This is a genomic window from Rhizobium sp. FG96 (assembly GCF_057808655.1).
Genome location: NZ_JBMDIL010000007.1, coordinates 165,254 through 277,978 on the forward strand (window position 1 = coordinate 165,254; position 112,725 = coordinate 277,978).

General features: G+C 62.4%; 110 protein-coding genes and 1 riboswitch (1 of these 111 running past the window's edge). Of the genes, 58 read left to right on the plus strand and 52 right to left on the minus strand.

The features are described from left to right. Window positions 1–211: 211 nt before the first annotated feature. Window positions 212–2,401: an anthranilate synthase gene (locus tag ACODR6_RS15900; protein ID WP_199627208.1), complete on the minus strand. Its 2,190-nt coding sequence runs from the start codon at window positions 2,399–2,401 to the stop codon at window positions 212–214. A 427-nt stretch (window positions 2,402–2,828) separates the two neighbouring features. Between ACODR6_RS15900 and ACODR6_RS15905 the strand changes: the two genes are divergently transcribed. Together ACODR6_RS15905 and ACODR6_RS15910 are read left to right on the plus strand one after the other, a co-directional pair. Continuing rightward, complete coding sequence (locus tag ACODR6_RS15905; RefSeq protein ID WP_489022923.1) at window positions 2,829–3,545, plus strand: extensin-like domain-containing protein; 717 nt, start codon at window positions 2,829–2,831, stop codon at window positions 3,543–3,545. A 217-nt stretch (window positions 3,546–3,762) separates the two neighbouring features. Continuing rightward, window positions 3,763–6,042 (plus strand): TonB-dependent hemoglobin/transferrin/lactoferrin family receptor, encoded by a 2,280-nt coding sequence (locus ACODR6_RS15910; RefSeq protein WP_489022924.1) that lies wholly within the window; start codon window positions 3,763–3,765, stop codon window positions 6,040–6,042. Window positions 6,043–6,193: 151 nt separating this feature from the next. Here the strand turns inward: ACODR6_RS15910 and ACODR6_RS15915 are convergent, their stop codons facing one another. Next, window positions 6,194–7,870 carry a formate--tetrahydrofolate ligase gene (locus tag ACODR6_RS15915; RefSeq protein ID WP_489022926.1) on the minus strand — a complete coding sequence of 559 codons (1,677 nt, stop codon included), beginning with the start codon at window positions 7,868–7,870 and terminating at the stop codon, window positions 6,194–6,196. Between the two features lie 202 nt (window positions 7,871–8,072). Between ACODR6_RS15915 and ACODR6_RS15920 the strand changes: the two genes are divergently transcribed. After that, window positions 8,073–8,606, plus strand: coding sequence for a TIGR00645 family protein (locus tag ACODR6_RS15920; RefSeq protein ID WP_112719393.1), 534 nt, complete (start codon window positions 8,073–8,075; stop codon window positions 8,604–8,606). Here ACODR6_RS15920 and ACODR6_RS15925 read toward each other — a convergent pair. Further along, window positions 8,603–9,604 carry a COG3904 family protein gene (locus ACODR6_RS15925; protein WP_489022928.1) on the minus strand — a complete coding sequence of 334 codons (1,002 nt, stop codon included), beginning with the start codon at window positions 9,602–9,604 and terminating at the stop codon, window positions 8,603–8,605. The genes ACODR6_RS15920 and ACODR6_RS15925 overlap by 4 nt on opposite strands. Before the next feature lie 372 nt (window positions 9,605–9,976). Here ACODR6_RS15925 and ACODR6_RS15930 point away from each other — a divergent pair, with 372 nt between their 5' ends. Together ACODR6_RS15930 and ACODR6_RS15935 are read left to right on the plus strand one after the other, a co-directional pair. Continuing rightward, window positions 9,977–10,702, plus strand: coding sequence for a helix-turn-helix transcriptional regulator (locus tag ACODR6_RS15930; RefSeq protein WP_130277789.1), 726 nt, complete (start codon window positions 9,977–9,979; stop codon window positions 10,700–10,702). 44 nt (window positions 10,703–10,746) lie between these two features. Then, window positions 10,747–11,190 carry a PAS domain-containing protein gene (locus ACODR6_RS15935; RefSeq protein ID WP_112719518.1) on the plus strand — a complete coding sequence of 148 codons (444 nt, stop codon included), beginning with the start codon at window positions 10,747–10,749 and terminating at the stop codon, window positions 11,188–11,190. 7 nt (window positions 11,191–11,197) lie between these two features. Here the strand turns inward: ACODR6_RS15935 and ACODR6_RS15940 are convergent, their stop codons facing one another. Beyond that, a complete protein-coding gene (locus ACODR6_RS15940; RefSeq protein ID WP_413709944.1) occupies window positions 11,198–12,343 on the minus strand; it encodes a DUF2333 family protein in 1,146 nt (381 codons plus the stop codon). Between the two features lie 213 nt (window positions 12,344–12,556). Between ACODR6_RS15940 and ACODR6_RS15945 the strand changes: the two genes are divergently transcribed. Next, window positions 12,557–13,963, plus strand: a complete 1,407-nt coding sequence (locus ACODR6_RS15945) for an adenylate/guanylate cyclase domain-containing protein (protein ID WP_489022931.1) — start codon at window positions 12,557–12,559, stop codon at window positions 13,961–13,963. Window positions 13,964–13,967: 4 nt separating this feature from the next. Here the strand turns inward: ACODR6_RS15945 and ACODR6_RS15950 are convergent, their stop codons facing one another. Then, a complete protein-coding gene (locus ACODR6_RS15950; protein ID WP_449098701.1) occupies window positions 13,968–14,597 on the minus strand; it encodes a GNAT family N-acetyltransferase in 630 nt (209 codons plus the stop codon). A 153-nt stretch (window positions 14,598–14,750) separates the two neighbouring features. Between ACODR6_RS15950 and ACODR6_RS15955 the strand changes: the two genes are divergently transcribed. Continuing rightward, a complete protein-coding gene (locus ACODR6_RS15955) occupies window positions 14,751–15,731 on the plus strand; it encodes an SDR family oxidoreductase (protein WP_203428405.1) in 981 nt (326 codons plus the stop codon). Between the two features lie 6 nt (window positions 15,732–15,737). Here ACODR6_RS15955 and ACODR6_RS15960 read toward each other — a convergent pair whose 3' ends face one another. Beyond that, the gene (locus ACODR6_RS15960) at window positions 15,738–16,685 is read right to left on the minus strand and encodes an AEC family transporter (protein WP_199627775.1); all 948 of its coding nucleotides are present in this window, start codon (window positions 16,683–16,685) and stop codon (window positions 15,738–15,740) included. Window positions 16,686–16,780: 95 nt separating this feature from the next. Here ACODR6_RS15960 and ACODR6_RS15965 point away from each other — a divergent pair, with 95 nt between their 5' ends. Then, entirely contained in the window at window positions 16,781–17,662 is an 882-nt protein-coding gene (locus ACODR6_RS15965) for a LysR family transcriptional regulator (RefSeq protein ID WP_489022934.1), read from the plus strand. On the opposite strand, the gene ACODR6_RS15970 is transcribed toward ACODR6_RS15965, so the two are convergent. Next, window positions 17,659–18,732 carry a hypothetical protein gene (locus ACODR6_RS15970; protein WP_489022936.1) on the minus strand — a complete coding sequence of 358 codons (1,074 nt, stop codon included), beginning with the start codon at window positions 18,730–18,732 and terminating at the stop codon, window positions 17,659–17,661. The two genes, ACODR6_RS15965 and ACODR6_RS15970, sit on opposite strands and share 4 nt — an antisense overlap. 65 nt (window positions 18,733–18,797) lie before the next feature. Next, the gene (locus tag ACODR6_RS15975) at window positions 18,798–19,400 is read right to left on the minus strand and encodes a thymidine kinase (RefSeq protein ID WP_413709950.1); all 603 of its coding nucleotides are present in this window, start codon (window positions 19,398–19,400) and stop codon (window positions 18,798–18,800) included. 237 nt (window positions 19,401–19,637) lie between these two features. On the opposite strand from ACODR6_RS15975, the gene ACODR6_RS15980 reads away from it, so the two are divergent. From ACODR6_RS15980 to aptA, 6 genes are all read left to right on the plus strand, one after another. Continuing rightward, window positions 19,638–20,594 (plus strand): choline ABC transporter substrate-binding protein, encoded by a 957-nt coding sequence (locus ACODR6_RS15980; protein WP_112719402.1) that lies wholly within the window; start codon window positions 19,638–19,640, stop codon window positions 20,592–20,594. A gap of 76 nt (window positions 20,595–20,670) precedes the next feature. Further along, window positions 20,671–21,684, plus strand: coding sequence for a choline ABC transporter permease subunit (gene choW, locus ACODR6_RS15985; RefSeq protein WP_489022938.1), 1,014 nt, complete (start codon window positions 20,671–20,673; stop codon window positions 21,682–21,684). Beyond that, on the plus strand, window positions 21,681–22,733 hold the full coding sequence (gene choV / locus ACODR6_RS15990; RefSeq protein WP_489022940.1) for a choline ABC transporter ATP-binding protein: 1,053 nt from the start codon (window positions 21,681–21,683) through the stop codon (window positions 22,731–22,733). Before choW ends, choV begins: the two co-directional genes overlap by 4 nt. Window positions 22,734–22,765: 32 nt before the next feature. Beyond that, window positions 22,766–23,521: a HugZ family pyridoxamine 5'-phosphate oxidase gene (locus ACODR6_RS15995; protein ID WP_489022942.1), complete on the plus strand. Its 756-nt coding sequence runs from the start codon at window positions 22,766–22,768 to the stop codon at window positions 23,519–23,521. 105 nt (window positions 23,522–23,626) lie between these two features. Next, complete coding sequence (locus ACODR6_RS16000) at window positions 23,627–23,944, plus strand: ArsR/SmtB family transcription factor (RefSeq protein WP_112719406.1); 318 nt, start codon at window positions 23,627–23,629, stop codon at window positions 23,942–23,944. A 316-nt stretch (window positions 23,945–24,260) separates the two neighbouring features. Continuing rightward, the gene (gene aptA, locus ACODR6_RS16005; protein ID WP_112719407.1) at window positions 24,261–25,586 is read left to right on the plus strand and encodes an omega-aminotransferase AptA; all 1,326 of its coding nucleotides are present in this window, start codon (window positions 24,261–24,263) and stop codon (window positions 25,584–25,586) included. 67 nt (window positions 25,587–25,653) lie between these two features. Here the strand turns inward: aptA and ACODR6_RS16010 are convergent, their stop codons facing one another. After that, window positions 25,654–26,604, minus strand: coding sequence for an HD-GYP domain-containing protein (locus ACODR6_RS16010; RefSeq protein WP_199627239.1), 951 nt, complete (start codon window positions 26,602–26,604; stop codon window positions 25,654–25,656). Between the two features lie 520 nt (window positions 26,605–27,124). Between ACODR6_RS16010 and ACODR6_RS16015 the strand changes: the two genes are divergently transcribed. Continuing rightward, window positions 27,125–28,228 carry a branched-chain amino acid ABC transporter substrate-binding protein gene (locus ACODR6_RS16015; RefSeq protein ID WP_112719409.1) on the plus strand — a complete coding sequence of 368 codons (1,104 nt, stop codon included), beginning with the start codon at window positions 27,125–27,127 and terminating at the stop codon, window positions 28,226–28,228. Window positions 28,229–28,325: 97 nt separating this feature from the next. On the opposite strand, the gene ACODR6_RS16020 is transcribed toward ACODR6_RS16015, so the two are convergent. Further along, window positions 28,326–28,787 carry an Lrp/AsnC family transcriptional regulator gene (locus tag ACODR6_RS16020; protein WP_130277778.1) on the minus strand — a complete coding sequence of 154 codons (462 nt, stop codon included), beginning with the start codon at window positions 28,785–28,787 and terminating at the stop codon, window positions 28,326–28,328. Between the two features lie 98 nt (window positions 28,788–28,885). On the opposite strand from ACODR6_RS16020, the gene ACODR6_RS16025 reads away from it, so the two are divergent. The 4 genes from ACODR6_RS16025 (at window position 28,886) to ACODR6_RS16040 (ending at window position 32,087) form a co-directional block, all read left to right on the plus strand. Further along, complete coding sequence (locus tag ACODR6_RS16025; protein WP_489022945.1) at window positions 28,886–29,845, plus strand: threonine ammonia-lyase; 960 nt, start codon at window positions 28,886–28,888, stop codon at window positions 29,843–29,845. A 66-nt stretch (window positions 29,846–29,911) separates the two neighbouring features. After that, on the plus strand, window positions 29,912–31,609 hold the full coding sequence (gene ade, locus ACODR6_RS16030) for an adenine deaminase (RefSeq protein ID WP_489022947.1): 1,698 nt from the start codon (window positions 29,912–29,914) through the stop codon (window positions 31,607–31,609). 3 nt (window positions 31,610–31,612) lie between these two features. Further along, complete coding sequence (locus ACODR6_RS16035) at window positions 31,613–31,858, plus strand: DUF4160 domain-containing protein (RefSeq protein WP_489022949.1); 246 nt, start codon at window positions 31,613–31,615, stop codon at window positions 31,856–31,858. Continuing rightward, the gene (locus ACODR6_RS16040; protein WP_489022950.1) at window positions 31,839–32,087 is read left to right on the plus strand and encodes a DUF2442 domain-containing protein; all 249 of its coding nucleotides are present in this window, start codon (window positions 31,839–31,841) and stop codon (window positions 32,085–32,087) included. The genes ACODR6_RS16035 and ACODR6_RS16040 overlap by 20 nt, the downstream gene beginning before the upstream one ends. Here the strand turns inward: ACODR6_RS16040 and bglA are convergent, their stop codons facing one another. Beyond that, the gene (gene bglA, locus ACODR6_RS16045) at window positions 32,088–33,728 is read right to left on the minus strand and encodes a beta-galactosidase BglA (protein WP_489022952.1); all 1,641 of its coding nucleotides are present in this window, start codon (window positions 33,726–33,728) and stop codon (window positions 32,088–32,090) included. 267 nt (window positions 33,729–33,995) lie between these two features. Here bglA and ACODR6_RS16050 point away from each other — a divergent pair, with 267 nt between their 5' ends. The 8 genes from ACODR6_RS16050 to ACODR6_RS16085 all read left to right on the plus strand — a co-directional run bounded on the left by ACODR6_RS16050 (window position 33,996) and on the right by ACODR6_RS16085 (window position 42,300). After that, the gene (locus ACODR6_RS16050) at window positions 33,996–35,576 is read left to right on the plus strand and encodes a peptide ABC transporter substrate-binding protein (protein WP_199627261.1); all 1,581 of its coding nucleotides are present in this window, start codon (window positions 33,996–33,998) and stop codon (window positions 35,574–35,576) included. A gap of 48 nt (window positions 35,577–35,624) precedes the next feature. Next, window positions 35,625–36,548 (plus strand): ABC transporter permease subunit, encoded by a 924-nt coding sequence (locus ACODR6_RS16055; protein ID WP_112719417.1) that lies wholly within the window; start codon window positions 35,625–35,627, stop codon window positions 36,546–36,548. Beyond that, window positions 36,545–37,462 (plus strand): ABC transporter permease, encoded by a 918-nt coding sequence (locus ACODR6_RS16060; RefSeq protein WP_130277771.1) that lies wholly within the window; start codon window positions 36,545–36,547, stop codon window positions 37,460–37,462. The genes ACODR6_RS16055 and ACODR6_RS16060 overlap by 4 nt, the downstream gene beginning before the upstream one ends. Before the next feature lies 1 nt (window position 37,463). Beyond that, the gene (locus ACODR6_RS16065) at window positions 37,464–38,468 is read left to right on the plus strand and encodes an ABC transporter ATP-binding protein (RefSeq protein ID WP_112719419.1); all 1,005 of its coding nucleotides are present in this window, start codon (window positions 37,464–37,466) and stop codon (window positions 38,466–38,468) included. Then, window positions 38,461–39,444, plus strand: a complete 984-nt coding sequence (locus ACODR6_RS16070; protein ID WP_199627274.1) for an ABC transporter ATP-binding protein — start codon at window positions 38,461–38,463, stop codon at window positions 39,442–39,444. The genes ACODR6_RS16065 and ACODR6_RS16070 overlap by 8 nt, the downstream gene beginning before the upstream one ends. A 149-nt stretch (window positions 39,445–39,593) precedes the next feature. Next, on the plus strand, window positions 39,594–39,935 hold the full coding sequence (locus tag ACODR6_RS16075) for a hypothetical protein (RefSeq protein WP_112719421.1): 342 nt from the start codon (window positions 39,594–39,596) through the stop codon (window positions 39,933–39,935). A gap of 145 nt (window positions 39,936–40,080) precedes the next feature. After that, complete coding sequence (locus tag ACODR6_RS16080) at window positions 40,081–40,992, plus strand: sugar kinase (RefSeq protein WP_130277768.1); 912 nt, start codon at window positions 40,081–40,083, stop codon at window positions 40,990–40,992. A 132-nt stretch (window positions 40,993–41,124) separates the two neighbouring features. Next, the gene (locus tag ACODR6_RS16085) at window positions 41,125–42,300 is read left to right on the plus strand and encodes a glycosyltransferase family 4 protein (protein WP_489022954.1); all 1,176 of its coding nucleotides are present in this window, start codon (window positions 41,125–41,127) and stop codon (window positions 42,298–42,300) included. Window positions 42,301–42,306: 6 nt separating this feature from the next. Here ACODR6_RS16085 and ACODR6_RS16090 read toward each other — a convergent pair whose 3' ends face one another. Beyond that, on the minus strand, window positions 42,307–43,320 hold the full coding sequence (locus tag ACODR6_RS16090) for an alpha/beta hydrolase (protein WP_449098690.1): 1,014 nt from the start codon (window positions 43,318–43,320) through the stop codon (window positions 42,307–42,309). Window positions 43,321–43,481: 161 nt separating this feature from the next. Here ACODR6_RS16090 and ACODR6_RS16095 point away from each other — a divergent pair, with 161 nt between their 5' ends. Beyond that, entirely contained in the window at window positions 43,482–43,919 is a 438-nt protein-coding gene (locus ACODR6_RS16095) for a MarR family winged helix-turn-helix transcriptional regulator (RefSeq protein WP_112719425.1), read from the plus strand. Between the two features lie 58 nt (window positions 43,920–43,977). Here ACODR6_RS16095 and der read toward each other — a convergent pair whose 3' ends face one another. The 3 genes from der to ACODR6_RS16110 all read right to left on the minus strand — a co-directional run bounded on the left by der (window position 43,978) and on the right by ACODR6_RS16110 (window position 46,792). Beyond that, complete coding sequence (gene der / locus ACODR6_RS16100; protein ID WP_112719426.1) at window positions 43,978–45,396, minus strand: ribosome biogenesis GTPase Der; 1,419 nt, start codon at window positions 45,394–45,396, stop codon at window positions 43,978–43,980. Between the two features lie 15 nt (window positions 45,397–45,411). Then, a complete protein-coding gene (locus ACODR6_RS16105; RefSeq protein ID WP_112719427.1) occupies window positions 45,412–46,095 on the minus strand; it encodes a tetratricopeptide repeat protein in 684 nt (227 codons plus the stop codon). Window positions 46,096–46,195: 100 nt separating this feature from the next. After that, entirely contained in the window at window positions 46,196–46,792 is a 597-nt protein-coding gene (locus tag ACODR6_RS16110; protein WP_489022957.1) for an NnrU family protein, read from the minus strand. A 124-nt stretch (window positions 46,793–46,916) separates the two neighbouring features. Between ACODR6_RS16110 and ACODR6_RS16115 the strand changes: the two genes are divergently transcribed. Then, complete coding sequence (locus ACODR6_RS16115; protein ID WP_203428390.1) at window positions 46,917–47,912, plus strand: polysaccharide deacetylase family protein; 996 nt, start codon at window positions 46,917–46,919, stop codon at window positions 47,910–47,912. Between the two features lie 271 nt (window positions 47,913–48,183). Here ACODR6_RS16115 and sbmA read toward each other — a convergent pair whose 3' ends face one another. Next, window positions 48,184–49,449 (minus strand): peptide antibiotic transporter SbmA, encoded by a 1,266-nt coding sequence (gene sbmA / locus ACODR6_RS16120; protein ID WP_203428389.1) that lies wholly within the window; start codon window positions 49,447–49,449, stop codon window positions 48,184–48,186. A 122-nt stretch (window positions 49,450–49,571) separates the two neighbouring features. Next, window positions 49,572–50,753: a YbfB/YjiJ family MFS transporter gene (locus tag ACODR6_RS16125; RefSeq protein ID WP_489022960.1), complete on the minus strand. Its 1,182-nt coding sequence runs from the start codon at window positions 50,751–50,753 to the stop codon at window positions 49,572–49,574. A 159-nt stretch (window positions 50,754–50,912) separates the two neighbouring features. Between ACODR6_RS16125 and ACODR6_RS16130 the strand changes: the two genes are divergently transcribed. Further along, window positions 50,913–51,500: a PadR family transcriptional regulator gene (locus tag ACODR6_RS16130; RefSeq protein WP_199627304.1), complete on the plus strand. Its 588-nt coding sequence runs from the start codon at window positions 50,913–50,915 to the stop codon at window positions 51,498–51,500. Window positions 51,501–51,513: 13 nt separating this feature from the next. Here the strand turns inward: ACODR6_RS16130 and ACODR6_RS16135 are convergent, their stop codons facing one another. The 8 genes from ACODR6_RS16135 to ACODR6_RS16170 all read right to left on the minus strand — a co-directional run bounded on the left by ACODR6_RS16135 (window position 51,514) and on the right by ACODR6_RS16170 (window position 57,890). Then, on the minus strand, window positions 51,514–52,758 hold the full coding sequence (locus ACODR6_RS16135) for an acyltransferase family protein (protein WP_489022962.1): 1,245 nt from the start codon (window positions 52,756–52,758) through the stop codon (window positions 51,514–51,516). 164 nt (window positions 52,759–52,922) lie between these two features. Then, window positions 52,923–53,681, minus strand: coding sequence for a type I methionyl aminopeptidase (gene map / locus ACODR6_RS16140; RefSeq protein ID WP_112719433.1), 759 nt, complete (start codon window positions 53,679–53,681; stop codon window positions 52,923–52,925). A gap of 41 nt (window positions 53,682–53,722) precedes the next feature. Further along, complete coding sequence (locus ACODR6_RS16145) at window positions 53,723–54,784, minus strand: LLM class flavin-dependent oxidoreductase (protein ID WP_489022964.1); 1,062 nt, start codon at window positions 54,782–54,784, stop codon at window positions 53,723–53,725. A gap of 100 nt (window positions 54,785–54,884) precedes the next feature. Then, window positions 54,885–55,310 (minus strand): type II toxin-antitoxin system VapC family toxin, encoded by a 426-nt coding sequence (locus tag ACODR6_RS16150; RefSeq protein WP_348652507.1) that lies wholly within the window; start codon window positions 55,308–55,310, stop codon window positions 54,885–54,887. After that, window positions 55,310–55,561 (minus strand): type II toxin-antitoxin system prevent-host-death family antitoxin, encoded by a 252-nt coding sequence (locus tag ACODR6_RS16155; RefSeq protein WP_203428383.1) that lies wholly within the window; start codon window positions 55,559–55,561, stop codon window positions 55,310–55,312. Before ACODR6_RS16155 ends, ACODR6_RS16150 begins: the two co-directional genes overlap by 1 nt. Window positions 55,562–55,688: 127 nt before the next feature. Further along, entirely contained in the window at window positions 55,689–56,156 is a 468-nt protein-coding gene (locus tag ACODR6_RS16160; protein WP_489022966.1) for an SRPBCC family protein, read from the minus strand. Window positions 56,157–56,259: 103 nt separating this feature from the next. After that, window positions 56,260–57,519 carry an RNA polymerase sigma factor gene (locus ACODR6_RS16165; protein ID WP_489022968.1) on the minus strand — a complete coding sequence of 420 codons (1,260 nt, stop codon included), beginning with the start codon at window positions 57,517–57,519 and terminating at the stop codon, window positions 56,260–56,262. Continuing rightward, the gene (locus ACODR6_RS16170; RefSeq protein ID WP_130277755.1) at window positions 57,516–57,890 is read right to left on the minus strand and encodes a YciI family protein; all 375 of its coding nucleotides are present in this window, start codon (window positions 57,888–57,890) and stop codon (window positions 57,516–57,518) included. The genes ACODR6_RS16165 and ACODR6_RS16170 overlap by 4 nt, the downstream gene beginning before the upstream one ends. Window positions 57,891–58,093: 203 nt before the next feature. On the opposite strand from ACODR6_RS16170, the gene ACODR6_RS16175 reads away from it, so the two are divergent. Then, on the plus strand, window positions 58,094–59,047 hold the full coding sequence (locus ACODR6_RS16175; RefSeq protein WP_489022970.1) for a hypothetical protein: 954 nt from the start codon (window positions 58,094–58,096) through the stop codon (window positions 59,045–59,047). On the opposite strand, the gene ACODR6_RS16180 is transcribed toward ACODR6_RS16175, so the two are convergent. Together ACODR6_RS16180 and ACODR6_RS16185 are read right to left on the minus strand one after the other, a co-directional pair. Next, window positions 59,037–59,594 (minus strand): TetR/AcrR family transcriptional regulator, encoded by a 558-nt coding sequence (locus ACODR6_RS16180; RefSeq protein ID WP_489023145.1) that lies wholly within the window; start codon window positions 59,592–59,594, stop codon window positions 59,037–59,039. The two genes, ACODR6_RS16175 and ACODR6_RS16180, sit on opposite strands and share 11 nt — an antisense overlap. Window positions 59,595–59,606: 12 nt before the next feature. After that, entirely contained in the window at window positions 59,607–60,068 is a 462-nt protein-coding gene (locus ACODR6_RS16185) for a nuclear transport factor 2 family protein (protein WP_130277752.1), read from the minus strand. 168 nt (window positions 60,069–60,236) lie between these two features. Here ACODR6_RS16185 and ACODR6_RS16190 point away from each other — a divergent pair, with 168 nt between their 5' ends. Next, on the plus strand, window positions 60,237–61,262 hold the full coding sequence (locus ACODR6_RS16190; RefSeq protein ID WP_489022972.1) for an acyltransferase family protein: 1,026 nt from the start codon (window positions 60,237–60,239) through the stop codon (window positions 61,260–61,262). Here ACODR6_RS16190 and glpK read toward each other — a convergent pair whose 3' ends face one another. After that, entirely contained in the window at window positions 61,263–62,756 is a 1,494-nt protein-coding gene (gene glpK / locus ACODR6_RS16195; RefSeq protein ID WP_489022974.1) for a glycerol kinase GlpK, read from the minus strand. A 140-nt stretch (window positions 62,757–62,896) separates the two neighbouring features. Beyond that, a riboswitch (TPP riboswitch) is annotated at window positions 62,897–63,008 on the plus strand. Here glpK and ACODR6_RS16200 point away from each other — a divergent pair. From ACODR6_RS16200 to xdhC, 8 genes are all read left to right on the plus strand, one after another. Beyond that, window positions 63,000–63,608 carry a YkoF family thiamine/hydroxymethylpyrimidine-binding protein gene (locus ACODR6_RS16200; protein WP_130277749.1) on the plus strand — a complete coding sequence of 203 codons (609 nt, stop codon included), beginning with the start codon at window positions 63,000–63,002 and terminating at the stop codon, window positions 63,606–63,608. It overlaps the preceding riboswitch by 9 nt. Before the next feature lie 27 nt (window positions 63,609–63,635). Next, the gene (locus ACODR6_RS16205) at window positions 63,636–64,424 is read left to right on the plus strand and encodes an ABC transporter permease (protein WP_489022976.1); all 789 of its coding nucleotides are present in this window, start codon (window positions 63,636–63,638) and stop codon (window positions 64,422–64,424) included. Further along, complete coding sequence (locus ACODR6_RS16210) at window positions 64,421–65,185, plus strand: ABC transporter ATP-binding protein (RefSeq protein ID WP_489022978.1); 765 nt, start codon at window positions 64,421–64,423, stop codon at window positions 65,183–65,185. Before ACODR6_RS16205 ends, ACODR6_RS16210 begins: the two co-directional genes overlap by 4 nt. Before the next feature lie 2 nt (window positions 65,186–65,187). Beyond that, window positions 65,188–66,198, plus strand: a complete 1,011-nt coding sequence (locus tag ACODR6_RS16215) for an ABC transporter substrate-binding protein (protein ID WP_489023147.1) — start codon at window positions 65,188–65,190, stop codon at window positions 66,196–66,198. 76 nt (window positions 66,199–66,274) lie between these two features. After that, window positions 66,275–67,051, plus strand: a complete 777-nt coding sequence (locus ACODR6_RS16220; protein ID WP_203428375.1) for a 3-hydroxybutyrate dehydrogenase — start codon at window positions 66,275–66,277, stop codon at window positions 67,049–67,051. A gap of 30 nt (window positions 67,052–67,081) precedes the next feature. Then, window positions 67,082–68,548: a xanthine dehydrogenase small subunit gene (gene xdhA / locus ACODR6_RS16225; protein WP_489022980.1), complete on the plus strand. Its 1,467-nt coding sequence runs from the start codon at window positions 67,082–67,084 to the stop codon at window positions 68,546–68,548. 177 nt (window positions 68,549–68,725) lie between these two features. Next, complete coding sequence (gene xdhB / locus ACODR6_RS16230) at window positions 68,726–71,065, plus strand: xanthine dehydrogenase molybdopterin binding subunit (RefSeq protein WP_489022982.1); 2,340 nt, start codon at window positions 68,726–68,728, stop codon at window positions 71,063–71,065. Window positions 71,066–71,312: 247 nt separating this feature from the next. Beyond that, window positions 71,313–72,119, plus strand: coding sequence for a xanthine dehydrogenase accessory protein XdhC (gene xdhC / locus ACODR6_RS16235; RefSeq protein WP_489022984.1), 807 nt, complete (start codon window positions 71,313–71,315; stop codon window positions 72,117–72,119). Here xdhC and ACODR6_RS16240 read toward each other — a convergent pair. Next, the gene (locus ACODR6_RS16240) at window positions 72,098–72,301 is read right to left on the minus strand and encodes a hypothetical protein (RefSeq protein ID WP_246777461.1); all 204 of its coding nucleotides are present in this window, start codon (window positions 72,299–72,301) and stop codon (window positions 72,098–72,100) included. The genes xdhC and ACODR6_RS16240 overlap by 22 nt on opposite strands. 103 nt (window positions 72,302–72,404) lie before the next feature. Between ACODR6_RS16240 and ACODR6_RS16245 the strand changes: the two genes are divergently transcribed. Beyond that, complete coding sequence (locus tag ACODR6_RS16245; protein WP_148194727.1) at window positions 72,405–73,310, plus strand: LysR substrate-binding domain-containing protein; 906 nt, start codon at window positions 72,405–72,407, stop codon at window positions 73,308–73,310. On the opposite strand, the gene ACODR6_RS16250 is transcribed toward ACODR6_RS16245, so the two are convergent. Both ACODR6_RS16250 and ACODR6_RS16255 read right to left on the minus strand, forming a co-directional pair. Beyond that, window positions 73,304–73,636 carry a hypothetical protein gene (locus ACODR6_RS16250; protein WP_112719453.1) on the minus strand — a complete coding sequence of 111 codons (333 nt, stop codon included), beginning with the start codon at window positions 73,634–73,636 and terminating at the stop codon, window positions 73,304–73,306. The two genes, ACODR6_RS16245 and ACODR6_RS16250, sit on opposite strands and share 7 nt — an antisense overlap. A gap of 86 nt (window positions 73,637–73,722) precedes the next feature. Beyond that, the gene (locus ACODR6_RS16255) at window positions 73,723–74,421 is read right to left on the minus strand and encodes a Type 1 glutamine amidotransferase-like domain-containing protein (protein ID WP_489022987.1); all 699 of its coding nucleotides are present in this window, start codon (window positions 74,419–74,421) and stop codon (window positions 73,723–73,725) included. Window positions 74,422–74,546: 125 nt separating this feature from the next. On the opposite strand from ACODR6_RS16255, the gene puuD reads away from it, so the two are divergent. From puuD to ACODR6_RS16270, 3 genes are read left to right on the plus strand one after another with little or no spacing between them, the layout of a single operon-like run. After that, window positions 74,547–75,791 carry a urate hydroxylase PuuD gene (gene puuD, locus ACODR6_RS16260; RefSeq protein ID WP_489022989.1) on the plus strand — a complete coding sequence of 415 codons (1,245 nt, stop codon included), beginning with the start codon at window positions 74,547–74,549 and terminating at the stop codon, window positions 75,789–75,791. Further along, complete coding sequence (guaD, locus tag ACODR6_RS16265) at window positions 75,788–77,095, plus strand: guanine deaminase (protein WP_489022991.1); 1,308 nt, start codon at window positions 75,788–75,790, stop codon at window positions 77,093–77,095. Before puuD ends, guaD begins: the two co-directional genes overlap by 4 nt. A gap of 27 nt (window positions 77,096–77,122) precedes the next feature. Further along, window positions 77,123–78,025 (plus strand): adenylate/guanylate cyclase domain-containing protein, encoded by a 903-nt coding sequence (locus ACODR6_RS16270; protein ID WP_489022992.1) that lies wholly within the window; start codon window positions 77,123–77,125, stop codon window positions 78,023–78,025. Window positions 78,026–78,057: 32 nt separating this feature from the next. Here the strand turns inward: ACODR6_RS16270 and ACODR6_RS16275 are convergent, their stop codons facing one another. After that, complete coding sequence (locus ACODR6_RS16275; RefSeq protein WP_489022994.1) at window positions 78,058–78,861, minus strand: SDR family oxidoreductase; 804 nt, start codon at window positions 78,859–78,861, stop codon at window positions 78,058–78,060. 86 nt (window positions 78,862–78,947) lie between these two features. On the opposite strand from ACODR6_RS16275, the gene ACODR6_RS16280 reads away from it, so the two are divergent. The 4 genes from ACODR6_RS16280 (at window position 78,948) to ACODR6_RS16295 (ending at window position 81,196) form a co-directional block, all read left to right on the plus strand. Further along, the gene (locus ACODR6_RS16280; protein WP_489022996.1) at window positions 78,948–79,322 is read left to right on the plus strand and encodes a winged helix-turn-helix transcriptional regulator; all 375 of its coding nucleotides are present in this window, start codon (window positions 78,948–78,950) and stop codon (window positions 79,320–79,322) included. 93 nt (window positions 79,323–79,415) lie between these two features. Next, window positions 79,416–80,558 (plus strand): alpha-hydroxy acid oxidase, encoded by a 1,143-nt coding sequence (locus ACODR6_RS16285; protein ID WP_489022997.1) that lies wholly within the window; start codon window positions 79,416–79,418, stop codon window positions 80,556–80,558. A gap of 42 nt (window positions 80,559–80,600) precedes the next feature. Continuing rightward, window positions 80,601–80,789 carry a type II toxin-antitoxin system HicA family toxin gene (locus tag ACODR6_RS16290; protein ID WP_489022998.1) on the plus strand — a complete coding sequence of 63 codons (189 nt, stop codon included), beginning with the start codon at window positions 80,601–80,603 and terminating at the stop codon, window positions 80,787–80,789. Further along, on the plus strand, window positions 80,786–81,196 hold the full coding sequence (locus tag ACODR6_RS16295; RefSeq protein ID WP_489023000.1) for a type II toxin-antitoxin system HicB family antitoxin: 411 nt from the start codon (window positions 80,786–80,788) through the stop codon (window positions 81,194–81,196). The genes ACODR6_RS16290 and ACODR6_RS16295 overlap by 4 nt, the downstream gene beginning before the upstream one ends. A gap of 1 nt (window position 81,197) precedes the next feature. Here ACODR6_RS16295 and ACODR6_RS16300 read toward each other — a convergent pair whose 3' ends face one another. The 12 genes from ACODR6_RS16300 to ACODR6_RS16355 form a co-directional block, all read right to left on the minus strand. Next, a complete protein-coding gene (locus ACODR6_RS16300) occupies window positions 81,198–81,935 on the minus strand; it encodes a metallophosphoesterase family protein (protein ID WP_489023002.1) in 738 nt (245 codons plus the stop codon). A gap of 2 nt (window positions 81,936–81,937) precedes the next feature. Next, on the minus strand, window positions 81,938–82,294 hold the full coding sequence (gene uraH / locus ACODR6_RS16305) for a hydroxyisourate hydrolase (protein WP_489023003.1): 357 nt from the start codon (window positions 82,292–82,294) through the stop codon (window positions 81,938–81,940). After that, on the minus strand, window positions 82,291–82,791 hold the full coding sequence (locus ACODR6_RS16310) for an ureidoglycolate lyase (RefSeq protein WP_489023005.1): 501 nt from the start codon (window positions 82,789–82,791) through the stop codon (window positions 82,291–82,293). The genes uraH and ACODR6_RS16310 overlap by 4 nt, the downstream gene beginning before the upstream one ends. A gap of 3 nt (window positions 82,792–82,794) precedes the next feature. Next, window positions 82,795–83,157 (minus strand): HepT-like ribonuclease domain-containing protein, encoded by a 363-nt coding sequence (locus ACODR6_RS16315; protein ID WP_489023006.1) that lies wholly within the window; start codon window positions 83,155–83,157, stop codon window positions 82,795–82,797. Continuing rightward, window positions 83,154–83,444 carry a nucleotidyltransferase family protein gene (locus ACODR6_RS16320; RefSeq protein ID WP_112719466.1) on the minus strand — a complete coding sequence of 97 codons (291 nt, stop codon included), beginning with the start codon at window positions 83,442–83,444 and terminating at the stop codon, window positions 83,154–83,156. The genes ACODR6_RS16315 and ACODR6_RS16320 overlap by 4 nt, the downstream gene beginning before the upstream one ends. Window positions 83,445–83,509: 65 nt before the next feature. Beyond that, complete coding sequence (uraD, locus tag ACODR6_RS16325) at window positions 83,510–84,007, minus strand: 2-oxo-4-hydroxy-4-carboxy-5-ureidoimidazoline decarboxylase (protein WP_489023009.1); 498 nt, start codon at window positions 84,005–84,007, stop codon at window positions 83,510–83,512. Next, window positions 84,007–84,930 carry an allantoinase PuuE gene (gene puuE, locus ACODR6_RS16330; protein ID WP_489023011.1) on the minus strand — a complete coding sequence of 308 codons (924 nt, stop codon included), beginning with the start codon at window positions 84,928–84,930 and terminating at the stop codon, window positions 84,007–84,009. Before puuE ends, uraD begins: the two co-directional genes overlap by 1 nt. A 111-nt stretch (window positions 84,931–85,041) precedes the next feature. Further along, window positions 85,042–85,347, minus strand: a complete 306-nt coding sequence (locus ACODR6_RS16335; RefSeq protein ID WP_112719469.1) for an AzlD family protein — start codon at window positions 85,345–85,347, stop codon at window positions 85,042–85,044. Then, a complete protein-coding gene (locus ACODR6_RS16340) occupies window positions 85,344–86,009 on the minus strand; it encodes an AzlC family ABC transporter permease (protein ID WP_130278535.1) in 666 nt (221 codons plus the stop codon). The genes ACODR6_RS16335 and ACODR6_RS16340 overlap by 4 nt, the downstream gene beginning before the upstream one ends. A gap of 106 nt (window positions 86,010–86,115) precedes the next feature. Continuing rightward, on the minus strand, window positions 86,116–86,973 hold the full coding sequence (locus ACODR6_RS16345; protein ID WP_489023013.1) for an AraC family transcriptional regulator: 858 nt from the start codon (window positions 86,971–86,973) through the stop codon (window positions 86,116–86,118). A 47-nt stretch (window positions 86,974–87,020) separates the two neighbouring features. Continuing rightward, the gene (locus tag ACODR6_RS16350) at window positions 87,021–87,728 is read right to left on the minus strand and encodes a DUF1045 domain-containing protein (protein ID WP_112719472.1); all 708 of its coding nucleotides are present in this window, start codon (window positions 87,726–87,728) and stop codon (window positions 87,021–87,023) included. Between the two features lie 115 nt (window positions 87,729–87,843). Further along, entirely contained in the window at window positions 87,844–89,019 is a 1,176-nt protein-coding gene (locus ACODR6_RS16355; protein WP_489023015.1) for an NAD(P)/FAD-dependent oxidoreductase, read from the minus strand. On the opposite strand from ACODR6_RS16355, the gene mnmC2 reads away from it, so the two are divergent. Next, the gene (mnmC2, locus tag ACODR6_RS16360) at window positions 89,018–89,737 is read left to right on the plus strand and encodes a tRNA (5-methylaminomethyl-2-thiouridine)(34)-methyltransferase MnmC2 (RefSeq protein WP_489023017.1); all 720 of its coding nucleotides are present in this window, start codon (window positions 89,018–89,020) and stop codon (window positions 89,735–89,737) included. The two genes, ACODR6_RS16355 and mnmC2, sit on opposite strands and share 2 nt — an antisense overlap. Here mnmC2 and ACODR6_RS16365 read toward each other — a convergent pair. Beyond that, complete coding sequence (locus ACODR6_RS16365) at window positions 89,732–93,112, minus strand: response regulator (protein ID WP_489023019.1); 3,381 nt, start codon at window positions 93,110–93,112, stop codon at window positions 89,732–89,734. The two genes, mnmC2 and ACODR6_RS16365, sit on opposite strands and share 6 nt — an antisense overlap. A 322-nt stretch (window positions 93,113–93,434) precedes the next feature. Between ACODR6_RS16365 and ACODR6_RS16370 the strand changes: the two genes are divergently transcribed. Then, window positions 93,435–93,746 (plus strand): hypothetical protein, encoded by a 312-nt coding sequence (locus ACODR6_RS16370; RefSeq protein WP_130277718.1) that lies wholly within the window; start codon window positions 93,435–93,437, stop codon window positions 93,744–93,746. Between the two features lie 43 nt (window positions 93,747–93,789). Here the strand turns inward: ACODR6_RS16370 and ACODR6_RS16375 are convergent, their stop codons facing one another. Then, entirely contained in the window at window positions 93,790–94,191 is a 402-nt protein-coding gene (locus ACODR6_RS16375) for a GFA family protein (protein WP_489023021.1), read from the minus strand. 146 nt (window positions 94,192–94,337) lie between these two features. Here ACODR6_RS16375 and ACODR6_RS16380 point away from each other — a divergent pair, with 146 nt between their 5' ends. After that, the gene (locus ACODR6_RS16380) at window positions 94,338–95,009 is read left to right on the plus strand and encodes a VIT1/CCC1 transporter family protein (protein ID WP_489023022.1); all 672 of its coding nucleotides are present in this window, start codon (window positions 94,338–94,340) and stop codon (window positions 95,007–95,009) included. 360 nt (window positions 95,010–95,369) lie between these two features. After that, the gene (locus ACODR6_RS16385) at window positions 95,370–97,160 is read left to right on the plus strand and encodes an ABC transporter ATP-binding protein (RefSeq protein WP_489023024.1); all 1,791 of its coding nucleotides are present in this window, start codon (window positions 95,370–95,372) and stop codon (window positions 97,158–97,160) included. Between the two features lie 41 nt (window positions 97,161–97,201). Here the strand turns inward: ACODR6_RS16385 and dapB are convergent, their stop codons facing one another. Together dapB and ACODR6_RS16395 are read right to left on the minus strand one after the other, a co-directional pair. After that, complete coding sequence (gene dapB, locus ACODR6_RS16390) at window positions 97,202–97,975, minus strand: 4-hydroxy-tetrahydrodipicolinate reductase (protein ID WP_489023025.1); 774 nt, start codon at window positions 97,973–97,975, stop codon at window positions 97,202–97,204. A 147-nt stretch (window positions 97,976–98,122) separates the two neighbouring features. Next, complete coding sequence (locus tag ACODR6_RS16395; protein ID WP_489023027.1) at window positions 98,123–100,726, minus strand: autotransporter family protein; 2,604 nt, start codon at window positions 100,724–100,726, stop codon at window positions 98,123–98,125. Between the two features lie 692 nt (window positions 100,727–101,418). On the opposite strand from ACODR6_RS16395, the gene ACODR6_RS16400 reads away from it, so the two are divergent. Both ACODR6_RS16400 and ACODR6_RS16405 read left to right on the plus strand, forming a co-directional pair. Beyond that, entirely contained in the window at window positions 101,419–103,092 is a 1,674-nt protein-coding gene (locus tag ACODR6_RS16400; protein WP_489023029.1) for a DEAD/DEAH box helicase, read from the plus strand. A gap of 270 nt (window positions 103,093–103,362) precedes the next feature. Next, entirely contained in the window at window positions 103,363–105,147 is a 1,785-nt protein-coding gene (locus tag ACODR6_RS16405) for a B12-binding domain-containing radical SAM protein (protein ID WP_489023031.1), read from the plus strand. On the opposite strand, the gene ACODR6_RS16410 is transcribed toward ACODR6_RS16405, so the two are convergent. Together ACODR6_RS16410 and iolG are read right to left on the minus strand one after the other, a co-directional pair. Next, window positions 105,148–106,038, minus strand: coding sequence for a DMT family transporter (locus ACODR6_RS16410; RefSeq protein ID WP_489023032.1), 891 nt, complete (start codon window positions 106,036–106,038; stop codon window positions 105,148–105,150). It lies immediately after the preceding gene. Between the two features lie 169 nt (window positions 106,039–106,207). Beyond that, the gene (iolG, locus tag ACODR6_RS16415) at window positions 106,208–107,200 is read right to left on the minus strand and encodes an inositol 2-dehydrogenase (RefSeq protein WP_413710004.1); all 993 of its coding nucleotides are present in this window, start codon (window positions 107,198–107,200) and stop codon (window positions 106,208–106,210) included. A 153-nt stretch (window positions 107,201–107,353) separates the two neighbouring features. Between iolG and ACODR6_RS16420 the strand changes: the two genes are divergently transcribed. Continuing rightward, window positions 107,354–107,599, plus strand: a complete 246-nt coding sequence (locus ACODR6_RS16420; RefSeq protein WP_449098649.1) for a hypothetical protein — start codon at window positions 107,354–107,356, stop codon at window positions 107,597–107,599. Here the strand turns inward: ACODR6_RS16420 and ACODR6_RS16425 are convergent, their stop codons facing one another. Beyond that, a complete protein-coding gene (locus ACODR6_RS16425; RefSeq protein WP_489023034.1) occupies window positions 107,600–108,100 on the minus strand; it encodes a hypothetical protein in 501 nt (166 codons plus the stop codon). Window positions 108,101–108,160: 60 nt separating this feature from the next. Beyond that, entirely contained in the window at window positions 108,161–109,165 is a 1,005-nt protein-coding gene (locus ACODR6_RS16430; RefSeq protein ID WP_489023036.1) for a LysR family transcriptional regulator, read from the minus strand. Between the two features lie 273 nt (window positions 109,166–109,438). On the opposite strand from ACODR6_RS16430, the gene chvE reads away from it, so the two are divergent. The 3 genes from chvE to mmsB form a co-directional block, all read left to right on the plus strand. Further along, a complete protein-coding gene (gene chvE, locus ACODR6_RS16435) occupies window positions 109,439–110,503 on the plus strand; it encodes a multiple monosaccharide ABC transporter substrate-binding protein (RefSeq protein ID WP_112515571.1) in 1,065 nt (354 codons plus the stop codon). A 97-nt stretch (window positions 110,504–110,600) separates the two neighbouring features. Further along, window positions 110,601–112,139, plus strand: a complete 1,539-nt coding sequence (gene mmsA, locus ACODR6_RS16440; protein WP_112719489.1) for a multiple monosaccharide ABC transporter ATP-binding protein — start codon at window positions 110,601–110,603, stop codon at window positions 112,137–112,139. Beyond that, window positions 112,136–112,725, plus strand: the 5' portion of a protein-coding gene (gene mmsB, locus ACODR6_RS16445; protein WP_112719490.1) for a multiple monosaccharide ABC transporter permease. Its footprint extends 616 nt past the window's final position; the window shows 590 of its 1,206 coding nt (coding positions 1–590); its start codon is at window positions 112,136–112,138; the stop codon falls past the right edge of the window. The genes mmsA and mmsB overlap by 4 nt, the downstream gene beginning before the upstream one ends.

The window sequence follows — 112,725 nt, forward strand, 5'->3', positions numbered from 1 at the left end:
TGTCAATGGTGGAAGTGGATGGGGCATAGCGTGTGACACCCCCCTCTGCCCTGCCGGGCATCTCCCCCACAAGGGGGGAGATCGGCCAGTGGCGACGTTTCGCAAAACGTTGAGGATGGAGCGAGCGGCCAAGCCCAGCCAATCTCCCCACCTGTGGGGGAGATGGCCGGCAGGCCAGAGGGGGGGCTTGCGAGGCACAGCGCCCCAAAAATCAAGCCGCCTTCGTCTTCGCCTTCCGCGCCAGATGCGCCACGACATTCTCGATCATCCGCATGCCGGCATCGCCGCCGAGCGTCATGATCGATTCCGGGTGGAACTGCACCGCGGCGATCGGCTCCTTGGTGTGCTCGATGCCCATGATCGTGCCGTCCTCGCTTTCCGCGGTGATCATGAAATCACGCGGCAGGGTCGAGGGATCGGCGAAGATCGAGTGGTAGCGGCCGACGGTGACTTCCTTGGAGAGGCCGGAGAAGACGATGCCCGGCTCGAGCACGCGGATGCGCGACGGCTTGCCGTGCATCGGCAGCGCCAGGTGGCGGAGCTCGCCGCCATAGGCTTCGGCCAGCGCCTGCAGGCCGAGGCAGACACCGAAGATCGGCAGGTTGCGGGCGCGTGCCTTCTTGATCGTCGCCTTGCAGTCGAAATCCTTCGGATTGCCGGGTCCCGGCGACAGCACGACGAGATCCGGGTTCAGCCGGTCGAATATCTCCTCCGGCACCGGCGTGCGCACGGTCGAGACCGTGGCGCCCGTCTGGCGGAAGTAATTCGCCAGCGTGTGCACGAAGCTGTCCTCGTGATCGATGAGCAGGATGTTGACGCCCTTGCCGACGGCAGCGACGTCGCGGCTCACCTTGCCGGAATTGCCGGCCTTGGCATCGCGGATGGCGGAAAGCATGGCGGAGGCCTTCAGTTCGGTTTCGGCTTCTTCTTCCTCGGGGATGGAATCGTTGAGCAGCGTTGCCCCTGCCCGCACTTCGGCGATCCCGTCCTTGATGCGCACGGTGCGCAGCGTCAGACCGGTGTTCATGTCGCCATTGAAGCCGACCATGCCGATCGCCCCGCCATACCAGGCGCGCGGGCTCTTCTCGTGGCTCTCGATAAAGCGCATCGCCCAGAGCTTCGGCGCACCGGTAACGGTGACGGCCCAGGCGTGGCTGAGGAAGCCGTCGAAGGCATCCATGTCGTCGCGCAGGCGGCCCTCGATGTGATCGACGGTGTGGATCAGGCGCGAATACATCTCGATCTGGCGGCGGCCGATGACCTTGACCGAACCCGGCTCGCAGACGCGGCTCTTGTCATTGCGGTCGACGTCGGAGCACATCGTCAGCTCGGACTCGTCCTTCTTGGAATTCAAAAGCTTCAGGATCTGTTCGCTGTCAGCGATCGGATCGTCGCCGCGCTTGATCGTCCCCGAGATCGGGCAGGTCTCGATGCGGCGGCCGGAGACGCGCACGAACATCTCGGGCGAAGCGCCGACCAGATATTCCTGGTTTCCGAGATTGATGAAAAAGGAATAGGGCGACGGATTGATCGCCTTCAGCCGCTTGGAAATGTCGGAAGGCTTGCTGTCGCAGCGCTCCATGAACTTCTGGCCGGGAACGACTTCGAACAGATCGCCGCGGCGAAAGCTCTCCTTCGCCTTGACCACGAGCTCCGAATATTCGCCGGGGCGATGATCGCTCTTCGGCGGAATGGCATCGGTGCGCACGAAAGGCTCGGAAGCGATATCGCCCTGTTTGCCCTCGGTCGTCAGGCCGCCCTTGGCAAAGTCGTAGCGATCGACCCAGGCCTTGGCGGAGTAATTGTCGACGACGAGAATTTCGTCCGGTAGGTAGAGCACCATGTCGCGCTGGTCGTCGGGGCGCTTCAGCTTCAGGTCGATCGCATCGAACTGAAAGGCAAGGTCGTAGCCGAAGGCGCCGTAGAGGCCGAGACTGGCATCGGCCTGCGAATAGAAGAGATCGGTGACGGCGCGCAGCACGGTGAACACCGTCGGCATCTTCGAGCGCTCTTCCTCGGTGAACACCCGGTCGGGCAGCTTCACCTTGAGATCGAGACGGCGGGCGGTGGAGGCGCCGAGCTCCAGCTCGCGCACCGTCTTCAGGCGCTCGGTCACGAAGCCGAGCAGCACTTCGCCGCGCTCGTTATAGGCTTCGATCCAGACATCGCGGCCGAAGGAGGAAATGCCGAGCGGCGGATCGACGACGGCGGTGTCCCAGCGGGTGTAACGGCCCGGATATTCGTAGTTCGACGAGAAGACGGCGCCGCGGCGCTCGTCGAGCTTCTCGACATAGGAGACGACGGCATCGGCATAGGGGATCGGCCGCCGCTGCCGGGTGACGGAGATGCCACCCTTTGTCTCGTAGATTTCCGCACCATCATCCCGAAGGATCGTAACCATAGTTCCACTCCGTTATCGGGCCCGGACGAAAGGCGGCCATAAAACAAAAAAGCCGCCTCGAAGTTTCGGGCGGCTCACTCGTCGTCTGAAGACACGATTGGTCGAGGCCGCCTCAGCGAGCCCACCACCAAACTGCAATGTTCTTAGACGTGTTCATGGGCGAAATTGTTAGCGTGAAGAGTTTTCACGCGCAAGAGAATTTCTTGGCCGATGCGACCTAATCGGGTTTCAAAGCGTTCCTGCATCACCGCCGCAAAGCCGCGAGGAAGATATGCAGCGAAATTGCCTAGCCTATATCGTCAGCGCAATCCTTCTCACCAGCGCATCGCTCCCAGCAACCGGACCTTTGCCCGAAGAGAAACCCGGAGCGGCCAGCCCTTCGAAAACAGCAGATGATAAACCTCAGCCAGCGCAGGGAGATGTGCCAGTGCCGGAAAGCAAGCCTGGAAGGGCTGGAACGCAAGCTGACACCCCTGCTCCACCGGCTTCAGCTGACAAGAAAGATGACGGCGCCGGCGCCAAGCCGGAAGAGCAGAACGAAAACCAAGCAGCCTCCCCGCCGCCACCGCCAATCGAGAAGGAGGACCCGGAAGAGCTCAAGGCGTGCCTGATGGATCTTCGCGCAATGGGCGCTGAATTTGAAGAACAGCCGGCGATAGCGGGCGAGGAACCTGGTTGCGGTATCGAGCACCCCTTGAAGATCAAGAAGGTCTCGCAATCGATCACCATATCAGACGGCGCCATTATGCGCTGCAAGACGGCGCTGGCGCTGGCGAAATGGTCGACGGGAATGGTGCAGCCGGCGCTTGACGTGGCGATGCCTGGACGAAAGCTAAGCGGCATCGAACACGCGTCGACTTATGTCTGCCGTCTGCGCAATAGCGCATCAACAGGTAAGATCTCAGAACATGCGCGCGGCAACGCAGTAGATATCGCCGGTTTCAAATTCAGCGACGGCACGGAAATGATCATGAAAAAGCGCGATGAGGATTCGACTTTGGAAGGCGCATTCCAGAGAACGGCGACAGCCGCAGCCTGCCTCTATTTCACAACCGTTCTTTCGCCCGGTAGCGATGCGGCGCATCAAGACCACTTGCATCTGGATGTCTTGCAACGGCACGATGGATATCGCTACTGCCGGTAGACTGAGAACAACCGAAAAGCGCACTTTCAGGATAAAATTTAAGCACTTAAAAAACATGATAAAAAGAGTCATTTTTAAACTTGACTCTTTTTGTCAATATTCATAACAGTCTGCCCCGGGGCTTCCATCGCGGTGGGATCTACAAAAATCGAGAAGCAAAACGCGGCCATCACCATGGCACGCGACGGCTTCGCGCGTTCATTTGATAGGGGTTAAGATGACTACCAATTCACCATGGGCAAAGCATCTGCTGGCGGGAACAGCGATGGCAATTGCGCTCGGATTTGCTCAGGTGTCGATTGCGCAGGATGCCGAAACGACACAGCCACAGAGCAACTCGGGTGAGGCAACAACGCTGAAGCCCATCACAGTGAAAGGAAAAGGTGCGCGCATCGCAACCTCGCCATTGACGGAAACGACCGACAAGGCTGAGCTCGACGAGCGTATGGTCACCGATTTCAAGGATCTGGGACGGCGAGTGGATGCTGGCGTCAACGTCAGCAACCAGACCAATAGCGTGAACATCCGCGGCCTTCAGGACGACCGCGTTCTGACGACAATCGATGGCATTCGCATTCCGTGGCTGACCGACCCCCGTGACTCCGCCCGCGGCGGCCCGAACTCCTTCGATTTTGACGGCCTGTCGTCGATCGACATCACGAAAGGCGCAGACTCCAGCCGCTTCGGTTCCGGCGCGCTCGGCGGCGTCATCGAGCTTCGCACCCTCGACCCCTGGGACCTGATCGACGAAGGCAAGAATTTCGGGGCTCTCACCAAGACGACCTACGACAGCAGCGACCGCAGCTACAGCGGCAACGCAGCGGTTGCCGGTCATTTCAACGACACCTGGATGCTTTTCCAGGGCGGGTACAAGAAGGGCAAAGAGACTGGTAATCAGGGTGATATTGGCGGATATGGCACCGATAGAACGGAAGCCAATCCGGCCGATTTCGATCAGAAGAACGCCTTGGTGAAACTCTATCAGGATGTCGATGGCGGACATCGCTTCGGCCTGACGGGCGAGCTGTTCAATCGCGACGAAGACGTCGACAACATGCGCGGCACCACATCGTCATACGAGCCGGGATCGCTGAAGACCGGAGAAGAGGTGGACCGCAAGCGTATCTCGGCGTCATACGACTACCTGTCACCAGACAATGACAGCTGGCTCGACCAGGCCAATATCGTCACCTATTGGCAAAAGCAGAAGCTAAACAATACGACGGATGGCTTCCGCCTGCGCGACGGTCGTGCCGGAATCATCCCGGGCGACCCATTCCTCTACGGCTATCCGACCGGTGTCTACAAGCGTGACAATATGCTTGAGCAAACGTCCTATGGCATCAGTGGCAATGCCTCGAAGGAACTGGATATCGGCAATGTGAAGAATAACCTCAGGTTTGGCGGCGAACTCTACGGTCAGAGGACGCATCAGTATTCCGCTGGCGAGGACAATTGCCCGGATGTTGACTGGACCACAATCCCGCAACCGTTTGGTCCTCAATCATGCCGCATGCTGCACAGCAACTCCTCGGACATGCCTAATGTCAACAGCGTAGTGTTCGGGATGTACCTTGAGGACGACATCAAGCTTCTGAATGATCGCCTGACGATCACCCCCGGGCTGCGGTTCGATTACTACAAGCATTCGCCCAAATCGACAGCCGCGTACGAGGACAGCCCACTCTTCGACCCGGCGTACCTTGATGGAACCAGCGACTCCCGCTTCTCTCCAAAACTGCGTGCTGCATGGCAGGCAACGCCTGACCTCGAACTCTTCGCCCAATGGTCACAAGGCTTCCGGGCTCCAAGTGTGACGGAGCTTTATCAGACTTACGGCGCGCCTGGTTCTTATGCCCGCATCGGCAACCCCGATCTGAAGACGGAAACTAGCAATGGCTTTGAGATCGGTGCGAAATATGACTCGACCGACTACACGCTCGGCGCAACGGTCTTCAATAACTATTATCGCAACTTCATCGACACCGTAACCATTGCGCCTCCTGGCGGCGACTTCCCGGTTGGCGGCATCACCGGATATGACAATCTTGACCATGTGCGGATTTACGGCGTCGAACTCTCTGGAGAATGGCGCTTTGCTGACAAGTGGCGCACTTGGGGCTCTCTTGCGTGGTCACACGGCAAGAACACCGACACTGACGAATACCTGAACTCCGTCGCTCCGCTACGGGCAATCGTCGGCCTTGGATACGCTGCCGAGACTTGGGGTACAGATGTATCGCTGACCATGGCGTCCGCACGCGACAAGGTGAGCGGCACCGGATTCAAGGCGCCCGGATACGGTCTTATGGATGCAACAATCTGGTGGGAGCCAGAGCAGGTTGAAGGCCTGAAGCTGCAGGCTGGCGTCTTCAACGTCTTTGACAAGAAATATTGGAACGCGGTGGACGTACCCGATAGCGTCGATCCCTCGCAACGCGACTTCTACACCGAAACCGGCCGCTCATTCAAAATCGCTCTGACGAAGAAATTCTAAGACGAGATCGGCATCAAATTGACACCGCGCCCTGTTGGCGCGGTGTTTTTCGTTTCACGCCCTGGAAAAATGCAGGTCTTTTCCAGAAAACGTCAAGCTCACGCGCTGAATCTAAAGTCGCAGCCGGTCGAATCAATTCTTCAACTGCCCCTTAGAACAGCCCCTCGATATACCCCTGCTCGTTCAGGAAAATCCGCTCCGCCGACGGTGACTTCGGCAAACCCGGCATGGTCATGATCTCGCCGGTGATGACGACGACGAAGCCGGCGCCGGCCGACAGGCGCACTTCGCGCACCGGCACGATATGTCCTTCCGGCGCGCCGCGCAGGTTGGGGTCGGTCGAGAAGGAATATTGCGTCTTCGCCATGCAGACAGGCAGATTGCGGTAACCCTGCTCCTCCCAGGCGGCGAGCTGGTCGCGCACCGCCTTGTCGGCGGTCACTTCGCCGGCGTGGTAGATCTTCGAGGCGACGATTTCGATCTTCTCGAGCAGCGGCAGGTCGTCGCCATAGAGCGGCTGGAACTTCGCCTGGCCGGAATCGGCAAGCTCGACAACCTTGTGGGCGAGCTCCTCGATACCCGCTGAACCCTCCGCCCAGTGGCGGCAGAGGATGGCTTCGGCGCCAAGGCGGGACACATATTCCTTGACGGCGGCGATCTCGGCCTCGGTATCCGAGACGAAATGGTTGATGGCAACGACGACGGGAACGCCGAACTTGCGGACATTCGAGACATGCCGGCCGAGATTGGCGCAGCCCTTCACCAATGCCGCGACATTCTCGGCGCCGAGGTCTTCCTTCTTCATCCCGCCATTCATCTTCAGCGCCCGCACGGTCGCGACGATCACCGCAGCCGCTGGCTTCAGACCCGCCTTGCGGCATTTGATGTCGAAGAATTTCTCGGCACCGAGGTCAGCACCGAAACCTGCCTCGGTCACCACGTAATCGCCGAGCTTCAGCGCCGTCTTGGTGGCGACGACGGAGTTGCAGCCATGGGCGATGTTGGCGAAGGGGCCGCCATGCACGAAGGCCGGATTGTTCTCCAGCGTCTGCACCAGGTTCGGCTGCATCGCGTCCTTCAGCAGCACCGCCATGGCGCCGTCGGCCTTCAGGTCGCGGGCATAGACAGGTGTCTTGTCGCGGCGATAGGCGACGATGATGTTGCCAAGGCGCTTTTCGAGATCCTTGAGATCGGAGGCAAGGCAGAGGATCGCCATGACCTCGGAGGCGACGGTGATGTCGAAGCCGCCCTCGCGCGGAAAGCCGTTGGCAACGCCACCGAGCGAACTGACCATGCTACGAAGCGCCCGGTCATTCATGTCCATGACGCGGCGCCAGGTGATGCGGCGTATGTCGATATCGAGCTCGTTCCCCCAATAGATATGATTGTCGATCATCGCCGCCAGCAGATTGTGCGCCGAGGTGATCGCGTGAAAATCGCCGGTGAAATGCAGGTTGATGTCTTCCATCGGCACGACCTGCGCGTAACCGCCGCCGGCCGCCCCGCCCTTGACGCCGAAGCAGGGGCCGAGCGAGGCCTCGCGGATGCAGACGATCGCCTTCTTGCCGATGCGGTTCAGACCATCGCCGAGGCCGACGGTGGTCGTCGTCTTCCCCTCGCCGGCTGGCGTCGGGTTGATGGCGGTCACCAGGATCAGCTTGCCATCCGGCTTGTCGGCCTGGGCGGCGATGAAGCCGGCGCTGATCTTCGCCTTGTCGTGGCCATAGGGCACCAGATCCTGGTCGGGAATGCCGAGCTTGGCGCCGATTTCGAAGATCGGTTTCTTCTCTGCCGCGCGGGCGATTTCGATGTCGGATTTGATGGCCACGGGGATGTTCCTCGGAATGGTGTTATTGTCCGACCATGCCGCCAAGCCCGCGTCGGAAACAAGACCCCGCATGCCGCTTTTCACGCCGTTCCACGACAATCGGCGCTGCGCCTGCCGCCGGAAACGGCCTTTCATCCTTGATGCGGCACATCGGGATAGGCTATGTCGACCTCATCTTTTCTGCGTGCGGGGGCACCTCAAAATGAAATCACTCGAACTTCTCGTCGAGCGCATCATCCTTTCCAGCCGCTGGCTGCTGGTCGTCTTCTATCTCGGCCTCGTGGCCTCGCTCGCCGTCTATGCGGTGTCCTTCTGCTACAAGTTCATCAAGGTCGCAGGCGGCGTTTTCACGCTCGGCGAAGACGAGATGATCCTCGCCATGCTCGGCCTTATCGATGCCGCGCTGGTCGCCAGCCTCATCGTCATGGTGATGATCTCCGGCTACGAGAATTTCGTCAGCCGCTTCGACGAGGCGGAGGCTGACGCAGAGAACGAGGTCTCGTTCCTCGGCAAGCTCGATTCCGGCAGCCTGAAGATCAAGGTCGCCTCCTCGATCGTCGCCATCTCCTCGATCCACCTGCTGCAGGTCTTCCTGAATGTCGATCAGTACGAAGACGGCAAGATCATGTGGCTGACGCTGATCCACATCGCCTTCGTCGTCTCCGCCGTCATGCTTGGCTTCCTCGAGAAGCTGATGAGCTCGACGAAGAAGAACGACCTGAAGGACAAGGACTAGCCGCCTGAGGCAACGGGTGCGGCCGCAACCGGCTGCGCCGCTGGCGTGGCAGGCTCGGCCGCCGGCGCATCCGCATGCCGGTGGCAGCGCGCACTTGCCGGATCATCCACCCGGCAGAGCGGGATCCCCGGGCTTTCGTTCGATGCCAGCATGTCGGTCAGCAGCCCGAGCTTCATCGCCTCGACGGAGGGCAGAAGCCTGAGCGTCTCCGGCGAGGCGCTCAGGATCCGTTCGATCAGATCCTGGCTGACACCCATTTCGGTCAGATAGGCGGACAGCACCGCCTCGGCCTGCTTGCCAAGCTTGGTGGACTTGCTCTGCCCGGCATTCTTGCGGCCGATCTCCTGGCGGGAAACTTCCTGCTTGCGGCCGTTCACCATCCGGTACTCTATGCGGTAGGACACTGTCACCTTGCTGTAGATCGTCGTGAACTGGTGGACGCCGATATAGGCCCATTGCGAGGCGACGCGCGAGGTGCCGCCTGCCAGCGCCAGCGGACAGGCGGAGACGCAATAGGCACCGCCGGAATAGCTGCGGCCGGTCGATGGCCCCTTCCTGGCGATCGACGCCTTGCAGCGCATGTCGGTCAGCGGGCATCCCTCGAGCCGCGTGCCGCCGACAGCCGTCTCGAACCCGCCCTTGCGGATCATCCGGCCCATCGCATAGGCGGCATTCACCTCCCCGCCTTCAGAGTGAAAGACGATCGGCACCTTCTTGTCGCCGAGCGTTTTCAGAAATTTCTTCAGCCGCCCCGGCGTCGCCTGGGTGATCAGCCCTTCGGCCGAAATCCATTCGGGACAGTCATCCGTGCAATCGGCGCTGCGCACCAGGATGAAGCTCATCGCCGGCTGCGCAGGCTTCTTCGCCTGCGTCTCCGGCCCTGTCTGCTTCGGCTTTGCCGCCCACGCCTCGCTGCCGGCCGAAAGCACCGGCTGGAAGGCGAAGACGAGCGAGAAAATCAACAGCTGTTTGACGACGAAAAGGATGGCGTTGCGCACGGGTCGGCCGTCTCCGGTTTGGATTTGCAAACGCTAGCAAGGCGGATTTCGTGCAGCAAGCGGCATCGCGATGAACAGCCGGAATATCCCGCCAAGGCCCGCAAGGCAGGAATAAAACTTCACTTGAAACAGGTTTCACCAGTGATTCTTACCCTCACAACACGGAGGGGAAACTTGATTGCTTCAGTAATAAGACAAGTAAACCTTCCGCATTCGCTACCTTAATAATACATTATACAACCATTAAGGGTGTTGGTGTGATTAATTTTTAACACTGTAAATTAATCAGCATGGCATCTGCGAATTGTGGCTAGCATCCCGCTCAGTTTTACGTATGTGTTAGCGGTAACATTCGGGTGATCGAGGCGCATTATGTCTTACATGACTACCTCAGAACGGCAATCGCTGCTGACAGGTGAACTGGCGGCCGCCCGAACGCGCGTCTTGTTTGTCCACGCGCTGCACAGGATCGCGGGCGCCTTCGGCCTCTCGCAAACCACCTTGTTTCATACCCCTTCGGCCGAAGACCTGCTCCTCAAGTCCCTGATCATCGAAAGCTCCCTGCCCGCCTCCTTCATCCGCGAATTCGACCGCTCGCACATGCTGCGCAGCTGCCCCTTCGTGCCGAAGCTGCGCGAATCGGCGGTGCCCCAGCACTGGAACATGGCCGAAACGATGCAGGGCCTCAGCTTTCCGTCGGAGCTGCGCAGCCTCGTCCTCGCCTACAACATGCCAACCGGCATCGCTTTCCCCATCAATGCTGTGGATGGCCATCGCCTGGTCTTCTGGTTCGGCGGCGAGCGGGCGCCCTTCGCGCAGAACGAGATCAACGAGCTGTCGATGATCATGCTGCATGCGCTCGATGCCTATAACGCCGTGCGCCGCAACGAGGACAATGCCTATAACGCGCTGTCGGCCCGCGAGCTCGAAGTCGTGCGCTGGACGGCGCAGGGCAAGACCTCCGTCGAGATCGGCCAGATCCTCGCTCTCTCCGACCACACCGTGAACGCCTACATGACCAACGCGATCAAAAAACTCGATTGCGTCAATCGGACCCAGTTGGTAGCTAAAGCCATTCGCCTGAAGCTGATCAGCTGAGAAATCAGAAGAGAATCAGCGCGCAAACCTCAATGGGAGGGAACGTGCCTCTTCGATTTGAACAGCCGGCAGACGGCAAGGAAAAGCAGACCCGCGATCATATCGGCATTACCGATCTAGAGATCGTGCAGATGGTCGCGGCCTACCGAAATTTCGGCTTCTGGCGCATCGAGGTGGAAACCGGGCATTTCTTTGCCAGCGAAGACATCTTTGCGATCTTCCGCATGCCTTTCACGGCAGGCCCCGCCAATCTCGTCGAAATCCTTTCGCGCATTCACCCCGAAGACCGCGTGCTGATCGCCGAGACATTCGAGCAGGCGAGCCTGCACAAGGCAGGCTTCCATTACGCCTACCGCGTCGAAAACGGTCTCGGCGGCTATAAGATGGTGCGCTCGGTCGGCAAGTTCCGCGACGAGGAGATCGTCGGCATCACCTACGAGTTCGTCGAGCAGCTGCGCGTGGTCGGCTTCGAGGACAACGGCGCCTGAGGCGCCGTCAGCGCCCCAGCACCGCGCGCATCTCGACCAGGTTCGAGCGCACCCTCAACATATAGAAGCCCATCGTCGCCAGATGGCTCGGCATGATCCAGCCATCTTCGCGGCCGTTCGAAATGATCGCCGGCTGGATGCGTAGCGCCGCCTGGAATTGCTTGGTCGTCCCGCCGAACAGGGCGCCGAGATTGCGCTCGGCCACGACCTGCGAAAAGTCCGCCCGCGCCGCCGTCAGGATGGCGTAATAGCCGTAGAGCTGGCCATAGGCGAACCAGAAGCGGTCGTCGGCACGCGTGTCGAACCAGCCGAAATTGTGGTTCTCAGAGCGCTCCGCCAGGATATCCGACGTGCCGCCGAGATCGTTGGCGATGCGGTCGACGAACTGCAGCAGGTTGTCGGCGCGGCCGTCGAAGACGGCGTTGCAGCCAGCAAGATCGGTGTTGAATTTGCGCAGCTTCTCGATCGCGGTGCGATAGTAGCTCGGCGTCGGCGTCTTCGGGCCGAACGGGTCGAGGCCGAAATACCAGCTGTACTCGTCATATTGCAGATAGCCGCGGGCATCCTGAAGATCGCTGTTGATCCCCGATGTGCCACGCACGCGCCCCAGCGTATCGACGAGCTCGGCAGAGGTGCGGCGCACCGCCTGATTGACGCCGCGCTGGAACGAAGCCTTGTTGTCGAGGAAGGGCGTGTGATCCCAGTCCATGCCGAAAAGCCCCATGCGATAGAGCAGCATGGAGGAGATCCAGGCATTCTGGTTGACGTTGGAATCGATCAGATCGGCGGTCACATCGACGATCGCCGAACGCTGGCAGGTCTTCGGCGCCGCAGCCGTCGTCGTCGCTGCGGCAGCGGACGCATCGGCTGGGATTTCCTGACCGGCGGCAACCTTGCGCTCCGAGAAGCGGTACTGATCGACGAAATTCGGATTGAAGCCGCTCCAGACCTGCGTCTGCCAGACGAAATAGCCGTAGAGCACCGCAAACAGCGCGATGACAGCGATCACCGGCAGGCGGACAAGCCAGGTGCGCCGCTGGTACCAGCCATGCGCCGCCATGAACGGCCAGAGGATGCCGGCGGCAAGAACGCTGAAGCCGCGGCCGATGGCGCTTCCGATGGACCTGAAGAAACCGGTAATCCGGTCGAGCATTGCCGTCTCCCCTTGCGCAGATTTTCCCCATCCACATAAGTGCTTGCCGGAACGAGCACAACAAGAGCAAGAGAAATTTGCTTTGCCCGCCGCAATGCCCGGTGGCGAGGGCAGCACCCAAACGGCCAAGTTTTCGACTGGCCCGCTCCCGTGATATAATCCGCCTCCCTACTGGCGTCGTCCGCCGTGGTCTTTCGTGCAGAGGCTTGCCTGATGAGCGAAGTGGACGTGCTTTTTGCCAATCTTGGACATGCGGCGGACCCGCAGACGGCGGAGTGCATCGAAAAAACCGTCCGCGACGGCTCCGACCGCGATCTCAACCGCATCAATGCGCTGGCTTTCGCAGACACTCATGGTCTCGATCCGGAAAAGACCATCGCCGCTTTCCTGCATGCCGCCCGCATCGGCGCCTTCGAGATGACCTGGAACGTGCTCTGCCCGGGATGCGGCGGCGTTCTCGATACCGGCGCGACGCTGAAGGCGGTCGATCGCGACAGCTATCATTGCGCGCTGTGTGCCGCCGGCTACGAGCCGACGCTCGACGAGATGGTCGAGGTCACCTTCACCGTCAATCCGCGGGTGCGCCGCATCGCCGCCCATGACCCGGACCGGCTGCCGCCGCTCGAATATTACCGGCAGGTCTTCTTCAGTTCCGGCGTCGATCTGCCCGACGATCTCGAAGAGCGCTTCGGCCGCATCCTGCTTGAGATCATCGAGCTCGATCCCGGCGAAAAGGCCTTCGTCTCGGTGCAGCTGCCGCAGCAATTCGTCATCATCTTCGACGCGGTGACGCATTCGGCGCAGTTCATCGATGTCCAGGGAGAGCCGACCAGCGAACGGCAGAACCTGTCGATGGTCATCGGCCAGGCGCACGCCACCAACGAGACGCTGACACTGCGCCCCGGCCTGCTGCGGCTGACGCTCGAAAACCATAGCGACCGCCGCGTCCTGCCGAATGTCTGCATCGCCAATGACGATCTGCACGACATATTGGGCCACCGCCGCCCGTTCCTGACCGCCAAGCGCCTGCTCACCAACCAGAGTTTTCGCGATATCTACCGGACCGATACGCTGGATGTCGATCAGCGCTTGCAGATCACCAGCCTGACCTTCCTCTTCACCGATCTGCGCGGCTCGACGGCGCTCTACGAACGCGTCGGCGATCTCGCCGCCTTCGATCTGGTGCGGGCGCATTTCAGGGTGCTGCAGGAGATCGTCGCGATGGAAGCCGGCGCCGTCGTCAAGACCATCGGCGACGCCGTCATGGCCACCTTCCCGAGCCCCGACCGCGCGGTTGCGGCAGCGCTCAGGATGCGCGAGGCGATGCTGCGTCTGAATGCCGAACGCGGCAGCGAGGACCTGCTGTTGAAGATCGGCATCCACGAAGGGCCCTGCCTCGCCGTCAGCCTCAACGATCGCCAGGATTATTTCGGCCAGACCGTCAATATCGCCTCCCGCGTCCAGGGTCTCGCCGACCCGCACGTCATCCTGACGACCGAGGCGATCGTCGGCAACGAAGAAGTCTCCGAAATCCTGCGCCAGCGCGGCATCACCTCGGTATCGCGCATGGAAGAAATCCACGGCATCGGCCGCGAGGTGCGGATCTTCGCACTGCCGTGAGCCCCTACTCTATGATCGGGATATGCGGTGCCACGTTACGCGGCAGGACGCCGGTGACGCGTGGGTCGTCGGCGACCTCGACCATGAAGGCGTAGGGTGTGAAGCCGGAGCGGCGGTAGAAGGTCAGCGCGTTCGGGTGGTCGAAATGGCAGGTATGGAGCCACAGCCGTTCGATCGGATGCGCCCAGGCGATCGACAGGACCTGGTTCATCAGATGCCGGCCGGCGCCTGTGCCGATCATGTCGTTGGTCACGCCGAAGAAGACGAGCTCACACTCACCCGCCTGCCGGAAATCGAGCTCCAGCATGCCGGAGGGCTTGCCGCCGGAGAAGAGAACGTGGACCTCGATCTTGGGATCGCCGAGCGTTGCGGTGAGCTCCTCATCGCTCATGACCAGCCGCGACACCCACATCCACTCCTCGCCGATCGCCCGGAAGAGCTGGCGATAGGTGGCAATGTCAGGAACGCTCATCCGCTCGAGCGACAGGTCCGGCCGTTCGCCTGAAGGCGCGCCAGCCGGCCTTTCCCGCATCTCCAGGCAGGTGACGGCATTGGCGAGCTTGCCCTTGGGAACCAGCGAATAGCCGATCGGCAAAACCGGGTTTGAAGCACTCACCGTCTCGTTCGTTTCCATCGTCACCCCAACCTGGCAGCCCGCAGAATTCCCTATCGAGGCAATAGCGGCTTGGCCGATTTTTGCAACGCCCCATGGTATTGAGGGAGACGCTCGCTCTGTTTCAGGCTATGAAATGCGACCATCATTTCCGAGAAAACCGAGGTCCCCAACATGGCTTTGAACGTGCTTTTCATCGGCGGTACCGGCCAGATTTCCTACCCCTGCGTCGAGCGCGCGGTCGCGCAGGGCCACAAGGTCAGCGTCTTCAACCGCGGCCTCCGGGGCGACCCGTTGCCATCCGGCGTGGCCTCGATAACAGGAGAACTCGGCTCGGCCGCCTATGCCGATCTCGCCAAGGCCAAATACGACGTCGTCTGCCAGTTCATCGCCTTCACGCCGGATCAGATCGCCAGGGATATCGAGATCTTCTCCGGCAATTGCGGCCAGTACATCTTCATCTCATCGGCCTCGGTCTACGAAAAGCCGGCCCGCCATTACGTGATCACGGAGGAAACCCCGGCGATCAATCCCTACTGGCCCTATAGCCAGGCGAAGATCGCCTGCGAGGAGCTGCTGAAGAAGTCCACCAATCTCGCCTGGACGATCGTCCGCCCCAGCCACACGGTTCGTACCGGCCTGCCGATCATGATGGGCGACAGCGATGTCATGGCCCGGCGCATGCTGGACGGCGAGCCGACGATCGTTGCCGGCGACGGCCACACGCCCTGGACGCTGACCCGCTCGGTGGATTTCGCCGTGCCCTTCGTCGGCCTGTTCGGCAAGCAGGCGGCGCTCAACGACATCTTCCATATCACCTCCGACCGCGCCCATATCTGGGACGATATCCAGAAGGCGATCGCCCGTCTGCTCGGCGTCGAGGCCAAGATCGTCCATGTGCCGACCGACACGCTGGTCAAGTACAATCCCGACTGGATCGGCCCGCTGACCGGCGACAAGGCCTGGACGGCAATCTTCGACAATTCCAAGATCAAGCGCGTCGCGGGCGATTTCACCTGCGCCGAAAGCCTGGATGAGATCCTGGCCGAACCGATCATGCATCTGAAGCAGCGTCTGGCGAAAAACCGGCCGCCGAAGGGCGAGCTCGATGCGCTAATCGACCGGATCTGCGCCGCGCAGAGCGCGCTCGGTTGACCGCAGCTAGACGCCTGTGCCGCTGACGGCGAGCAGCATGGAGATCGTCACGACAGAAAGCACCGTGGAGGCGAGAACCACCCTGCCCGTCAGGCTCGCCTCGCGGTTATAGAATTCCGCCAGCATGAACGGACCGGTGCCCGTCGGCAGCGCGGCGAGCAGCACCGCCGTATGCGTGGCAATTGCTGGAAGCTGCAGCACTGGCCCGGCGATCACCCAGGTCACGACAGGCTGGGCGATGAGCTTCAGCCCGACGAGGATGCCCGCCGTCGACAGCCGGCCGCTCGCCTTGCCCGCCTGCGTTCCCGCCAGGAACAGCCCGAGCGCAATCAGCGCGCAGGGAGACGCTGCGCCGCCGAGCAGCTTCAGGAAAGCATGAACCGGCGCCGGCAACGGCAGGCCGGAAATCATCACCAGCGCGCCGAGCACCGGCGCCACCAATAGCGGGTTCTTCGACAGCGACAGGAAGGTCTTGAGGGCGATGTCGCGGCGGCGGGTTTCCGATTGCAGCCCGCCTTCGATCAGCACGATCGCCAGCGCAAAGAGCACGCAGACCGTCAGGATGGTCGCGATCAGCGTCGGCCCCATGCCGGTATCGCCCATCAGCGACAGAATGAGCGGAAAGCCGACGAAGCCGGTATTGGCGTAACTGGCATTCAGAGCATCGATCGCCGCATCGGCAAGATGCCGCCCCTTTGCCATCCGCCACCACAGCGTCCCGCCGAAGATCACGGCGCAGCCGAGCGTGAAGGCGGCGATGAAGCCTGGCTGCCAGATCTCCGCAGGTTTCGCATTCGCCATGATGTCGAAAAGCAGCGCCGGAAGCGCCAGATAGACGACGAGACGGTTGACCTCGCGGGTAGCGTTCGGCCCGAGAGCCCCCGCCTTGCGGGCCACCCAGCCGGCAAAAATCAGGGCGAAAATCGGCAATACGATGAGCAGGTTCGTCAGCATCTCAGCACTCGATAGATCCGAGATTGTCGATACGCCCGCCGATCGATATATTCCAATGCCGATTGGATCGCTCATCAATACCTTGGAGGTATCGAATGGATACGCGCCACATGCGCTATTTCGTGGCGCTGGCCGAGACCCTTCATTTCGGCCAGGCGGCGGCGCGGATGAACATGAGCCAGCCGCCCTTCAGCCGCCAGATCTCGGCGATCGAGACGGCGCTCGGCGCCAAACTGTTCGATCGCAACTCCCGCAACGTGACGCTGACCTCGGCCGGAAAGCACTTCCTCAAGGACTGCCGCACGGTGCTCGCGAGCTTCGATGCCGCCTGCCGCGACGTGCAGCTGGTGGCGAGCGGCATCAAGGGCGAGTTGAAGCTCGGCTTCATGATGCATGCCGCCCACAGCATCGTTCCGGCGCTGGTGCGGCTGCACTCCGAGGCGAGGCCCGATGTCCGGCTGATCCTCGAAGAGCGTATCCCGACCGACATCGACGAGATGCTGGTCGAAGGCAGACTGGATGCCGCCGTCACCTTCGGCGCGGCTTATTCGCCGCATCTGAGAACGCAGCTCCTCTCCCGAGACAGCCTGCGCCTGATCGTCCACAAGGACCATCCCCTGGCCAAAGCCGATCTCGTAAAGCCGGAAGATCTGGAGGGCGAGCGGCTGATCGCAGCCCCCGCCTCGGTCGCGCCGACGCTGCGCTCGGCAATCGGCATCTTCTGCGCCACCGGCGGCACCGTCCCGCATTTCGCCTTCGAACCGCGGCTGCAGCACACGATCATCCGCCTCGTCGGCGAGGGTCTGGGTGTCGGGCTGATCCCGCAATCGCTCTGCACCGATCTCGGCGAGGCGATCGTCTCGCGACCGCTGCAAGACCCGCCGGAATTCGATGTGGTGCTCTGCGCCCCGATCGCCACGAAGAATCCTGCCGTGTCAGAGCTCTTCGAGATCGCGCGGTCGCATTTCCGCGTTTAGGAACGCCCAAACCGCAATCGCAGCCGCGGCAGCTTCTTCGTCAGATCGATCAGCGGCGTATCGTGCTCGATGCTGACGGCGGGTGCAAAGGCGGAGAACTTCTTCTCGAAGGCGAGATCGGCGGCATTCTTGCGCTGCTCGATATCCTGCGGCACCAGCATGCCCCGCTCGAAGAGCGAGATCGGGGCGGCGATATGCGGAAAGATCGTCTGGCTGATCTTGGCCTTGGCGCCCGGCCGGTCGGTATCGACCTGGGCGCGATAGAGCACCAGCCGCTCCTCGGTATCGACCATCAGCTTGCGCGTCAGCACGTTGCAGAGCGCGATCTGGCCGTTCAGCGCATCGACGAAGATCTGGAACATGGTGATGAAGCGTTCGCGGCGATGGCTCTCGTCGCGCATCACCTGCTCCTCGCTGGAAATCCGCTCCGCCTCGGCCTTCAGTGCTCGGCGCTCCTCTTCCAGCCGCTCCCAATCCGCCTTGCCGCCATAGACGCCGATGCGCCCCTGCGTCGTCAGCGCCTTGGCATTCAGCTCCTTCATCCGCATCCGGGCGATATCGATCGCATCCACCAGGCGGCGCCGGTGTTCGATGATGTCGACCACGCCGCTCTCGGCCGCCTTGTGGCATTCGGCGGCGAAGCCCCGATGGGCCGAAACCAGACCGGAAAGCGCATCGCTCTTGGCGAAGAGATCGAGCAGCCGCTCGACGACGGGCGCCTCGCTGACCCGCTGGCTATGTTGGCGCCACATGCGCTGACGCGAAAACCAGCCGGTCAGCCGCTCGCGCTGCGTCAGCCCACGAAAACTGTCGAGATCCTCGGAAACCTCATCGGAAAGGCGGTCGAGCTCGGCCGCGAGTTCGCCGAGCAGACCATCGAGCGCCTGCCGCTTCGCACCGGCGCTCTGGAAGCGCTGGTTCTCGGCCAGAAACTCCTCGTCGCCCGATTGCGCCTCGTTGCGGGCGAAATCGGCGATGAAGGCGGCGCAGCCGGCGGCCTCGTCGCGCAGCTCGCCGGCCAGCGCCGCGGCACTCTCCAATAGGCTATCGAATGGTGGAGCCTTGCGCACCAGTTTCTCCCGGGAATCGTTGGCCTCAAGCTAGCCGGTCGGAAGCCCGATGAAAATCCGCCCTTTTAGACGGCCTCGGCGACGAAGCGCCCATTCATCTCGTCGTCCCAGTGCCTGCGGCAGAGCGAGACATATTTCTCGTTGCCGCCGACATCGATCTGTGCGCCCTCGTGCAGCACCTTGCCCTCGGCGTCGAGCCGCACCACCATCGTCGCCTTGCGGCCGCAATGGCAGATGGTGCGCACTTCGCGCATCTCGTCGGAGATCGCCAGCAGCTCTTCCGATGCCGGAAACAGCTTGCCCTGAAAATCGGTCCTCAGGCCATAGACCATGACGGGAATGCCAAGACGATCGACGATGCGGGCCAGCTGCCAGACGTGATCGCGCGTCATGAAATGCGCCTCGTCGACGAAGATGCAGGCGATCGGCTCGCCCTCTCCGGAGAGACCCTTGACGAGACGCAGGAGGTCCGTCTCCGCCTCGAACGGGATGGCCTCGGCTTCCAGCCCGATACGCGAGCCGATGATGCCCTTGCCGGTACGCTCGTCGAAGGCGGCGATCAGCAGAACCGTCCGCATGCCGCGCTCCTGGTAATTGTAGGAGGCCTGCAGCAGCATCGTCGTCTTGCCGGCGTTCATCGTCGAGTAATTGAAGTAGAGTTTGGCCATGGTTTTCTCCGTCCTCCGCTTTTGAAAGCTCGAATCGCGAAAGAAAAGACCGCAGCGCTGATAATCACAGGAAATCGCGCGGCTGAAACGGCCGGAATCCTTGATTTCCCGGCCCTCACGGAAAATTGCGCGACGTCGCAATCGAGTATGCCAAACCGCCGCAAATGCACTGAGGTTGCTTGTAAATGTCAGCTATTGATGGTTGGCTTGGGGACGTAAGACTGGGAGTCTATATAAATGAGAACGACAAGCGCATCCAAACTGATTACAGCCACCGCCGTCGCCGCTCTTTCCGTAGCGACAGCCGCATTTGCCGCAGACCCTGACAGCTGCTCCACCGTCCGTTTTTCGGACGTAGGCTGGACGGATATTACCGCAACCACCGCAACCGCCTCCGTCGTATTGAAGGGCCTCGGCTATGAGCCGAAGACCACCGTCCTTTCGGTACCGGTCACCTACCAGTCGCTGAAGAACAAGGACATCGACGTGTTCCTTGGCAACTGGATGCCGACCCAGGAAAAGGACGTCCGTCCCTTCCTCGACGACAAGTCGGTCGAATCCTACGGTCCGAACCTGGTCGGCGCCAAGTACACGCTGGCGACCAATGCCAAGGGTGCCGAACTCGGCATCAAGGATTTCAAGGACATCGCAGCCCACAAGGATGACCTGGACGGCAAGATCTACGGCATCGAACCGGGCAATGACGGCAACCGCCTCGTCATCGACATGATCGACAAGGACACCTTCGGCATGAAGGGCATGGAAGTCGTCGAGTCTTCCGAACAGGGCATGCTGGCGCAGGTCGCCCGCGCCGAGAAGGCCGGCAAGCCGGTCGTCTTCCTCGGCTGGGAACCGCACCCGATGAACACCAACTTCAAGCTGACCTACCTGACCGGCGGCGACGACGTCTTCGGTCCGGATTTCGGCGGCGCCAAGGTGTTCACCAACGTCCGTGCAGGCTATTTCGGCGAATGCCCGAACACCGGCACCCTGATCAAGAACATGGTCTTCTCGCTCGAGATGGAAAACCAGATCATGGGCAAGATCATGAACGACGGCGAAGAACCGGAAAAGGCAGCAACGGAATGGCTGAAGGCCAACCCGTCGGCGCTCGATCCGTGGCTCGCAGGCGTCAAGACGCGTGATGGCAGCGCCGATGGCCTGCCCGCCGTCAAGAAGAGCCTCGGCCTCTGATCGGCAGATGCAGGGCGGTTCGCCGCCCTGCCCCTTTCGTATCTGATTTCTGCACCTTTTTTGGATAGGCGAGCCCTTGAACTGGATCACTGACTTTAAAATTCCGATTGGTCCCTGGGCTAAGACCGGGGTGGACTGGTTGACCACGAATGGCGAGTGGTTTTTCAACCAGCTCTCCTTCATCCTCTCCAATGTGATCGACGGCCTGCTTTTCCTGTTGCAGCAGCCGACGTCATTGGCGCTGCTGGTGGTCATCACGGCAATCGCGCACCATTTCAGCCGTTCGAAGATCGTTGCGGCAGGCGCCTTCGCGGTCGTCCTGATCATCATCACGCTCGGCTACGCAAACCCGCTCTTTGCGCTTGTCGATCAGGCCATGGCCGCCATCAACACGCCGACCGGCGTCATTCTGGTGGTCCTGATAACGATCCTGTCCTGGTGGCTGCGCCGGTCGGTCGGCATCACGCTGTTCACGTTCCTCGGCCTGCTTCTGATCATGAACCAGGACTATTGGAAGGAAACGACGCAGACGCTGGCCCTGGTCCTCGCCTCCACCTTCGTCAGCATGATCGTCGGCATTCCGCTCGGCATTGCCGGCGCCCGCCGTCCATGGGTCTATTCGATCATGAGGCCGATCCTCGACCTGATGCAGACGATCCCGACCTTCGTCTACCTGATCCCGGCGCTCATCCTTTTCGGCCTCGGCATGGTCCCGGGCCTGATCGCCACGGTGATCTTCGCCATTCCCGCGCCGATCCGCCTCACCCGCCTCGGCATCATTTCCACGCCGCCCTCGCTGGTCGAAGCCGCCGAATCCTTCGGCGCGACGCCGATGCAGGTGCTGCGCAAGGTGGAGCTTCCCTTCGCCACGCCGCAGATCATGGCCGGTCTCACGCAGACCATCATGCTGTCGCTGTCGATGGTGGTCATCGCCGCCCTCGTCGGCGCCGATGGCCTCGGCGTACCGGTCGTGCGCGCGCTGAACACCGTCAACGTTGCCAAGGGCTTCGAAGCCGGTCTCTGCATCGTCATCCTGGCGATCATCCTCGATCGCATGTTCCGCACAGCAGGTGAAGGAGACGGCGCATGACCGCTGTTCGTTTCGACAATGTCAGCATCATCTTCGGCGACAAGCCGGAAACCGCGCTGCAGATGGTCGATCAGGGCAAGACCCGCGACGAGATCGGCGCCGCCACCGGCCTCGTGCTCGGCGTCGCCGATGCCTCGCTCGAGATCCAGGAAGGCGAAATCCTCGTCCTGATGGGCCTTTCCGGCTCCGGCAAGTCCACCCTGCTGCGCGCCGTCAACGGACTGGCGCCCGTCGTGCGCGGCTCCGTGGCGGTCTCTTCTGCCTCTGGTCCTGTCGATCCCTATAAATGCAGCGCCAAGGCGCTGCGCGACCTGCGCATGCACACCGTCTCGATGGTGTTCCAGCAGTTCGCGCTGCTGCCCTGGCGCACCGTCGCCGACAATGTCGGCTTCGGCCTTGAACTCGCCGGCATGCCGGATGCGGAGCGCAAGCAACGCGTCGATGAGCAGCTCGAACTCGTCAACCTGACGAAATGGGCCAACCGCAAGGTCAACGAACTCTCGGGCGGCATGCAGCAGCGTGTCGGCCTCGCCCGCGCCTTTGCCACCGGCGCGCCGATCCTTCTGATGGACGAGCCGTTCTCCGCGCTCGATCCGCTGATCCGCACCCGCCTGCAGGACGAACTGCTGGAGTTCCAGCGCCGCCTGAAGAAGACCATCCTCTTCGTCAGCCACGATCTCGACGAGGCCTTCCGCATCGGCAATCGCATCGCCATCATGGAAGGCGGCCGCATCATCCAGTGCGGCACCCCGCAGGAGATCGTCAAGAACCCGGCCGACCAGTATGTCGCGGACTTCGTGCAGAACATGAACCCGATCAACATGCTGACGGCGCAGGACGTCATGCAGCCGGGTCTTGGCCAGTCTGCCGTGGGTGCCACCGTCACCGCGACGGCCAAGCCCGCAACGCCGCTCGTCGATATCCTCGATGCCTTATCCCGTCAGCCGGGCAGCATCGGCGTCGTCGACAACGGCACGATCGTCGGCACGATTTCGGCGCAGGATATCGTCAGCGGCCTCACCCGCCACCGGCGCAAAGAACAGGCTTGATCCTTCCGTCCGCTTCCGCCAGAAAAGTGGACATGAAAGATCAAGCTTCCGTATTGCGGGAAACCGACGGGCAGGCTCGCACGCTTGCCCGTACGCTTCTGCGCTCCGCCCGCTATGCCGGCCTCGCCGTTCTCGATCCGGCGACCGGCTTTCCCTTTGCCAGCCGCGTGCTGCTCGGCACTGATATCGACGGTACGCCCGTCATTCTCGTCTCGGCGCTCTCCACCCATACCAAGGCGCTTGAAAGCGATCCGCGCGCCTCGCTGCTGACGGGCGAGCCCGGCAAGGGCGATCCTCTCGCCTACCCGCGCCTGACAACACAATGCCTCGCCGAGCCGGTGGAGCGAAGCAGCCCGCTTCACGAGCGCATCAGGACGCGATTCCTGAACCGCCATGCGAAGGCCAAGCTCTATATCGACTTCCCTGACTTCCGGTTTTTCCGGCTGCAACCGCAGTCTGCAAGCCTCAATGGAGGCTTCGGCCGGGCCTATATCCTGGAGGGCTCGGACCTCACGATTCTCTCCCCTGCCATCGAGGCGGTAGCGGCAGAGGCCGATGCCATAGTGCGAGATTTAGTAGACAACCACCCTGAGGTGATTAGGGCACTTGAAACCCGTTTCAAGGGGGCAATTGACGGGACTTTGAGGGTTTGTGGCGTCGATAGTGCTGGTTTTGACGTGATTTCGGGCGATAACTTGTCACGTTGTGAATTCGCAGAGCCTGTCACAAATCCCGGGGAAATTATTCCACACATATCTAAAATAGCATACTCGATACCCGAAATTTAGGTATATACAATCTTCATGCCCAATTGCTACTTTTCGGGCGTCCGCCAAACCCCGTCTAACGCCCCGCGCCTATACGGAAAAATTCGCATTAGGAAGATTGGAATAATGGAAACTACTGACTTGTCAGATCATGCTAATGTGGCGGCCGCGCTTCTGTCAGCAATGGCAAACCCCAAGCGACTGCTCATCCTCGTGAGCCTCGTAAAGGGCGAAGTTCCTGTCGGCGTTCTCGCAACACAGGTTGGCCTCAGCCAGTCCGCCCTGTCGCAGCATCTCTCCAAGCTTCGTGCCCAGAAGCTGGTAAAGACCCGCCGCGACGCGCAGACCATCTATTACTCGAGCAATTCCGAGCCGGTCATGAAGATCCTCGCAACGCTCGAAGACATCTACGCTGTCCAGAACCGGAGCCGTTCCGCGGCTTGACGATCACGCCGACATAACGTTGGCCAAAAACCGGTCCGCCGATGGAATAAATCCGGAATGGACCGGGCGCAGTATTTCAGCACGTCAACCCTACTCCTTTGACCGGCAGATTTCCCAATCTGCCGGTTTTTTCGTTCCTGATGATACCGTCCTGGCGGTATTTCCCTCGGCCGCCGAAGCGCGTAGCAATGAGCGGTAAACTCTGGTCGCAGACGCTTTCGGTGGCTTGACGCCCCGATGCGCGCTGATAGTTTGACCGAACGGTAAAAATACGGGCTCAAGCCCGGGGAACGGGCCTCGCGGCCAGGAGAACAGCATGTCCAATCGCCTTAATACCCCGAACGACCTTCGCGCCTTCTGGATGCCGTTTACGGCAAACCGCCAGTTCAAGAAGGAGCCGCGCATGTTCGTCGGCGCCAAGGACATGTATTACACCACCCATGACGGCCGCCAGGTGCTCGATGGCACCGCGGGTCTCTGGTGCGTCAATGCCGGCCACTGCCGCCCGAAGATCACCGAAGCGATCCGCGAGCAGGCAGGCGAACTCGACTACGCCCCCGCCTTCCAGCTCGGCCACCCCAAGGCCTTCGAACTGGCCAACCGCCTGGTCGATATCGCGCCTGAGGGCATGAACCACGTTCTCTACACCAATTCGGGTTCTGAATCGGTCGAGACCGCCCTCAAGGTGGCGCTTGCCTATCACCGCGTGAAGGGCAACGGTTCGCGCTTCCGCCTGATCGGCCGCGAGCGCGGCTATCACGGCGTCAATTTCGGCGGCATCTCCGTCGGCGGCATCGTCTCCAACCGCAAGATGTTCGGCACGCTGCTCACCGGCGTCGACCACATGCCGCACACCCATCAGCCCGGCAAGAACAACTTCACACGTGGCGAGCCCGAGCATGGCGGCGATATCGCCAGCGAACTGGAACGCATCGTCACCCTGCACGATGCCTCGACGATCGCTGCCGTCATCGTCGAGCCGGTCGCCGGCTCCACCGGCGTTCTCATCCCGCCGAAGGGCTACCTGCAGAAGCTGCGCGAGATCTGCACCAAGCACGGCATCCTGTTGATCTTCGACGAAGTCATCACTGGCTTCGGCCGCCTCGGTGCCCCGTTCGCCGCCCAGTATTACGACGTCAAGCCTGACATGATCACCACCGCCAAGGGCCTGACCAACGGCGTCATCCCGATGGGCGCGGTGTTCGTCACCTCGGAAATTCATGATGCCTTCATGAACGGCCCCGAGCACATGATCGAGTTCTTCCACGGCTACACCTATTCGGGCAACCCGATCGCCTCCGCCGCCGCACTCGCGACGCTCGATACCTACAAGGAAGAAGGCCTGCTGACCCGCGCTGCCGAGCTTTCCGACTACTGGGCGGATGCGCTGCATTCGCTGAAGGACTGCCCGAATGTCATCGACATCAGAAACACCGGCCTGATCGGCGCCATCGAGCTCGACCCGATCGCCGGCGAGCCCACCAAGCGCGCCTTCACCGCCTTCCTGAAGGCTTACGAGAAGGGCCTGCTGATCCGCACCACCGGCGATATCATCGCGCTGTCGCCGCCGCTGATTATCGAGAAGCACCATATCGACGAGCTGTTCGGCAAGCTGCGCGAAATCCTGCAGAACAACATCTGATCGTCACCAGACAAACGAAAAGGCCCGCCGGAGCTGATCTCCGGCGGGCCTTTTTCGTTTCTCGGTCTCAGGCTTTTGGCGCCGAGGACACCGACAGGCAGAGCGCGAAGCGCTTCAGCAGCTTCGTGTCGAAATGGCCCTCGCGGCCGAGCATCCATTTCAGCGCCTCGGCAGGCGACCAGGGCTGCTTGTAAGGCCGGATCGAGGTGATCGCGTCATAGACGTCGCAGATCGCCGCCAGCCGCGCATAGATGCTGAGCTTCGATCCCGGCAGCATGTTCGGATATCCGCGGCCGTCGATCCGCTCATGGTGGTTCAGGCAGACGTCGAGGACGATCTCTGGCATCCCCGCCTGCCGCTGCAGGATGGCGTGGCCGAGCTCGGGATGGCTGCGGATCAGCTTCATCTCCTCGTCGTCGAGCTTGCCTTCCTTGGAAAGGATCTCCTGCGGAATCTCAAGCTTGCCGACATCGTGCAGTAGCCCGCCGATGCCGAGAACACGCACCGTCTCCTCGTCGAAATCGAGATAGCGGGCAAAATGGATCATCAGAGCGCTGACGGACAGCGAGTGCAGGAAGGTCGTCTCGTCCTTCGACTTCAGCCGGGTGACGCTGAGGAAGATCGCCGGATTGTCGTCGAGCGACGTTGAAAGCCCGGAGATGACAGGCGCGATATCGTCGAGCGCGACGCCCGCCCCGCCCTGCACCCTGCTGAACACATCCTCCAGCTGCTCGGCGGATTTCTGGATGGTTTCGCGGGCGGCCTTGGTCTGCGCCTCGACGGCGCGCGGGTCCTCGGATGCATAGGCGGGCACGTTGGAGCGCAAGCCGTTGGTATCTACACCCTTGGCTGTATTGATGACCACGCCGGCAGCGCCGCTGCCGCGCAACCGCTGGGCATCGGATTCGCGTCTGACGAGAAACCGGTGGCGCCCGAGCAACGGGTCGTTCCAGCTCCCTTCGACAGCCTCGATAAACATCCCAGGCCTGACCTGGTTCGCTTCAATGCGCTTTAGCATTCAGACGCTTATTCCCAACGCACGGTTACACTTGCCGGCCGGAGTTTATTCTTGAGACACACTCGCGATCGGCCACCCCTCTACAACCTTCATAGCATGCAAATGTTAATCGGTTCTATTTTACGAATATTCTCAGACACAAAGATTCAGTAGTTATTCTTTGTATAGTCCAAGCATTATTTGCAACTCTCGGATTAAACCGTTGCGACTACATAGCCAAAGGTAGATGCCGGCTAGCGATGAGAAAAATTCGGTGATTTTTTAAGAAAATGGCGCCGAAGGCGGTCCCCACAGCGCAATCCAGAACAATTTTGCCTGTGGTTTTGTTATTTCCTTGCGAAATCAAGCGAGAATTCCTAGAAAATCGCCGTGCGCCTGCTGAAGTCAAAGATGACCGGACGGGCGCATTGACCGCACCGAAGCCGCCGTCTTGGCGCAACTCAAAAGGGTTGTTGTACGCACCGGTTTCGATGTCGCGGCAGTCACGCGGGCCGAAAGCCCAACCCAAGGAGAACGAAAAATGAGTCTGAAGACTTTGACTGGCGCGATGCTCGCATCGCTGGCTTTTGCACCGCTTGCCCATGCCGATATCACCATCGGCCTCATCGCCCCGCTGACCGGCCCGGTTGCCGCTTACGGCGATCAGGTGAAGAACGGCGCGCAGACCGCCGTTGACGAAATCAACAAGAACGGCGGCATCCTCGGCGAGAAGGTCATCCTGAAGACCGCTGACGACGCCGGCGAACCGAAGCAGGGCGTTTCCGCCGCCAACCAGTTGGTCGGCGAAGGCATCAAGTACGTCGTCGGCCCGGTTACCTCGGGCGTTGCCATCCCGGCTTCCGACGTGCTCGCAGAAAACGGCGTGCTGATGGTCACCCCGACGGCAACGTCGCCGGACCTCACCAAGCGCGGCCTCACCAACGTCTTGCGCACCTGCGGCCGTGACGACCAGCAGGCTGCCGTTGCTGCCGAATACGCCCTGAAGCATTTCAAGGACAAGCGTATCGCCATCATCAACGACAAGGGCGCCTACGGTAAGGGCCTCGCCGACAACTTCAAGGCAACGTTGAATGCCGGCGGCGTCAAGGAAGTCATCGACGACGCCGTCACCCCCGGCGACAAGGACTTCTCGGCGCTCACCACCCGCCTTAAGGCCGAAAAGGTCGACGTCGTCTATTTCGGCGGCTACCACCCGGAGGGCGGCCTGCTCGCCCGCCAGCTCGCCGACCTCTCGGTCAAGGCGACGATCATCGGCGGTGACGGCCTGTCGAACAGCGAATTCTGGAACATCGGTACGGAAGCCGCTGCAGGCACGATCTTCACCAACGCCTCCGACGCGACGAAGAGCCCGGATTCCAAGGCAGCAGCCGCAGCGCTGGCCGCCAAGAACATCCCGGCCGAAGCCTTCACGCTGAACGCCTACGCCGCTGTCGAAGTCATCAAGGCCGGCATCGAAAAGGCCAAGAGCGCCGAAGACGCGGAAGCCGTCGCAACCGCCCTCAAGGGCGGCGAAGCCATCCCGACCGCCATCGGCAAGCTGACCTACGGCGAAACCGGCGACCTCTCCTCGAAGAGCTTCGAGCTCTACAAGTGGGAAGCCGGCAAGGCCGTTCCGGTCGAATAAGCTTTCGCAAGCAAGAGACTGAAGGATTGGGCGCCGCAAGGCGCCCTTTCTGTTTGCAGCCAGGAGCAATCGGCATTCGGTTCTGGCTGAGCCGGTCCTAGTCGATATGCACGGCAAGCGTCCGCTTCAGTGTTTTGAGAACGACGCTCGTCGTGAACTTGCGGATGTTGCGGTTGAGCTCCATCATCCGGTCGGCCAGCACATCGAAATGCTCTACGGACTGCGCCAGGATCACCAGCGTATAGTCGCCCCGCCCCGACGTGCACCACGCCTCCTGCACTTCCGGCGTCTCGGCGATCCAGCGCATGAACGGCTGCAGCAGTTCCGGCCGGTCGCGCTCCAGCTCCACCTCCACCAGCATCGACACCGCCGAGCCGATCGCTTTGGGATCGACGACGGAGACGTCGCGGAGGATCACCTTGTCATCCCGGAGTTTCTGCAGCCGCCGCTGCGTCGAGGATTGCGAAAGCCCGACGCGCTCGGACAGCGCCGCCAGTGTGATCGTCGCATCCTGCTGCATCAGCTTGAGGATCTCGCGATCCGCCTTGGTCAGCGCCATGATAGAAATTCCCGCAGAATCTCGAAAATCAGGAAATATTCCCGATTAGTGAAGAGAATACGGGATTATCCGCAAGTTTTCACTGGCATCCTTATCGCATGACGAACAGCCAGCAAAACCCCTCCGCCGATGGTATTCTCGCCGCATCCAAGGCGATCGATCCCGTTTTCCTCAACAGTCCGCTGATCGAGCAGCAAAGCGCCAACGCCGCCCTCGGCCTCCGGCTCTTCGCCAAGATCGAGACGCTCAATCCGATCCGCTCCTTCAAGGGCCGCGGCACCAGCTGGTGGCTGCACAACGAGCCGCCGGGCGACACCCCGATCGTCTCCGCCTCGGCCGGAAATTTCGGCCAGGGCCTCGCCTATGCCGGGCGGGCGCGGGGCCGCCGCGTCGTCATCTTCTCCGCCACGACCGCCAATCCCGGCAAGGTCGACGCGATGCGAAAGCTCGGCGCCGAAGTGCGGCTGGAGGGAGCGGATTTCGACGCCGCCAAGGCAGCCGCCCGCCGTTACGCTGAGGAGCATGACTGCCCCTTCGTCGAGGACGGCGCGTTGCGGACCATCGCCGAGGGCGCCGGCACCATCGCGCTGGAGATCACCGAACAGCTCGCCCGAAGCGCAGTCCGCCTCGATGCCATCGTGGTGCCGCTCGGCAACGGCGCGCTCCTGACGGGCGTCGGCACCTGGATCAGGGCGCATGCGCCGGATTGCAAGGTCATAGGCATCGTCGCCTCGAATGCTCCGGCGATGAAACGCTCCTGGGAAACCGGCAGTCCCGTCTCGACTGAGACGGCAGCGACCGCCGCCGACGGCATCGCCGTGCGCGAATGCGTGCCCTATGCGCTCGACTGCATGAAGGCAACCGTCGACGATGTCTGGGAGGTCAGCGAAGCCGATATCACCTCGGCACGTGGCTTCTGCCGCCTGCACTACGGCCTCGTCGTCGAGGAGGCCGGCGCCGCCGGTCTCGCCGGCCTCATCCGGCATGGCAAGGCGCTGGAAGGCGTCACCGTCGCCACCATTCTCTGCGGCGCCAATGTCAGGGCCGACATCGCGTGAACGCCTCTCCCCGTCGCGCCGGAGAACGTTTAGGCTAGGCAACCGATTCAGTACGAGGAAGCCGCCATGACCAAACGTCTCGAAACGATGATCGACCAGGGCACCGGCCGCATCCCGGCGGACATCGTCTTGAAGGGCGGCCGCTTCTTCGATCTCGTCACCGGCGAACTCGTCTCCTCCGACGTCGCCATCTCCGGTGACCGGATCGTCGGCACCTGCGCCGATTATCAGGGCGTCGAGGAGATCGACATCTCCGGCAAGATCGTCGTCCCCGGCTTCATCGACACGCATCTGCACATCGAATCCTCGCTCGTCACCCCGCATGAATTCGACCGCTGCGTCCTGCCCTATGGCGTAACGACGGTGATCTGCGATCCGCACGAGATCGCCAATGTGATCGGCGAGGACGGCATCCGCTTCTTCCTGGATTCCGCGCTCGAGACGATCATGGACATCCGCGTCCAGCTCTCCTCCTGCGTGCCCGCGACCCATCTGGAAACCGCCGGCGCCGATCTGCCGATCGAGAAGCTCCTGCCCTTCCGCGACCACCCCAAGGTCATCGGCCTTGCCGAATTCATGAATTTCCCAGGCGTCATCCACAAGGACCCGGTCTGCCTCGCCAAGCTCGAAGCGTTCCAGGGCGGCCATATCGATGGCCACGCGCCGCTGCTGAGCGGCACCAATCTCAACGGCTATCTCTCAGCCGGCATCCGCACCGAGCATGAATGCACCACCGCCACGGAAGCGCTCGAAAAGATCCGCAAGGGCATGCATATCCTGGTGCGCGAAGGCTCGGTTTCGAAGGATCTCCACGCCCTGCTGCCAATCATTACCGAGCGTCTCTCGCCCTATCTGGCGCTCTGCACCGACGACCGCAATCCGCTCGATATCGCCGAACAGGGCCATCTCGACTACATGATCCGCACGGCGATCGCCAACGGCGTCGAGCCCCTCGCCGTCTACCGCGCAGCCTCGATCTCCGCCGCCCGCGCCTTCGGTCTGCGAGACCGCGGCCTCGTGGCGCCCGGCTGGCGCGCCGATCTCGCGGTCGTCGACAGCCTCGAAAACTGCAAGGCCGACATGGTCTTCGCCGCCGGCCGGCGCGTCACCGACGCGCTGTTTGCCACCCGCAAGCCGGTCGCCCCCGTCGGTCTCGACAGCGTCAAGGCCCGTCCCGTTCAGGCCATGCATTTCGGCGTCCCGGTTGCCGAGGGCGAAACGCCCGTCATCGGCGTCATGCCCGGCAAGATCATCACCGAGCACCGCCGCTACCGCCTTCCCGTCAAGGGCAACCAGACCGACCTCGATCTCGCAAACGACATCATCAAGGTCGCCGTCATCGAGCGCCATGGCAAGAACGGCAACCACGCCAACGGCTTCGTCCAGGGTTTCGGGCTGAAGAAAGGCGCGATCGCCTCCACCGTCGGCCATGACAGCCACAATATCTGCGTCGTCGGAGTCAACGAGGACGACATGGCGCTTGCGGCCAACCGCCTCGGCGAAATCAAGGGCGGCTTCGTCGTCGTCGAGGACGGTAAGGTCACCGGCGAAATCCCACTCCCCGTCGCCGGCCTGATGAGCCTCGAACCCTATGAGAGCGTCCGTGACACGCTGCATCACTTGAGAAAAGCGGCCTATGCCCTTGGAACGACTCTCGAAGAACCCTTCCTCCAGGTCGCCTTCCTGCCGCTCCCAGTGATCCCGCACCTGAAGATTTCGGATAAGGGCATGGTGGATGTCGATCGCTTCATGTTGATTGGGTGAGCGATGCCTGTCGTCTTCAGATCCGGAAGCTTGAAGTTTTTCTTCTATTCAAACGAAGGCAATCCACGCGAGCAGCTCCACATTCATGTCCGCGGGCCGGATGGCGAAGCGAAAGTATGGCTTTCGCCGGCAATCGGGATTGCCGACAGCAAAGGCTTCAATCCTAGGGAGCTAGCTGATATCATTCGAGAAGTGGCGAAGAATAAACCAGCCATCGAGAGAGCCTGGCATGAGCATTTCAGCAACTGACGTCAGCTTCGATGAAAGCACCATGTGGGTCGCGCTCGACGACGGCCGCACGCTCGGCGTGCCGCTCGCCTGGTTTCCGCGCCTGCTCTCGGCAACTGCCGCACAGCGCGCCGCGGTCGAGATCAGCCCGATGGGCCTCCATTGGGATGAACTCGACGAGGACATTTCGATCGAAGGGCTGATCGCCGGCCGCGGGGACCAGACGATCAAACGCCCGTCCGCCGCCTGATCAGCCAAGCGCTCCGCAATAGCCGGTGAGCGGCGCAAGCCTGATCGCCCCACCCGATACCTCACCCTTCAGCCCCGGCACAGCGGCCGCACCGGCGACCTTCACACCCGTCGGCAGTTTGAACTCCGCCGTCTCGCGCGTCAGGTTAAAGACGAAGAGCAGTTTCTCCTCGCCCTTTTGGCGGGTGAAGGCCAGGAGGTCCTGGTTGGTGCCGATGAAGTCCATATCGCCGTCGATCAGGGCGGGATGCTGTTTGCGGAATTCGAGCGTCTGGCGGTAGTGCGTCAGAACCGAGTTGCCGTCCGTCTGCTGCGCATCGACCGATAGCGCCGCCTGCTCATAGGGCACCGGCAGCCAGCTTTTCTCCGCCGAGGTGAAGCCGGCATGCGCCTTGGCGGCTTCCCAGGGCATCGGCGTGCGGCATCCGTCGCGGCCCTTGAAGGCTGGCCAGAAGCGGATGCCGTAGGGGTCGCGCAGGTCCTCGAAGGCGAGTTCCGCCTCGGGAAGGCCGAGTTCCTCGCCCTGGTAGAGGCAGATCGAGCCGCGCAGCGCCGCCAGAACGGAGATCGCCAGCTTGGCGATGACGGGACGCTCGGCCTCGGTCTTGGCGAAGCGGCTGACATGGCGGTTGACGTCGTGGTTGGAGAAGGCCCAGCAGACCCAGCCGTCCTTCACCATCCGCTGGAAGGTATCGACGCAATTGCGGATATGGGTGGCGGTAAAATCCGGCCCAAGCAGGTCGAACGTGTAGCACATGTGCAGCTTGTCGCCGCCGCTGACATAGGCCGCCACCGTCTTCAGCGAACGGGCGCCATCGCCCACTTCGCCGACCGTCGTGCGGTCCTCATACTGGTCGAGCAGCGCCCGGAAGCGCTTCAGGAAGTCGATATTCTCCGGCTGCGTCTTGTCGTAGAGGTGATTCTGCATGCCGTAGGGATTGCTGTCGGGCGCATCGAGCCCGGCGTCGCTCTCGTCAGGTTCGTGCGCAGGGTTGTCGCGCAGCAGCTTGTCGCAGAAGTAATAGTTGACCGTATCGAGGCGGAAGCCGTCGACGCCACGGTCGAGCCAGAATTTCACCGTCTTCAGCACCGCGTCCTGAACCTCCTTGTTATGGAAGTTGAGGTCGGGCTGCGAAGTCAGGAAGTTGTGCTGGTAGTACTGGCGGCGCACGCCGTCCCATTCCCAGCCCGGTCCGCCGAAGATCGACAGCCAGTTGTTCGGCGCCGTGCCGTCGCGCTTCGGATCGGCCCAGACATACCAGTCGGATTTCGGATTGTTCCGGCTCGCCCGGCTCTCGATGAACCAGGGGTGCTGGTCGGATGTATGCGAGATCACCTGGTCGATGATGATCTTCAGGCTCAGCGCATGCGCCGCCCTCATCATCTCGTCGAAATCCTCGAGCGTCCCGAAGATCGGATCGACATCGCAATAATCTGAGACGTCGTAGCCCATGTCGGCCATCGGCGACTTGAAGAAGGGCGACAGCCAGATCGCGTCGACGCCGAGGCTGGCAATATGCGGCAGGCGGCGGGTTATCCCCTTGAGGTCACCGAGACCATCGCCATTCGTATCCTGAAAAGAGCGTGGATAGACCTGATAGATTACCGCGCCCCGCCACCAGTCCGCCGTCTTGCCTGCCATGAATGCCTTCTCCGAATAGTCCGATTGCAGACAGACTAAAGCCGTGAAAACAAAAAACAACTGCGTTAACAGCCTATTCTGGGGTAGACGCGGAAAGGCAAATTCGCGCCGCATATAGGCTTGTCCACACCCTTAGCGACCCCTCTGCAAGGGGGGTTGCAACGCCAAACCTTTGCGATAAGGTGCGCGTTGACCTGCACGTAACAGGTCAAAACCGGGAACAAATGACTAAAAACAGGCGACAAAGCCTGGAAAGGTGGCCCAACCATGAACCATATAACGAAAAAAATTCTAGCCTCTGCAATGTTTGGCACATTGCTGGCTTTCTCGGCCCACGCGGCCACGATCAACATCCATAACGGCGGCGACCCGACGTCGCTCGACCCGCAGAAGCTCTCCGGCGACTGGGAAAACCGTATCGCCGGCGACATTTTCGAAGGTCTTGTGACCGAAGACGCCAAGGACAATCCGATTCCCGGCCAGGCCGAAAGCTGGAAAGTCTCCGACGACGGCAAGGTCTACACCTTCAAGCTTCGTGACGGCATCAAGTGGTCCGATGGCCAGCCGGTAACGGCCGGAGACTTCGTCTTCGCCTTCCAGCGCCTCGTCGACCCGAAGAACGCCGCCGACTACGCCTATCTGCAGTTCACCATCAAGAACGCCGAAAAGATCAACAAGGGCGAGATCACCGATCTCAACCAGCTCGGCGTCAAGGCAATCGACGACAAGACCCTCGAGATCACTCTCGAAAACCCGACCCCCTACTTCATCAACGCGCTGATGCACTACACGGCCTATCCACTGCCGAAGCATGTGGTGGAAGCCAAGGGCGCCGACTGGGTGAAGATCGGCAACATCGTCACCAACGGCCCCTATAAGCCGACCGAATGGGTTCCGGGTTCGCACGTCACCACCGTCAAGAACGACCAGTATTACGGTGCCAAGGACCTGAAGATCGATGGCGCCAAGTTCTTCGTTCTCGAAGACCAGGAAGCCGCGCTGAAGCGCTACCGCGCTGGCGAATTCGACATCCTGACCGACTTCCCGACCGACCAGTACGAGTGGATGAAGAAGAACCTGCCGGGCCAGGCGCACGTCGCCCCGTTCTCGGGTCTCTACTACTACGTCATCAATTCGCAGAAGCCGCCCTTCAGCGACAAGCGCGTCCGCCAGGCTCTGTCCATGGCGATCAACCGCGAAGTCATCGGCCCGCAGATCCTCGGCACCGGCGAACTGCCGGCCTATTCCTGGGTTCCGCCGGGCACGGCGAATTACGGCGATCCGGCATACGTCTCCTGGAAGGACATGCCCTACAAGGACAAGGTCGAGGAAGCCAAGAAGCTGCTCAAGGAAGCAGGCTTCGGCCCGGATCATCCGCTGACCGCCGAGCTCAAGTACAACACCAACGACAACCACAAGCGCATCGCCGTGGCGATCGCCTCCATGTGGAAGCCGCTGGGCGTCAATGTCGAGCTCGTCAATGCCGAAACCAAGGTCCATTACGACCAGCTGCAGCGCGGCGAAGTGCAGATCGGCCGTGCCGGCTGGCTCGCTGACTATAACGATCCGGACAACTTCCTGAACCTGCTCGTGACAGGCGTCCAGATGAACTACGGCCGCTGGTCGAACCCGGAATACGACAAGCTGATCAAGGACGGCAACGCCCAGACCGATCTCACCAAGCGTGCCGAAATGTTCAAGAAGGCCGAGCAGATCGCGCTGGATGATTCCGCCGCGCTGCCGATCTACTATTACGTTTCCAAGAACGTCGTTTCGCCCAAGATCGAGGGCTTCGTCGACAACGTCCAGGACATCCACCGCACACGCTGGCTGTCGATGAAAGAATAAGGGAAAACGGCCCCTTCCGCTCCTGGCGGAAGGGGCCGGTTCACGATCATGATCAAATATGCACTCCGTCGATTGCTGTCGACGATCCCCGTCCTGTGGATCGCCGTCACAGCCTGCTTTTTCGTTTTGCGCCTTGCCCCCGGCGGCCCCTTCGATGGCGAAAGGCCATTGCCGCCGGTGATCCTGAAGAACCTGGCCGTCCACTACAATCTGGATAAGCCGCTGGTTCAGCAGTACCTCATCTATGTGGGCGACCTCCTGAGAGGCGACCTCGGCCCGTCATTTGCCAGCGAAGACTTCACCGTCGCGCAGCAGATCATGATCGGCCTGCCCTATACCTTCACCATCGGCACCGCTGCCTTCCTCGTCGCCATCATCGTCGGCGTCTTCGTCGGCTGTCTTGGGGCGCTCTATCAGAACAAGACGCCGGATTACATTCTGGGCGCCCTGATCCTGGTAGGCGTCGTTCTGCCGAACTTCCTGATCGCGCCGATCCTGCAGCTGGTCTTCGGCATCCATCTCGCCTGGCTTCCGGTCGGCGGCTGGGGTGACGGCTCGCTGAAATTCCTCGTCCTGCCCGTCGTCGTGCTGGCGCTGCCGCATGCGGGGCGCATCTCGCGCATCACCCGCGGTTCGATGATCGAGGTGATGGGCCAGAATTATATTCGTACCGCCAAGGCCAAGGGCATCGGCCCGCGCCTGACGATCATGCGCCATGCGCTGAAGCCCGCCATGATGCCCGTCGTCTCCTATCTCGGCCCGGCGGCCAGTTATCTTCTCACCGGCTCGCTGGTTGTCGAAAGCGTCTTCGGACTGCCCGGCATCGGCCGCTATTTCATCAACGCAGCGCTCAATCGCGACTACGGCATGGTTCTCGGCACGGTCATCTTCTACATGGTGCTGATCGTCTTTTTGAACCTTCTCGTCGACATCGCCTATGCGTGGCTCGATCCGAAAGTGAGAAACCGATGATCCTCAATCCTGCCAAACGCGAATTGCTGGCAGCCGAGCTGCTGGAGGCCGAAGGCCTTGCGCCCGAGGGGCGCTCGCTCACCAGGGATGCGTTGCGCCGCCTGTCGCGCAACAAGGCCGCGGTCGTCTCGATCGTCGTCCTCGTCCTCCTGATCCTCGTCGCTTTCGCCGGCCCGTGGTTCATTCCCTACAACTACGAAGATCCGGACTGGGCAGCCTTCCGCATCCCGCCGTCCTTCGAAACCGGCCACTATTTCGGCACCGACCCGAATGGCCGCGACTTGCTGGCACGCGTGCTTTACGGCACCCGCATCTCGCTTGCCGTCGCCTTCACCGCCACGCTGGTCTCCGTCGTCATCGGCGTGCTCTACGGCGCCATCTCCGGCTATATCGGCGGACGGCTGGATTCGATCATGATGCGCTTCGTCGACATCATGTACGCCTTCCCCTACATCCTCTTCGTCATCCTGCTGATGGTCATCTTCGGCCGCAACGTCTACCTGCTCTTTGCAGCGATCGGCGCGCTCGAATGGCTGACCATGGCCCGTATCGTTCGCGGCCAGACGCTGTCGATCAAGCACCGCGAGTTCATCGAGGCGGCGCGCGCCTCCGGCCAGCGGCCGCTCAAGATCATCATCAAGCACATCATCCCGAACCTGATCGGCCCGGTCGTGATCTTCGCGGCCCTCACCGTCCCCGAAATCATCGCCACGGAGAGCTTCCTCTCCTATCTCGGCTTCGGCGTTCAGGAGCCGCTGACCTCGCTCGGCACGCTGATTGCGGAAGGCACCGATGCCATGGAAAGCATGCCATGGCTGCTGATCTTCCCGGCCTGCTTCCTCGTCGCCCTGCTGCTCAGCCTGCTGTTCATCGGCGATGGCCTGCGCGATGCGTTCGACCCGAAGGATCGCTGACATGTCCCAGCAACCACAAGAAACCCTTCTCGAACTGAAAGACTATTCGATCACCTTCGAGACCCCCGACGGACAGGTGAAGGCCGTCTCCGGCATGAACCTGACGATCAAGCGCGGCGAACGCGTCGCGATCGTCGGCGAATCCGGTTCCGGCAAGAGCCAGACTTTCCTCGGCGTCATGGGCCTGCTCGCCAAGAACGGCCGCACCACCGGCCAGGCGCTGCTCGAGGGCAAGGACGTCCTGGCGCTGAAGCCGAAGGAGCTCGATCATGTCCGCGGCAAGGACATGGCCATGGTCTTCCAGGACCCGATGACCGCCTTGAATCCGTCTCTAAGGATTTCCCGGCAACTGACGGAACAGCTTGAGGTTCATCGCGGCTACACGGCGCGTGCGGCCTCAGCCGAAGCGCTCGACATGCTGAAGCGTGTCGGCATTCCTGATCCGACCAGGCGCTTCAATCTCTATCCGCACGAGCTCTCCGGCGGTATGCGCCAGCGCATCGTCATCGCCATGGCGCTCCTGACCAAACCGAAGCTCCTGATCGCCGACGAACCGACGACCGCGCTCGACGTCACCATCCAGGCGCAGATCCTCGATCTCTTCAACGATCTGACCTCGGAGATGAATACGGCGCTGGTGATGATCACCCACGATCTCGGCGTCGTTGCCGGCCTCGCAGATCGCGTCGCCGTCATGTATGCCGGCCGCATCGTCGAGGAAGCCCCGGTCGACGAACTCTTCGAAAACCCGGCGCATCCCTATACCGCGGCACTGCACGCCTCGATCCCCCGTCCGGATCAGGATGTCGACGATCTCGTCGTCATCCCCGGCCGGCCGCCGAACCTGCAGCATCTGCCGAAGGGCTGCAATTTCTCGCCGCGCTGTTCCCAGGTCCAGGACGATTGCATCGATCGCCCGCCGTCGCTCGAAACGCTGGCGCCGCGCCATTGCGCCGCCTGCTTCCACCCCTTCCCGCGCCGCGAGGAGCTGATGATCCATGGCTGACCGTTCCCTGCTCCGGGTCGAGAACCTGACGACCCAGTTCGAACTGCCCGCCAAGGGCTTCTTCAAGCCGCCTGTCATGCTGACGGCGGTCAACAATGTGAGCTTCGACCTCAAGGAAGGCCGTACGCTCGGCATCGTCGGCGAATCCGGTTGTGGCAAGTCCACGCTCGGCCGCTCGATCCTGCGCCTGCTCACCTCCCAGAAGGGCCGCATCCTCTGGCAGGGCCGCAACCTGCTCGATCTCTCCGAAGAAGAAATGCGCGCCGCACGCCGCGACATGCAGATCATCTTCCAGGATCCGATCGCCTCGCTCGATCCGCGCATGACGGTGGGCGATATCATCGCCGAACCGCTGACCGTGTTCGAGCCGAAGCTCTCCAAGGCCCAGCGCCTGGAGCGCGTCCGCGAGATCATGAGTGCCGTCGGCCTCGTGCCGGAAATGATCAACCGCTACCCGCACGAGTTTTCGGGCGGCCAGGCGCAGCGTATCGGCATTGCCCGCGCCGTCGTCACCAAGCCGAAGCTGATCATCTGCGACGAGCCGGTCTCGGCCCTCGACGTGTCGATCCAGGGCCAGGTCATCACGCTGCTGCGCAAGCTGCGCAAGGAGTTTGGCCTGACGCTGATCTTCATCAGCCATGACCTCTCGGTCGTGCGCTTGATCTCCGATGACGTGCTGGTGCTCTATCTCGGCAAGGTGGTCGAAGCCGGCGATTGCGCCACGGTGTTCGAAAACCCGGCGCATCCCTATACGCAGGCGCTGTTCTCGGCTGCTCCGATCCCGGATCCGAAGCTTGCCCGCCAGCGCAAGCGCATCCTGCTGCAGGGCGATCCGCCCTCGCCGCTGAACCCGCCGAAGGGCTGCGTCTTCTCGCCCCGCTGCTGGAAGGCGACCGACATCTGTCGCACGGAAATGCCGCCGACAGAGCAGGTCCGGCCGAACCAGACGGCCGCCTGCTACCACATGGATCGCTGATATCGCGTCCGCCCTGGCGGCTGCTGCGCGCAACACGCGGCATGCTCCAGTGCATGCCCCGGAGCGGAACATTTTTCGCTCCGGGGCAGTTCCTCCTCCGTAAAACGACATGTTCCGGGTCTTGGTAGGGCTCCGAAATGGAGGAAAACATGCTGAAACTCATCTCCAATGCTGGCCTGGCGCTGGCTCTCACCCTCGGCAGCGTCGCGCTGCCCGTCAGCTTTGCGCAGGCGCAGGACGTCCAGTTCCGCATCGGCCCCGATGGTGTGCGCATCTACGACCGTGACAGGGATCGCGACCGCTATGGCGACCGCGATTTCCGCCGCGGCTGCAGCCCGCGCGAGGCCGTCTACGCCGCCCGCGACGCCGGCTTCCGCCGCGCCGAAGTGGTCCGCGTCACAGATCGCAGCGTCACCGTCCGCGGCTGGACGCGCGGCGGCCCGGACCGCATCACCTTCGCCAACCGCCGCGGTTGCCCGGAAATCGGCTAAGCCCCGAGAAGACGCGAGAGAATACGGACGGCCCGCTCAAAGCGGGCCGTTTGCGCGTTCTGTGCGCTTGCCACCCCAGGGATGGCTTGCCACCCCGGTCCGCTGCGCGTAAGCAGCAGACGCTTGAGATTTCCGGGAGGCTGATTTGAGCGGACGCTTTCTTTCGATCGGTGAATGCATGGTGGAGCTGTCGCAGGCCGGTGACGGCCTGCTGAGAAAGGGCTTTGCCGGCGATACGCTGAACACCGCCTGGTATGCCCGCGCCTGCATGCCCTCCTCCTGGACCGTCGATTATTTCACCGCACTCGGCGATGACGCCATGTCCGACGAGATGGCCGCCTTCTTCGACAGCCACGGCATCGGCACCTCCTATATCCGCCGCATCAAGGGCAAGGCGCCCGGCCTTTACATGATCAACCTCAGGAACGGCGAGCGCTCCTTCAGCTACTGGCGCGACAGCTCCGCCGCCAAGCAGCTCGCCGCCGATCCCGATTACCTGCGCGAGGCGGTCGAAGCCTCCGATGTCGTCTATTTCTCCGGCATCACGCTTGCCATCCTGCCGCGCGAGGATGTCGACACGCTGCTCGCCGAAACCCGCCGTGCCAAGGCCGCCGGAAAGTTCGTTGTCTTCGATCCGAACATCCGCCCGCGCCTCTGGTCGAGCTATGACGTGATGCATACCGTCATCAGCGAGGGCGCCCGCTCCTCGACGCTGGTGATGCCGAGCTTCGACGACGAGGCCTCGCATTTCGGCGACGATTCGATCGAGGCGACGATCCAGCGCTACCGCGCCCTCGGCGCTCCCAACATCGTCGTCAAGAACGGCGCCGACGGCGCGACCCTCGATTTCGAAGGCAACCGCTCGCTCGTCCCCGCCGAAAAGGTCGAGACCGTCGTCGACACGACCAGCGCCGGCGACAGCTTCAACGGCTCCTTCCTGGCCAAGTACCTGGAAACCAGAGACGCCGAACAAAGCGCCCGGTTCGCCGCCAAGGTCGCGGCCCGCGTCGTCAGCGAGCACGGCGCGCTGGTGCCGAAGGACAAGCTCGGGCTCTGAGAGAGCACGTCCACAGCCCTGTAATAAATCCATCACGGAGAGGCCTCAAAATAGGAGGCACGCGGGAATCGGCTTGCTGTCCCCGCCTGGGGTCATGTCCGCCGAAGCCGGCGGCCTGGATGGAAACGGGATATGCTTCAACATCCTTCGAAGAGCCTGACCGGCGAGAGCTGGGCGAATGCCGCCCCGGGCGCGGTGCCTGAGCGGCTTGTCATCGTCACCGATGCCTGGCATCCGCAGGTCAATGGCGTCGTGCGCTCGATCGAGAACACCAATCGCGAGCTCGCCCGGATGGGCGTCGATGTCTCGATGGTGACGCCGGAGCGGTTCAACAGCATTCCCTGCCCGACCTATCCCGAGATTCGCCTGTCGATCACCAGCTACCGCCGCGTCGCCCGCGAGATCGAAAAGCACAAGCCATCCTATGTCCACATCGCCACCGAGGGCCCGCTCGGGCTGACCGCCCGGCGCTGGTGCCTGAAGAACCGCATGCCCTTCTCCACCAGCTATCACACCCGCTTCCCGGAATATGTCTCGGCCCGCCTGCCGTTGCCGAAGAGCTGGCTCTATGCCTTCGTCAAATGGTTCCACAATTCCGGCGCCGGTTGCATGGTGGCGACGCCGAGCCTGGCGCGCGAACTCTCGGAAAAAGGCATCCGTAACCTGATGCCCTGGAGCCGCGGCATCGACGCCTCGCAGTTCCATCCGGCCGAACTTGAGGAAAAGCCCTTCGGCCTGCAGCGCCCCGTCTTCATGACCGTCGGCCGCGTTGCGCTCGAAAAGAACCTCCCGGCCTTCCTCGATCTCGATCTCCCCGGCTCCAAGGTCGTCGTCGGCGATGGCCCGGCGCGCGCCGAGCTTTCCAAGCGCTATCCCGACGTGCTCTTCACCGGTTTGAAATTCGGCACTGAACTGGCCGATATCTACGCCCAGGCCGACGTCTTCGTCTTCCCGTCGTTGACCGACACCTTCGGCAACACGATCCTCGAGGCGCTGGCATCCGGCGTCCCCGTCGCCGCCTACCCGGTCACCGGTCCGCTCGACATCATCGGAGACGAAGGCGAAGTTGGCGCATTGGACGAGGACCTGCGCGCCGCCTGCCTTGCCGCCCTCTCCGCCTCGCGCGAAAGGGCTCGCGAACTGGCGCTCACCTATTCCTGGGAAGCGGCGACGCAGCAGTTCATCAACAACATCCGCGCCGCCAACGGCGTCATCGCCCCGAAATGGAAGCGCGCCTGGCAATATGCCAAGACGCTGCCACGCAGAAAGGCCGGCGATGCCGCCGGCCCGATGAAATCTGGCGCCTGATGCCGCTTACTGGTGCAGCGCTGCCCGCAGCGTATCGCTAGCAAGCTTGATCGCACCGCGCACGGCGGGTGTTTCGCTGATGGCGTTCAGCAGTACGAAGTCATGGATGGTGCCGTTGAAGCGGACCGACGTGACCCTGACGCCTGCCTGGCTGAGCTTGCGGCCATAGGCCTCGCCCTCGTCGCGCAGCACGTCGTTCTCATCGGTGATGATCAGTGCCGGCGGCAGGCCGTTCAGCTGCTCGAGCGAAGCCTGTAGCGGCGAAGCGGTCGGCTCCTTGCGCTTGGCTTCATCAGGCAGATAGGCGTTCCAGAACCACTTCATCGCATCCTTGGTGAGCCACGGGCCATTGGCGAACTGGTTGTAGGAGCCGGTCTCGAAATTCGCGTCGGTGACCGGGTAGAACATCACCTGCTGATCGATGGCGGGACCACCGCGTTCCTTGGCCATCAGCGTCACCGCAGCCGTCATGTTGCCGCCAACGCTGTCACCTGCGACTGCCAGGCGGCTGGCATCAACCTTGAACTGCTTGGCATGCTCGGCGACATATTTGGTCGCCGCATAGGCCTGCTCGATGGCGATGGGATAGCGGGCCTCGGGCGACCGCTCGTAATCGACGAAAACAACAGCGGCATCGGCGCCATTGGCGATCTCGCGGACCAGCCGGTCGTGCGTATCGGCGTCGCCGAGCACCCAGCCGCCGCCGTGGAAATACATCACGACAGGCAGCGTGCCCTTGGCATGGGCAGGACGCACGATACGCAGCTTGATCTCGCCGGTCGGACCAGCCTTGATCGTCAGGTTCTCTTCCTGTGCCGCGAGCTTCTTGACGTCACCTTTCTGAGCGCCGGCCAGCACGTTGCGGGCATCGGCGGGCGAGAGTGTGTAGATCGGCTTGGAACCAGCCAGCGCATCGATGAACTTCTGGGTCGCCGGCTCCAGAACCGGGTCGGCAGCGGCGCCGAGCGTCGTGGCTGCCAGGATGGTTGCTGCGGAAAGTGCGGTCTTGATGGTCGACATCGTCTTGTCCTCTTCGGTTGCGGTTCGTCGTGAACACGGCTTTTATATCGCGCACGATTATTTATCTCACAATCAAAATTGACGCATAACCGCCATGCGAAATAAGCGCTTGCGATTAGTTATCGCGCGATATAAATTCATCCGGTTCTGGAGATGCCCACATGAGTGACGACCTGAAACTCGAAAATTTCATCTGCTTTGCCATGTACACGGCAAACCACGCGATGAACCGCGTCTATAAGCCCCTACTCGACGAGCTCGGCCTCACCTACCCGCAATATCTGGTCATGGTGGCGCTATGGGAAGAAGACGGCCAGACCGTCGGCGGCATCGGCGACAAGCTGTTTCTGGAATCGAGCACGCTGACGCCGCTGTTGAAGCGCCTGGAAGCCGCCGGCCTCATCCGCCGCGAGCGCAGCAAGGAAGACGAACGCGTCGTCGTCATCAGGCTCAGCGATGAGGGCAAGGCCTTGAAAACCAAGGCGGCAACGGTGCCGAACTGCATCGTCGATGCGACCGGCAGCGAATTCGATCAGCTGAAACGGCTGCGGGCCGAGATCATTGCGCTCAGGGATGCACTGAACAAGAGTGCGGCCTGACGGCGAGCGAAGCCGCAGCCCGGTGAAAGGCTGCGTGCTGCAATTCTGACGGCGGACCCTAAGTCCGCCGCTTCTTCCCCTCGAAGGGGTTTTCCTTCTCGCGGTAGTGAATGCGGATCGGCACGCTTGGCATGTCGAAATCGACGCGCAGGCTGTTGATCAGGTAGCGCGTGTAGGATTCCGGCAGCGCATCAGAGCGCGTGCAGGAGATCATGAAGGCCGGCGGGCGGGCCTTGACCTGCGTCATATACTTGAGCTTCAAGCGGCGGCCGGAGACGGCGGGCGGCGGATGCTGGACCTGCTGCTGCTCGAGCCAGCGGTTGAGCTTGGCGGTCGAGATGCGCTTGTTCCACACCTTGTCGGTGTCGATGATCGACTGCATCAGCTTGTCGAGGCCGCGGCCGGTCTGGCCGGAAATCGGCACGGCGCGGATTCCACGAGCCTGCGGCAGCAGCCGGTCGGTCTTTTCGCGCAGATCGGCAAGCACCGCCTGCTGATCCTCGATCATGTCCCACTTGTTGAAGGCGAGAACGGCAGCGCGTCCCTCGCGCAGCACCAGATCGACGATGTGCAGGTCTTGCTTCTCGAACGGGATCGTCGCATCGAAGACGATGACGACAAGTTCGGCAAAGCGAATGGCGCGCAGCGTATCGGCAACCGAAAGCTTCTCCAGCTTCTCGATGACCTTCGCCTTGCGGCGCATGCCCGCCGTATCGAACATCTTGATGGTGCGGCCGCGCCAGTCCCATTCGACCGAGATGGAATCGCGGGTGATGCCCGCTTCCGGCCCGGTCAGCAGACGGTCCTCGCCGAGGAAACGGTTGATCAGCGTCGACTTGCCGGCATTCGGACGGCCGACGATCGCCACGCGCAGCGGCTTGGTATCGTCGTATTCCGGCTCGTAGTCTTCGTCCTCTTCCAGCTCGTGGCGGACGTCGACATTGGTTTCGGCCACGTCTTCCTTCGGCGGATAGGCGCGGTCCTTGCCGATCGCTTCGACGATTGCGTCGCGCAGATCGAGCATGCCCTGCCCATGTTCGGCCGAGATCGGCGTCGGTTCGCCGAGGCCGAGCGTGAAGGCATCATAGAAGCCGCCGTCGGAACCGCGCGCTTCGGACTTGTTGGCGACGAGTACGACCGGCTTGCCGCGACGGCGCAGCATCTCCGCCAGGTCCTTGTCGACGGGCGTCAGGCCGGTCTTGGCATCGACGACGAAAAGCGAAAGATCCGCCTCGTCGATGGCCGCTTCCGTCTGCGCGCGCATGCGGCCCTGCAGGCTCTCCTCGTCGGCCTCTTCGAGACCGGCGGTATCGATGATCGTGAAATTCAGGCCCATCAGCCGCGCGTCGCCGGGACGGCGGTCGCGGGTAACGCCTGGCGTGTCATCGACAAGCGCCAGCTTCTTCCCAACCAGGCGGTTGAAAAGCGTCGACTTGCCGACATTCGGGCGACCGACGATGGCGACCGTAAAGCTCATCAGGTTTCCTTAAACTCAGCCCTGTGCGGCAGGCGCCTTGCCAGACGCAGTGATGTTATCAAGCATCATCTGCGCGCGGTTGGCAACATTGCGCGGGCTCGCGGCATCTTCGGTGATCTGGGTGAACCAGGTGCGGGCCTGCGCCATGTTGCCGGCCTTGTAGGCGGCAATGCCGAGCGCTTCGCGGGCCGAGTGGCGGAAGGCGTTGGCGGGGATCGCCATTTCTTCCAGCTCGGCAACGACCTGGTCATAGGTGCCGGTATCGATCAGCATCCAGCCGGCGCGCAGCTTGGCAGCATTGCGGACGGCTTCCGGAACCGACTGGTCCTTGCCGATCGTCTGGAAAGCGGCAACGGCACCGGCATTGTCGCCCTTGGCGGCGAGCACGGTGGCTGCGCGCATGCGGGCGAGAACCGGATAGGCGCCGTGGCCTTCCTTCTCCAGCTTGTCGAGAGCGGCGAGCGCCTCGTCATTCTTGTTCTCGTCGGCGAGCTTCATCGCCGCCAGGAACTGGTCGCCGGTGCTGGAAGACGCATTGTCATCCCAGTACTGGTAGACCTTGTAGCCGACGGTGCCGAGAACGATCAGGACGGCGAGCGCGATCAGGTAGCGGCCAAAGCGGCGCCATGCGCCCTTCATCTGGTCGGAACGCAGTTCCTCATTGACTTCACGAATGAAGCTGTCGTCGTTGAATGCCATTCTCGTCTCCGGCAGGGAAAGCCCAATTCATGCGTTTTCGCATATTGTTGGGCCTTCTACTCCATTTTGCGGCCGATGTAAGGGGGATATCTGAGATTCCTCAGGAAGCGAGCATCGGCAGCGGCGCGACGCCGATCAGCCATTCATGCACGCGCCAGATCATCAGTGCCCAGACGATGACGCCGATGACGACGGCATAGAGGTCGTATTTCGCCGAAACGAAGACCGGCAGCGTGATCTCGCCGCGGCGCAGGCGCCGCTTCAGCGAGATGCGCAGGATGACGCCCCAGGCAAGAAACGCCGCAAACAGCAGGACCGAATAGGCCTCGCCATTCGACAGCAGATGGGCGAGCGCCCAGATCTTCACCGACAGCACCACCGGATGCTTGGTCTTTGCCCGGATATGGCCTGCCGGCAGGAAGCCGGCGACAAAACAGATGACGGCGACAAGCATCAGCGTGACGGTCAGATGCGCCATGCCCGCGGGCGGATTGTAGAGCATGCCGATCGGCTCGCTCTGCGCGGTCTTAAAGGCATAGGCGACGAAGACCAGCGTCAGAATGCTGGCGATCGAATGGAAGGCGATCCAGACCGGCTTGCCGAGCTTGTCGATCATCGCCAACCGGAACCCCGGCACCACGACGCGGATAAGATGAAGGCCGAGAAAGAGAACAAGACTTAAGGCAAGCAAAGCCATGATGAAATTCCTGATCGATAACTAACAATGTTCGATACCGGCTGGGCGGGAAAAATGCCAGCGAGACCGCAGCTTCGCCGCAATTCTGTAACAGGAAAGCCGCAAACAAATTGTCGCGGTGCCCATGTTTCGTTCCATTTCCTCTGCCTGTCTCGCCCTTTCCGTTGCCCTGCCCGCTGCCGCCTCGGCGGCCGATCAGCCGAAGCAGCTCGTCATCATTTCCTTCGACGGCGCCCACGACAACGCGCTCTGGCAGAAGAGCCGCGAAATGGCAGCCCGCAACGGCGCGCATTTCACCTATTTCCTGTCCTGCACCTTCCTGATGAATCAGGATGCGAAGAAAGCCTATCAAGCGCCTCATCAGAAACGCGGAAAATCCAATGTCGGCTTCGCCCAGAGCGACGACGAGATCCGCGAGCGCCTCGGCAATATCTGGCACGCGCATCTCGAGGGGCACGATATCTCAAGCCATGCCTGCGGCCATTTCGACGGCCGTCAGTGGAGCAGCGCCGACTGGTCGGAAGAATATGCGACCTTCAAGGCGACGCTGAAGAATGCCTGGAAGGGCGTCGGCCTCGCCGAGCCCGATGGCTGGCAGGATCTCGTCGACCACGGCATCAAGGGTTTTCGCGCCCCCTATTTGTCGGCCAGCGAAGGTAGCGACATGATCGCCGCCGAGAAGAAGGCTGGCTTCACCTATGACGCCAGCCTGGTGACCAAGGGACCGGCCATGCCCGTCGTCGAAGACGGCGTCATCCGCTTCGGCCTGCCGCTGATCCCCGAAGGCCCCAAGGACCGGCCGATCATCGGCATGGACTACAATCTCTTCGTCCGCCACTCCAAGGGCGAGGAAGACGCCGCCGACAGCAAGACCTTCGAAGAGCGCTCCTACGCCGCCTTCAAGGAAGCCTTCGACAAGCAATATGCGGGCGACCGCATCCCCCTCCAGCTCGGCTTCCACTTCGTCGAAATGAACGGCGGCGCCTACTGGCGGGCCCTCGACCGGCTGGTCAGCGACGTCTGCCATAGAGCCGACGTCGCCTGCGTCAGCTATTCGGAGGCGATCCCGATGATCGAGGCGCGGGGCAAGCTGAAGGCGCAGGATAATTCGGCGCTGTAGGGCTAAGTCCGGCAGCAATAAAAGATTGGCCGCTTGAACAAGCGGCCCCCTCATCCGCCCTTCGGGCACCTTCTCCCCGCTGGGGAGAAGGGGAGTTCGGCGACGCCTCCCCCCACAACTTGCGTAGAGAGGAAGCGAGCGCTTAAGGCTCGTTCCCTTCTCCCCAGCGGGGGTCCGAAGGACGGGTCGAGACCGTCGGCTCGACCCCGGTCGGTGGCGGCAGCCGGATGAGGGGGCCGCTCGCTCGAAGCCATCGATGAGCTAACCTCTATCAGCCGTCCTGGTGGACGACCCCGCCCTCGCGATCGAGATACCGCTGATCGATATCGGGCAACGGCTCGTCGTCGATCGCCGCCTCGAAAGCCTTCAGGCGCTTGTGGATCGACAGCAGCTCGATGATCGTCGTCCAGGAATTGACGAGATACTGGAACGAGTTGCTGACCTGCCCGAAGGCGGTCGAGATCTGCTGGAAGATACCGTAGGTGATCGCACCGGCAACGATCGTCGGCACAAGCATGAAGGTCACGAAAAGCGCGTCCGCCTGGATGTAGAAATAGCGCGCCACGTTGAAATAGAGGTAGTGGAAATAGAGGCGGAAATAATTGCGGCGGACATTGGAGAAAAGCTCCGTGACCGTCGGCGGCTGAGCGCGATCGGCATGGTCCTCGCCATAAACGAGTTCCTTTCGGTAGGCAGCCTCGACGCGCTGGTTCTTGAAGTTCAGACCCGGCAGCTTGATGCCGACGATCGCAAGCAGCAGCGTACCGAAGATAGACCAGAAGAGCGCCAGCCAGAACAGCGAATTGGCGACCGGGCCGACAATCGGCAGCGCGGTGACATAATGCGAGAGCGCCAGCAGGATCGGCAGGAACACGACGAGCGTCATCACCGAATTGATAAGGCTGATGCCTAGGCCTTCAAGAGTGCTGGAGAAGCGCATCGTGTCTTCCTGCACACGCTGCGAGGCACCTTCGATATGGCGCAGCTTTTCCCACTTCGACATGTAAAAATTGTTCATCGCCGTGCGCCAGCGGAAGATGTAGTGGCTGGTGAAGAAGTCGGTCATGATCGACACGAACATGCTGAGGAAGGCAATCTGCACGAAGATCAGCATCAGGTCGTAGAAATTCTCGACGGTAATGCCGGGCTGCTTCGAAAGCGCGTTCTGCAGCAGGTCACCGAACGGACGGCGCCAATTGTTGATGACGACGGTGATCTGGACGCCGAAATAGGTAACGAAAATGATCAGCGCCGAGCCCCAGACCGACCACAGCTTCCACGGATGATCCCAGGCCTTGATGTGCCAGAAGCCGCAGAAGATGATCGTTGTCAGGAAGAAGTAGCCGTAGAACCACAAATTCTCAGGCAACAGGAAGAAGGACAGATCGATCGGCTGCTGTTCTTCGGCGACCGGCGCAAAGCCCATATGGACACCGAGATCTGCGGCAAACAGATACCAGACCGCGATGGCGATGAGCGTCCAAATGACAATCGAAGGGAAAAACAGCTTCGGCTGCGGAAAGAAGGAATGAAACACTGGGAGGCGCTTTCCTGAACTGGAATCTCGGGAGCATCAGCAAACACTGATTGTGCGGGAAATTAAGGCAGTTCGAAGAAGGCAGCAATGGCCGGGGGCCATTCTTACGTATTTGTAACGGCTTATCCCAGTTTCTTGATGACCGGCAGCACGAGGAGCGCGCAAATGCCGAGGGCGGCGGCGGCAATATAGGTGGGCAGCGTGAAGCTTCCTGTCCCCTCAGCCACCCAGCCCGCGATCAGCGGCCCGACGATCTGGCCGAGACCGAAGGCCGCCGTCATCAGCGCCATGACGCGCCGGGGGCTTTCCGGCGAAAGCTTACGGCCGATCTGCAGGCCGTAGGCGGTGATCGCCAGGAAGGTGGCGCCGAACAGTGCTCCACCGATCAGCGGCGCCAGCGAATGCGGCAGCATGACGGTCGCGAGCACACCGGCAACCTCGATGACAACAGCCGCGACATAGACGCCGCCGAGCCCGAGAACGCGCACGAACGGCTTCCAGCCAAAGAGCGCCACCGCGGCGGTCACGCCCGCAATGAACCAGCAGAGGAACTCGACGAAAGCGCCCGCCGCATCCATGCGGGCGATCGCCACGAGGAAGGTGGCGGTGATGACATAGCCGAAGCCGAAGATGCCGTAGGAGAGCGTCACGAGCAGCATCGGCGGTGTCCAGGCGATGGCCGGTTCCGGCCCCTTGCGCGCCGCCGCTGCGGGTCCCGCCGGCAGCAAAGCCCAGGCCGCGGCAAGACCGAGTGCCGAAACCAACGCGCCGCCGATCCAGTCCGCCCGCCAGCCGCCCGCATCGGGAAAGGCGATGCCGATCAGCAGCACCATCAGCGACGACAGCGCGATACCTGCGCCCGGTCCGCCGAAATGCGCCGACTGGACATGGTCGTTGCCGGCTGCCGCACCGTGGCTGAGCACGATCGACGAGGTGAAGACCATCGAAAAGGCGCTTGCGAGCCCGGCGAGGAAGCGGATCACCGCAAAGACGGGAACGGATGTGGTCGCCGCCATCGCCGCGAGAAGGAGCGCGTTGGCGGCGAGTGCCGCAAGCGCCACCGCCCTCTCCCGCCCGGCCGCCCAGCCATAGGCAGCCAGCACGGCGCCTGCGAGATAGCCGACGAAATTCGCCGAGGCGATGAACCCGGCATCGGAGGCCGAGAGCGGAACGCCGCTCATCATGCCCGGCAGGATCGGTGTGTAGGAGAAGCGCCCGAAGCCCATGGCAGCGGCCATGGCGATCATCCCGGCAAGGGCCGTGCGGACCAGACTGACTGGCTCATTCTCATTGCGTGCCAACATGATGCGCTTATCACCCGCCCCCTGCTGCACCGCAAACAAGAAATTCTGATCGATCGGTTCAATTCCGGAAATTCTTGGGCTCCTCTTGAACGGCAATATCGTACGATATATGTTTTACGACATAGCATTCGATATGATTAACGATGAAAGGAAGAAGCGATGAGAGGCTTTAGAGGCGGTGGCGGCGGCATGTTCGGCGACGCGATCCGCATGGGAATGGGCCGGAAGTTTTCGGCCGGCGACCTGCAGATCGTGCTGCTGGCACTGCTGAACGAACAGCCGCGCCACGGCTACGAACTGATCAAGGTTCTGGAAGAGCGCTCCGGCGGCTTCTACGTGCCGAGCCCGGGCGTCATCTATCCGGCGCTCACCTACCTCGAAGAAACCGGCCTGGCCGAAGTCGAGGCTGAGGGCACCAAGAAACTCTACAAGATTACCGAAAGCGGCAAGCGCAAGGTTGAGGAGAACCGCGCCATGATCGACGGCATTTTCAGCAAGCTCGAGCGCGTCGGCGAGAAGATGGCCTTCGTCAACCGCATGTTCGATCCCGAACAGCACGGCCGCCGCCGCGAAGAGGAAGACGAGGAATTCATGCGCGACGACCGCGACGTGCGCGCCGCCCGCCAGCTGCTGCGCTCGGCGCTGCGCATGCGCCATCCCTGGTCGGCTGAGGAAGCCGCCCGTATCTCCGGCATCCTGGAGCGCGCCGCGATGGAAATCCTGCAGGGCGGCAAGCCCCAGATCTGATACCGCGCAATCGTCAGAGCGAACGGCCGTCACGTGTCACGTGGCGGCTTTCCTTTTGCGGAGGCGCGGTATTTTCGGCGACCGGCACACCCACCTGCGCCACGTCGCGCGGCAGCGCGTGCTGCGCCTGCTCCGATACCCAATAGCCTGCCGCGCCGATGAAAGTCATGATCGCAAACAGCGGCACGGCCACCGCCGATTTCCGGAAACGCCCGAAGCGGATCGGCTTCTCGATGGTCATGTAGGTCAGCGCCGCCAGCACCACGCTCGCCGCCAGCAATGCGAAACGCACCTCCTTCGCCGGCGTGTCGTGGCCGATGATGTAGCCGAAGGAGAGAAGCGGCCAGTGCCAGAGATAGAGCGGATAGCTGATCAGCCCGATCGCCACCGCAATCCGGTTGCTGAAGATCAGGGTCTTGAATACCGCCGTCCGCCCCGCAGCGATGACCAGCACCGCGCCGAGAACGGGCGCCGCCGCGATGATACCCGGAAAGGCCTGCTTTTCCCGGATCAGCGCAAAGCTCAGCACCAGCAGCACGATACCGGCGATTGCCGCAAGGTTTGCCGCCGGCCGCGACAGCCCGCCGTGGGAGCGCTCCAGCTCGGCGAGCGCAGCACCGGCCAGCAGCTCCCAGAAGCGCGTCACCGGCAGATAAAAGGCCGTCGTCCGGTCGATATAGACGATGACGAGATTGAAGATCATCGACACCAGCGCCACCGCCGCGATCGTCTTGATGACGCTCATGCCGCGCCGCCAGGCGATCCAGGCAGCGAGCGGCCAGACGATGTAGAACTGCTCCTCGACGCCGAGCGACCAGAGATGCAGAAGCGGATTGGAAATGCCGCCATCCTTGGTGCTGCCGACTTCGAACCAGAAGAGCAGATTGGCAACGAAGCCCGCCCCACCGGCAACATGCTCGCCGAGCTCCCTGTTATCGGCCGCCGAGAGCGCCACCGCGCCGACCGCCAGACAGAAGAGCAGCACCAGGATCAGCGCCGGAAAGATGCGCCTGATGCGGCGGCTGTAGAAATCGAAGATCGAAAACTTGTTGTCGTGCAGCTGTTGCAGGATATGGCCGCTGATCAGATAGCCGGAAATGACGAAGAAGATATCGACGCCGACGAGCCCGCCGGGAAGCCAGGTCGGAAAGGCATGGAAGATCACCACGGAGAGAACCGCAACCGCCCGCAATCCGTCGATATCCGGCCGGTAATTGTGCTGCATCGCCTTGGCACTGCTGCCATCACTCTCGAGCATTCCACCGACCTCCATGAAGACCGGCGGACAAGAGAATGGAGCCGGATACCAAGCGGTAACCCGGAATTGCTGCGCCCGCTAACTGGCCATAGGCGGTAGGCCGCCGGATATTCGGACGAAAGAACGGGTAGAGGCGGAGCCCGGCCGCCGAAAGGATGAAGCTCTTAAGCTGCCAGATCCGGCAGCGTCAGGATCAGCGGTCCGTTGCGCGTCGCAACGACGGTGTGTTCGTACTGCACGGTCGGCGCCTGGGGATCGGCGTAGAGCGTCCAGGCATCGTCGCCGCCTTCAGCCCAGGTGGCGCCGAGCGACAGGAAGGGCTCGACGGTGAAGACCAGGCCTTCGGTCATGATCCGCTTTTCGGAAGGATCCGGCCAGGTCGAAAGCTCGCCAGGTTCCTCATGAAGCGAACGGCCGACGCCGTGGCTCGCCAGATTGGCAACCAGCGTATAGCGGTTCTTCGCCGCAAAGGCGCCGACGGCATTGCCGATCTTGGCGAGCGGCTCACCCGCCTTGATCTGGTTGAGACCGACGAACAGCGCCCGCTTGCCATCGCGGCAGAGCCGCTCGATCTTCGGCTTGACGGGCGGCACGGTGAAGGAGGCGCCGGTATCGGCAAAGAAGCCGTTCTTCTCGGCGGAGACATCGATATTGACGAGATCGCCGGGACGGATCACCCGCGGGCCGGGAATGCCGTGGGCGATTTCCTCGTTGACGCTGATGCAGGTCGCGCCGGGAAACTGGTAGCAGAATTCCGGCGCCGAACGCGCACCGGCATCCTCAAGCACCTTGCGGCCGATCTGATCGAGCTCGAGTGTAGTGATCCCCGGCTCCAGCGCTGCAGACATCACCTGGATCGCGTTGGCGCAGATCCGTCCGATTTCCTTCAGCTTTTCCAGTTCGTCGTCGTTCTCGATTACCATCGTTCATCCCGGCTGCCGCCAAGGCGGCTGGCCTTGCGGGTTCAGGCCGTGGCTTTCGCCCCTTCGCCCGCCCCAGTCAATGCCTTTCTGACAAGCGGCGCGACTTTCGTGCCGTAAAGCTCGATGCCGCGCATGATCTGGTCGTGCGGCATCAGGCCGATCGCCATCTGCAGCAGGAAGCGGTCGTTCCTGAACACCTTGTGAGCCGCAACGATCTTCTCGGCCACGAGTTCCGGATCGCCGAGGAAGAGATTGCCGGTCGGCCCGCGCGCCATGTCGAAATGCGCCCGGTTCGTCGGTCCCCAGCCGCGCTCGCGGCCAATGCGGTTCATCACTTCGGCCTGCGGCCCGTAGAACTGGTCGGCGGCCGCTTCCGTCGTATCGGCAATGAAGCCGTGTACGTTGATGCTGGTCTTCAGCTTCGACGCATCCTGCCCCGCCCGGCGCGCTGCCTCGCGATAGAGCTCAAGGAGCGGCGCAAAGCGCGGATATTCCCCGCCGATAATCGCAAGCGCCACCGGCAGACCCATCGCACCGGCCCGCGCCACCGATTGCGGCGTGCCGCCGACGGCGATCCACAGCGGCAGCGGATCCTGCAGCGGGCGCGGATAGACGCCGCGGCCATTGATCGGCGCCCGCAGCTCACCCTTCCAGCTGACCACTTCGCCCTCGCGTAGCGCCATCAGGAGATCGAGCTTCTCTTCGAAGAGCTGGTCGTAGTCTTCAAGATTGTAGCCGAACAGCGGGAAGGACTCGATGAAGGAGCCGCGCCCGGCCATGATCTCCGCACGGCCGTTGGAGATGAGATCGAGCGTCGCAAACTGCTGGAAGACGCGCACGGGATCATCAGACGACAGGACGGTGACCGCACTCGTCAGCCGGATGTTCTTGGTCTTCACCGCCGCTGCGGCAAGCGCCATGGCCGGAACCGAGGCTGCATAATCAGGGCGGTGATGCTCGCCAAGCCCGAAGACATCGAGGCCGACCTGATCGGCGAGCTCGATTTCCTCGATCAGATGCTTCAACCGCTCCGCCCCTTCCGCGCCCTTGCTGCGGCCCGGATTGGGATTGACGTCGGCAAAAGTATAAAGGCCCAGTTCCATCATCGGCATCCTATTGAACTTGCCTCTCAGATAAGGATCGGCAAGCCCCCGGGCAAACGGAAATTCTGGAACGGATCGTTCGATAAAGTTGATGGGTGAGTTAGGCCGTGAGATCCCAGGGATTGATGATCTGGACTCCCATGCCCTGGAAATCGCGGACATTGCGGGTCACAAGCGACAATCCATGCTCTGCGGCAGTGGCACCAATGAATGCATCATGCATCGGCTTTGGGTTGGGGACGTTGAATGCCGCCGCCCGCAACGCCACTCCCTCGCCTGCCGAAAGTATTCGCCCCCTGAAAGCTTGGCGAACGCCGCCATCGATCCACGCTCGAAGTGCCTGCCCCTGGCGAGGATCCCGGCGTGCGACCTGCAAAGCGCCAACCTCGAGTTCGAAAAGAGTTATTGCAGACAGATAGAGCAGCTCATCCGCAACACCGCGAACCCAATTGACGACATCGATATTCTCTCTTCCGCTTCCGGCTTTCTTTATCTCGGAAACAACATTGGTATCGAGAAGATACATCAGGAAAAGTCGACAGGTTTGGCGCCCAGCTCATCGAGCTTTGGCGGATCGAACTCGATGTCGGCAACATCATGCATGGACAGCAAATCGACAATGCTCGGCTTTGTTTTTTTTAGAGCCGTATACTCTTCGATGGTCAGCAGGACATGCGAGGGCTTTCCGCGGTCAGTGATAAAAACAGGCCCGTCGGCTGCTGCCTTCTTAGCGCCGCTGCTATCCTGATTGAATTCCCTGCTGGTCATCACGGTCATGTCAAACACCTCAATGTAGATACGTTACTACATATCTGTGCATCCATCAATCCGAATCCAAATTCAACGGCTTGCGGGCGCCGGCGGAATCGGAATCGAAGCCGCTTCAGCGCCCGCTTGAAGTGCGTCAGCCGCGCTTCAGGTACTCCTCAAGCTGTCCGGCGACCGTGCCCCAGCCTTCGTGAAAACCCATCTTCTCGTGCGCTTCCTTGTCCTCGGCGCGCCAGTGCAGCGCCTTGGCGGTGTATTTGGTGCGGCCGTTGCCGAGATCTTCGAGCAGGATGACGCCGGTGAAGAAGGGTTTTTCCGAGGGTAGCCAGGCGCTGGTATAGGCATCGGTGAAGACGATCTTCTCGTTTTCGACGAGCTCCAGATAGACGCCGGAATTCGGATATTTGTTGCCGTCGGGATCCTGCATGACGATGTAGCTGGAGCCGCCCGGGCGCGCGTCGAGCTTCGCTTCGGCGATCGTCCAGGGCCGCGGAACGAACCATTCCCTGATCGAATTCTCGTCGGTCCAGGCCTTGTAGATCTTCTCGCGCGGCACATCCATCTCGCGGACGAGAACCAGTTCGTGTTGCGTCGTGGCGCTCATTTCGGCATTCCTCCTGTTGAAGCGAAACCTGTTTATCCTCAGGTTGTTACAAGGACGTCGCAGCATCCTCCGCTCCGACATCGCCTGATGATTTTTCCGGACATTATCTGACGGCGGGCGTCGCCTGCTCGTTCTGCAGCTTGTCGAGCTGCAGGCGGATATGGGCGGCTTCCGCCGCCGAATTGGCGAGCGCGATCGCGCGGTCAAAGGATTCGCGGGCGCGGCGCACCTCGCCCATCTGCTTCAGCAATCCGCCGCGCAGCCCATGGAAATAGAAATAGCCGTCGAGCTTTTCCGCAAGCGTATCCACCAGCGCCAACGCCTCCTCCGGCCCCTTGAGCTTCGAGACGGCAACGGCGCGGTTGAGCGTGATGACGGGCGATGGCTGCACCCGCTCCAGCACCCGGTAGAGGATCTCGATCTCTTCCCAATCGGTATCCTCGGCGCGCTTGGCGCGGGAATGGATGGCGGCGATCGCCGCCTGCAGCTGATACGGTCCCGGCTGGCGGTGACGGATCGCCTTGTCGAGCAGGTTCAGCGCCTCGTTGATCAGCGCGTGGTTCCAGCGGGTGCGGTCCTGATCCTCGAGAAGAACCAGCTCGCCATTGCCGTCGAAGCGCGCATCGCGCCGCGAAATCTGCAGCAGCATCAGCGCCAGCAGGCCCATGATTTCAGGCTCGGCCGGAAAGATCCGCAGCATCAGCCGCCCGAGACGGATCGCCTCGTCGGCAAACGCGGCCGCATCGCGTTTCGGATCGCCCTGCGAATAGCCCTCGTTGAAGACCAGATAGATCATCGTCGAGACGATGGTCAGCCGCTCCGCCCTCTCCTCCGGCCCCGGCGTTTCGAAGGGAACGCCGGCCTTGGCGACGCGCGCCTTGGCGCGGGTGATGCGCTGCTCCATGGCGCTTTCGCCGACGAGAAACGCCTTGGCAATCTGCTGCACGGTAAGGCCCGAGACGATGCGCAGGGCGAGCGCGATCTGCTGCGTTGCCGGCAGATCCGGATGGCAACAGATGAAGAGCAGCCGCAGGATGTCGTCGCGGTAGTTGGATTCATCCAGCCGGTCAGCGATATCGCTCTCGGCATCCTCTCTATCGGAGATCAGCTCCTCGTCCGGCAGCGCCTGCGTCTTCTTCTGCTTGCGCACCGCGTCGATGCCGCTGTTGCGGCCGACGAAGATCAGCCATGCCGTCGGATCGCGTGGCGGGCCCTTGTCCGGCCAGGTGCGGATGGCGCGCAGGCAGGCCTCCTGAAAGGCCTCTTCCGCGATATCGAGATCGCGGAAATAGCGAAGCAGCGCGCCCAGCGCCTTCGGCCGGGCAGAAGCCAGCGTCACGTCGATCCAGGCAATGTCTGTCATGTGGCTTTATCTCCCGGATGGAACACGTAGAAGGGCCGGATCTCGTAGGAGGTCGAGCCCGGATTGACGGCTGACAGCTCCTTGGCGAAGGCGATCGCCTCGTCCAGCGTGTCGAAATCGATGCAATAGAAGCCGAGCAGCGCTTCCTTGGTCTCGGCAAACGGGCCGTCGAGCACCAGCGGCTCTTCCTTGCCCTTGCGCAGCGTCGTGGCCGACGTCGTCGGCATCAGCCGCCCGGTCGGGCCAAGCTTGCCGGACTTGGCGAGCGGCTCCTGCACGGCGTAGAGCTTCGCCATGACGGCATCCTCCTCCTCCTTCGACCAGGAGAAGACGGTTTCTTCGTTGGCATAGCAAAGGATCGCATAAAGCATCTGTTACTCCTCTTCCTCAATGACGAAGGAGTAACCCGCCATCCGACAGGGCGCAGCAAAAAATTACGCTTCACAAATAAGCGGTGGGGCAAAATTAGCATTGGGGATTGTATCGGCCGCTTCGCTCTTCGCCATCGAGTTGCCACCTTCGACTCCGATTTCTCGCGCGGCTGGATTTCCAACATCATATTTCAGGACGAAACATGCATCTTTTCAAAAGCCTGTTCCTGGCTGCAGCACTGGCCGGCGCAGCCACTGCCGCCTCCGCAGCGCCCCAGAATTTCATCTATACCGGCGCCGGTGAGCTCGACGGCCTCAAGGACCTGCTGTCGCGCCCCGATATCGGCGGCGCGCAGGTGGTCTATAACTGGAAGATGCTGGAGAAGGGCAAGGGCGAGTACGACTTCTCGCCGATCGAGAAGGACCTGGCGATCGCCAAGAGCCTGAACAAGAAGCTGTTCATCCAGGTGCAGGACCGCTTCTTCAGCCCCAAGGCCCGCAACATCCCCGACTACATGCTCGAAGGCGCCGAGTATGGCGGCGGCCTCGCCCCGCAATTCGACAATCCCGGCGAAAACAAGGGCATCGGCTCCGGCTGGGTGGCGCAGCAGTGGAACCCGGCGGTGCGTGAGCGCTACCAAGCGCTGATCTCGGCGCTTGCCGCCAAGTTCGATGGCCGCGTCTATGGCATCAACCTGCCGGAGACCTCGATCGATCTCGACCCGAAGAACGAGCCGAAGGACTTCTCCTGCGATGCCTATTTCGCCGGCGAGATGGAGAACCTCGGCTTCGCGCGCAAGGCGTTCTCAAAGTCGATGGTCGTCCAGTATGTCAACTTCTGGCCCTGCGAATGGGAAAACGACCACAAATACATGAGCCGTCTGTTCGATTTCGCCGCGAAGAACAATATCGGCCTCGGCGGCCCCGATATCGTGCCGAACCGCAAGGCGCAGATGAAGAACTCCTATCCGTTCTTCAACCAGTACAAGGGCAAGCTCGCCTATGTCGGCATGGCCGTGCAGGAGCCGACGCTGACCTACAAGAACCCGCAGACCAAGAAGCCCTTCACCAAGGAAGAATTCACCGCTTTCGCCAACGACTATCTCGGCGCCAGCGTCATCTTCTGGAGCACGAAGAGCCCCTGGCTCAAGAAGTAGCCGAAAGCCTCGTCTTCATCCCGGCAATCGCCCGGCGGAAGACATCATGATCGTCGAGGGCGCGCGACAGAACCAGCGCGCCCTGGATACCGAGAACCGCGGCCTCCGCCTCCTGCTGTGCAGTACCCTGCTCTACCCCGCTGCGCACGAGAGCGCCGACGAGCGCATCCACCCACCGCCGGAAATAGCCGTTGATCGCCTCGCTGAAACGCTCCCGCGTCCCATCGAGCGCGAAAGCACCGACGAGGCAGATGCGCCCGCCGGAGCGGAAGTAATCGTCGACGCCCCGCCACATCGCCTCGATCGCCACCGAGGGCTCGTCGCTGCGCAGCGGCTCGTAGATGAAATCCTCGAACCAGCGATCGACCTCCTGGAGTACGGCAGCCGCCATCTCCTCCTTCCCGCCGGGGAAGAAGTGATAGAGGCTGCCCTTACCGATCCCGGTGCGTTCGGTGATCCGGCTGAGCGTCGCGCCCTCATAGCCGAGTTCCCGGAAGATCTCGGCAAGCAGGGGCACGACATCGCGGCGTTCGTAGACGGTTTTCAGAGCCTTGCGTCCTTAGAGGCCGAGCTCTGACAGCCCCGGATGGTCATCCGGACGGCGGCCGAGCGGCCAGTGGAACTTGCGGTCCGATTCCTTGATCGGCATGTCGTTGATGCAGGCGAAACGGCGCTGCATCAAGCCATCGGCATCATATTCCCAGTTCTCGTTGCCATAGGAGCGGAACCAGTTGCCGCTGTCGTCGTGCCATTCATAGGCATAGCGCACGGCGATGCGGTTTTCGCGGAACGCCCAGAGCTCCTTGATCAGCCGGTAATCCAGCTCCTTGGCCCACTTGCGGCTCAGGAAGGCAACGATCTCCGGCCGGCCGTTGACGAACTCGGCGCGGTTTCTCCAGGCGCTGTCGGGCGTATATGCGAGCGACACCTTTTCCGGGTTGCGGCTGTTCCAGCCGTCCTCGGCAAGGCGGACCTTCTGGGTGGCGGTTTCCAGTGTGAATGGGGGGATAAGTGCAGTCATTGTCATATCTCCTGTACCAATAGGAATGCATTGTACCGATCAGTACAGCAGAAGCAAGGGACGCGCCTGCGGCATTCGCGCACGCATGGAAGAATGACGTCGCGCCCACGTTTCTGACGCAATTGGACGGTTTGTTCCTGCCGCAGCGCACAATCGGAAGGGGAAACCATGCACCAGCAGAAGACCCGCATCGAATGGCTGGATATCGCCAAGGGCCTCTCGATCATCCTCGTGGTCGTCTACCACACCCTGCTCTACCTGAACTTCCACGAGATGGCCCCGGCACTCTACACCAAGATCAGCAACATCATGGCGCCGATCCGCATGCCGCTGTTCTTCTCGGTATCGGGTTTCCTCGCCGCTTCGGCGATGCGGGCCACATGGCCGGATTTCGTCAGGAAGAAGATCTGGACCTTCGTCTGGCTCTTCGGCGTCTGGAGCACGGCGCGCTGGCTTTATTTCCGCTATGTCCACACCAACGGCCTCGTGCCCTCGGAGGGGTCGGATCCCTATCAGCTCATTGAAATGTGGTGGGCGCCGAATACCGGCATCTGGTTCATCTGGGCGCTGGCAATCTTCATGACCGTCACCAAGCTGCTCTCCTCGGCGCCGCGCATCCCGGTCATCGCCGTCGGCACCATTCTCTCGATCCTCACCTTCGGCGGCTATCTGCCGATCGATCTCTTCACCCACCGCAATGTGCTGCAGTATTTCGTCTTCTTCGCCTTCGGCTGCTGGTATGGCAGGCTGATCGCCGAAACGCTGACCGAGCGCCCTCTCCCCTTCGCGGCCGGTGGCTTTACCGCTTTCATCCTGCTGCTGGCGCTGCGCAGCCGCCTGCAGCCGATCGAGCCCGGCCTCTGGGCCTCTGCGTCGTCGATCGCAGGTCTGTCATGGCTGTGCGGCATGGCCGTGCTGATGTCGCGGCTGAAGGCCCTGCGCGACGTCTTTTCCTATTTCGGCCGCAACACGCTGCCGGTCTACGTCACCCATGTGATGATCGTCGCCGGCATAGCCGGCCTGATCGCCACCCTGGTCGAGCCCTCACCATCGATCGGCTATCTCGCCGCACCCCTGATCTGCGTCACCGCCATCACGCTGTCGCTGGCAATCAAGGCAACCGCCGACCGCTCCGGCGCAAGCTGGCTCTACAGCCCGCCGGCTAGGCGCGAAAGGGCGGTGGCGGCGGCCTGATCAGGCATCGCTCAGCGTCCGCTTCACCGCATTCTTCCACCCCTTGAGTTTGGCGGAACGGGTCTTCTCGTCCATGTCTGGTTCGAAGCGACGGTTGCGCTTCCACTTCGCAGAGAAGGTCTTGCGGTCCGGCCAGACGCCGGCCCGGCTGCCGGCGAGCCAGGCAGCTCCGAGCGCCGTCGTCTCCAGGATCACCGGCCGGTCGACGGGCGCGTCGAGCAGGTCGGAGAGCCGCTGCATCGTCCAGTCGGAGGCGACCATGCCGCCATCGACGCGCAGCACCGTGTCGTCGCTGCCGTTCTTCCAGTCCTTCTGCATCGCATCGAGCAGATCGCGGGTCTGGTAGCAGACGGCTTCCAGCGCAGCGCGGGCGAATTCCGCCGGGCCGCTGTTGCGTGTCAGGCCGAAGATTGCCCCGCGCGCCTTCGGATCCCAATGCGGCGCGCCGAGACCGGTGAACGCCGGCACCAGATAGACCTCCTGCGAGGGATCGGCATTCTCGGCGAGCTTGCCGGTCTCGCCGGCCGTGTCGATGATGCCGAGACCGTCGCGCAGCCACTGGACGGCCGCTCCGGCGATGAAGATCGATCCCTCCAAGGCATAGGTCGTCTCGCCGTCCAGCCGGTAGGCGATCGTCGTCAACAGCCGGTTCTTCGAACGCACCATGTCGGAGCCGGTATTCAAAAGCGCGAAGCAGCCGGTGCCATAGGTGGATTTCAGCATGCCAGGCTCGAAGCAGGCCTGGCCTATCGTTGCCGCCTGCTGGTCGCCGGCAACTCCGAGGATCGGGATCTCGGCGCCGAGGATCGACTTCTCGACGATGCCGAAATCGGCAGAGCAGTCCTTCACCTCCGGCAGCATGGCGGCGGGAACGCGCAGGATCTCCAGCAGGTCCTTGTCCCATTCGTTCTCGGCGATGTTATACATCAGCGTGCGCGAGGCATTGGTCGCGTCGGTGGCGAAACTCTTGCCGCCGGTCAGCCGCCAGATCAGGAACGTGTCGATCGTGCCGAAGCAGAGTTCGCCCTTGGCGGCGCGGGCGCGCGCACCCTTCACATTGGCGAGCATCCAGGAGAGCTTGGTGCCCGAGAAATAAGGATCGAGGATCAGGCCGGTCTTCCTGGTGAAGATCTTCTCGAGGTCCTGGCGCTTCAGGTTTTCGCAATAGCTCGCCGTGCGCCGGTCCTGCCAGACGATGGCATTCTGGATCGGCTTGCCGGTTTCCCGCTCCCAGACGACGACGGTCTCGCGCTGGTTGGTGATCCCCAATGCGGCAATGTCAGTCGCCTTCACCTTCGCTTCGCGCAGCGCCATCTGGATCGTCGAAACGACGGAATCCCAGATTTCCTCAGGGTCATGCTCCACCCATCCCGAGCGCGGATAGATCTGCGTGAACTCCTTCTGGCCCACGCCTGCGATCTTCATCTCGCCATCGAACACGATCGCCCGCGTCGATGTCGTGCCCTGATCGATCGCCAGAACATATCCGCTCATCCCTGCCCCCTCCCATGAAGCTCTGATGCTTTCAGATAGATCATTTAAGAGGCAGAAACGAAAGGAAAAAGAAAGCCGAGCGCAATTTTGCCCCTCGTCAGATCGCCGCTTTACAAGCCGCGCGGCGCATGTTTAAAAGGCGCCAACGACAGGGGTGCTCCGTATAGCCGGGGCTGAGATGCGGCTGGCATGGCCTCAAACTCTTTAGCTGATCTGGATAATACCAGCGGAGCGAGGCGAGCGATGTTTTCTGGCGCACAAATTTCCCTTTACCCGATGACCGACCGTTTCGTCGACGTCATCCTGTCTGCCCTTCCGGCACTTGATCCCTATCGCGAAAAGCTCAGGATCGAGACCGACGACATCTCGACGCTGATCGTCGGCACGCCCGATATCGTCTTCGCCGCCATGCGCGATCTCTATGTCGCGGGCTCGGCAGACGGCATCCACGCGGTGCTGCGCGCCACCATCTCCCGCGGCTGCCCCGGCGAGCCCGATGATCCCATGTGCCACACCGAAGCCCTGACGGGCCCGGTCCTGCCGCTTGCCGAGCGCAAGGCGTCGGCTCTCGAAGCGGTCGCTTCCGCCCCGGTCACCGGCCGCCATGCAGCCGCGCAGTTCTCGCTCTATGTCATGGGCACCGGCGATCACATGGAAGAGATCTACGGCTGCATCGACTTCCTGAAGAACTCGGGCGTCTTCGACCGTTCGAAGAATTTCTGCACCCGCGTCAAGGGCGATGCCGGTGCCGTCTTCGCGACGATCCACGAAGCCTTCGTCCGCTTCGGGCCGCCGAACGGCCATGTCACGATCGATCTCACCGTATCGGCCAACAGCCCCTCCGCCGTCTGATCTCAGCGTCACGTCAGGATCCTGCCGATGCCGAGATCTGTCCGGTTGCCGGGCCTTGCCGCCCGTTTCATTCCCGCCATCCTGTCCGTCGGCGCTGTGCTCGCCGCCTGGGAAAGCTATGTGCGCATCGCCGGCCTCCCGCCCGCGACGCTGCCCGCACCCTCGCGCGTTCTCGCACAGGCCTTTGCCGAACGTGCCGCGCTGCTGGCGAATAGCTGGCCGACATTGCAGGCGACCCTGGCGGGTTTCGCCGCCTCCCTTCTCATCGCTTTCGTGTTTTCGGTGCTGATCGATTTCGTGCCGCGCCTGCGCTCGGCGCTGATGCCTGTTTTCGTCATCAGCCAGACGCTGCCGCTCGTCGCCATCGCGCCCTTGATCGTCCTCTGGTTCGGCTTCGGCCTGCTGCCGAAAATCCTGCTGGTCGCCCTCGTCACCTTCTTTCCGATGCTTGTGGCCCTCACACGCGGCTATGAGGCGACAGAGCCGGAGATCGAGGAACTGCTGACCACCATGGGCGCCTCTCGGTGGAAACGCTTCCTCGCCGCCCGCCTGCCGTCATCGCTGCCCTATTTCTTCGCCGGTCTCAGGATATCGATCACCTATGCCGTCGTCGGCGCCATCTTCGCGGAATATGCAGGGGCCGCCCGCGGGCTCGGTATCTATATCCTCAACGCCAAGAACAATTTCCGCGCCGATCTCGTGCTTGCCGCCGTCCTCGGCAGCGCTCTGCTGACGCTCTTGCTGTTCTCACTCGCGGTCCTCGCCGAGCGCCTCGCCATGCCCTGGCACCGGGCAAACGGGGAGGACCTGGAATGAGCAGCGCGCCCCTCCTCGATATCGAAAACCTCAGCTGCCGCCTCGGCAATATCGATGTGCTCGCCGGCATCTCGCTGCACCTGAAGCAGGGCGAATTCATATCCGTCCTCGGCCCCTCCGGCGCCGGCAAATCGACACTCTTCCGGCTGTTGACAGGCTGCGCCACCGCATCCGCCGGCAGCATCCGCATGAACGGCCAGCCGCTCGACGCCGCCGAACGCCCCTTCGCCTTCATGCCGCAGCGCGATGCGCTGATGCCTTGGCGGCGGCTGATCGACAATGCCGCACTCGGCCTGGAGATATCTGGCATGCCCCGCCGCGAGGCCCGGCGCCAGATCGAGCCGCTGCTCGCGGAATTCGGCCTCGCCGGCTTCGAGAACAGCTGGCCGCATGAACTCTCCGGCGGCATGCGCCAGCGCGCCGCCCTGCTGCGCACGGTGGTGCAGCAGCGCCCCATCCTGCTGCTCGACGAACCCTTCGGCGCCCTCGATGCGCTGACGCGGCTGAAGATGCAGCGTTTCCTCGAGGCGCTCTCTGCCCGCCGTGGCCTCTCGGTAGTCCTGATCACCCATGACGTGCGCGAGGCCGTGCTGCTCTCCGACCGCATCTACGTCTTCTCGCCCCGCCCTGCCCGCGTCGCCCTCGAAATCGACGTCCGCCTGCCCCGGCCGCGAACGGAACCGGGAAAGCATCAGGCCGAGATCATCGCAATCGAAAACCGCATTCTCACAACGCTCTTCGAAGGAGAAGCCGAACCATGACCATGCCGATCATCACCCGCCGCACGGCGCTTGCAGGCATTCTCGCCTTGACCGCCGCACCGCTTGCCGTCCGCGCCGCAAGCCCCAAGGTCTCGGTCGCCCTCGACTGGACGCCGAACACCAATCACATCGGCCTCTACGTCGCCCGGGAGAAGAATTTCTACCGCGACGCCGGCATCGAGGTCGACATTCTCCCCTATACCGACACCTCTGCCGCAACCCTCGTCGCCAGCCGCGTCGCCGATTTCGGCGTGCTCGGCTCGATCGGCCTGATGACCCAGCGCGCCGCCGGTGCCGATCTCGTCGGCACTTTCGCGATCGTCCAGAAGGAGACCGGCCGCGTCGTCTTCAAGGGGGACCGCACCGACATCAAGACGCCGAAGGATCTCGACGGCAAGACCTATGGCGGCTTCGGCAGCGCCTGGGAAAATGCCCTGCTCGGCTCGATGATCAGGAACGCCGGCGGCAAGGGCGAGTTCGAGACCGTGACGCTCGGCACTTCCGCCTATCAGGCGCTCGACAATGGCGCTGTCGATTTCACGCTCGAAGTCTATACCTGGGAAGGCGTTCAGGCCGAGCTCGAGAAGAAGGCCCAGCGCGCCTTCGTCTATGCCGATTACGGCGTGCCGGATGAACACACCGCGCTCCTCGGCACCAGCAGCGCCTATCTCTCGGAAAAGCCCAATCTCGCCCGCGCCTTCATGCAGGCGACGCGACGCGGCTATGAATTCGCCGCCGATCATCCGGATGAAGCAGCCGATATCCTGATCAAGGGAACGGACGGCGCGCTCACCAATCCGGACCTCGTCAAGGCATCGCTGAAAACGCTAGCCTCCGACGGCTATCTGCGCACCGCCCCCGGCAAGGCCGGTGCCATCGACCCGGCAAAGATGAAAGCGATCGGCGATTACCTGTTCGACGCCGGCATTTTGAAGGATGCCGATGGCAAGGTGCTGACCGCGCGCCCGGATTTTGCCGCCGCCTTCACCACGACGCTTCTCGCCGGAAGCTGAGAACGCCATTCGGCGATTGTCAGCCGCAAGGCTTTGCGCATAACCTTGGTCCAACCCGGACCAAGGAGAAGCGCTTATGAAAAGAACCGTCGTCGTCACCGGCTCCACCAGCGGCATCGGCCTGGCGATCGCCACCGCCTTTGCCGGCAAGGGCGACAACGTCGTCATCAACGGCTTCGGAAAAGCCGAAGAAATCAAGGCGATCACCGAGCGGCTTGAATCACTTTCAGAGGGCCGCGCCCTCTACCATCCGGCCGACATGACCAAGCCCGCCGAGATCGCCGACCTGATCGAGACTGCAGCGAAAACCTTCGGAACGGTCGACGTCCTCGTCAACAATGCCGGTATCCAGCATGTCGAGAAGATCGAGGACTTCCCCGTCGACAAGTGGGACCAGATCATCGCCATCAATCTCTCGAGCTCCTTCCATACGATGCGATCGGCCATTCCGCACATGAAGGCGAAGAAGCATGGCCGGATCATCAATATCGCCTCTGCCCACGGCCTCGTCGCCTCGCCGTTCAAATCCGCCTACGTGGCGGCGAAACATGGTATATTAGGACTGACGAAAACGGCGGCACTCGAGCTCGCTGAGTCGGGCGTGACCGTCAACGCCATCTGCCCCGGCTACGTGCTGACGCCGCTGGTCGAAAAGCAGATCCCGGATACGGCCAAGGCCCGCGGCATGACCGAGGAGCAGGTGAAGACCGAGGTGATCCTGAAGGCGCAGCCGACGCACGAATTCGTCAAGGCCGAGGAAATCGGCGCGCTGGCGCTCTACCTCGCAAGTGACGATGCCCGGCAGGTCACCGGCACGCATATCTCGATTGACGGGGGCTGGACTGCGGCATAACCATTTAGAAAAACAAGAATAAGGAACATCATGAACGACGCCATCCGCTTCATCCTCAATGGCGAGGACATCACGCTCAGAGATGTCCGGCCGACCGAAACGCTTCTCGATTTTCTGCGTTTGAGGCGCCGGCTGACCGGCACGAAGGAAGGATGCGCCGAAGGCGATTGCGGCGCCTGCACGGTGCTGATCGGCCGCCTCGTGGACGGCAAGCTCGCCTATGAATCCGTCAATGCCTGCATCCGCTTCATGGGCTCGCTGAACGGCACCCATGTCGTGACCGTCGAGCATCTGGCCGCCAAGGATGGCACGCTGCATCCGGTGCAGCAGGCGATGGTCGATTTCCACGGCTCGCAATGCGGCTTCTGCACGCCGGGTTTCGTCATGTCCCTCTATGGCCTCTGGCTGTCCAGCGAAAAGCCCGGCCGACCGCAGATCGAAAAGGCGCTGCAGGGCAATCTCTGTCGGTGCACGGGCTACGAGCCGATCGTCAAGGCGGCGGAAGCCATCGCCAGGGCTCGGCCGAGCACGCTCTTCGATCCCCTCGAAAAGACCCGCTCCGATATCGTCGCCCGCCTCTGGGCGCTGCAGCCGCGCGAGACGATCACCATCGCCTCCGACGCCGGCAAGCTGGTCATCCCTGGCTCCGTCGAGGGACTGGCCCGCATTCTTGCCGAAGAACCCACGGCAACCATCGTCGCAGGTTCCACCGATGTCGGCCTCTGGGTGACGAAGCAGATGCGCGCACTCACCCCCGTCGTCTTCATCAATCACCTGAGCGAACTGCAGGCGATCAAGGTAACCGAGGGCGGCGTGACCTTCGGCGCCGGCGTCACCTACACCAAGGCCTTCGAAGTCCTTGCCAGGAAGGTGCCCGCCCTTGCCGGCCTGATCAACCGTATCGGCGGCGAGCAGGTTCGCAACATGGGAACGATCGGTGGCAATATCGCCAATGGCTCGCCGATCGGCGACAGCCCGCCGCCGCTGATCGCGCTTGGCGCCACCGTCAAGCTGCGCTCTGCCGCCGGCACCCGCATGCTGCGGCTCGAAGACTATTTCATCGCCTATGGCAGGCAGGACCGCAAAGCCGGCGAATTCGTCGAGAGCGTCTTCGTGCCCTATCCGGCCGAGGGCACGCATTTCGCCGTCTACAAGATCACCAAGCGCCGCGACGAGGACATCACCGCCGTTCTCGGCGCCTTCTACCTGACGCTCGACGACAACGGCGACGTCCACGACATCCGCATCGCCTTCGGCGGCATGGCCGGCATCCCCAAGCGCGCCCGCACCGTCGAATCCGACCTGCTCGGCAAGCCCTGGACCGAAGCCACCATCGACGCCGCCCGCGGCACCTTCGACGCGGACTTCCAGCCGCTCTCCGATTGGCGCGCTACGGCGGAGTATCGCCAGCTGACGGCGCGGAACCTGCTGACGCGGTTTTATCTGGAGACGGTGGGGACGCCGGTGGAGCTCAAGCGGTTCGAGGGGGTGGCGTGATGAACATCGTGAGCATCTGCGCAAATAGCCCCCTCATCCGCTCTTCGGGCACCTTCTCCCCGAGGGGAGAAGGGATGTGCGGCGCCGTCTCGTTCCCCCTTCTCCCCAGCGGGGAGAAGGTGCCCGAAGGGCGGATGAGGGGGCCACGCGCACCGACCTGTGCGGCGGAGTCCCATCATGGATAAATCCACCTTCGAAAACCCGAAAGCGATGATCTCCGGCCCGATGCACGGCGCGCTGAAACATGATTCAGCGCATAAGCATGTCACCGGAAGCGCCGATTATATCGACGATATTCCCGAACCCGCGGGCCTGTTGCACGGCGCTCTCGGCACCTCGGAGCGGGCGCACGCCGATATCCTCAGCATGGATCTCTCCGAAGTCCGCCGTCATCCCGGCGTCATCCTCGTCTTCACCGGCAAGGACGTGCCCGGCATCAACGACGTCTCCTCGAACGGCAGCCATGACGAGCCGCTGCTTGCCGAAACCAAGGTCGAGTTCCACGGCCAGCCGATCTTCGCCGTCATCGCCGAAACCCGCGAGGCCGCGCGGCATGCCGCCCGCAAGGCGAAGATCGAATATCGCGACCTGCCGCACTGGAGCGATATCGACGGCGCGCTGGAGAATGGCAGCCCGCTGGTCATCACGCCGATGACGCTGAAGCGCGGCGAGGCGAAGGCCGAGATGGACAATGCCCCGCACCGGCTGCGCGGCCAGATGCGCATCGGCGGCCAGGAGCATTTCTATCTCGAAGGCCATATCGCCATGGCGATCCCCGGCGAGGACGACGAGGTCACCGTCTGGTCCTCGACGCAGCATCCGAGCGAGATCCAGCACATCGTCGGCCATGTGCTCAACATCCCCTCCAACGCCGTCACCGTGAACGTGCGCCGCATGGGCGGCGGCTTCGGCGGCAAGGAAACGCAGGGCAACCAGTTTGCAGCTCTCGCCGCCATCGCCGCCAAGAAGCTGAAGCGCGCCGTCAAATTCCGCCCGGACCGCGACGAGGACATGACGGCCACAGGCAAGCGCCACGATTTCCTCGTCGATTACGAACTCGGCTTCGACGACGAAGGCCGCATCCATGCCGTCGACGCCACCTATGCGGCGCGCTGCGGCTTCTCCTCCGATCTCTCCGGCCCGGTCACCGACCGCGCCCTCTTCCACGCCGATTCCAGCTATTTCTATCCGCATGTGCATCTGCAATCGAAGCCGCTGAAGACCCACACCGTCTCCAACACCGCTTTCCGCGGTTTCGGCGGCCCGCAGGGCATGCTCGGCGCCGAGCGCTTCATCGAGGAGATCGCCTATGCCACCGGCAAGGATCCGCTCGAAATCCGCAAGCTGAACTTCTACGGCCAGCCCGGCTCCGGCCGCACGCTGACGCCCTATCATCAGGAAGTCGAAGACAGCATTCTCGAGCGCATCGTCGGCGAGCTTGAAGACAGCGCCGACTATCAGGCCCGCCGCAACGCCATCATCAGCTTCAACCGCGACAGCCGCTACATCCGCAAGGGCATCGCGCTGACGCCGGTGAAATTCGGCATCTCCTTCACCATGACCGCCTTCAACCAGGCAGGCGCTCTCGTCCATATCTATCAGGACGGCTCGATCCACCTGAACCATGGCGGCACCGAGATGGGCCAGGGCCTCTATACCAAGGTGGCGCAGGTTCTGGCCGACAGCTTCCAGGTCGATATCGACCGCGTGAAGATCACCGCGACGACGACGGGCAAGGTGCCGAACACCTCGGCGACGGCCGCCTCCTCCGGCTCCGACCTCAACGGCATGGCCGCCTATGACGCCGCCCGGCAGCTGAAGGAACGCCTCGTCGCCTTTGCCGCCGAAAAATGGAGCGTCGATCCCGCCGACGTCATCTTCCTGCCGAACCGGGTGCGCGTCGGCGAGACCGAGATCCCCTTTCCGGATTTCGTCAAGCAGGCCTATTTCGCCCGCGTCCAGCTTTCGGCCGCCGGTTTCTACAAGACCCCGAAAATCCACTGGGACCGCGCCGCCGGCCGCGGCACACCCTTTTACTATTTCGCCTATGGCGCTTCCTGCACCGAAGTGACGATCGATACGCTGACCGGCGAATACCTGATCGACCGCACCGACATCCTCCACGATGTCGGCCGCTCGCTGAACCCGGCAATCGATATCGGCCAGGTCGAAGGCGCCTTCGTGCAGGGCATGGGCTGGCTGACGACGGAAGAGCTCTGGTGGGACGACAAGGGGCGGCTGCGCACCCACGCGCCCTCCACCTACAAGATCCCGCTCGCCTCCGACCGACCGGAGGTCTTCAACGTCAAGCTGGCCGAATGGTCGGAAAACAAGGAAGCCACGATAGGCCGCTCGAAAGCTGTCGGCGAACCGCCCTTCATGCTGGCGATCTCGGTGCTTGAGGCGCTGTCGATGGCGGTGGCGAGTGTGGCGGATTACAAGGTCTGCCCGCGGCTCGATGCGCCTGCGACGCCGGAGCGGGTGTTGATGGCGGTCGAGCGGATGAAGCTGGTGTGAGGGTGGTGGCTGTGGCTTACCCCCCTCTGCCCTGCCGGGCATCTCCCCCACAAGCGGGGAGATCGGCTGGGCGCATCCGCTCGCGCCACAGCAATACTCTGACATCCATTGTTTGGGGAAACCCGTGCTTCTTGCCATTCTCCCCCCTTGTGGGGGGCTCGAAGAGCGGGGCGAGACGAGTGGCTCGCCCCCGGCAGTCCGGCAGGACAGAGGGGGGTAACCCACCCACAAACCTATCGGTCAACCAATGACCGACTTCCACACCTTCCTCACCACCCACCCCACCACCATCCTCATCGAAATCACCGGCACCCAGGGCTCCACCCCGCGCGAAACCGGCACCTTCATGCTGGTCTCCTCCACCGCCATCTGGGGCACGATCGGCGGCGGTCAGTTCGAATATCTGGCGATCGAGAACGCCCGCAACCTGCTGGAAAATAGCGGCACCGAGACGATGGACATCCCGCTCGGCCCCGAAATCGGCCAATGCTGCGGCGGCCGCACGCAATTGCGGTTCCGCAAGGTGACGGATGACGTTCTGAACGAACTTGAAGCAAGGCATATCGGCGAAGCCGAACACCGCCCCGCCGTCTATCTCTTCGGCGCCGGCCATGTCGGCCGCGCCCTCGCCGTGGCCCTCGCCCCGCTGCCGCTTGCGGTCACCGTCATCGAGACCCGCCAGGAAGAGCTGGCAAACCTGCCTGCCGAAACCGCGACGAAACTGACGGCGATGCCGGAAGCCCTGATCGCGGAAATCCCCTCGGGCTCCGCGATCGCCATCCTGACCCACGACCACGCCCTCGATTTCCTGATTGCCCGCGAAGCGCTGGCGAGAACCGACCTTGCCTATACCGGCATGATCGGCTCGGCGACCAAGCGCGCCACCTTCTCAAGCTGGCTTTCGCGCGAGGGCGGGGAGAAGGCGTCACTCGCCCGCCTCACCCTGCCGATCGGCGGCTCTGCCGTGCGCGACAAGCGCCCGGAGGTGATCGCCGCCATGACATCAGCCGAAATCCTCACGGCGCTGGCTGCTTATGGCCAGCGCTCGAAATAATCGCGCGGTTCCCGGCCATCCAGGAACCCGAGATCGCGCCTGACCCGGTCGGGCATGGTGTCGACGTCGAGCCGCGAGGAATACACGAACGTGCGGTAGACCCATGCCCGGAAACGGGAGACAAGTGCGCGCGCCGGCAGCTCATTGTGCAGCTCACTGCGTTCGATCGTTGAGTCCTTCATGACAGTCACCTTCATTCAGTTGATGGTATGACTTGCAGTCTGCGCCTGAAAATGCTGCAATTCCAATCGAACGATCATCTCCATGCATAAAGAGAGCTTATCCATGAAGCTGTCAAAACAGTTCCCGCTGAATGCGCTGCGCGTCTTCGAGGCCGTTGCCCGGCATGGCAGTTTCACCAAGGCCGGCGAGGAGCTCGGCATGACCCAGACGGCCGTCAGCTATCAGGTGAAGCTGCTGGAAGAGAATGTCGGCGAGCCGCTGTTCCTGCGCCGCCCGCGGCAGATCAGTCTGACGGAGACAGCCGAAAGGCTGGCGCCTCAGGTCACCGAGGCCTTCGAGATGCTGCAGCTCGCGATGGCTGAAGCGCGCGGCGAAACCGAAGTGACACTGCAGATCACCTGTCTCGCCACCTTCGCCTCGCAATGGCTGGCGCGCCGCGTCGGCCTCTTCCAGCTCGACCATCCGAATGTCGCGGTGCGCATCAACACCTCCGATACGCTGGTCGATCTCGGCCGCGAGGCCTTCGACATCGGCATCCGCTCGGGCACCGGCGAATGGCCGGGCCTGCGCGCCGAGAAGCTGATGGATGTCTATTTCACGCCGATGCTGAGCCCGGCCCTCGCCGAAACCATCGGCGGCGTCCACGAACCGGCCGATCTCCTGAAGCTCAGGATCTTCGACACCACCGACCCCTGGTGGCACCAGTGGCTGGAAGCGGCGGGCGTTCCGACATCGAACCTGAAGACACGGGCAACGAGCTTCTACGGCGCCCAGGCCTATGAAGCCTCAGCCGCCGTCGCCGGCCAGGGTGTCGCCATCCTGACGCCGGATTTCTACCCGGACGAGCTTGCCAGCGGCAAGCTGATCCGCCCCTTCGAGCTGCAATGCAGCGATGGCCGCGGCTATTGGCTGGCCTACCCGGAAAACCGCCGCAACGTCCCGAAGATCAAGGCCTTCCGGAACTGGATCATGACCGAGATGCACGGCAGCAAGCTGCCGGCTCAATAGCCCATTTCGGGCGCATAGAAGCAGCGCGGCGTATCCTCGTTCGGAAACAGGCAGAGGTGATAATCGCCGTCGCCGGAATGCATCGCCTTGGTCAGCGGCAGCAGGAAAACGTGGTAGCGGGTGACGAGCCGGTGGTCGCCCGGCACCAGCGTCACCCGGTAACCGTTCGGCGTCACCGTGACGCTCTTTGACGGGATCATCTGGCAATCGCCGGTCTGGCTGTCGCCATTGCAACAGAATGGATCATAAGACCATCCGGAAGGCGCATCATGCGCCAGAGCACCGGAGGCAAAGGCAATCATTACGCATGCCAATATGCTTCGCATGGGCACATCTCCATCGATGCATGCCCCGCCGCAACGCGCATCTCACAGCATCACGGCAGCCCTCGAATTAAGGTGTAACGAAGCCGTCACATTTCAAGACGGCGTGCGGCCACCATCAAAGCATCGAGCCTTTCCAGGCTGATGACATCGGCGGATCCCTGAAAGATCATCAGCGGCTTGCCGAAGATCTCAACGCCGTCGCTGTGAACGATCAGCCCCTCACCGTCCCGGCAGGCGACGACCGGGTGGCTGATCGTCTCGCTGTAGCGCAGCAGCTTGGGAAGAAAGCTTTCGTCCTCGTTCAGATGCGGAAAATACTCGAAGGGCACGAGATCGAGCGCCTCGCCATCGATGATGTCGGAAGGCTGCTGTCCCAGGAAGAAGGCATCGACGGCGATCGTCGGCGTCATCAGAATCGCCCCGGCGCTGGTGCCGATCAGGATGCCGTCGTCGAGCGCCCACGACCGCAGACGTTCGAAGACGTTGGCATTGTGCAGCCGCTGCAGAAAGTGGCCGGTATGGCCGCCGGAGAGGTGGATGGCGTTGCAGGAGAACAGACGTTCGAGATCTTCAGGCACCACCGCGTCGAGATCGATGAAGGGATCGAGCGTCAGGCCGTGCTCGGCATAATAGGCGGCCTTCTCCTTGAAGAAGCTGCGGTCGGGATCGGGACCGGACGAGATATAGCCGATGTGCTCGCCGCGCTGGCGCACGATCTCGGCCAGCCGCCGGTCCATCGGCGCATTCTCGGCAATCACCTGATCGCTGTAGAGCGCAAGGATCATCGTTGTTCTCCCTCTCCTGGTGCCCGAACTATCGGCCATTCGCCGCCCGATGGGAAGCGAACTTCCCCCTTCCCTCATGCACCAACATTCTGCAATGTGACGAGTCGAGAAGACAGGGGAACCGAATGTACGAATATGCCATAGCGTGGGAATGGCTGGCCTTTGCGGCGCGCTGGTTCCACGTCGTCACCGCGATTGCCTGGATCGGCTCGTCCTTCTATTTCATCGCGCTCGATCTCGGCCTCGTGAAGCGGCCGCATCTGCCCGTCGGCGCCTATGGCGAGGAATGGCAGGTCCATGGCGGCGGCTTCTATCACATCCAGAAATATCTGGTGGCCCCGGCGCAGATGCCGGAGCATCTGACCTGGTTCAAATACGAGAGCTATTTCACCTGGCTCTCCGGCTTCCTGATGCTCTGCATCGTCTATTACGGGGGCGCCGATCTCTTCCTCATCGACCGCCATGTGCTCGATATCGGCCCGCCGACGGCGATCCTGATTTCGCTGGCGTCGCTTGCCGGCGGCTGGCTGGTCTATGACCTGCTCTGCAAGTCGCCGCTCGGGAAAAACACCTGGGGCCTGATGGTCGTGCTCTATGCCGTGCTGGTGTTCATGGCCTGGGGCTATACGCAGGTCTTCACCGGCCGCGCCGCCTTCCTGCATCTCGGCGCCTTCACCGCGACGATCATGTCCGCCAACGTCTTCATGATCATCATCCCCAACCAGAAGATCGTCGTCGCCGACCTGATCGCCGGGCGCACGCCCGATCCGAAATACGGGCAGATCGCCAAGCAGCGCTCGTTGCACAACAACTACCTGACGCTGCCCGTCATCTTCTTCATGCTGTCGAACCACTATCCACTCGCCTTCGGCACCGCCTTCAACTGGGTGATCGCCGCCCTCGTCTTCCTGATGGGCGTCACCATCCGCCACTGGTTCAACACCACGCATGCCCGCAAGGGCCGCCCGACCTGGACCTGGATCGCCACCGTCATCCTCTTCATCCTGATCATGTGGCTGTCGACCGTGCCGAAGGTGCTGACCGGCGAGAAGGATGCCGATGCGGCGGCCGTCGCCCCTGCCTTCCAGCAATTTGCCGGCGACGCGCATTTCCCCGCCGTCAAGCAGCTGGTCGGCACGCGCTGTTCGATGTGCCATGCGGCAGAGCCCGTCTATGAGGGCCTGGCGCGCCCGCCGAAGAACGTCATCCTCGAAAACGACGCGGAAATTGCCGCCCACGCCCGCGAAATCTATATACAGGCAGGACGCAGCCATGCGATGCCCCCGGGCAACGTGACCGACATCACGCTCGATGAGCGCAAGCTGCTCGTCGCCTGGTATGAAAGCGCAGTCGAAGGCAAACAGCAATGACAGTGAAACTTCTGCGCGGGCGCCTGCTCTCGTTCAAGCGCGCCCCGCAAAGCCTGACGGATACCGACAGCTATCTCTACAAGACCGACGGCGCCCTGCTGCTCGACGGCGGCAAGATCGCGGCCAGCGGCAGCTATGCCGACGTGAAGGCAAGCGCGCCGGAAGGCACGGAAGAGATCGACCATCGTCCGCATCTGATCATGCCCGGTTTCATCGACACCCATCTGCATTTCCCGCAGATGCAGGTGATCGCCTCCTATGCCGCCAACCTGCTGGAATGGCTGAACACCTACACCTTCCCGGAAGAGTGCCGCTTCGTCGAGAGCGCCCATGCGCAGAAGATCGCCACGCATTTCTACGACGAGCTGATCCGCCATGGCACGACGACCGCCGTCGCCTATTGCTCGGTGCACAAGACCTCCGCCGACGCCTATTTCGCCGAAGCCATGAAGCGCGGCATGTGCATGGTCGGCGGCAAGGTGATGATGGACCGCAACGCCCCGCAGGGGCTGCTCGATACGCCCGAGATGGGCTATGATGAGACCCGCGCCGTCATCGCCGAATGGCACGGCAAGGGCCGCAACCACGTCGCCATCACCCCCCGCTTCGCCATCACCTCGACGCCCGCCCAGATGGAAGCGGCAGCAACGCTCGCCCGCGAATTCCCGGACCTGCATATCCAGACGCATCTCTCCGAGAACCACGACGAGATCCGCTATACCTGCGAGCTCTACCCGGAAGCGGTCGATTACACCGATATCTACGCCCGCTACGGCCTGCTCGGAAAGAAGACGCTCTTCGGCCACTGCATCCATCTGTCGGATCGCGAGGCGGATGCGATGAGCGAAGCCGGATCGATCGCCGTCCACTGCCCGACATCGAACCTCTTCCTCGGATCCGGCCTCTTCCCGCTGAAGGCGCTGTCGCGCCGCGAGAAGCCGGTCAGGATCGGCGTCGCCACCGATATCGGCGGCGGCTCCAGCTATTCGATGCTGCGCACGATGGACGAGGCCTACAAGATCCAGCAACTTCTCGGCGAGCGCTTGAATCCGCTGGACAGCTATTACCATATGACATTGGGCAATGCCGAAGCCCTGTCTCTCGCAGACAATATCGGCACGCTGGAAACCGGCACCGACGCCGACATCGTCGTCCTCAACGCCGCGGCAACGCCGGCCATGGCACTGAAGATGGATGTGGTCAAAACCTTGGCGGAAGAGCTCTTCCTGCTGCAGACGATGGGCGACGACCGGTCGATCGTGGAGACATATGTCGCGGGCAACGCGATGAAGGCGGCGCTCTGACATAGCGCCTGCGAAATCGGGGGAAGCATGAGCGAGACGCAGCGCAAGTTGACGACCATCTTCTCTGCCGATGTGCAGGACTATACGCGGCTGATGGGCCTCGACGAGGAAGGCACGCTGGCAACGCTGAAGCGCTACCGCGACGCCATGTCCGGCCTGATCACCGCCCATGGCGGCCGCGTCGTCAACACCTGGGGCGACGGCCTGATTGCCGAGTTCCCGAGCGTCGTCGAGGCGGTGCGCGCCGCCGTCGACGTCCAGACCGAACTCGCAGCCTTCAACGACGCCAAACCGGCAAGCGCGCAGATGCTGTTCCGCATCGGTATCAATCTCGGCGACGTCATCGCCGATGGCTCCGATATCTACGGCGACGGCGTCAACATCGCCGCCCGCCTGCAATCCTCGGCGCCAGCCGGCGGCATCGTCATCTCCAACACGGTTTACGACCAGGTCCGAAACAAGATCCCCGTCGGCTTCGACTTCCTCGGACCGCTGACCGTCAAAAATGTCTCGGAGGCGATCCCGAGCTACGCGATCCGCATTGGCGAAAGCCAGCCGCAGGCTGCTCCGCCTGTAGCAGCAGCCATATCAAACACCCGTACCGACGAGCGGCCGACCGCTTCGCTCTCCCGGGTCCGCAAGCTGCTCGGCATCTTCGCCATCGCCGCCGTCGTGTTCGCCGTCATCAACGCGCTGACCTGGGAGGGTAACCTCTGGGCCGCGTGGCCGATCCTCGGCCTCGCCTTCGTTTCAGCCATGCTGATCGCCCGTCTGCAGAACCGCGTCGACCCGCAGCTCGCTGGCCTCGCTATCATTGGCCTCGGGCTTATCGCCATCAACCTGCTCTCCTGGCACGGCACCTTCTGGGCGATCTGGCCGCTGATGGCCTTCGCCGTCATCGGCGCGATCCGCTGGGTGATGCGAAGCTGAGCGGCGACTGAGGCCGCCGCCCTGCTGGAGCGTCAGACCGTCGGCACCGTGCCGCCGTCGATCGTGAACTCGGCGCCATGGATGGCCGCCGCCCGGTCGGATGCCAGGAAGGCGACAAGCTCCGCCACCTCCTCCGGAAAGGCCGGCCGGCCGATCGGAATGCCGCCGAGCGCATTCATGATGCTCTGCTTGGCAGCCTCGGCATCGATGTCATTGGCCTCCGAGATCCGCGACACCAGCCGGTCGGAGGCCTCGGTCATGATCCAGCCCGGCGCCACCGCCGTCACCCGTACGCCCTTCGGCCCGAGCTCCTTCGACAGCGCCTTGCTGTAATTGCTGAGCGCCGCCTTGGCCGCCGCATAGGCGATCGTCGCATCATGCAGCGGCAGCCGCCGCTGGATGGACGAGACGTGGATCACCGTGCCGGCGCGGCGCTCGATCATCCCCGGCACGAGCAGCCTGTCGAGCCGCACCGCCGGCATCAGATTGAGGTTCAGCTCATTCTGCCAATGTTCCTCGCTCAGCGCCGCAAAGCCGCCGCCGGGTGCTCCGGATCCTCCGAGCGTGTGGACGAGGATATCCACGCCCCCGAATGTGTCGATCGCTGCCTGCGCCAGCTTACCGACACCCTCTGATGTCGAAAGATCGGCAGCAACGAAGAGCCTGGCAGTGCTCCCCTCTGCCGGCTCCGAGCGGGCGCCGGTGATCGTCACCGCCCCTGCCGCTGCGAACCGGCGCAGGATCGCCGCACCCGCGCCCTTCGTGCCGCCTGTCACCAGCACGCGCTTGCCCGAGAATTCCTCGCGAATGATCGGAAATGTATGCGCTATGGTCATGTCTGTCCTCTTGTGTTGGAGGACGGGGCGCCGCCGTCCAAAACAATCGCGTTGCTTGGCCGGCAAGATGGCGATAGGCTTTCGACATGACAAGTACGCACGAAAAAGTAGGGTACTTACCTCAAAGTAAGCCCACCGACGACCTGACGCCATCGACCGCCGCCGAGGGCGTCGAGAATGTGCTGCGCATGCTCGAAGGACGCTGGAAGCTCGTCATCCTCTTCCATCTCTTCGGCGGCAATGTGCTGCGCTTCTCCGATCTGGAACGCGCGATCCCGGCCATCTCGCAGAAGATGCTGATCCAGCAGCTGCGCCAGATGGAAGCCGACGGCATCGTCAGGCGCATCGTCCACCATCAGGTGCCGCCGAAGGTGGAATATTGCCTCACCGACTGGGGCCAGTCGCTCTGCCCGGCGCTCGACGCATTGCTGAAATGGGCAGCGGCGAAACCGACCGCATAGAGTGGATTTCCGCCTCTTTAAGCACATGATTTTTCTGGCGATGTCCGGGCAGTGTGATACGTCTTCGATACCCTTCCGGAGGATGCCGATCTCATGTCCAAGCCGCTCACCATCGCCGACCTGAAGACGCTTGCCCGCCGCCGCGTCCCGAAGATGTTCTTCGACTATGCGGACTCCGGCGCCTGGACAGAGAGCACCTATCAGGCAAACGAGAGCGACTTCGCGAAGATCAAGCTCCGCCAGCGCGTCCTCGTCGACATGACCAACCGCTCACTGGAAACCGAAATGATCGGCCAGAAGGTCTCGATGCCGGTGGCGCTGGCGCCAACAGGCATGACCGGCATGCAGCACGCCGATGGCGAGATGCTGGCAGCGCGCGCAGCGGAAGAATTCGGCGTGCCCTTCACGCTCTCGACCATGAGCATATGCTCGATCGAGGATGTCGCTTCGGTGACGACGAAGCCCTTCTGGTTCCAGCTCTATGTGATGAAGGACAAGGACTTCGTCCTCGACCTGATCAACCGCGCCAAGGCGGCGAAATGCTCGGCCCTGGTGCTGACCGCCGACCTGCAGATCCTCGGCCAGCGCCACAAGGACCTGCGCAACGGCCTCTCCGCCCCGCCGAAATTCACGCCCAAGCATATCTGGCAGATGGCGACGCGCCCGCTCTGGTGCCTGGACATGCTGCAGACCAAGCGCCGCACCTTCGGCAACATCATCGGCCACGCCAAAAACGTCACCGATCTCTCCTCGATCTCCATCTGGACGCATGAGCAGTTCGACCCCAGGCTCTCCTGGGCCGATGTCGCCTGGATCAAGGAAAAATGGGGCGGACCGCTGATCATCAAGGGCATCAACGATGTCGAGGACGCGAGGCTCGCCGCCGAGACCGGCGCCGACGCCATCATCGTCTCCAACCACGGCGGCCGCCAGCTTGACGGCACCCCCTCCTCGATCAGCATGCTCCCGGCCATCGCCGACGCCGTCGGCGACAGGATAGAGATCCACCTCGACGGCGGCATCCGCTCCGGCCAGGACGTGCTGAAGGCCATCGCCCTCGGCGCCAAAGGCACCTATATCGGCCGCCCCTTCCTCTACGGCCTCGGCGCCATGGGCAAGGAAGGCGTCACACTGGCCCTGGAGATCATTCGCAAGGAGATGGACATGACCATGGCGCTCTGCGGCAAGCGGGATATCCGGGATGTGGATGGCTCGATCATCGCGGGGCGAGACTGAGTGAATTGAAGAATACACATAAGTGTGTATAATTCGGTTTCTATGAAGAGCGCTGATGTTCTCGCAGCATTGAAGCGGGCTGGTTGGACGGTGGTTGCCCAGCGCGGCAGCCATGTGCAGCTGAAGCATCCGGCAATTCCGGGCCGTGTAACCGTTCCTCATCCGAAGCGTGACATCCCGCTTGGCACGCTTCGCAGCATCGAGAAGCAATCCGGACTGAGGCTGAAATGAGCACGCAAAATTATATCGGATTGATCCACAAGGAAGCCGGCAGCGATTTCGGCGTCTCCTTCCCCGACTTTCCCGGCGTGATTACGGCGGGTTTGTCTCTGGACGAGGCCCGACAGATGGCCGAGGAAGCCTTGGCTTTTCACGTCGAAGGAATGATCGAGGACGGCGACGCGTTGCCGGTGGCGTCCTCTCTGGAAGCGATCATGAAGGACAGCACGAACCGTGACGGCGTCGCCATCCTGATCGCCGTTCGCCATCCCTCGCCGAAAGCCGTCCGGATCAACGTCACGCTGCCGGAGGATGTGCTGCAGCGTATCGACGCCTTTGCCGCCGAACAGGGGATTTCCCGCTCCGGCTTTCTCGCCCGCGCCGCCCAGCACGAAATCGAACGCAGCAACGCGGCCTGAACTACAGCCGCCCTCTCGCCAATCCGGACGCCCATTCCGGGCGGCCGTTTGCTTTTGCGAGCTCCGACATCGCCATATGGTCATAGGCGACAGTGCGGAAATGGGCGGTCCAGCGATCTGCGCTCTTTTCGAGAATGGCGTAGCTTGCCATCGGATGGCCGTTCTCGACCTTGTGGAAATAGGGTTGATCGTCGTCATAAGCCGGGCAGCCGACGCTGCCGGGGTTGACGAGCAGGCGGCCGCCGGAGAGCGCGATGATCCGCGGCAGATGCGTATGGCCGCAGAGGATCAGCGGCTGCGTGATGCCTTCGGCGAGCGCTTCGATCTCGGCCTGTGCCTTCAGGGAAACACTGCCATCGGCGGCGACGGTCTCCGTCCAGTAGAGATTGTCGTTTCCGGGCGTCGCGTGGCAGAGGTAGACCTCGCCGCGATAGACAAGCTCGGCGGGCAGCGTGCGCAGCCAGTCGAGATGATACGGGGCGAGGTCATGGAACGCCGCCTCGTCGGACGTCTGCATATGCTCGGGTGAAAACTCGGTCAGGTAGCGGTCGTGGTTGCCGCACACCGTCGGCAGGTTCAGCGCGAGCAGACGGTCCGCGGTCTTGCCCGCCTCAAGTGGCCCACTGAAGCAGTCGCCGAGATTGACGATGTCGGTGACGCCCTGTGCCGCGATGTCGGCAAGTACCGCCTCCAGCGCCAGCGCATTGCCGTGGATATCGGCGATCGCCGCAAACCGCATCTTCAGCTCCCGCGATAGGTGGAATAGCCGTAGGGCGAGATCAGCAGCGGCACGTGATAGTGCGCCGTCGTGTCTGCTATGCCGAAACGGATCGGCACAAGATCGAGAAAGGCCGGATGCGGCAGCGCCGTGCCTGCAGCGCGCAGGTAATCGCCGGCATGGAAGAGCAGCTCATAGGTACCAGCCTTGAAGGCATCGCCGATCAGGATCGGCCCGCCATCGACGCGGCCGTCCGCATTGGTCTCGACGGTCTTGATATGTTTGCGCAGATCGCCATCGACTGCATAGAGGTCGATGCGCAATCCCTCAGCTGGTTTGCCGAGGGCAGTGTCGAGGACATGGGTGGTCAGTCCGGTCATAGGGCTGGCTCTCTGATGACGAAGGGCGTGTCGAAGAAGAATTCTTCCAGATTGTTTTCGATCCCGTCGCGATCGACGACGAGGAAGGTGCAGGGCTCGCCGAGCGACATCAGCGGATGATGCCAGACGTTGCGGCGGTAATTCACACCCTGATCGCCACGCGCCAGGAAAACCCGCGGCCGCCCGGGCTTGCCGCCCTCATCCTCGGAAACGACGACGAGAAACGGCCGGCCGGAGACCGGCGAGAAACTCTGGCTGCCGAAAGGATGTCGCTCCATCATCCCGACCTCGTAGGGAAAGGCACGCGGCTGGCCGCGGAAGAGATTGATGATCACGCGGGCGCCCTCGCCCGCAGCTTCCGCGGAGGCGAGTGCGTGGAACCGCTCCGTCGTGCCGCCATTGATGTAGCGCATCGTTTCCGGATGGGTTTCGATCACATCGCCGAAGGGCGCGAAGGCGGCTTTGGTGAGGGGGTGGATATCGAGGAATTCAGGCATCTGTCATTCGCCTTGGATCCGCCAGTGGCGAATGTTTTCAAGTTGGGTCACGAGGTCGGGCAAGGCCGTTCTTGCGGTCTGCCAGATCACTGGCAGTTCCGCCTTGTAGTAGTCATGGACGATCAGGTTCCGCATGCCCTTGATCCGCGTCCACGGAATTTCAGGATGGCTTTGCGGAAATCCGGGTTCGATCGCCGATATCCGTGCTGCTGCCTCGCCGACAAGGACCAGCGACATCGTCACGGCAAGCTGTGTTCTGATGTCCCCGAGGAACTGCGCCTCGCTCATCCCTTCGGTCAGATCAAACGCCGTCTGCGCGGCAGCCTGCATGCGATCGATATGCTCGAGAAGCCGCTCATTGCTCATATGGCGGACGCTTCCGAGAGAACGCGCGCCTTGATCTTGTCGGGCAGCCCGCCGGGGGTCACCAAATCCACCTTGACCCCGAGCATATCCTGCAACTCCTCCAGCAGCCCGCCGAGATCGAACAGCGTCGTTCCCGGCAGCGCATCGACGAGAATGTCGAGATCACTATCGGCCCGGTCTTCGCCGCGGGCCACCGAGCCGAAGACACGCGGGTTGGCCGCGTTGAAACGCTTCGTCGCGTCGCGGATCGCCTGCCTGTTCTTCTCCAGCACTTCCGATGGCTTCATCGCGAAATCTCCTGCGTGGCAGACTATAGGCGAGCCGAAAGGATGAGGAAAGAATTCCCCGTCATTCAGCGCGCCGGAAGCATGGCAGTCAGCCGCAGCAGCGCGATCTTCTCGACCTGCCCGGCCGCCGTCGAAAACTCGTCCGCGCGGCTGTTATCAATCCGCTTCTCGAAGGCTGCGAGAATATCGTCCTTGTTCAGGCCCTTGACCGCGATGATGAAGGGAAAGCCGAATTTCTCCGTGTAGCGGTCGTTGAGCTCGGTGAAGCGCTTGTGTTCTTCGGCGCTCAGCCGGTCGAGCCCGGCCCCCGCCTGCTCCTGCTTGCTGTCTTCGGTGAGTTCGCCTGATATCGCCAGACGTCCCGCCAGATCGGGGTGAGCGCGCAGCACGCCAAGACGCTCCGCCTCGCTCGCGGCACGAAAGACCGCCACCATCGGCGTATGAACGCGATCGGCCGTCAGCTCGCCATGGATGAAGCCGTCGTCATAGGCGCGCTCGGCGATGAAGGGCGAATGCTCGAAGACGCCGCCGAAGCGGGTGACGAATTCCTCCCGCGTGCTCATCAGATAGTCTCCGGCTTGTGATGCTCATGCCAGTGCCTGGCGATCTCGATGCGCTGCGGGACCCAGACCTTCTCGTGACCCAGCACATATTCCATAAAGCGCTTCAGCGCCGCGGCACGGCCGGGACGGCCCACGAGGCGGCAATGCAGGCCGACGGACATCATCTTCGGGCTGCCTTCCTTGCCTTCCTCGTAGAGCGTGTCGAAGGCGTCCTTCAGATAGGCGAAGAACTGGTCGCCGGAATTGAAGCCCTGCGGTGTGGCAAAACGCATGTCGTTGGTTTCGAGCGTATAGGGAATGATCAGGAACGGCTTGCCGTCCGCGCCCTTCACCCAATAGGGCAGATCATCGGCGTAAGAGTCCGACGAATAAAGGAAACCGCCCTCTTCCTGCACCAGCCGCAGCGTGTTGTCGGAGGGCTTCCCCTGGTACATGCCATAGGGGCGCTCGCCGGTCAGTTCGGTATGCAGGCGCACGGCTTCGAGAATGTGCTTGCGCTCCAGATCCTCGGGGAAATCCTTGTATTCTAGCCAGCGATAGCCGTGGCTGGCGATTTCCCAGCCGGCCTCCTTCATCGCCGCAACGGCTTCCGGATTGCGCGCCATGGCGAGCGTCACGCCATAGACTGTCGCCTGTATCTTCAGATCGGTGAACATCCGCCACAGCCGCCAGAAGCCGGCGCGCGAGCCATATTCGTAGATCGATTCCATGTTGAGATTGCGCTGGCCGGGCCAGGGCTGCGCACCGACGATCTCCGAAAGCAGGTTCTCCGAGGCCGGGTCGCCATCGAGGATCGAGCTTTCGCCGCCCTCTTCGTAGTTGATGACGAACTGCACGGCGGCATGCGCCCCGCCGGGCCATTTCGGATCGGGTGTGCTGCGGCCGTAGCCGACGAGATCGCGCGGATATGTATCGAATGCCATCAAATCACCTTCTCGAAGACAGGCGAAACGGTAGCACCCGGAGAGCGAAAGTCGAGCCGGAAATGTGCAAGAGACTTTCACGGAAATCGCGAAAGTCTCTCACGAAATCGCTCAGCTGAGGCCGATCGCCCTGAGGATCGCGACGCAGACGACGCCCGATGCCACCGCCGCCAGCATCGGCAGCCGAAGCGCGGCAAGCGCCGTCACCGCGCAGGCGATGGTCTCGGCGATGCCGGTCGCGAAGGCGGTCGGCGCCACGACCGCCATCAGAACCGCCGGCGGAATGGATTCGATCGCCTTGCGCCTGCTGCCTTCAAGCGAGACATGGCGAATGAGGATGAGACCGCTGATGCGCGTCAGGATGGTCGCCGCCGCCATCGCCAGGATCGCGAGCAGTGTGGAAAGATCGAGCGTCATGGCGTTACCTCGATGCGGCGCTTGCCGCTGAAGAGAGCGGTGACGAGACCGGCGAGCGCACCCGCAGCGATATACCAGACACCGGGAATGAAATGCTGGGTGAGCACGGCGGCCGCGCCGCTGGCGAGCAGCACCGCACCCGTCTCCGGCCCCTTCCAGAAGCCCATGACCAGCACGATGAAGACGGCGGGAAAGGCAAAGTCGAGGCCGAGCGTCACGGGATCGCCAAGGAACGCACCAAGCGTGGCGCCTGCCAGTCCCGAGATCACCCAGGCGAGATAGAAGGGTGTCGCCAGCCCCGCGAACCACGCAGGCGTCAGCCGCGCAACACCGGCCCGGAACTCCGCCATCGCCCAGATCTCGTCGGCAAGGAACAGCACGGAGAGATAGCGGGCGCGCGGCGGAAAGGCCTGCATCTTGGTGCCGATCGAGGCACCCATCAGCACGTGACGGATATTGACGAGCAGCGCCGCAAAACCCAGCCCCGCCCAGGAGGCCGGATGCGTCCAGATATCCATCGCCACGAATTGCGATCCGCCGGCAAAGACCAGCGCGCTCATCAGCCCGGTCTCGACGGGCGAGAGCCCCTTGGTGGCGGCCACCGCGCCGAAGACCAGCCCGATCGGGATGACGGCGGCGATCAGCGGCGCGATCGCCCGCATGCCGCCGGAAAATTCCGCCCAGAATTCATTCTTGTTCACGTTCAGAAACTCCGCTTGCTGCGGAGGTCATAGAGCCGCGCCGAAGCGGCGTCTTGAACGAAAGTGATTATCGGGCGCGGTACTGGCCGGGCGTTATCCCGGTGCGCGCCTTGAAGTGGCGGGTGAAATGCGCCTGGTCGGCAAAGCCGCATTCGAGCGCGATCTCGGCCGGCTGCTCGCCCGCCTGCAGCTTGCGCCGCGCGATCCGCACCCGGATGTCGGTGAGGAAGGCATGCGGCGTGATGTGGAATTCTTTGCGGAAGGCGCGGATCAGATGCGCGCGGCTGAGACCGGCAACGCCTGCGAGCTCCTCGAGCCCGATATCGGTCGCGTAGTTCTCCATCAGATAGTCGCGGGCCCGGCGCACTGCCGACCGCTCGTTGGTATCGACGGGCACGATGATCGAGCTGCCATGCTGGCGGAACATCGCGTCGAGCACCTGGAACATCGCCTGGCTGCTCTCCAGCGCCCCGCTGCCGATTTCGAGAATTTCATGCGCCTGCTGGAAGGCGGCCGCGAGCGTCGGATCGTGCAGGATCTGCTTACCGAAGGCGGGCGTGCCCTGAAAGCTCTTGCCGGTCACGTCTTCGAGGACTTCCCGGAACAGCGCCATGTCAGGATAGATCATCCGGTAGCGGTATCCGCCCTCGGTCGGCGCCCCGTCATGCGTCTCGCCGGGATTGATCAGATAGAGGTCGCCGGGGCCGGATGCCTCGCGCGTGCCGCGGATCGTGGCGATCTGGCTGCCGCTCTCGATGGCGCCGATGCTGAACGTATCATGCGCATGCGGCGCGAATTCGTGGGTCAGGAAGGTCGCGCTCAGGCATTCCATGCCGCCGAAACGGCGGTCGCGCCAGAAGCGCGTCGTCTCCGCGCCGGCAAGCGGCATGGCATCGGTTGCCTGTTCCTGCGAGATATTCTGCATCGCGCGGATATAGCACCAATCCGCGCCGGCTTCTTGAACAAAAGTGATCAGGCGATCTTGCGGGCGCTGACCTTGCCCATCGGGTGCAGCGAATGCACGCGGAAGGGACCGCCCATGCCCTCTTCCATCATCAGCGCGATGTTGGAGATCTGGATCGGATCGTTCAGCACCGGCTCGAAGATCGACCGCAGCGCCTGCTCGATGCGGGGCATGTCGACACAGTTGACCGGACCCGTGACCGGCATGTGGAAACGGAACTCGTCCATCACGTAAGGGTTGCCCCAGCGGTGCAGATTGGCGAATTGCGCCGCCGAGAGACCATCGGGATCGCTGCGCTCGATATCGGCTTCCGACAGAGGCGCGCGAAAGCGATCGAAATGCTGGACGATGGAAGATGCCAGATAGCGCACGTTCTCGCAGGGCAGCGTCGGCACCAGGCTGTAATAATTGCCGAGCCGGGCCACTTCGATGCGCGGCACGCTGAAAGGCTGGATCGTGCCGGAGAAACGCATCAACTCCCGCAAGAGTTGCGCTTCCGAAACATCCGCGGAAAGGTGGAACGGTGCTTTCAACACGCCATGAAATCCATAGCGGCGCGGAACTGCCGTGTGAAAGGCAATTTCGTGAATGCCGAGACCGCGAACGGCCGGCGGCTCCAGCATCTCGCCCGAAAAGACGTTACGGCCAAGCCAATTGGCCGCCACATGGCTGAGCGGATCGCTCGGCGAAGGCGTGAAGCAAATGGCATAACGCATGCGATTTCCTCCATCTGAGAGTGCAGTGCACGGCCGAATCCGGCACCGTCAATGCGCTAGCAGATAGGTGATTTGCATGACAGAATAACGAAATAAGCTCTGGACTAATTCACGTTTAGCGTGAAGCGGCCGTGATATGGCTGGAAAGCGCGAAACTATCCGGCAGGTCAAACCCTGCGGGCTGACCGGCAATTTCGCGAGTGACGCGTGCCGCCAGCCGGTGGGCGAGCCCGAAACTCACCTTGAAACCACCCGTCAGCGCATGGAGCCGGGGATGATCGGGATGGCGCCCCACCATCGGATCGCGATCGATCGCCTTCGGCCGCAACCCTGCCCAGCGTTCGACGACGGGCGCATCCGCCAACGCCGGCGCCATTTCGCGCGCCGCCGCAATCAACGGTTCCAGCTGGTCATCGGTGCCATAGGGATCGGCAAAGCTGTTCTCGCTGGTGCTGCCGATCGCGACATGGCCGCCTTCATGCGCCACGATATAGAGCCCGTCGCGGAAGATCACCGGAAGAGCTGGGTCGATATCGGCCTTCAGCAGCGCCGCCTGCCCCTTCACCGGTTGCCCGAGCGGTTGCGGTAGACCGGGATTGAAGTGCTGCAGGATCGGGAAGGATGCGTGCCCGGCCGCGATGATGCAGTGACCGAAATTGACTTCAGTACCATCAATCTCGGCGGCACCCGTCTCCATATCCAGCGAGCCAAGCGCCGCCATCTCGGCAATCCGCACATGCCGGGCCTGATCGAGAAATGCCTTGAGCGCCGAGACCAGCGATCGCGGCGCAACGCGGGCCGCCAGCGTGTCATGCACGAAGCCGCTCTCGCCCGCAGCTGGATCGATCCAGCCGCTGACGGCGGGTTGATCGGAAACATGCCAGTGAAACGCTCGTCCCTGCTGGTTCCAGTTGACCTCGGCATCGGCCGAATGCCGGAGCGCGATCGTCTTCAGATGCGGCTTCGGCAGCGGCATGATCCGGCCGGAGCGGCGGTAGCCTGCGGAAAGGCCGGTGGCGGATTCCAGTGCTGCGATCTCGGTTTCGAGGCTGAGCAGCGCGTCGAACTGGAACTGCTTCTTGGCATTCCACTTGTCCGGCATATGCGGCATCAGCACGCCCAGCAGGCCGCCGCTGGCGCCCCCGCCGATCCGCCCGGCATCGATCAACAGCGTGTCGATGCCCAGCCGCTCGGCATATACTGCCGCCCACAGGCCCATGATGCCGCCGCCGGCGATCAGCAGATCGGCGGATTGACCGGAGAGAAGCGCCGGACTATCGGCTTGTGGCATGACAGATATCGATCCCGATCAGATTGGCAGCAACAGCCAGCCGCTCGAATGGCGAGACGGCGATATGCCCTATTCGCAGGCCTTTGGCGATCACTTTTATTGCCAGACCGACGGCCGCCTCGAGTGCGGCCACGTCTTCCTTTCCGGCAACGGCCTGCCGGAGCGTTGGGCGGAACAGGACAATTTCCAGATCGGCGAGCTCGGCTTCGGCACCGGCCTGAACTTTGCCGAGACCTGGCGCCAGTGGAAGCTGCACCGCAGGGATGGCCAGCACCTGCATTTCATCTCCTTCGAGCTCTATCCGATGCAGCGCGACGAGATTGCCCGCGCGCTGTCGCACTGGCCGGAGATCGACGCCGAGCGCGACGGGCTGACCGCCGCCTGGCCCGATAGCCCGCAAGGCATCGTTAGTCTCGCTCTCGATCCGCAGACCCGCCTCAGCGTCGTCTGCGGTGCGGCACTCGATGGCGTCAGGGCCGCCGAACCGCGCTTTGACGCCTGGTATCTCGATGGCTTCGCCCCGTCGCGCAACGGCGACATGTGGTCGGAAGAGCTGATGCGTCTTGTCTGCGACAAGACCGTTCCCGGCGGCAGCTTCGCCACCTATGCCGCGGCCGGCTTCGTCCGGCGTAATCTCGTTGCGGCAGGCTTTGCCGTCGAGCGGCGAAAGGGCTTTGCTGGAAAGCGCGAAATGCTCTGCGGCCCGAAGGCCCTATAGGCCGGAGCGGCCCGGCAATGGCTCGCTCTTGCCGAGCCACAGCTGGATCTTCTCTTCCAGCAGCTCGGGGCTGATCGGCTTCGACATGTAGTCGTCCATGCCGGCATCGAGGCAGAGCTCGCGGTCGCTTTCCAGCGCATGCGCCGTGACGCCGATAATCGGCACGCGATGCCCCTGCCCGCGTTCGCGCGAGCGGATCGCCCGTGTCGCATCATGACCGTTCATCACCGGCATCGACACATCCATCATGATGATGCGCGGCGAATGCGCCTCCCAGGCATTGACCGCTTCCTGGCCGTTATTGACGACGAGGAAGCTCAGGCCCGTGCCCTGCAGGATCTGCGTGAAGACGATCTGGTTGACCTCGTTATCCTCGGCCACCAGCACGTCGATGAAATCGGCCTTGCGGCGCGGCGCTTCGATTTCCGGCTCTTCCGGCTCCGGCGGCTTGGCGGCGAGCTCGGCCTGCAGCCGGGCAAGCTCGGCTTCCGACGCCTGCTTGACGCGCTTGGCCCTGACAACCTCGACGATCGTGCCGCGCAGCAGATTGGCGCGCGCCGGCTTCATCAGATGCGCCTGGCCGTTCAGCGCCGCGAATTCCTTTTCCGAACCCGATATGTCCATCGAGGTCAGGAAGATGATCGGCAGGTTTTCGAAACGCCGGTCGGCGCGCAGCTTGCGCGCCACTTCGGCGCCGTTCATCTGCGGCATGTGATAGTCGAGCACCAGCGCATCGACCTCGACGCCCACCTGATGTGCCGCTTCGAGAATGGCGATCCCGGTCGCGCCGCTTTCCGCCGCCACGCCGTCGAAACCCCAGAGCGTCAGCTGTTCGCTGAGAATGCTGCGGTTCACGTCGTTGTCGTCGATGACGAGGATGCGCGCGCCGCGCACATTGACCGGCAGCGGCTTCGGATCGAGCTTGGCCGCCGCCACCGCGAACGGCAGGTTGACGGTGAAGACGGTTCCGCGCCCCGGTTCACTCTCCGCATGGATATAGCCGCCGAAGAGATCGACGAGACCGGCGGTGATCGCCAGTCCAAGGCCCGTTCCTTCGTGACGCCGCGTCGAGGAGGAATCGACCTGCGAGAACTTGTCGAACACCGATTGCAGCTTGTCGGTCGGGATGCCGATACCGGTATCCTCGATCCTGAGTTCCACCATGATCTCGCCGTCCGATCCCTGGCGGAAGCCGATATCGACGAAGACATGGCCCTTTTCTGTGAATTTGACGGCGTTGCCGACGAGATTGGTGACGATCTGCCGGAAGCGCCCGGCATCGCCGATCACGGCTGCGGGCAGGTTCGGATCGGCGCGAACGAGCAGCTCCAGGTCCTTCTCGGCCGCCGGCGAAGAGAGCAGCGTCGCCACATCCTCGACCGCCTCGACCATATCGAAGGCCGCCCTGCGCAGCTTCATCTGCCCGGCATCGATCTTCGAGAAATCAAGGATGTCGTTGATGATCGTCAGCAGCGCATTGCCGGATTTGACGATGATGTCGATGAAGGTCTTCTGGCGCGCATCGAGATCCGTCTTCGCCATCAGTTCGGCCATGCCGAGAACGCCGTTCATCGGCGTGCGGATCTCGTGGCTCATATTGGCGAGGAATTCGGACTTAGCGCGGTCGGCAGCCTCGGCGCGCGACAGCAGCCGTTCCAGCTCGCCCTCGCGTTGCTTCATTTCGGTGACATCGGTGAAGAGAGCGATCCAGTGGCCGCGCTCGCTGATCGTCGCGTCCATATTGACCCAGCGCTCGCCGGAAATATGGAAAACGGTGGTGATCGGCTGGCGCGTGGCGATGCTGCTGCGCCAGTAATGCAGCGTATCGGCCGCGGCACCGTTGAAGTCGCCGCGCTCGGCGCAGAAATTGAAGAGATCGATCCAGCCGCGCCCGGCGGCCAGATATTCCGGCGGGATCTGCAAGACGCCGGAGAGCGCATCGTTGGAAAGCTGGATGATGCCGTCCTGAACGATCGCCAGCCCCTGCGGCATCGCCCGCGTCGCATCGCGCATCAGTTCGCCGAGCGTCTCGATCGCCGCTTTGGCGTCATGGACTTCCTGCTCGCGCTGGCGGATGGCGCTGATATCGGAATAGGTCAGCAGGATGCGGTCGTCGGAGATGCGGCGGCTGTCGAAAATGATCGACTTGCCGCCCGACCAGTTGAGCTCCACCGGCTCCGGATCGTCGGCGGTCGAGAAGTGATGGCGCCGCGATTCCAGGATTTCTTCCGGCGTCTGAGTGTAACCGTAGCGCCCGAGCGCGTGATTGCGGCGGATCACGTCCATGAACGGCCGCCCGTCGAAACGGTCCTCGATCGGCAGATCGCTGATCAGGTAGAACTCGTCGTTGACGTAGAGGATATCGAGCTTGTTATCGAGGATCAGCACGCCGACCGGCAGCGAGCGCAGGATGCTCTCGATATCCCGGTGCAGCACTTCGGCATGCTGCTGCGATTGGATGAGCTCCGCCTCGCGCTCTTTCAGCGGCGAGATATCGGAGAAGGACCCGACGACATAGAGCTTGCCGTCGGGCGTCTGCACGCGGTTGACGCGCGACAGGATCGGATAGGACTTGCCGTCGGTGCTCGGCAGCTTGCCCTCGACCTCGGTCAACGAGCCGTTCTTCAGCGCCAGGCAGTTTTCTTCGTAGATGGCGCCGCCGCCGTCTTCGCCGAACATTTCGTGCTCGGTCAGCCCCAGCACCTTGGCGCGGTCGTGACCGGTGAAGGTCTCGTAATATTGGTTGGCATAGACGAGACGGTGCTGCTCGTCGCGGGCGAAGGCCGCAACCGGCAGATCTTCCATGATCGTGCGCAGCAGATCGAGCTCGGCAACGCTCTTGTGCCAGCCGGTCTCGGCGACATGCCTGGAGCCGCCGCGGTAGGCCGCATTGACGGCGAGCGGCCGCCCGTCATCGGCGAAGATGCCGACGGGGTGGTCGAGCTTTTCGATCGCCGAACGCACCCGCTCGAAATCGGCTAGCAGCGCCTGATCCGGACCGGAGGCGATAGGGCGGCGCGGCTGCGCCCGCTTCTCGAAAACGCCGAGCACATAGGCCCGCTCTTCCGATGGCATGAAGCTTTCGATCTGCACCCGCTCGTGACTTGTGGCCGCCCGGTCGAAGCAGATTGCGCTTTCCTCGGTGCCGAAGACCAGCGCCCGGCGCTCCTTGTCCTCGCGTTCGTCCTCTTCCGGCCGGTCGAGGACCTCGCGGCTGCGGCGGCCGATGAAATCGGAAATGTCGAGGCCGAAGAAATGCGCATAGGCGGCATTCACAGCGACATAGCGAAGCTCGCTGTTCTTCACATAGGCTGGCGTATCCAGATCCGCGATCCGGCTGCATGCCAGTTCCAGAAGGTTGCCTGCCGATGTCAAAAAGCGTCCACTCCCGCTGTGAATGAAATATTCACATCTGCAACCATAATGCCAAGTCGCTTAACAAGCTTTTAACCATAAAATCTTAGAGCGCGAGCGGCAGGCGCCAGAAGCGGCGTCAAAGTTGAATCAGAACGGCAGCGGCGGGTCTCATCCCCTTGCGTTCATTTGCCCTTTCGCCCTCACAAGAATGCGGCGAAACCCCGGCAATCATGACGAAAATTTAATTCCGCAAGCGCTTGTGCGACCATCAACGCGCCGCGATCGGGGCGGATTCTGACCATGGCTTCAAGACAAGCCTTGTACATGAAAGGAATTCGACATGTCCGTTCTTCATAAGACCATGGCGGCGGGCCTGATTGCGCTGACCTTTGCCGGCGCCACCTTCGCCACCACCGGAACAGCCAATGCCCGCGGCGGCGACGCCTTCTGGGGCGGTGTTGCCGGAGGCGTCGTTGGCGGCGTGGTCGGCGGCGCAATTGCCTCGCGCCCCTATTATCCCGGCCCCTATGCCTATTACCCGCCGCGGGCCTACCCGGCCTATCCGGCCTACTACGCGCCCCGCTATTGCCACACGGAATGGCGCTATGACCGCTGGGGCCAGCCCTTCCGCGCCGAAGTCTGCAGACGCTGAGTGACTGGCGGCGCCGCTTCCTCCCGGCGGCGCCGTCTTTTCCCTAGAACCAGAGATCGCGCACGCAGCGCCCCGTCGACGGCAGATCGGTGAAGGTCACCAACCCGTCGAAATGGTCGATCGCCAGATCTTCCACCGCCTCCGGCGGCGCAAGCCTGACATTGACCGCCATCCGCCGCCGTCCATCCGGTTCCAGCACCAGACCGCGCCAGGCGAGAACGCAGGCGCAGGCAGGGCAGAACAATATCTCCAGCGGCGACTTGTCCCTTCCCGAGCGCGTATAGGATGCCGTCGGTCCGTTGACCGCGACCCGCCCGCCTTCATAATCATAGGCCCAGAGCGTGCCATACCGGCGGCAGAGCGTGCAGTTGCAGGCCGTGATCGATCCCGGATCGCCTTCCAGCGTCCAGTGTGCCTTGCCGCAATGACATGAGCCGATCATCATCACGTGATCTCCTCCTTTGCAGTCGATGCGCCATCCTGCCGGAATGGACCGGCAACCGCAATCAGCCTTGATCCGGCTCAATGAGCCCGCGGCCCGCCTCGATCATAGTCGCCTCTTGCGGCCTTGCCGCATAGGAGGGCCATTCGATGACGTCGCCGATCCGCTCCATATTCGACGCGCTCGATCCCGGCGACGCGCTCGGCGAAATCCTCTTCGGATTAATCATGGCGCTGACATGGACCGTCGGCTCCCGGCTCGTCATGCATGAGGAAGGCCTCGAGGTGCGCGATCTCGTCGTCGCGACGCTCGGCTGCAACGCCGCCTGGGCGATCATCGATGCCGTCCTGTTCGTGCTCGGCACCAGTTTCTACAAGAGCCGGCGCCTGCGTCTCTTCCGGCATATCAAGGCCGCCCGCAACGAGGCGACGGCGCTTGCCGTGCTTGCCGAGGAATTTCCGATCGAGGACACCCCGTTCTCGGGAAAGACCGCCGATGCCGAAGCTCTCTACCGCTCGCTCCTGGCGCTGACCGCCCGCGCCGAGCCGCGTAAGGCATTGCTGACGAGAAACGATCTCCTCGCCGCCACCGGGATCGGCATCCTGGTTTTCGCAACCGCCATCCCCGCCGTGATCCCCTTCTTCCTGATCGCCGATGCCGAACTGGCGCTGCGCGTCAGCAACCTCGTGCTGATCGCCCTGCTCTTCATCACCGGCTATGCATGGGCAAGTTTTTCCGGTGGCAGACCGCTCTATGCCGGGTTGACGATGACCGGTCTCGGCCTCGTACTCGTGCTGATCGCCGTCGCGCTCGGCGGCTGACGCATACAGCAAAAGCACGGCACTCGCGCATCGATGGTGTGTCGTCCCTGCATCATTCTCTGCAAAGTAGAAAAGATCCGGTTGGCAAGACCGGATTTGTCCGGTACAAAATCTCCATCGCTGCAGATCAAACAGAGGAGGCGTTGCATGACATCAGTATTCATCGAAACCCTCCCGTCCGGAATGATCCGACACTAGGTCATTCCAATTCGCGGCCCGCCCAGGGCACGCGGCAAGCGGTTTTAACGTCTTTCACAGCGCCACCGATCTGCCGGGGTTATTTCGTCTCCCGTTCCGGCTGTGTCTATTCACTCTCGATTTTGGGGCCGGCTGCCCTCGATATGGCGCCGGACTGGTAAAATGACTCGCAAGAAGCTCGACTTCCGTGCCGATGCTTATCGCAACGTGCTCGGCTTTGTTTTTCGTCAATGGACGCATCGCCCTGCCCTCGTCGGCAGCATTATCCTGCTGGTCATCGCCAGCACGCTCGCCGAAGTCCTGGTCCCGGTCTTCTCCGGCCGGATCGTCGATGCGATCGCCGGCGGCAATGCGGCCGACGGCGCAATCCGCGCCTTCGTCGTCGTCGCGGCGCTCGGCCTCACCAGTGTCGTGCTGCGCTGGTTCATCTTCAACGGCATCATCCGCCTGACGCTGCGCATCATGGCCGATGTCGCCAATAGCGGCCTCCACAAGGTGCAGCGTTTCTCGACCGATTGGCATGCCAACAGCTTTGCCGGCTCGACGGTGCGCAAGATCACCCGCGGCATGTGGGCGCTCGACGCGCTGAACGACCTGTTGCTGGTCGCGCTTCTGCCGTCGGTCGTCATGCTCGCCGGCGCCAGCATCGTGCTCGGCAGCTACTGGCCAGTCATGGGCCTCATCGTGGCGGCGGGATCGTTGATCTATATCGGCGTCACGGTCATCCTCTCGATGGGCTATGTCTCGCCTGCGGCCAAGCTCGCCAATGCCTGGGATACCAAGCTCGGTGGCGCGCTTGCCGATGCGATCAGCTGTAACTCGGTGGTCAAGGCCTTCGGCGCCGAAGACCGCGAGGAAGAGCGCCTGAGCCACGTTCTCGCCAAATGGGACAGCCGCACGCGACGGACCTGGCGGCGCGGCACGCTGAACGGCACGATCCAGGGCTTCATGATGGTCTCGATGCAGGCAGGCATCCTCGGCACCGGCCTCATCATGTGGCAGAAAGGCCTGGCGACGCCGGGCGACATCACCTTCGTGCTGGCGATGTTCTTCGTGCTGCAGGGATATCTGCGCTCGGTCGGGCAGGATATCCGCAACCTGCAGCGCGCCGTCAACGACATGGAAGAGCTGGTGCTGCTCGACAAGACGCCGCTCGGCATCGAGGACAGGCCGGACGCCAGGGCGATCGCCATCGGCAAGGGCGAGGTCATCTTCGATCGCGTCACCTTCCAGTATGGCGCCCATCCGACGCCGCTTTATGACGACTTCTCCGTCGCCATCAAGCCGGGAGAGCGCGTCGGTCTGGTCGGTCATTCGGGCTCGGGCAAGACGACCTTCGTCAAGCTCGTCCAGCGCCTCTATGACGTCAATTCCGGTTCGATCCGGATCGACGGGCAGGATATCGCCAAGGTGACGCAGTCGAGCCTGCGCGGCCAGATCGCCATCGTCCAGCAGGAACCGATCCTGTTCCACCGGACGCTGGCCGAAAACATCGCCTATGGCCGGCCGGAGGCATCGAGACGCGAGATCGAGGACGCCGCGAGACAGGCAAGCGCCCATCACTTCATCATGAGCCTTCCTAAGGGCTATGAGACGATGGTGGGCGAGCGCGGCGTCAAGCTGTCGGGCGGCGAGCGCCAGCGCGTCGCCATCGCCCGCGCCTTCCTTGCGGATGCGCCCGTGCTGATCCTCGACGAGGCGACGTCCAGCCTCGACAGCGAGAGCGAAGTGCAGATCCAGCAGGCGATGGAACGCCTGATGGAGGGACGCACGACGCTGGTGATCGCCCACCGCCTGTCGACCGTCAGGGCACTCGACCGCCTGCTGGTCTTCGACAAGGGCAGGATCGTCGAGGAAGGCGACCACCAGTCGCTCGTCCGCCTCAACAACGGCATCTACCGCCGGCTGTTCGAGCGGCAGGCGCTGGAGCTCACCAAGGGCCTGGTGGCATAAACCCGAAGCACCGGAGCATAAGCCTCCGGTGCTTCGACCCCTCAGGATTTCCGCGTTAGACCCAGGACATCCTGCATGTCGTATTCGCCCGGCGCTCGCCCCATGACCCAGCGGGCGGCAGCCAGTGCGCCGCGGGCGAACATGCCGCGGTCGAGCGCCGAATGCGACAGCGTCAGCACTTCCTCTCCGGCTGCAAACATGACGCTGTGCTCGCCGACAATGCCGCCGCCGCGGATCACCGAAAAGCCGATTTCACCGGCCGGGCGCTCGCCGGTCATGCCGTCGCGGCTGCGCCGCTCGACGGATGAGAGCGCCACACCGCGGCCACCGGCGGCGGCTTCGCCGAGCATCAGCGCCGTGCCGGATGGCGCATCGACCTTGCGGCGGTGATGGGCCTCGAGGATTTCGATGTCCCAGGTTTCAGCGGGCAATGTGCCCGCGACCTGCGCGACGAGGCCGACCAGCATGTTGACGCCGATCGAGAAATTGCCGGAGCGGACGATCGCGACCTTGCTGGCCGCCCTGTTGATCCGTTCAAGCTCATCCGCCTCGAAGCCCGTTGCACCGATCACCAGCGCCGGTCCGTTTCTCTCCGCGCAGAGTTCGGCCAGTTCGGCCGCCGCCGATGCCGTGGAGAAATCGAGGATCACGTCCGCCGTCTCTATGGCCACGGAGCGATCGACAAGCCCGTCGCCGCCGGTCCGGCCGATGCTGCAGACGTGAGCAAAGGCAGGATCATCTGCAAGCGCGGCAAGAATGGCGCGGCCCATATGACCCCGGGCGCCGCTGACGGCAATTTTGACAGGTAAGGTCACAGCATCTCCATCCGCATAGGGGCAAACCGAAGCGCCGGCGCGCTTCGAACCCTGCGATATGGCAAAACGGCAGCCTTGCCTACCGTCACGATGAAGACGGTTAGCCAAAGCGCCCGGCCCGCGGCGCGGCCCGGGCATTCTGATCGCTTACCACTTCACGCGGATACCGGCGGTGCCGCCGAGCGCATAGCTGCTGCCGACATTTTCGAGCGAGGACCGGGCGGTCGCTTCGCCGTAGACGGAGGTGCGCTCGTCGTTCCAGCTATAGGAGCCGCCGAGCGTCAGACCGGCCGAGAGGCGATCGTTTTCCGTCTTGAAGCGCAGGCCCGCGACATCGACCGCCGTTCCCTGCAGGAACGCGTAGTAGAGGTTGGCGGAACCGTAGAGCTTGGCATGAACGGTCTTGCCGTCGGCTTTCTCCCAGCTCTCGTCACGATCGAAGGCAATACCGGCGCGGCCGTTCAGGCTGTCGCCGCGATCGAGCGAAACCGGCGCGCCGAAGGCGTCATGGAAGTCGTCGAAATCGATCGACGAATAGATGAGCTGCGCCTGCGGCGTGATCGACCACGAACCGGCCGAGGCAAAGCGGCGCCCCGCCTCGATGCTGAGCGTCGATCCGAAGCCGCTATTGCCGCCCTTCAGGTCGGCATTGGTGAGATCGGATTTCAGCGTCGTGTCATAGAGGGTGAACTGCCCCTGCGCGTCGGCGTAGAGGCCGTCCGCGCCATACCAGGTGAGCGTCGCGCCGACGCCCTGGCCCATCGTCTCGATCTTGCCGTCGCCGTAGATCGAGCTGACATCGCCCGTGATCGTGCCGAAATGCGCCGTCAGCCCACCGATCAGCAGGCCCTCGGCGCTCTGATAGAGCTCGCCGTCGACACCGCCTTCGGCCTTCCAGAGATCGTAGTCATAGGTAGCGCCGCTGGTGCTGGAGGCCGGATCGACGCGGCCATACAGGCCCTCGGTGCGCATCCACACGCCATCCGGACCGTTTGCCGCGACAGGATCGCTGCCGGTCTCCCAGTAGCGGTCGCCGACGCGCTGCTGCAGCGTGCCTATGGCGTTCAGCTGCTGCAGCATCTGCGGATAGACCTCGTAAATCGGCACGCCCGCCTGATAGAGCGGCGCCGTCGATGTCGCAATCAGCACCGAGCGCAGATACCAGTCGCCATCGGCAGGCGTCGCGATGCCGTTCTGATAGAGCCGGTAGGCATAAGCGCCGCCGACGACGGCCTGGTCGCCGTTATAGACATAGTCGCCCTGCAGCGTGAAGCTGCCGGCGGACGTGCCGCCAACATCGATGATCTTGATGCCCTCGACCGTCTGCGCCCCCGCGCCACCGGCATTCGTCACCCGCACGGTGGTCGCCCCCGCCGTGTTGCCTGTGACAACCAGCTGGCTGGTCGCCGACGTATCGCCGCCGAGCACCGACTGGATATCGAGCACGCCGCTATTGCCGGTATAATCGCCCGAGATCGTCAGTGCGCCCGTGGCACCGCTCCCTGCCACGATGGTCCCCGAATTCGTCACATTGCCGAAGATCGTGCCGCTGCCGCCAAGCGTCGCGAGGTTGGTAATGTCGCCGGTGACGCTGTCGGTTGCATCATCGCCGATCAGCAGCGTGCCGTCGGAGACGGTCCAGTCCGTCGTGGCCGTGCCGACGCCGTCGAACAGCCAGGTGCCGGTACCGGTTTTCTCGAAGATATCGAAATTCCGATACTGCGCGGCCACGCCGATCGAGGCGATGTCGAACGTATCCGTGCCCGCGCCGCCGATGCGCAGCGTATCATCGAGCGTCGCGTTGCCGATGACGTTGCCGTTGATGGTGGAACCGGCCTGGAGCTCCAGGGTGAAATTGGATGTTGCATTCGACATGACGATCGCGTCCGTCATGCCGCTACCGGCACTGATCGTGCCGCTATTGACGATGGTGGCGTCCGCCATCTGTACGGAGATGGCGTAGGCATTGCTGCCGCCCTCGATCGTGCCCGTACTGTTGTTGATCAGCGTCCCGTTGGCCCGGAGCTGCACGCCCTCACCGGTGAAGACGCCTCCATTGACACCGTCGCCGCCGCGGATGGTGCCATTGTTGGTCAGCGTGCTGAGGGCGCCTGCCGGACCGCCGACGAACACGCCGAGTGCGCCATTGCCCGTGGCGCTGCTTCCGCCCTGGATGAGCCCGTTATTGGTGACATTGGTACCGCGCTGCGCCTGGATAGCGAAGCCGCCGCTCCCGGCGCCGGAATTGGAGCCGCCGGTCACCGTGCCGTTGTTGACGAACGTCGTCCCGTTCAGGTTTGCGCCGGCGCTCGTTGTGGACGAGCCGTCGGGTCCGCCCGTTATCGAGCCGTTGTTGACCAGAGACGAGGGACCGGTGTTGCTGATGACGATACCGCGTTCGGCCGTCGCACCTGCAATCGATCCCTCGATCGTCAGCGTCTGCCCACCGGTGTTGGTGAACTGAAGATTGCCGATAGCAAAACCTTGAGTATCGATGGTGATCGGCTTCGTCGGCGTCGGCAATATTGAGCCGGTTGTCGAGAACCCCGCCGTCAGCTTGATCGTCGCCGTGGCGTCGCCATCGGCATTCGCCGTGTTGATCGCATTACGCAGTTCAGTATCGTTGCTGACCAGATACTCGGCCCCGAGGGCCGGGGATGCCAGACAGCTGCCGAGCAGCAACGCGGCCAAGCTTACGCCTGCGAGAAGAGTCTGCTTTTCGAAAAACCTGATGCCGGGGGTGGCGCTCACGAATATCTCCATAAAGTTGATTCTAATATGAACAATTACACGTCTTGAATACGCTCCCCCTGCCCGCGTTCGGCCGATCCGGCAAGCAACCATTAGGTTGCAAAGCGACAAACATTTTCCAAAAAACGACAGAATGTTGCGGCGCAGCAACAGAGTTTTCGACTATTAAACTTTTGTAAATCAATATGTTAAGACATTGGTAATCTTCCGAACTATATTAGAAAAATCATATGTCGCATCCGTACGCCGGAAAGCGCCTTTGCCCGCACACGCTGCAAGGAGCGGACGACATGGAACGCACTAACTGGTTGAAGTTGGCAACGTTCCGCGGATCACAGTGGCGAGGCCTGAAAATCAGGCTGACATCGCCGCCCGCTCCGTCGCTCACGGCAAACCGCAAAGCAGCCATGCACCTCATCCTCTTGACTTTCGGCGCGAACTAGACCAAATGCAGCCCAGCTTTCACCTTCCGGCCGCCGCGTGAGCGTGCCCCTGCCAGCAAATAGGAGCAGGAAGAAGGGCAAAAGCGCATTTCGTAGAGACCGCATCCCAAGACGCGGCAGAAGCGCTGGAAAGCTTTTTCCAACAAGACAAGTTCCCACTTCACGCGGGGTTCTTGACGCCAGAACGACACCGGGCCGCATTCCGCGCTCCGGCGATTTGGTTTTGGCGCGCCCTGAAAAGGTTATGACTTGACCAATTTTGAATCGCTTGGTGTTTCCAAGCCGATCGTCGCCACTCTTTTCCAGCTCGGCATCGAAACGCCGACTCCCATCCAGGAAAAGGCGATCCCCCTGCTCATCCAGGGCCGTGACCTCATCGGTCTCGCCCAGACCGGCACCGGCAAGACCGCTGCCTTCGGCCTGCCGCTCATCGAAAAGCTGATCCCGGAAGAGCGCCGCCCTGATAATCGCACCACCCGCACGCTGATCCTGGCGCCGACCCGCGAACTGGTGAACCAGATCGCCGTCAACCTGAAGAACTTCCTGCGCAAGTCGCACCTGCGCATCAACGTTGTCGTCGGCGGCGTGTCGATCAACAAGCAGCAGCTGCAGCTCGAAAAGGGCACCGACATTCTGGTCGCCACCCCCGGCCGCCTGCTCGACCTCGTCAACCGCCGCGCCATCGGCCTGACGGCCGTGCGCTACCTAGTGCTCGACGAAGCCGACCAGATGCTCGACCTCGGCTTCGTGCATGACCTGCGCAAGATTTCCAAGATGGTGCCGAAGCGCCGCCAGACCATGCTGTTTTCGGCCACCATGCCGAAGGCGATCGCCGATCTCGCTGCCGACTACCTGACCGATCCCGTCACCGTCGAAGTCACGCCTCCGGGCAAGGCTGCCGACAAGGTCGAGCAGTATGTCCACTTCGTCAACGGCAAGAACGACAAGACCGATCTCCTGAAGAAGTCGCTGACGCAGAACCCCGATGGCCGCGCCATCGTCTTCCTGCGCACCAAGCACGGCGCCGAGAAGCTGATGAAGCATCTCGATTCCGTCGGCTACTCGGTCGCCTCGATCCATGGCAACAAGAGCCAGGGCCAGCGCGAGCGCGCCCTCAAGGCCTTCAAGGACGGCGATATCAAGACGCTGATCGCCACCGACGTTGCCGCCCGCGGCATCGACATCCCGGCTGTCAGCCACGTCTATAACTACGACCTGCCGGAAGTTGCCGAAGCCTATGTCCACCGCATCGGCCGTACGGCCCGTGCCGGCCGTGACGGTATCGCGATCGCCTTCTGCGCCCCGGATGAAGCCCGCCTGCTCCGTGACATCGAGAAGCTGATGAACATCAGCATCGCCGTTGCAAGCGGCGAAGCTCCGGCCGACATGCGCGCTGCCCCGCGCCGTGGAAACGGCAACGGCAATGGCAACAACCGCAATCGCGGCGGCGAGCGCCGTGGTGGTGGTGAGGGCCGTTCCGGCGAAGGCCGCAGCGAAAACCGTAACGGCGGCGAAGGCCGCGGCAACCGTCCGCAGCGTCCGCGCCGCGAAGGTGAAGGCGGCGAAGTCCGCGCCGGTGGCGAAGAGCGCCGCGAGCGCCGTCCCCGTCCCGAGCGCCAGAAGCAGCGCAACGAGGACTTCCGCGGCCAGCGCCGTGGCGAAGCGACCCCGGATGCCGGTCCCGACAACGATCTCGCATCGACCTCGGATTTCCGCACGGCCAAGAAGCCGCAGCGCCCGAACCATGCCGGTGGCGAGAACCACAATCGCCATCATCCCGGCGCTGCCCGCAACGGCAACGGCCGTCCCGGCCGCAAGCATGGCGAGGGCCAGCAGGCCCATGGCGAGCGCAAGGACGGCTCCGGCGGCATGCGCCGCAAGGGTCCCCGCAATGGTGGCGGCCAGCGCCGCGAACAGGCCTGAGACAGGTCTGAACACTGAATTCACAAAGAGGCCGGTATCATCCGGCCTCTTTTTGTTTTAGAACCACGGTGACGGAATACTTCCGGACCGGCGGCCTTGAACAGCCGCGGCCCGGCAGCCATATGCGAACGAAATTGCAATCTGCATTGCGAGACGCCGGGGTCTATCGTCGATCAGAGCAGATTTGTTTGAAAGCCAGCGTCTGAGAGGCGGCTGGAGACGATTACGTGCATCCCATTTCAAGCTCCCATTGATCAAGAGAGATTGCCCGTGCCATTGCCTCAAAATTCCAGCGCCAAGCGCTTTCAGCTGATTCTGATCAAGCCGTCGCATTACGACGACGATGGCTACGTGATCCGCTGGTGGCGGGCGATGATCCCGTCCAATTCGCTGGCAGCACTCTATGGCATCGCCGCCGACTGCGCCGAACGCGAAGTGCTCGGCCCCGGTGTCGGCATCGATATCAAGGTGATCGACGAGACCAATACCCGCGTCAACATTCCCGAGCTTCTGGCGCAGCTTGCCCGGCACGGCAATTTCGGCATGGTCGGACTGATCGGCGTGCAATCGAACCAGTATCCCCGCGCGCTGGATATCGCCCGCCCCTTCCGCGCCGCAAACATTCCGGTGTCGATGGGCGGTTTCCATGTGTCGGGCTGCCTGTCGATGCTCGACGGTAAGGCCGTTGAGCTCGATGCCTGCCGCGAGATGGGCATCTCGATGTTCGCCGGCGAAGCCGAGGGACGGCTGGACAAGGTGCTGCAGGACGCCGCCTACGGCCAGCTCGAGCCGGTCTACAATTTCATGAACGACCTGCCGGGCATCGGCGGCACGCCTGTGCCCTTCCTGCGCAAGGAAAACATCCAGCATACGCTCGGCCTCTCCAGCAGCTTCGATGCCGGCCGCGGCTGCCCCTACCAGTGTTCCTTCTGCACCATCATCAACGTCCAGGGCCGCAAGTCGCGCTTCCGTTCCGCCGATGACATCGAGAAGCTGGTGCGGATGAACTGGGCGCAGGGCATCCACAAGTTCTTCATCACCGACGACAACTTCGCCCGCAACCGCGACTGGGAAGCGATCTTCGACCGCCTGATCGAACTCCGGGAAAAGGACGGCATTCCGCTCGGCCTGATGATCCAGGTCGATACGCTCTGCCACAAGATCCCGAACTTCATCGAGAAATCGAAGCGCGCCGGCGTCACCCGCGTCTTCATCGGCCTCGAAAACGTCAATCCGGACAATCTGACGGCCGCCAAGAAGAACCAGAACAAGATCACCGAATACCGCAAGATGCTGCTCGCCTGGAAGGCGCAGGGCATCATGACGCTCGCCGGCTACATCCTCGGCTTCCCGGCGGATACGCCCGAGAGCATCCGCCGCGACATCCAGATCATCCAGCACGAGCTCCCCCTCGATGTCATCGAGTTTTTCGTGCTCACCCCGCTGCCCGGCTCCGAGGATCACCAGACCCTCTGGCGCAAGGGCGTCGAGATGGAGAAGGACCTCAACGTCTACGACGTCGAGCATGTCTGCACCGCGCATGAAAAGATGAGCCGCGAAGAGTGGGAAAGCGTTTATCGCGAGGCCTGGTCGCTCTATTATTCGCCCGAGCATGTGAAGACGCTGCTGCGCCGCGCTGTCGCGACCGGCGCTCCGCTCGCCAGCCTCGTCAAGGTTCTCGTCTCCTTCGCGACGACCGTGCCGCTCGAGAACGTCCATCCGCTGCAGAGCGGCCTGCTCCGCCTCAAGCACCCGTCGGAACTGCGCCCGGGGCTGAAGCCGGTTCATCCCCTGCTCTTCTGGCCGCGCTTTGCCTGGGAAACCTTCAGCAAGCACATGAAGCTCGCAAGCGTTATCGTGAAGATGAGCTATGCCGCCTTCAAGATCGCCCGGGATCCGGCCTCGAAGACTTACATGGACCAGGCGCTGACCCCTGTCGGAGAAGACGACGAAGAAAAGCTCGATCTCTTCACCAAGACCGCAGGCGGCACCGCGGCCGTCAACCACGTCCGCAAGATCGCCAAGCTGACGCACACAGCGCCCGCAGCCGAGTGATCAGGCCTCGATCGCCTGAACACTCTTGCGGTTCGTCAGATAGACGCCCGTCACGACGACAACCGTGCCGAGGATGAGCGGCAGCGTCAGCGGTTCGCCGAAGGCGATGAAGGCTTCGATCGCCACTGTAGGCGGCATCAGATAGATCAGCGACGCCGCCCGCGATACCTGGCCGCGGCGGATCAAATAGAGCAGCAGCCCGATACCGCCCATCGACAGGCCGACGACCGACCATGCGAGTGCGGCGAAGGCCTCGATGGTGCCGTCGAAATGCAGGTTCTCGAAGGCAAGCGCCAGCGGCACGGTGATAGCGAGCGCGCCGAGATATTGCAGCGTCGCGATCGCCTTCAGGTCGCCGCTATGCAGATGCTTCTTCTGATAGATCGTGCCGTAGGTCACTGATGCCATGCCGATCAGGTTGATCGTCAGCGGCACCGCCGCATGCATCAGATCGGCCGTTCCCGGCTCAAGAAGCTTTGGCGAGACGGCGATCATGATCCCCAGGAAACCGAGCGCAAGGCCGAGCTTCTGCGCCGGCTGCAGCCGCTCTCCGATCAGCAGGGGCGCGGCCATCGCCGTCAGCAGCGGCTGCATCGCGGCAATGACGCCCGAGATACCGGCCGGCACGCCATTGGCAATCGCCCACCAGATGGCGGCGAGATAGAAGCCGTGCAGGAAGAACCCGGAATAAACAGCCCGCCAGACCGTCGCCCGCTCTGGCCATTTCGCCTTCAGCGCCAGACAGAGCGCCACAAAGGCCAGCGCCGAGAAGGTGTAGCGGATGGCGAGAAACGTGAATGGCTCCGAATGCATCGCCGCATATTTCGCCACGACCCAGCCGGTCGACCAGAGAAGCACGAAGATGGCGGGAGCGAAGCGGTCGAGGGTCATGATGCGGCTCGGGGCAAGAGCGAAAATATCGTTGGCTGATAGCCTCCCCGCCCGGCCGCGTCAAAGGTGAAACGTTGAAGCTAAATTCAAGTTTCGCTGATCCCCGAAAACGAAATGGCCGGGCGATTGCCCGGCCATCTCATTGTGGCTTTCGGTCGGGAGAAGGCCGTCAGCCAATCTTGATGAGCTTGCCTTCCTTGACGGACTGCACGGCAGCATCGGCGAGCGCCAGCGCCGCGAGGCCATCAGCGCCCGACGGAGAAATCTTGCTGCCCTTTTCGACCGCAGCGATGAAGGCCGCGATCTCGTTGGCATAGGCTTCGGTGTAGCGGGTCATGAAGAAGTCGTGCAGCGGCGGGCGGGTATAGCCGTCGCCGTTGGCGACTTCGATCGAAACCGGACGCTGGTTCTCGGCCGAGACGAGACCCTTCGAGCCATGCACTTCGATGCGCTGGTCGTAGCCATAGGTGGCGCGGCGCGAGTTGGAGATCATCGCCTGCTTGCCGGACTTGGTCTGCAGCAGAACAGAAACGCTGTCATAGTCGCCGGCCTCGCCGATCGCCTTGTCGACGAGAACGGCAGCCGTTGCGAAGACCGAGACCGGCTCTTCGCCGAGCAGGAAGCGCGCCATGTCGAAGTCGTGGATCGTCATGTCGCGGAAGATGCCGCCGGAACGCTTGATGTAATCGACCGGCGGAGCGCCCGGATCGCGCGAGGTAATCGTCACCATCTCGACATCGCCGATGCGGCCGTCGTCGATCGCTTTGCGCACGGCCATGAAATGCGGGTCGAAGCGGCGGTTGAAGCCGACCATCAGCTTGGCATTGGTTTCGTTGACGACCTTGATGCAGGCGCGGACGCGGTCGACATCGAGATCGACGGGCTTCTCGCAGAAGATCGCCTTGCCGGCGCGCGCAAAGCGCTCGATCAGGTCGGCATGGGTGTCGGTCGGCGTGCAGATGACGACGGCGTCGATATCCTTGGCAGCCTCGATCGCCTCGATCGTGCGCACTTCGCAGCCATAGGCGGACGCGATCGCATCGGCGGCCTGCGGGAACGCATCGGCAACGGCGACGAGCTTGGCGTTGGCATCGCCGGTCACCGCCTTGGCGTGAACCTTGCCGATACGGCCGGCGCCGAGAAGACCAAATCTGACAGTCATGAGAACCTCCCTAGGATTCGGAACAAATGGACCGAATTGCAATATTTCTGGAATTTTCATTCCATTTTCTACGCGAGCCGTCAAGCCCGCCACTCTTTCACATTTGTGAAATCCATCCTAAAGACAAGTGATGGAAATATGACCGGAGCACTTATGCAGCTGATCGACCCGAGCCACCCCGCCTACCGCAATGCCTGGGTACGCGCACTTATCGTTGCCGTTTGCCTTGGCTGGGCAGTGCTCGAATTTTTCGGCGGCGACCCCTTCTGGGGCGTGCTGTCGGGTGCCGCGGGCGTCTACGCCTTCTATATGCTGTTCTGGACCTTCAAGCCGCAGCAACCTGCCGAAGAGAAGCCGCCCGTTGCCGAGCCTGCCGAAGAAGACAAGGATCCGGAGTGATCAGCGGCTGAGACGCCGTACCGCCTCGTCGATCAGCAGATTCGCCAAAGTCATGCGCCGCGTCGCGTTGTCGCGGAATTGCGGCGCTACGCGGTCGGGATGATTGAGCTTGGCAAAGGCGCGGCGCTTCTCGCCGAGCGACTGCACCGTATCCGCCGCCGAGATCGCCAGCTCCGCCGCAATGTCGGCCGGCGCGGTGCGCGACAGATGTTCGGGCATGACGGGTTCCGGCTCTGGCTCCGGTACAGGTTCTGGCTCCGGCTCGACGACGGCGGCTTCAGGCGCCGGTAGCGGCGCCTCGAATTCCAGATTGTCGAAATAGGCCTGGCCCGGCTTCTGCCCGGCGGCCGACACCCCTTCCATCACGTCGAAGGCAAGGCCGGTCGAGAAACCATGGACGCGATGAACCACGGGCTGATCGCCCGCCTCGTCGTCATCCCCGCCCTCTTCCGCCTTCAGCCGTTCCAGAACCGACTGGAACACCGATTGTCCGAACAGCATGCTGCCTTCCTGTTTCGAAGGCGTGCAGTCTCCAACGCCAAGATGGCGCCGGGCTTGCGGCTAAGTCGAAACTGCGAGCGCCTCCTCCAGGATCAGGTCGTAAAGCAGCCGCGCGCTCGGCGGCATCGCCCGCTCTCGGGCGGTGATCAGGCTGTAGGGCTTGACGTTGATCTCGAATTCCGTCGGCAGCATGCGGACATCCGAAGCCTCCGAACTCTGGCTCGACAGGAATTGCGCCACATCGACGGCAACAGGCGCTATCGCATCCGTCTTGCAGACGATGGCGCAGGTCAAAAGCAGCGACGAGGTATTGACGATATTACCGGGCACCGGCACCCCGGCGCCAAGGAAGATATCCTCGACAGTGCGGCGCAGCAGCGTGCCCGGCGGCTGGAACACCCAGTCGTAGTCGCGCAGATCGGAAAGGCTGCTCGGCCTGCCGTTCAGCAGCGGGTGACCGCTGCGCACGATGAGACAGGCCTTCTCGACGCCGATCTCGCGCACCTCGAACAGCCGCGGATTGAGATCGTCCGGGATGCGGCTGATGATGAAGTCGTGCCGGGCTGCCAGCAGCTCCCGCGCCAGCACGTTGCTGGTCTCCACCTGGATGTTGACCTCGATGCCGGGGAAGCTCTTGCGCACCTTGTCGATGGCCGGAACGACGAGGCTCATGGCCGGCGCCGTCACCGCGCCGATGAACACCGAACCGCCCTTGCCGCTCTTCAATTCGGCGATCTCGCGGCCGGCTTCGCGCAGCTCCAGAAGGATCTTCCGCGCACGTTTGGCGAGTGCTTCCCCAAAGGTCGTCAGCACCACGCCGCGTGCCACGCGCTCGTATAGCGGCGTCTTCACGATTGATTCCATTTCGGACAGCATTCGCGATGCGGCGGGCTGCGAGATGGCGAGCGTCTCGGCGGCGGCCGAAATCTGGCCGCTATCTTCGATTGCGACAATCATGCGCAGGTGATTCAGCTTCAAACCCGCACGAAGAAAGGCGTCATCGGCAAAATTGTCGCTGTGGATATCGACGTAATCCATCGAAATAGGCTCGGAGATGATCGTCATGGTTGCGGCCTCCCCTCCGCCTTCCATCAAAAGTAATACTTTTTAACGATATACCAAATTTGTTATGCACTTTACCACTTATTCTATTTGACAGTTATAGGATTCCGTACGAGTTTGCCGCCGTGTGCTGGTTGGCACTCAACACGTGTGAGATCGTGGAGGAGACCTACTTCGTTTCTCACCATCTGAAGTAACTATCCAATCTACGGAACCTGCCACAGTTTCGTGGTGGGCGATTTTTCGTCCGCCGATCTATTAACAAGGGAGAGAGAAATGAAATCCATTATCTCATTGATGGCTGCGGCTGCCTTCGGCGTCGCTTCGTTCGTTGTACCGGCAATGGCCGCCGACAAGGGTCTCGTTGGCATCGCAATGCCGACCAAGTCCTCGGCTCGCTGGATCGACGACGGCAACAACATCGTCAAGCAGCTCACGGACGCCGGCTACCAGACCGACCTCCAGTACGCTGACGACGACATTCCGAACCAGCTTTCGCAGATCGAAAACATGGTCACCAAGGGTGCCAAGGTTCTCGTTATTGCTTCGATCGACGGCACGACCCTCTCGGACGTTCTCCAGAAGGCTCACGACGCCGGCATCAAGGTCATCGCTTATGACCGCCTGATCCGCGACTCCGGCAACGTTGACTACTACGCAACGTTCGACAACTTCCAGGTTGGCGTTCTCCAGGCTGGCACGATCGTCGACAAGCTCGGCCTCAAGGACGGCAAGGGCCCGTTCAACATCGAACTCTTCGGCGGTTCGCCGGACGACAACAACGCCTTCTTCTTCTATGACGGCGCAATGTCGGTTCTTCAGCCTTACATCGACTCTGGCAAGCTCGTCGTAAAGTCCGGCCAGACCGGCATGGACAAGGTCGGCACGCTGCGTTGGGACCCGGCAACGGCCCAGGCTCGCATGGACAACCTGCTCTCGGCTAACTACACCGACGCCAAGGTCGACGCTGTTCTGTCGCCTTACGACGGTCTCTCCATCGGCATCATTTCGTCGCTGAAGGGCGTTGGCTACGGCACCCCGGACCAGCCGCTCCCGGTCGTTTCTGGCCAGGACTCGGAAGTTCCGTCGATCAAGTCGATCATCGCTGGCGAGCAGTATTCCTCGATCTTCAAGGATACCCGCGAACTCGCTAAGGTCACCGTTGCCATGGTTGATGCCGTCATGTCCGGCAAGGAGCCGGAAGTTAACGACACCAAGACCTACGACAACGGCGTCAAGGTCGTTCCGTCCTACCTGCTGAAGCCGGTAGCTGTCACCAAGGACAACTACAAGACCGTCCTGATCGACAGCGGTTACTACAAAGAAGACCAGCTGAAGTAATTTCAGAAGTCGGCCGGAACCCGCTTTGTTGCGGGTTCCGGCCTTCGATTCTATGATCGCCTGACAGTTTTCAGGTCACGGCGCTGGATTTTTGACTATGGACAATACAATCCTCGAAATGCGGAACATCACCAAGACGTTCCCGGGTGTCAAAGCGCTCGAGAATGTGAACCTCAAGGTTCGCCAGGGTGAGATCCACGCATTGGTGGGCGAAAACGGGGCCGGCAAGTCGACCCTCATGAAAGTTCTCTCCGGCGTTTACCCGGCCGGAAGCTACGACGGCGAGATCGTCTACGAAGGCGACGTCCGCAACTTCAAGGTCCTGAAGGACTCCGAAGAGATCGGCATCGTCATCATCCATCAGGAGCTGGCCCTGGTGCCCCTGCTCTCGATCGGCGAAAACATCTTCCTCGGCAACGAGAACGCCAAGAACGGCGTCATCAGCTGGCAGGAAACCTTCAATCGCACGCGCCAGCTGCTCGCCAAGGTGGGCCTGCGCGAATCCCCTGATACGCTGGTCACCGACATCGGCGTCGGCAAGCAGCAGCTCGTCGAAATCGCCAAGGCGCTGTCGAAGAGCGTCAAGCTGCTCATCCTCGACGAGCCGACCGCATCGCTGAACGAAAGCGACTCCGACGCGCTTCTCAATCTGCTGATCGAGTTCCGCAATCAGGGCATCACCTCGATCATCATTTCGCACAAGCTGAACGAGATCCGCAAAGTCGCCGACCAGATCACGGTCCTGCGCGACGGCATGACCGTCAAGACGCTCGACTGTCACGCGGACGAGATCAGCGAAGACATCATCATCCGCAACATGGTGGGCCGCGATCTCGAAGACCGCTATCCGCCGCGCTCGGTGCCGATCGGCGAAACCATTCTCGAAGTGAAGAACTGGAACGCCTATCACCAGCATCACCGCGACCGCCAGGTGCTGCACGACATCAACGTCACCGTCCGCAAGGGCGAAGTCGTCGGCATCGCCGGCCTGATGGGTGCCGGCCGTACCGAGTTCGCCATGAGCGTCTTCGGCAAGGCCTACGGCCACAAGATCACCGGCGACGTGCTGATGCACGGCAAGTCGGTCGATGTCAGCACCGTCCGCAAGGCGATCGATGCCGGCCTCGCCTACGTTACCGAGGACCGCAAGCATCTCGGCCTGGTGCTGAACGACAGCATCCTGCACAACACCTCGCTTGCCAATCTCGCAGGCATCTCCAACAACACGATCATCGACGACATCAAGGAAAGCAGGGTCGCGACCGATTACCGGTCGAAGCTGCGCATCCGCTCGTCGGGCATCTTCCAGGAAACGGTCAACCTCTCGGGCGGCAACCAGCAGAAGGTTGTCCTCTCCAAGTGGCTGTTCTCCGATCCCGATGTTTTGATCCTGGACGAGCCGACCCGCGGTATCGACGTGGGTGCGAAATATGAAATCTATACTATCATCAACCAGCTTGCCGCCGACGGCAAAGGCGTTCTGATGATCTCATCGGAAATGCCCGAGCTTCTCGGTACGTGCGACCGCATCTACGTCATGAACGAAGGACGGATCGTCGCGGAACTGCCGAAGGGAGAAGCGAGCCAGGAAACCATCATGCGCGCTATCATGCGCTCAGGGGAGAAGAAACAATGACTCCGGTCAACCCAACAACCGAGGAAAGCAACGTCGTTTCCGTTGTTGACTACATCCGTAGCAACATCCGCGAATACGGCATGCTGATCGCGCTCGTCGCCATCATGCTGTTCTTTCAGATCTATACCGGCGGCATTCTGTTCCGCCCGGTCAATCTGACCAACCTCGTTCTCCAGAACTCGTTCATCGTCATCATGGCGCTCGGCATGCTGCTGGTCATCGTGGCGGGCCACATCGACCTGTCGGTCGGCTCGATCGTCGCCCTTGTCGGCGCGATAGCGGCGATCCTGACGGTGTCGCTCGGGGTGAACTTCTGGCTGGCCGGCGTGATCTGTATCCTCGTCGGCGCGCTGATCGGCGCGGCACAGGGCTACTTCATTGCCTATCACCGCATCCCGTCCTTCATCGTGACGCTTGCGGGCATGCTCGTCTTCCGCGGCCTGACGCTGACGGTTCTCGGCGGCAAGAACATCGGCCCCTTCCCCAAGGAATTCCAGGTCATCAGCACCGGCTTCCTGCCGGGCGACATGATCGACATCGCCGGCATCCCGGTCCAGTCGACCTCGCTCGTCCTGACGCTGATCAT

Bases quoted from the DNA above. Each gene is read 5' to 3' on its own strand.
- ACODR6_RS15900 (WP_199627208.1), bottom strand. From the start codon at position 2,401: ATGGTTACGATCCTTCGGGATGATGGTGCGGAAATCTACGAGACAAAG.
- ACODR6_RS15910 (WP_489022924.1), top strand. From the start codon at position 3,763: ATGACTACCAATTCACCATGGGCAAAGCATCTGCTGGCGGGAACAGCG.
- ACODR6_RS15920 (WP_112719393.1), top strand. From the start codon at position 8,073: ATGAAATCACTCGAACTTCTCGTCGAGCGCATCATCCTTTCCAGCCGC.
- ACODR6_RS15930 (WP_130277789.1), top strand. From the start codon at position 9,977: ATGTCTTACATGACTACCTCAGAACGGCAATCGCTGCTGACAGGTGAA.
- ACODR6_RS15940 (WP_413709944.1), bottom strand. From the start codon at position 12,343: ATGCTCGACCGGATTACCGGTTTCTTCAGGTCCATCGGAAGCGCCATC.
- ACODR6_RS15945 (WP_489022931.1), top strand. From the start codon at position 12,557: ATGAGCGAAGTGGACGTGCTTTTTGCCAATCTTGGACATGCGGCGGAC.
- ACODR6_RS15950 (WP_449098701.1), bottom strand. From the start codon at position 14,597: ATGGAAACGAACGAGACGGTGAGTGCTTCAAACCCGGTTTTGCCGATC.
- ACODR6_RS15955 (WP_203428405.1), top strand. From the start codon at position 14,751: ATGGCTTTGAACGTGCTTTTCATCGGCGGTACCGGCCAGATTTCCTAC.
- ACODR6_RS15960 (WP_199627775.1), bottom strand. From the start codon at position 16,685: ATGCTGACGAACCTGCTCATCGTATTGCCGATTTTCGCCCTGATTTTT.
- ACODR6_RS15965 (WP_489022934.1), top strand. From the start codon at position 16,781: ATGGATACGCGCCACATGCGCTATTTCGTGGCGCTGGCCGAGACCCTT.
- ACODR6_RS15975 (WP_413709950.1), bottom strand. From the start codon at position 19,400: ATGGCCAAACTCTACTTCAATTACTCGACGATGAACGCCGGCAAGACG.
- ACODR6_RS15980 (WP_112719402.1), top strand. From the start codon at position 19,638: ATGAGAACGACAAGCGCATCCAAACTGATTACAGCCACCGCCGTCGCC.
- choV (WP_489022940.1), top strand. From the start codon at position 21,681: ATGACCGCTGTTCGTTTCGACAATGTCAGCATCATCTTCGGCGACAAG.
- ACODR6_RS15995 (WP_489022942.1), top strand. From the start codon at position 22,766: ATGAAAGATCAAGCTTCCGTATTGCGGGAAACCGACGGGCAGGCTCGC.
- ACODR6_RS16000 (WP_112719406.1), top strand. From the start codon at position 23,627: ATGGAAACTACTGACTTGTCAGATCATGCTAATGTGGCGGCCGCGCTT.
- aptA (WP_112719407.1), top strand. From the start codon at position 24,261: ATGTCCAATCGCCTTAATACCCCGAACGACCTTCGCGCCTTCTGGATG.
- ACODR6_RS16010 (WP_199627239.1), bottom strand. From the start codon at position 26,604: ATGCTAAAGCGCATTGAAGCGAACCAGGTCAGGCCTGGGATGTTTATC.
- ACODR6_RS16015 (WP_112719409.1), top strand. From the start codon at position 27,125: ATGAGTCTGAAGACTTTGACTGGCGCGATGCTCGCATCGCTGGCTTTT.
- ACODR6_RS16020 (WP_130277778.1), bottom strand. From the start codon at position 28,787: ATGGCGCTGACCAAGGCGGATCGCGAGATCCTCAAGCTGATGCAGCAG.
- ACODR6_RS16025 (WP_489022945.1), top strand. From the start codon at position 28,886: ATGACGAACAGCCAGCAAAACCCCTCCGCCGATGGTATTCTCGCCGCA.
- ade (WP_489022947.1), top strand. From the start codon at position 29,912: ATGACCAAACGTCTCGAAACGATGATCGACCAGGGCACCGGCCGCATC.
- ACODR6_RS16035 (WP_489022949.1), top strand. From the start codon at position 31,613: ATGCCTGTCGTCTTCAGATCCGGAAGCTTGAAGTTTTTCTTCTATTCA.
- ACODR6_RS16040 (WP_489022950.1), top strand. From the start codon at position 31,839: ATGAGCATTTCAGCAACTGACGTCAGCTTCGATGAAAGCACCATGTGG.
- bglA (WP_489022952.1), bottom strand. From the start codon at position 33,728: ATGGCAGGCAAGACGGCGGACTGGTGGCGGGGCGCGGTAATCTATCAG.
- ACODR6_RS16050 (WP_199627261.1), top strand. From the start codon at position 33,996: ATGAACCATATAACGAAAAAAATTCTAGCCTCTGCAATGTTTGGCACA.
- ACODR6_RS16055 (WP_112719417.1), top strand. From the start codon at position 35,625: ATGATCAAATATGCACTCCGTCGATTGCTGTCGACGATCCCCGTCCTG.
- ACODR6_RS16060 (WP_130277771.1), top strand. From the start codon at position 36,545: ATGATCCTCAATCCTGCCAAACGCGAATTGCTGGCAGCCGAGCTGCTG.
- ACODR6_RS16065 (WP_112719419.1), top strand. From the start codon at position 37,464: ATGTCCCAGCAACCACAAGAAACCCTTCTCGAACTGAAAGACTATTCG.
- ACODR6_RS16070 (WP_199627274.1), top strand. From the start codon at position 38,461: ATGGCTGACCGTTCCCTGCTCCGGGTCGAGAACCTGACGACCCAGTTC.
- ACODR6_RS16075 (WP_112719421.1), top strand. From the start codon at position 39,594: ATGCTGAAACTCATCTCCAATGCTGGCCTGGCGCTGGCTCTCACCCTC.
- ACODR6_RS16085 (WP_489022954.1), top strand. From the start codon at position 41,125: ATGCTTCAACATCCTTCGAAGAGCCTGACCGGCGAGAGCTGGGCGAAT.
- ACODR6_RS16090 (WP_449098690.1), bottom strand. From the start codon at position 43,320: ATGTCGACCATCAAGACCGCACTTTCCGCAGCAACCATCCTGGCAGCC.
- ACODR6_RS16095 (WP_112719425.1), top strand. From the start codon at position 43,482: ATGAGTGACGACCTGAAACTCGAAAATTTCATCTGCTTTGCCATGTAC.
- der (WP_112719426.1), bottom strand. From the start codon at position 45,396: ATGAGCTTTACGGTCGCCATCGTCGGTCGCCCGAATGTCGGCAAGTCG.
- ACODR6_RS16105 (WP_112719427.1), bottom strand. From the start codon at position 46,095: ATGGCATTCAACGACGACAGCTTCATTCGTGAAGTCAATGAGGAACTG.
- ACODR6_RS16110 (WP_489022957.1), bottom strand. From the start codon at position 46,792: ATGGCTTTGCTTGCCTTAAGTCTTGTTCTCTTTCTCGGCCTTCATCTT.
- ACODR6_RS16115 (WP_203428390.1), top strand. From the start codon at position 46,917: ATGTTTCGTTCCATTTCCTCTGCCTGTCTCGCCCTTTCCGTTGCCCTG.
- ACODR6_RS16125 (WP_489022960.1), bottom strand. From the start codon at position 50,753: ATGTTGGCACGCAATGAGAATGAGCCAGTCAGTCTGGTCCGCACGGCC.
- ACODR6_RS16130 (WP_199627304.1), top strand. From the start codon at position 50,913: ATGAGAGGCTTTAGAGGCGGTGGCGGCGGCATGTTCGGCGACGCGATC.
- ACODR6_RS16135 (WP_489022962.1), bottom strand. From the start codon at position 52,758: ATGCTCGAGAGTGATGGCAGCAGTGCCAAGGCGATGCAGCACAATTAC.
- map (WP_112719433.1), bottom strand. From the start codon at position 53,681: ATGGTAATCGAGAACGACGACGAACTGGAAAAGCTGAAGGAAATCGGA.
- ACODR6_RS16145 (WP_489022964.1), bottom strand. From the start codon at position 54,784: ATGGAACTGGGCCTTTATACTTTTGCCGACGTCAATCCCAATCCGGGC.
- ACODR6_RS16150 (WP_348652507.1), bottom strand. From the start codon at position 55,310: ATGTATCTTCTCGATACCAATGTTGTTTCCGAGATAAAGAAAGCCGGA.
- ACODR6_RS16155 (WP_203428383.1), bottom strand. From the start codon at position 55,561: ATGACCGTGATGACCAGCAGGGAATTCAATCAGGATAGCAGCGGCGCT.
- ACODR6_RS16160 (WP_489022966.1), bottom strand. From the start codon at position 56,156: ATGAGCGCCACGACGCAACACGAACTGGTTCTCGTCCGCGAGATGGAT.
- ACODR6_RS16165 (WP_489022968.1), bottom strand. From the start codon at position 57,519: ATGACAGACATTGCCTGGATCGACGTGACGCTGGCTTCTGCCCGGCCG.
- ACODR6_RS16170 (WP_130277755.1), bottom strand. From the start codon at position 57,890: ATGCTTTATGCGATCCTTTGCTATGCCAACGAAGAAACCGTCTTCTCC.
- ACODR6_RS16175 (WP_489022970.1), top strand. From the start codon at position 58,094: ATGCATCTTTTCAAAAGCCTGTTCCTGGCTGCAGCACTGGCCGGCGCA.
- ACODR6_RS16185 (WP_130277752.1), bottom strand. From the start codon at position 60,068: ATGACTGCACTTATCCCCCCATTCACACTGGAAACCGCCACCCAGAAG.
- ACODR6_RS16190 (WP_489022972.1), top strand. From the start codon at position 60,237: ATGCACCAGCAGAAGACCCGCATCGAATGGCTGGATATCGCCAAGGGC.
- glpK (WP_489022974.1), bottom strand. From the start codon at position 62,756: ATGAGCGGATATGTTCTGGCGATCGATCAGGGCACGACATCGACGCGG.
- ACODR6_RS16200 (WP_130277749.1), top strand. From the start codon at position 63,000: ATGTTTTCTGGCGCACAAATTTCCCTTTACCCGATGACCGACCGTTTC.
- ACODR6_RS16205 (WP_489022976.1), top strand. From the start codon at position 63,636: ATGCCGAGATCTGTCCGGTTGCCGGGCCTTGCCGCCCGTTTCATTCCC.
- ACODR6_RS16210 (WP_489022978.1), top strand. From the start codon at position 64,421: ATGAGCAGCGCGCCCCTCCTCGATATCGAAAACCTCAGCTGCCGCCTC.
- ACODR6_RS16215 (WP_489023147.1), top strand. From the start codon at position 65,188: ATGCCGATCATCACCCGCCGCACGGCGCTTGCAGGCATTCTCGCCTTG.
- ACODR6_RS16220 (WP_203428375.1), top strand. From the start codon at position 66,275: ATGAAAAGAACCGTCGTCGTCACCGGCTCCACCAGCGGCATCGGCCTG.
- xdhA (WP_489022980.1), top strand. From the start codon at position 67,082: ATGAACGACGCCATCCGCTTCATCCTCAATGGCGAGGACATCACGCTC.
- xdhB (WP_489022982.1), top strand. From the start codon at position 68,726: ATGGATAAATCCACCTTCGAAAACCCGAAAGCGATGATCTCCGGCCCG.
- xdhC (WP_489022984.1), top strand. From the start codon at position 71,313: ATGACCGACTTCCACACCTTCCTCACCACCCACCCCACCACCATCCTC.
- ACODR6_RS16240 (WP_246777461.1), bottom strand. From the start codon at position 72,301: ATGAAGGACTCAACGATCGAACGCAGTGAGCTGCACAATGAGCTGCCG.
- ACODR6_RS16245 (WP_148194727.1), top strand. From the start codon at position 72,405: ATGAAGCTGTCAAAACAGTTCCCGCTGAATGCGCTGCGCGTCTTCGAG.
- ACODR6_RS16250 (WP_112719453.1), bottom strand. From the start codon at position 73,636: ATGCGAAGCATATTGGCATGCGTAATGATTGCCTTTGCCTCCGGTGCT.
- ACODR6_RS16255 (WP_489022987.1), bottom strand. From the start codon at position 74,421: ATGATCCTTGCGCTCTACAGCGATCAGGTGATTGCCGAGAATGCGCCG.
- puuD (WP_489022989.1), top strand. From the start codon at position 74,547: ATGTACGAATATGCCATAGCGTGGGAATGGCTGGCCTTTGCGGCGCGC.
- guaD (WP_489022991.1), top strand. From the start codon at position 75,788: ATGACAGTGAAACTTCTGCGCGGGCGCCTGCTCTCGTTCAAGCGCGCC.
- ACODR6_RS16270 (WP_489022992.1), top strand. From the start codon at position 77,123: ATGAGCGAGACGCAGCGCAAGTTGACGACCATCTTCTCTGCCGATGTG.
- ACODR6_RS16275 (WP_489022994.1), bottom strand. From the start codon at position 78,861: ATGACCATAGCGCATACATTTCCGATCATTCGCGAGGAATTCTCGGGC.
- ACODR6_RS16280 (WP_489022996.1), top strand. From the start codon at position 78,948: ATGACAAGTACGCACGAAAAAGTAGGGTACTTACCTCAAAGTAAGCCC.
- ACODR6_RS16285 (WP_489022997.1), top strand. From the start codon at position 79,416: ATGTCCAAGCCGCTCACCATCGCCGACCTGAAGACGCTTGCCCGCCGC.
- ACODR6_RS16290 (WP_489022998.1), top strand. From the start codon at position 80,601: ATGAAGAGCGCTGATGTTCTCGCAGCATTGAAGCGGGCTGGTTGGACG.
- ACODR6_RS16295 (WP_489023000.1), top strand. From the start codon at position 80,786: ATGAGCACGCAAAATTATATCGGATTGATCCACAAGGAAGCCGGCAGC.
- ACODR6_RS16300 (WP_489023002.1), bottom strand. From the start codon at position 81,935: ATGCGGTTTGCGGCGATCGCCGATATCCACGGCAATGCGCTGGCGCTG.
- uraH (WP_489023003.1), bottom strand. From the start codon at position 82,294: ATGACCGGACTGACCACCCATGTCCTCGACACTGCCCTCGGCAAACCA.
- ACODR6_RS16310 (WP_489023005.1), bottom strand. From the start codon at position 82,791: ATGCCTGAATTCCTCGATATCCACCCCCTCACCAAAGCCGCCTTCGCG.
- ACODR6_RS16315 (WP_489023006.1), bottom strand. From the start codon at position 83,157: ATGAGCAATGAGCGGCTTCTCGAGCATATCGATCGCATGCAGGCTGCC.
- ACODR6_RS16320 (WP_112719466.1), bottom strand. From the start codon at position 83,444: ATGAAGCCATCGGAAGTGCTGGAGAAGAACAGGCAGGCGATCCGCGAC.
- uraD (WP_489023009.1), bottom strand. From the start codon at position 84,007: ATGAGCACGCGGGAGGAATTCGTCACCCGCTTCGGCGGCGTCTTCGAG.
- puuE (WP_489023011.1), bottom strand. From the start codon at position 84,930: ATGGCATTCGATACATATCCGCGCGATCTCGTCGGCTACGGCCGCAGC.
- ACODR6_RS16335 (WP_112719469.1), bottom strand. From the start codon at position 85,347: ATGACGCTCGATCTTTCCACACTGCTCGCGATCCTGGCGATGGCGGCG.
- ACODR6_RS16340 (WP_130278535.1), bottom strand. From the start codon at position 86,009: ATGCGGGCGATCGCGCCGCTGATCGCCGCCGTCATCCCGATCGGGCTG.
- ACODR6_RS16345 (WP_489023013.1), bottom strand. From the start codon at position 86,973: ATGCAGAATATCTCGCAGGAACAGGCAACCGATGCCATGCCGCTTGCC.
- ACODR6_RS16350 (WP_112719472.1), bottom strand. From the start codon at position 87,728: ATGCGTTATGCCATTTGCTTCACGCCTTCGCCGAGCGATCCGCTCAGC.
- mnmC2 (WP_489023017.1), top strand. From the start codon at position 89,018: ATGACAGATATCGATCCCGATCAGATTGGCAGCAACAGCCAGCCGCTC.
- ACODR6_RS16355 (WP_489023015.1), bottom strand. From the start codon at position 89,019: ATGCCACAAGCCGATAGTCCGGCGCTTCTCTCCGGTCAATCCGCCGAT.
- ACODR6_RS16370 (WP_130277718.1), top strand. From the start codon at position 93,435: ATGTCCGTTCTTCATAAGACCATGGCGGCGGGCCTGATTGCGCTGACC.
- ACODR6_RS16375 (WP_489023021.1), bottom strand. From the start codon at position 94,191: ATGATGATCGGCTCATGTCATTGCGGCAAGGCACACTGGACGCTGGAA.
- ACODR6_RS16380 (WP_489023022.1), top strand. From the start codon at position 94,338: ATGACGTCGCCGATCCGCTCCATATTCGACGCGCTCGATCCCGGCGAC.
- ACODR6_RS16385 (WP_489023024.1), top strand. From the start codon at position 95,370: ATGACTCGCAAGAAGCTCGACTTCCGTGCCGATGCTTATCGCAACGTG.
- ACODR6_RS16410 (WP_489023032.1), bottom strand. From the start codon at position 106,038: ATGACCCTCGACCGCTTCGCTCCCGCCATCTTCGTGCTTCTCTGGTCG.
- iolG (WP_413710004.1), bottom strand. From the start codon at position 107,200: ATGACTGTCAGATTTGGTCTTCTCGGCGCCGGCCGTATCGGCAAGGTT.
- ACODR6_RS16420 (WP_449098649.1), top strand. From the start codon at position 107,354: ATGCAGCTGATCGACCCGAGCCACCCCGCCTACCGCAATGCCTGGGTA.
- ACODR6_RS16425 (WP_489023034.1), bottom strand. From the start codon at position 108,100: ATGCTGTTCGGACAATCGGTGTTCCAGTCGGTTCTGGAACGGCTGAAG.
- ACODR6_RS16430 (WP_489023036.1), bottom strand. From the start codon at position 109,165: ATGACGATCATCTCCGAGCCTATTTCGATGGATTACGTCGATATCCAC.
- chvE (WP_112515571.1), top strand. From the start codon at position 109,439: ATGAAATCCATTATCTCATTGATGGCTGCGGCTGCCTTCGGCGTCGCT.
- mmsA (WP_112719489.1), top strand. From the start codon at position 110,601: ATGGACAATACAATCCTCGAAATGCGGAACATCACCAAGACGTTCCCG.